General features: G+C 66.9%; 113 protein-coding genes and 4 pseudogenes. 50 read left to right on the plus strand and 67 right to left on the minus strand.

What is annotated here, in order from left to right; all coding sequences use genetic code 11:
• Nucleotides 1-45: 45 nt before the first annotated feature.
• Nucleotides 46-420 carry a nuclear transport factor 2 family protein gene (locus G6N59_RS10135; protein WP_138232056.1) on the plus strand — a complete coding sequence of 125 codons (375 nt, stop codon included), beginning with the start codon at nt 46-48 and terminating at the stop codon, nt 418-420.
• 24 nt (nt 421-444) lie between these two features.
• Nucleotides 445-891: an OsmC family protein gene (locus G6N59_RS10140; protein ID WP_138232057.1), complete on the plus strand. Its 447-nt coding sequence runs from the start codon at nt 445-447 to the stop codon at nt 889-891.
• Here G6N59_RS10140 and G6N59_RS10145 read toward each other — a convergent pair.
• Together G6N59_RS10145 and G6N59_RS10150 are read right to left on the minus strand one after the other, a co-directional pair.
• Nucleotides 888-1,991: a ferritin-like domain-containing protein gene (locus G6N59_RS10145; protein ID WP_138232058.1), complete on the minus strand. Its 1,104-nt coding sequence runs from the start codon at nt 1,989-1,991 to the stop codon at nt 888-890. The two genes, G6N59_RS10140 and G6N59_RS10145, sit on opposite strands and share 4 nt — an antisense overlap.
• Before the next feature lie 78 nt (nt 1,992-2,069).
• Nucleotides 2,070-2,843 carry an enoyl-CoA hydratase gene (locus G6N59_RS10150; RefSeq protein WP_138232059.1) on the minus strand — a complete coding sequence of 258 codons (774 nt, stop codon included), beginning with the start codon at nt 2,841-2,843 and terminating at the stop codon, nt 2,070-2,072.
• Between the two features lie 167 nt (nt 2,844-3,010).
• Here G6N59_RS10150 and G6N59_RS30555 point away from each other — a divergent pair, with 167 nt between their 5' ends.
• Both G6N59_RS30555 and G6N59_RS10155 read left to right on the plus strand, forming a co-directional pair.
• Nucleotides 3,011-3,181, plus strand: coding sequence for a hypothetical protein (locus G6N59_RS30555; RefSeq protein WP_170212441.1), 171 nt, complete (start codon nt 3,011-3,013; stop codon nt 3,179-3,181).
• A 254-nt stretch (nt 3,182-3,435) separates the two neighbouring features.
• Nucleotides 3,436-3,720 (plus strand): DUF732 domain-containing protein, encoded by a 285-nt coding sequence (locus G6N59_RS10155; RefSeq protein WP_234884374.1) that lies wholly within the window; start codon nt 3,436-3,438, stop codon nt 3,718-3,720.
• A gap of 172 nt (nt 3,721-3,892) precedes the next feature.
• Here the strand turns inward: G6N59_RS10155 and groL are convergent, their stop codons facing one another.
• Both groL and groES read right to left on the minus strand, forming a co-directional pair.
• A complete protein-coding gene (groL, locus tag G6N59_RS10160) occupies nt 3,893-5,512 on the minus strand; it encodes a chaperonin GroEL (protein WP_138232061.1) in 1,620 nt (539 codons plus the stop codon).
• A gap of 80 nt (nt 5,513-5,592) precedes the next feature.
• Complete coding sequence (groES, locus tag G6N59_RS10165) at nt 5,593-5,895, minus strand: co-chaperone GroES (protein ID WP_029367666.1); 303 nt, start codon at nt 5,893-5,895, stop codon at nt 5,593-5,595.
• Between the two features lie 426 nt (nt 5,896-6,321).
• On the opposite strand from groES, the gene G6N59_RS10170 reads away from it, so the two are divergent.
• Complete coding sequence (locus tag G6N59_RS10170) at nt 6,322-6,651, plus strand: DUF732 domain-containing protein (RefSeq protein WP_138232062.1); 330 nt, start codon at nt 6,322-6,324, stop codon at nt 6,649-6,651.
• 65 nt (nt 6,652-6,716) lie between these two features.
• Nucleotides 6,717-7,949 (plus strand): annotated as a pseudogene (locus tag G6N59_RS10175) (IS256 family transposase).
• Between the two features lie 419 nt (nt 7,950-8,368).
• On the opposite strand, the gene G6N59_RS10180 reads toward G6N59_RS10175, so the two are convergent.
• Complete coding sequence (locus tag G6N59_RS10180) at nt 8,369-9,637, minus strand: PucR family transcriptional regulator (protein WP_234884377.1); 1,269 nt, start codon at nt 9,635-9,637, stop codon at nt 8,369-8,371.
• Nucleotides 9,638-9,803: 166 nt separating this feature from the next.
• Here G6N59_RS10180 and G6N59_RS10185 point away from each other — a divergent pair, with 166 nt between their 5' ends.
• Genes G6N59_RS10185 through G6N59_RS10200 form a run of 4 tightly spaced genes read left to right on the plus strand, consistent with a single transcriptional unit; the run spans nt 9,804 to nt 14,773 of the window.
• The gene (locus tag G6N59_RS10185) at nt 9,804-11,048 is read left to right on the plus strand and encodes a cytochrome P450 (protein WP_138232081.1); all 1,245 of its coding nucleotides are present in this window, start codon (nt 9,804-9,806) and stop codon (nt 11,046-11,048) included.
• On the plus strand, nt 11,045-12,019 hold the full coding sequence (locus G6N59_RS10190; protein ID WP_138232082.1) for a PDR/VanB family oxidoreductase: 975 nt from the start codon (nt 11,045-11,047) through the stop codon (nt 12,017-12,019). The genes G6N59_RS10185 and G6N59_RS10190 overlap by 4 nt, the downstream gene beginning before the upstream one ends.
• On the plus strand, nt 12,016-13,047 hold the full coding sequence (locus G6N59_RS10195; protein ID WP_138232083.1) for a Rieske 2Fe-2S domain-containing protein: 1,032 nt from the start codon (nt 12,016-12,018) through the stop codon (nt 13,045-13,047). The genes G6N59_RS10190 and G6N59_RS10195 overlap by 4 nt, the downstream gene beginning before the upstream one ends.
• Before the next feature lie 10 nt (nt 13,048-13,057).
• The gene (locus tag G6N59_RS10200; RefSeq protein WP_138232084.1) at nt 13,058-14,773 is read left to right on the plus strand and encodes a GMC oxidoreductase; all 1,716 of its coding nucleotides are present in this window, start codon (nt 13,058-13,060) and stop codon (nt 14,771-14,773) included.
• A gap of 4 nt (nt 14,774-14,777) precedes the next feature.
• On the opposite strand, the gene G6N59_RS10205 is transcribed toward G6N59_RS10200, so the two are convergent.
• Genes G6N59_RS10205 through G6N59_RS10245 form a run of 9 tightly spaced genes read right to left on the minus strand, consistent with a single transcriptional unit; the run spans nt 14,778 to nt 22,893 of the window.
• Nucleotides 14,778-15,221: a nuclear transport factor 2 family protein gene (locus tag G6N59_RS10205; RefSeq protein WP_138232133.1), complete on the minus strand. Its 444-nt coding sequence runs from the start codon at nt 15,219-15,221 to the stop codon at nt 14,778-14,780.
• A 5-nt stretch (nt 15,222-15,226) separates the two neighbouring features.
• Nucleotides 15,227-16,252, minus strand: a complete 1,026-nt coding sequence (gene tsaD / locus G6N59_RS10210) for a tRNA (adenosine(37)-N6)-threonylcarbamoyltransferase complex transferase subunit TsaD (RefSeq protein ID WP_138232085.1) — start codon at nt 16,250-16,252, stop codon at nt 15,227-15,229.
• Complete coding sequence (rimI, locus tag G6N59_RS10215) at nt 16,249-16,701, minus strand: ribosomal protein S18-alanine N-acetyltransferase (RefSeq protein WP_138232086.1); 453 nt, start codon at nt 16,699-16,701, stop codon at nt 16,249-16,251. Before rimI ends, tsaD begins: the two co-directional genes overlap by 4 nt.
• Complete coding sequence (gene tsaB, locus G6N59_RS10220) at nt 16,698-17,321, minus strand: tRNA (adenosine(37)-N6)-threonylcarbamoyltransferase complex dimerization subunit type 1 TsaB (RefSeq protein WP_138232087.1); 624 nt, start codon at nt 17,319-17,321, stop codon at nt 16,698-16,700. Before tsaB ends, rimI begins: the two co-directional genes overlap by 4 nt.
• Nucleotides 17,318-17,779 (minus strand): tRNA (adenosine(37)-N6)-threonylcarbamoyltransferase complex ATPase subunit type 1 TsaE, encoded by a 462-nt coding sequence (gene tsaE / locus G6N59_RS10225; RefSeq protein ID WP_138232088.1) that lies wholly within the window; start codon nt 17,777-17,779, stop codon nt 17,318-17,320. The genes tsaB and tsaE overlap by 4 nt, the downstream gene beginning before the upstream one ends.
• Nucleotides 17,772-18,863: an alpha/beta fold hydrolase gene (locus G6N59_RS10230; protein WP_138232089.1), complete on the minus strand. Its 1,092-nt coding sequence runs from the start codon at nt 18,861-18,863 to the stop codon at nt 17,772-17,774. The genes tsaE and G6N59_RS10230 overlap by 8 nt, the downstream gene beginning before the upstream one ends.
• A 5-nt stretch (nt 18,864-18,868) precedes the next feature.
• The gene (gene alr / locus G6N59_RS10235) at nt 18,869-20,026 is read right to left on the minus strand and encodes an alanine racemase (protein WP_138232090.1); all 1,158 of its coding nucleotides are present in this window, start codon (nt 20,024-20,026) and stop codon (nt 18,869-18,871) included.
• 44 nt (nt 20,027-20,070) lie between these two features.
• Complete coding sequence (locus tag G6N59_RS10240; RefSeq protein ID WP_138232091.1) at nt 20,071-21,465, minus strand: glutamate decarboxylase; 1,395 nt, start codon at nt 21,463-21,465, stop codon at nt 20,071-20,073.
• 15 nt (nt 21,466-21,480) lie between these two features.
• Complete coding sequence (locus G6N59_RS10245; protein WP_138232092.1) at nt 21,481-22,893, minus strand: NAD(P)H-hydrate dehydratase; 1,413 nt, start codon at nt 22,891-22,893, stop codon at nt 21,481-21,483.
• A 137-nt stretch (nt 22,894-23,030) separates the two neighbouring features.
• Between G6N59_RS10245 and G6N59_RS10250 the strand changes: the two genes are divergently transcribed.
• Nucleotides 23,031-23,393 (plus strand): hypothetical protein, encoded by a 363-nt coding sequence (locus G6N59_RS10250; protein ID WP_138232093.1) that lies wholly within the window; start codon nt 23,031-23,033, stop codon nt 23,391-23,393.
• Between the two features lie 5 nt (nt 23,394-23,398).
• Here G6N59_RS10250 and glmS read toward each other — a convergent pair whose 3' ends face one another.
• Entirely contained in the window at nt 23,399-25,267 is a 1,869-nt protein-coding gene (glmS, locus tag G6N59_RS10255) for a glutamine--fructose-6-phosphate transaminase (isomerizing) (protein WP_138232094.1), read from the minus strand.
• A gap of 85 nt (nt 25,268-25,352) precedes the next feature.
• On the opposite strand from glmS, the gene G6N59_RS10260 reads away from it, so the two are divergent.
• Nucleotides 25,353-26,204 (plus strand): dienelactone hydrolase family protein, encoded by an 852-nt coding sequence (locus G6N59_RS10260; RefSeq protein ID WP_138232095.1) that lies wholly within the window; start codon nt 25,353-25,355, stop codon nt 26,202-26,204.
• A 103-nt stretch (nt 26,205-26,307) separates the two neighbouring features.
• Nucleotides 26,308-27,312 carry a phospholipase C gene (locus tag G6N59_RS10265; protein WP_138232134.1) on the plus strand — a complete coding sequence of 335 codons (1,005 nt, stop codon included), beginning with the start codon at nt 26,308-26,310 and terminating at the stop codon, nt 27,310-27,312.
• A 5-nt stretch (nt 27,313-27,317) separates the two neighbouring features.
• Here G6N59_RS10265 and G6N59_RS10270 read toward each other — a convergent pair whose 3' ends face one another.
• Nucleotides 27,318-27,749: a hypothetical protein gene (locus tag G6N59_RS10270; RefSeq protein ID WP_138232096.1), complete on the minus strand. Its 432-nt coding sequence runs from the start codon at nt 27,747-27,749 to the stop codon at nt 27,318-27,320.
• A gap of 29 nt (nt 27,750-27,778) precedes the next feature.
• Between G6N59_RS10270 and pdxR the strand changes: the two genes are divergently transcribed.
• Nucleotides 27,779-29,203, plus strand: coding sequence for a MocR-like pyridoxine biosynthesis transcription factor PdxR (gene pdxR / locus G6N59_RS10275; RefSeq protein WP_197907914.1), 1,425 nt, complete (start codon nt 27,779-27,781; stop codon nt 29,201-29,203).
• On the opposite strand, the gene G6N59_RS10280 is transcribed toward pdxR, so the two are convergent.
• The 15 genes from G6N59_RS10280 to G6N59_RS10350 all read right to left on the minus strand — a co-directional run bounded on the left by G6N59_RS10280 (nt 29,183) and on the right by G6N59_RS10350 (nt 47,661).
• Entirely contained in the window at nt 29,183-30,556 is a 1,374-nt protein-coding gene (locus G6N59_RS10280) for a hypothetical protein (protein WP_138232097.1), read from the minus strand. The genes pdxR and G6N59_RS10280 overlap by 21 nt on opposite strands.
• On the minus strand, nt 30,556-30,858 hold the full coding sequence (locus G6N59_RS10285; RefSeq protein ID WP_138232098.1) for a type VII secretion target: 303 nt from the start codon (nt 30,856-30,858) through the stop codon (nt 30,556-30,558). Before G6N59_RS10285 ends, G6N59_RS10280 begins: the two co-directional genes overlap by 1 nt.
• A 199-nt stretch (nt 30,859-31,057) precedes the next feature.
• Nucleotides 31,058-32,890 carry a putative nucleotidyltransferase substrate binding domain-containing protein gene (locus G6N59_RS10290; RefSeq protein WP_138232099.1) on the minus strand — a complete coding sequence of 611 codons (1,833 nt, stop codon included), beginning with the start codon at nt 32,888-32,890 and terminating at the stop codon, nt 31,058-31,060.
• Nucleotides 32,891-32,909: 19 nt separating this feature from the next.
• Nucleotides 32,910-34,496, minus strand: coding sequence for a GMC family oxidoreductase (locus tag G6N59_RS10295; protein ID WP_138232100.1), 1,587 nt, complete (start codon nt 34,494-34,496; stop codon nt 32,910-32,912).
• A 49-nt stretch (nt 34,497-34,545) separates the two neighbouring features.
• The gene (locus G6N59_RS10300; protein WP_138232101.1) at nt 34,546-36,066 is read right to left on the minus strand and encodes an APC family permease; all 1,521 of its coding nucleotides are present in this window, start codon (nt 36,064-36,066) and stop codon (nt 34,546-34,548) included.
• Between the two features lie 12 nt (nt 36,067-36,078).
• Nucleotides 36,079-37,563: an aldehyde dehydrogenase family protein gene (locus G6N59_RS10305; protein WP_407665880.1), complete on the minus strand. Its 1,485-nt coding sequence runs from the start codon at nt 37,561-37,563 to the stop codon at nt 36,079-36,081.
• 324 nt (nt 37,564-37,887) lie between these two features.
• Nucleotides 37,888-39,780: a putative nucleotidyltransferase substrate binding domain-containing protein gene (locus G6N59_RS10310; protein WP_138232103.1), complete on the minus strand. Its 1,893-nt coding sequence runs from the start codon at nt 39,778-39,780 to the stop codon at nt 37,888-37,890.
• A gap of 22 nt (nt 39,781-39,802) precedes the next feature.
• Complete coding sequence (locus tag G6N59_RS10315; protein WP_138232104.1) at nt 39,803-40,597, minus strand: metallophosphoesterase; 795 nt, start codon at nt 40,595-40,597, stop codon at nt 39,803-39,805.
• Nucleotides 40,598-40,617: 20 nt separating this feature from the next.
• Entirely contained in the window at nt 40,618-41,982 is a 1,365-nt protein-coding gene (locus G6N59_RS10320) for an MFS transporter (RefSeq protein ID WP_138232105.1), read from the minus strand.
• A 222-nt stretch (nt 41,983-42,204) separates the two neighbouring features.
• Nucleotides 42,205-43,332, minus strand: coding sequence for an aromatic ring-hydroxylating oxygenase subunit alpha (locus G6N59_RS10325; RefSeq protein WP_138232106.1), 1,128 nt, complete (start codon nt 43,330-43,332; stop codon nt 42,205-42,207).
• A 55-nt stretch (nt 43,333-43,387) separates the two neighbouring features.
• Complete coding sequence (locus tag G6N59_RS10330; RefSeq protein ID WP_179970294.1) at nt 43,388-44,587, minus strand: NAD(P)/FAD-dependent oxidoreductase; 1,200 nt, start codon at nt 44,585-44,587, stop codon at nt 43,388-43,390.
• Nucleotides 44,584-44,946, minus strand: a complete 363-nt coding sequence (locus G6N59_RS10335) for a bifunctional 3-phenylpropionate/cinnamic acid dioxygenase ferredoxin subunit (RefSeq protein ID WP_138232107.1) — start codon at nt 44,944-44,946, stop codon at nt 44,584-44,586. Before G6N59_RS10335 ends, G6N59_RS10330 begins: the two co-directional genes overlap by 4 nt.
• A 385-nt stretch (nt 44,947-45,331) precedes the next feature.
• On the minus strand, nt 45,332-46,114 hold the full coding sequence (locus G6N59_RS10340; RefSeq protein ID WP_179970295.1) for an IclR family transcriptional regulator: 783 nt from the start codon (nt 46,112-46,114) through the stop codon (nt 45,332-45,334).
• Nucleotides 46,115-46,165: 51 nt separating this feature from the next.
• A complete protein-coding gene (locus tag G6N59_RS10345) occupies nt 46,166-46,843 on the minus strand; it encodes a GntR family transcriptional regulator (RefSeq protein WP_138232108.1) in 678 nt (225 codons plus the stop codon).
• A 137-nt stretch (nt 46,844-46,980) separates the two neighbouring features.
• On the minus strand, nt 46,981-47,661 hold the full coding sequence (locus tag G6N59_RS10350) for a GntR family transcriptional regulator (RefSeq protein ID WP_138232109.1): 681 nt from the start codon (nt 47,659-47,661) through the stop codon (nt 46,981-46,983).
• 117 nt (nt 47,662-47,778) lie between these two features.
• On the opposite strand from G6N59_RS10350, the gene glyA reads away from it, so the two are divergent.
• The 5 genes from glyA to G6N59_RS10375 are packed head-to-tail and all read left to right on the plus strand — an operon-like array spanning nt 47,779 to nt 54,096.
• Nucleotides 47,779-49,095: a serine hydroxymethyltransferase gene (gene glyA, locus G6N59_RS10355; protein WP_138232110.1), complete on the plus strand. Its 1,317-nt coding sequence runs from the start codon at nt 47,779-47,781 to the stop codon at nt 49,093-49,095.
• The gene (locus G6N59_RS10360; protein ID WP_138232111.1) at nt 49,092-50,330 is read left to right on the plus strand and encodes a sarcosine oxidase subunit beta family protein; all 1,239 of its coding nucleotides are present in this window, start codon (nt 49,092-49,094) and stop codon (nt 50,328-50,330) included. Before glyA ends, G6N59_RS10360 begins: the two co-directional genes overlap by 4 nt.
• Nucleotides 50,331-50,355: 25 nt before the next feature.
• Entirely contained in the window at nt 50,356-50,667 is a 312-nt protein-coding gene (locus tag G6N59_RS10365; RefSeq protein ID WP_138232112.1) for a sarcosine oxidase subunit delta, read from the plus strand.
• The gene (locus tag G6N59_RS10370) at nt 50,667-53,519 is read left to right on the plus strand and encodes a 2Fe-2S iron-sulfur cluster-binding protein (protein ID WP_138232113.1); all 2,853 of its coding nucleotides are present in this window, start codon (nt 50,667-50,669) and stop codon (nt 53,517-53,519) included. The genes G6N59_RS10365 and G6N59_RS10370 overlap by 1 nt, the downstream gene beginning before the upstream one ends.
• A complete protein-coding gene (locus G6N59_RS10375) occupies nt 53,512-54,096 on the plus strand; it encodes a sarcosine oxidase subunit gamma (RefSeq protein WP_138232114.1) in 585 nt (194 codons plus the stop codon). The genes G6N59_RS10370 and G6N59_RS10375 overlap by 8 nt, the downstream gene beginning before the upstream one ends.
• A 165-nt stretch (nt 54,097-54,261) precedes the next feature.
• Here G6N59_RS10375 and G6N59_RS10380 read toward each other — a convergent pair whose 3' ends face one another.
• Genes G6N59_RS10380 through G6N59_RS10390 form a run of 3 tightly spaced genes read right to left on the minus strand, consistent with a single transcriptional unit; the run spans nt 54,262 to nt 58,060 of the window.
• Nucleotides 54,262-54,894 carry an MBL fold metallo-hydrolase gene (locus G6N59_RS10380; RefSeq protein WP_138232115.1) on the minus strand — a complete coding sequence of 211 codons (633 nt, stop codon included), beginning with the start codon at nt 54,892-54,894 and terminating at the stop codon, nt 54,262-54,264.
• Nucleotides 54,891-55,976: an S-(hydroxymethyl)mycothiol dehydrogenase gene (locus G6N59_RS10385; RefSeq protein ID WP_138232116.1), complete on the minus strand. Its 1,086-nt coding sequence runs from the start codon at nt 55,974-55,976 to the stop codon at nt 54,891-54,893. The genes G6N59_RS10380 and G6N59_RS10385 overlap by 4 nt, the downstream gene beginning before the upstream one ends.
• 35 nt (nt 55,977-56,011) lie before the next feature.
• Nucleotides 56,012-58,060, minus strand: a complete 2,049-nt coding sequence (locus G6N59_RS10390; RefSeq protein WP_138232117.1) for an NADH:flavin oxidoreductase — start codon at nt 58,058-58,060, stop codon at nt 56,012-56,014.
• A 163-nt stretch (nt 58,061-58,223) separates the two neighbouring features.
• On the opposite strand from G6N59_RS10390, the gene G6N59_RS10395 reads away from it, so the two are divergent.
• Together G6N59_RS10395 and G6N59_RS10400 are read left to right on the plus strand one after the other, a co-directional pair.
• On the plus strand, nt 58,224-59,621 hold the full coding sequence (locus G6N59_RS10395; protein WP_138232118.1) for an L-serine ammonia-lyase: 1,398 nt from the start codon (nt 58,224-58,226) through the stop codon (nt 59,619-59,621).
• A gap of 27 nt (nt 59,622-59,648) precedes the next feature.
• Nucleotides 59,649-59,915 (plus strand): hypothetical protein, encoded by a 267-nt coding sequence (locus G6N59_RS10400; RefSeq protein WP_138232119.1) that lies wholly within the window; start codon nt 59,649-59,651, stop codon nt 59,913-59,915.
• Here G6N59_RS10400 and glmM read toward each other — a convergent pair.
• The 12 genes from glmM to eccCb all read right to left on the minus strand — a co-directional run bounded on the left by glmM (nt 59,912) and on the right by eccCb (nt 74,879).
• Nucleotides 59,912-61,249: a phosphoglucosamine mutase gene (gene glmM / locus G6N59_RS10405; protein WP_138232120.1), complete on the minus strand. Its 1,338-nt coding sequence runs from the start codon at nt 61,247-61,249 to the stop codon at nt 59,912-59,914. The two genes, G6N59_RS10400 and glmM, sit on opposite strands and share 4 nt — an antisense overlap.
• An 88-nt stretch (nt 61,250-61,337) precedes the next feature.
• A complete protein-coding gene (gene rpsI / locus G6N59_RS10410) occupies nt 61,338-61,817 on the minus strand; it encodes a 30S ribosomal protein S9 (RefSeq protein ID WP_138232138.1) in 480 nt (159 codons plus the stop codon).
• A gap of 11 nt (nt 61,818-61,828) precedes the next feature.
• Nucleotides 61,829-62,272 carry a 50S ribosomal protein L13 gene (gene rplM, locus G6N59_RS10415; RefSeq protein ID WP_064859820.1) on the minus strand — a complete coding sequence of 148 codons (444 nt, stop codon included), beginning with the start codon at nt 62,270-62,272 and terminating at the stop codon, nt 61,829-61,831.
• Nucleotides 62,273-62,518: 246 nt separating this feature from the next.
• Nucleotides 62,519-63,289, minus strand: a complete 771-nt coding sequence (eutC, locus tag G6N59_RS10420) for an ethanolamine ammonia-lyase subunit EutC (protein ID WP_138232121.1) — start codon at nt 63,287-63,289, stop codon at nt 62,519-62,521.
• A gap of 4 nt (nt 63,290-63,293) precedes the next feature.
• A complete protein-coding gene (locus G6N59_RS10425) occupies nt 63,294-64,703 on the minus strand; it encodes an ethanolamine ammonia-lyase subunit EutB (protein ID WP_138232122.1) in 1,410 nt (469 codons plus the stop codon).
• The gene (gene eat, locus G6N59_RS10430; RefSeq protein WP_179970296.1) at nt 64,700-66,145 is read right to left on the minus strand and encodes an ethanolamine permease; all 1,446 of its coding nucleotides are present in this window, start codon (nt 66,143-66,145) and stop codon (nt 64,700-64,702) included. Before eat ends, G6N59_RS10425 begins: the two co-directional genes overlap by 4 nt.
• Before the next feature lie 234 nt (nt 66,146-66,379).
• A complete protein-coding gene (gene adh, locus G6N59_RS10435) occupies nt 66,380-67,903 on the minus strand; it encodes an aldehyde dehydrogenase (RefSeq protein ID WP_138232123.1) in 1,524 nt (507 codons plus the stop codon).
• A gap of 112 nt (nt 67,904-68,015) precedes the next feature.
• Nucleotides 68,016-69,308 (minus strand): GAF domain-containing protein, encoded by a 1,293-nt coding sequence (locus G6N59_RS10440; protein WP_138232124.1) that lies wholly within the window; start codon nt 69,306-69,308, stop codon nt 68,016-68,018.
• A 163-nt stretch (nt 69,309-69,471) separates the two neighbouring features.
• The gene (locus tag G6N59_RS10445) at nt 69,472-69,768 is read right to left on the minus strand and encodes a WXG100 family type VII secretion target (RefSeq protein WP_138232125.1); all 297 of its coding nucleotides are present in this window, start codon (nt 69,766-69,768) and stop codon (nt 69,472-69,474) included.
• A gap of 13 nt (nt 69,769-69,781) precedes the next feature.
• Nucleotides 69,782-70,105 carry a WXG100 family type VII secretion target gene (locus G6N59_RS10450; protein ID WP_138232126.1) on the minus strand — a complete coding sequence of 108 codons (324 nt, stop codon included), beginning with the start codon at nt 70,103-70,105 and terminating at the stop codon, nt 69,782-69,784.
• A gap of 74 nt (nt 70,106-70,179) precedes the next feature.
• Nucleotides 70,180-71,334, minus strand: coding sequence for a type VII secretion-associated protein (locus G6N59_RS10455; RefSeq protein ID WP_138232127.1), 1,155 nt, complete (start codon nt 71,332-71,334; stop codon nt 70,180-70,182).
• Nucleotides 71,331-74,879 (minus strand): type VII secretion protein EccCb, encoded by a 3,549-nt coding sequence (gene eccCb / locus G6N59_RS10460; RefSeq protein WP_163911214.1) that lies wholly within the window; start codon nt 74,877-74,879, stop codon nt 71,331-71,333. The genes G6N59_RS10455 and eccCb overlap by 4 nt, the downstream gene beginning before the upstream one ends.
• Before the next feature lie 109 nt (nt 74,880-74,988).
• On the opposite strand from eccCb, the gene eccD reads away from it, so the two are divergent.
• Both eccD and mycP read left to right on the plus strand, forming a co-directional pair.
• Nucleotides 74,989-76,245, plus strand: coding sequence for a type VII secretion integral membrane protein EccD (gene eccD / locus G6N59_RS10465; protein ID WP_138232128.1), 1,257 nt, complete (start codon nt 74,989-74,991; stop codon nt 76,243-76,245).
• Complete coding sequence (gene mycP / locus G6N59_RS10470; RefSeq protein ID WP_138232129.1) at nt 76,242-77,549, plus strand: type VII secretion-associated serine protease mycosin; 1,308 nt, start codon at nt 76,242-76,244, stop codon at nt 77,547-77,549. Before eccD ends, mycP begins: the two co-directional genes overlap by 4 nt.
• A 110-nt stretch (nt 77,550-77,659) precedes the next feature.
• Here the strand turns inward: mycP and eccB are convergent, their stop codons facing one another.
• Nucleotides 77,660-78,724: a type VII secretion protein EccB gene (gene eccB / locus G6N59_RS10475; protein WP_138232130.1), complete on the minus strand. Its 1,065-nt coding sequence runs from the start codon at nt 78,722-78,724 to the stop codon at nt 77,660-77,662.
• 179 nt (nt 78,725-78,903) lie between these two features.
• Here eccB and G6N59_RS10480 point away from each other — a divergent pair, with 179 nt between their 5' ends.
• The 10 genes and pseudogenes from G6N59_RS10480 (at nt 78,904) to G6N59_RS30800 (ending at nt 86,104) form a co-directional block, all read left to right on the plus strand.
• Complete coding sequence (locus G6N59_RS10480) at nt 78,904-79,611, plus strand: hypothetical protein (RefSeq protein WP_138232131.1); 708 nt, start codon at nt 78,904-78,906, stop codon at nt 79,609-79,611.
• A gap of 64 nt (nt 79,612-79,675) precedes the next feature.
• Nucleotides 79,676-79,999, plus strand: coding sequence for a helix-turn-helix domain-containing protein (locus tag G6N59_RS31875; RefSeq protein ID WP_163911217.1), 324 nt, complete (start codon nt 79,676-79,678; stop codon nt 79,997-79,999).
• A complete protein-coding gene (locus tag G6N59_RS10490; RefSeq protein ID WP_235678743.1) occupies nt 79,905-80,534 on the plus strand; it encodes an ImmA/IrrE family metallo-endopeptidase in 630 nt (209 codons plus the stop codon). The genes G6N59_RS31875 and G6N59_RS10490 overlap by 95 nt, the downstream gene beginning before the upstream one ends.
• Before the next feature lie 47 nt (nt 80,535-80,581).
• Nucleotides 80,582-80,929, plus strand: a complete 348-nt coding sequence (locus G6N59_RS10495; protein ID WP_163911224.1) for a hypothetical protein — start codon at nt 80,582-80,584, stop codon at nt 80,927-80,929.
• Between the two features lie 28 nt (nt 80,930-80,957).
• Nucleotides 80,958-82,074 (plus strand): annotated as a pseudogene (locus G6N59_RS10500) (tyrosine-type recombinase/integrase); the annotation flags it as partial.
• 152 nt (nt 82,075-82,226) lie between these two features.
• Nucleotides 82,227-83,135: a tyrosine-type recombinase/integrase gene (locus G6N59_RS10505; RefSeq protein ID WP_235678744.1), complete on the plus strand. Its 909-nt coding sequence runs from the start codon at nt 82,227-82,229 to the stop codon at nt 83,133-83,135.
• Nucleotides 83,060-83,356, plus strand: coding sequence for a tyrosine-type recombinase/integrase (locus G6N59_RS31110; protein WP_235678745.1), 297 nt, complete (start codon nt 83,060-83,062; stop codon nt 83,354-83,356). The genes G6N59_RS10505 and G6N59_RS31110 overlap by 76 nt, the downstream gene beginning before the upstream one ends.
• 2 nt (nt 83,357-83,358) lie before the next feature.
• The gene (locus tag G6N59_RS10510; RefSeq protein ID WP_179970297.1) at nt 83,359-83,688 is read left to right on the plus strand and encodes a helix-turn-helix domain-containing protein; all 330 of its coding nucleotides are present in this window, start codon (nt 83,359-83,361) and stop codon (nt 83,686-83,688) included.
• Nucleotides 83,685-84,320 carry a hypothetical protein gene (locus G6N59_RS30795; RefSeq protein ID WP_197907915.1) on the plus strand — a complete coding sequence of 212 codons (636 nt, stop codon included), beginning with the start codon at nt 83,685-83,687 and terminating at the stop codon, nt 84,318-84,320. Before G6N59_RS10510 ends, G6N59_RS30795 begins: the two co-directional genes overlap by 4 nt.
• A 680-nt stretch (nt 84,321-85,000) precedes the next feature.
• Nucleotides 85,001-86,104, plus strand: a complete 1,104-nt coding sequence (locus G6N59_RS30800) for a site-specific integrase (RefSeq protein ID WP_197907899.1) — start codon at nt 85,001-85,003, stop codon at nt 86,102-86,104.
• 3 nt (nt 86,105-86,107) lie between these two features.
• On the opposite strand, the gene G6N59_RS30805 is transcribed toward G6N59_RS30800, so the two are convergent.
• From G6N59_RS30805 to G6N59_RS31570, 3 genes are read right to left on the minus strand one after another with little or no spacing between them, the layout of a single operon-like run.
• Nucleotides 86,108-86,509 carry a hypothetical protein gene (locus tag G6N59_RS30805; RefSeq protein ID WP_197907916.1) on the minus strand — a complete coding sequence of 134 codons (402 nt, stop codon included), beginning with the start codon at nt 86,507-86,509 and terminating at the stop codon, nt 86,108-86,110.
• Between the two features lie 23 nt (nt 86,510-86,532).
• Nucleotides 86,533-86,877: an MFS transporter gene (locus G6N59_RS31565; protein WP_306789638.1), complete on the minus strand. Its 345-nt coding sequence runs from the start codon at nt 86,875-86,877 to the stop codon at nt 86,533-86,535.
• A complete protein-coding gene (locus tag G6N59_RS31570) occupies nt 86,769-87,446 on the minus strand; it encodes an MFS transporter (RefSeq protein WP_197907917.1) in 678 nt (225 codons plus the stop codon). The genes G6N59_RS31565 and G6N59_RS31570 overlap by 109 nt, the downstream gene beginning before the upstream one ends.
• Nucleotides 87,447-87,771: 325 nt before the next feature.
• On the opposite strand from G6N59_RS31570, the gene G6N59_RS10525 reads away from it, so the two are divergent.
• From G6N59_RS10525 to G6N59_RS10535, 3 genes and pseudogenes are all read left to right on the plus strand, one after another.
• Nucleotides 87,772-88,194: a MerR family DNA-binding protein gene (locus G6N59_RS10525; protein WP_163911226.1), complete on the plus strand. Its 423-nt coding sequence runs from the start codon at nt 87,772-87,774 to the stop codon at nt 88,192-88,194.
• 250 nt (nt 88,195-88,444) lie between these two features.
• Nucleotides 88,445-90,689: pseudogene (locus G6N59_RS10530) on the plus strand (tyrosine-type recombinase/integrase).
• A complete protein-coding gene (locus tag G6N59_RS10535) occupies nt 90,686-91,111 on the plus strand; it encodes a transposase (protein WP_138232146.1) in 426 nt (141 codons plus the stop codon). Before G6N59_RS10530 ends, G6N59_RS10535 begins: the two are co-directional and overlap by 4 nt.
• Here G6N59_RS10535 and G6N59_RS31115 read toward each other — a convergent pair.
• The 3 genes and pseudogenes from G6N59_RS31115 to G6N59_RS10550 all read right to left on the minus strand — a co-directional run.
• Nucleotides 91,108-91,188 (minus strand): annotated as a pseudogene (locus G6N59_RS31115) (Rv2640c family ArsR-like transcriptional regulator); the annotation flags it as partial. The gene G6N59_RS10535 and the pseudogene G6N59_RS31115 sit on opposite strands and share 4 nt — an antisense overlap.
• Before the next feature lie 41 nt (nt 91,189-91,229).
• Nucleotides 91,230-91,934, minus strand: a complete 705-nt coding sequence (locus G6N59_RS10545; RefSeq protein WP_138232147.1) for a cation efflux transmembrane domain-containing protein — start codon at nt 91,932-91,934, stop codon at nt 91,230-91,232.
• On the minus strand, nt 91,931-92,302 hold the full coding sequence (locus tag G6N59_RS10550) for an ArsR/SmtB family transcription factor (protein WP_197907918.1): 372 nt from the start codon (nt 92,300-92,302) through the stop codon (nt 91,931-91,933). Before G6N59_RS10550 ends, G6N59_RS10545 begins: the two co-directional genes overlap by 4 nt.
• 136 nt (nt 92,303-92,438) lie before the next feature.
• On the opposite strand from G6N59_RS10550, the gene G6N59_RS10555 reads away from it, so the two are divergent.
• The 5 genes from G6N59_RS10555 (at nt 92,439) to G6N59_RS10570 (ending at nt 94,351) form a co-directional block, all read left to right on the plus strand.
• A complete protein-coding gene (locus G6N59_RS10555) occupies nt 92,439-92,726 on the plus strand; it encodes an SHOCT domain-containing protein (protein ID WP_234884381.1) in 288 nt (95 codons plus the stop codon).
• A 5-nt stretch (nt 92,727-92,731) separates the two neighbouring features.
• A complete protein-coding gene (locus tag G6N59_RS31120) occupies nt 92,732-92,929 on the plus strand; it encodes a hypothetical protein (protein WP_235678746.1) in 198 nt (65 codons plus the stop codon).
• Between the two features lie 7 nt (nt 92,930-92,936).
• The gene (locus tag G6N59_RS10560) at nt 92,937-93,449 is read left to right on the plus strand and encodes a hypothetical protein (RefSeq protein ID WP_235678747.1); all 513 of its coding nucleotides are present in this window, start codon (nt 92,937-92,939) and stop codon (nt 93,447-93,449) included.
• Nucleotides 93,450-93,471: 22 nt separating this feature from the next.
• Nucleotides 93,472-93,807, plus strand: coding sequence for a hypothetical protein (locus G6N59_RS30690; RefSeq protein WP_179970298.1), 336 nt, complete (start codon nt 93,472-93,474; stop codon nt 93,805-93,807).
• 145 nt (nt 93,808-93,952) lie between these two features.
• Nucleotides 93,953-94,351 carry a DUF302 domain-containing protein gene (locus G6N59_RS10570; protein WP_138232149.1) on the plus strand — a complete coding sequence of 133 codons (399 nt, stop codon included), beginning with the start codon at nt 93,953-93,955 and terminating at the stop codon, nt 94,349-94,351.
• A gap of 101 nt (nt 94,352-94,452) precedes the next feature.
• Here G6N59_RS10570 and G6N59_RS10575 read toward each other — a convergent pair whose 3' ends face one another.
• The 3 genes from G6N59_RS10575 to G6N59_RS10585 all read right to left on the minus strand — a co-directional run bounded on the left by G6N59_RS10575 (nt 94,453) and on the right by G6N59_RS10585 (nt 97,155).
• The gene (locus G6N59_RS10575; RefSeq protein ID WP_306789631.1) at nt 94,453-94,866 is read right to left on the minus strand and encodes a type VII secretion protein EccB; all 414 of its coding nucleotides are present in this window, start codon (nt 94,864-94,866) and stop codon (nt 94,453-94,455) included.
• A gap of 109 nt (nt 94,867-94,975) precedes the next feature.
• Nucleotides 94,976-96,493, minus strand: a complete 1,518-nt coding sequence (glpK, locus tag G6N59_RS10580; protein ID WP_138232151.1) for a glycerol kinase GlpK — start codon at nt 96,491-96,493, stop codon at nt 94,976-94,978.
• Nucleotides 96,494-96,600: 107 nt separating this feature from the next.
• The gene (locus G6N59_RS10585; RefSeq protein WP_138232152.1) at nt 96,601-97,155 is read right to left on the minus strand and encodes a CGNR zinc finger domain-containing protein; all 555 of its coding nucleotides are present in this window, start codon (nt 97,153-97,155) and stop codon (nt 96,601-96,603) included.
• A gap of 75 nt (nt 97,156-97,230) precedes the next feature.
• Between G6N59_RS10585 and G6N59_RS10590 the strand changes: the two genes are divergently transcribed.
• From G6N59_RS10590 to G6N59_RS10610, 5 genes are all read left to right on the plus strand, one after another.
• Nucleotides 97,231-98,253, plus strand: a complete 1,023-nt coding sequence (locus tag G6N59_RS10590) for an EamA family transporter (RefSeq protein WP_138232153.1) — start codon at nt 97,231-97,233, stop codon at nt 98,251-98,253.
• A 15-nt stretch (nt 98,254-98,268) separates the two neighbouring features.
• Nucleotides 98,269-98,940, plus strand: coding sequence for a cutinase family protein (locus G6N59_RS10595; protein WP_138232154.1), 672 nt, complete (start codon nt 98,269-98,271; stop codon nt 98,938-98,940).
• A gap of 110 nt (nt 98,941-99,050) precedes the next feature.
• Entirely contained in the window at nt 99,051-99,662 is a 612-nt protein-coding gene (locus G6N59_RS10600) for a cutinase family protein (RefSeq protein ID WP_170212447.1), read from the plus strand.
• A 114-nt stretch (nt 99,663-99,776) separates the two neighbouring features.
• Nucleotides 99,777-100,382 (plus strand): cutinase family protein, encoded by a 606-nt coding sequence (locus G6N59_RS10605; protein WP_234884394.1) that lies wholly within the window; start codon nt 99,777-99,779, stop codon nt 100,380-100,382.
• 20 nt (nt 100,383-100,402) lie between these two features.
• A complete protein-coding gene (locus G6N59_RS10610) occupies nt 100,403-101,125 on the plus strand; it encodes a cutinase family protein (protein WP_170212444.1) in 723 nt (240 codons plus the stop codon).
• Between the two features lie 2 nt (nt 101,126-101,127).
• On the opposite strand, the gene truA is transcribed toward G6N59_RS10610, so the two are convergent.
• The 8 genes from truA to infA all read right to left on the minus strand — a co-directional run bounded on the left by truA (nt 101,128) and on the right by infA (nt 105,810).
• On the minus strand, nt 101,128-102,090 hold the full coding sequence (gene truA / locus G6N59_RS10615; protein ID WP_234884382.1) for a tRNA pseudouridine(38-40) synthase TruA: 963 nt from the start codon (nt 102,088-102,090) through the stop codon (nt 101,128-101,130).
• On the minus strand, nt 102,074-102,616 hold the full coding sequence (rplQ, locus tag G6N59_RS10620; RefSeq protein ID WP_138232157.1) for a 50S ribosomal protein L17: 543 nt from the start codon (nt 102,614-102,616) through the stop codon (nt 102,074-102,076). The genes truA and rplQ overlap by 17 nt, the downstream gene beginning before the upstream one ends.
• Before the next feature lie 84 nt (nt 102,617-102,700).
• Nucleotides 102,701-103,753 carry a DNA-directed RNA polymerase subunit alpha gene (locus tag G6N59_RS10625; protein ID WP_020101463.1) on the minus strand — a complete coding sequence of 351 codons (1,053 nt, stop codon included), beginning with the start codon at nt 103,751-103,753 and terminating at the stop codon, nt 102,701-102,703.
• Nucleotides 103,754-103,841: 88 nt separating this feature from the next.
• A complete protein-coding gene (rpsD, locus tag G6N59_RS10630) occupies nt 103,842-104,447 on the minus strand; it encodes a 30S ribosomal protein S4 (RefSeq protein ID WP_138232158.1) in 606 nt (201 codons plus the stop codon).
• Between the two features lie 31 nt (nt 104,448-104,478).
• Complete coding sequence (rpsK, locus tag G6N59_RS10635; protein WP_020101461.1) at nt 104,479-104,895, minus strand: 30S ribosomal protein S11; 417 nt, start codon at nt 104,893-104,895, stop codon at nt 104,479-104,481.
• Between the two features lie 4 nt (nt 104,896-104,899).
• The gene (gene rpsM, locus G6N59_RS10640; RefSeq protein WP_138232159.1) at nt 104,900-105,274 is read right to left on the minus strand and encodes a 30S ribosomal protein S13; all 375 of its coding nucleotides are present in this window, start codon (nt 105,272-105,274) and stop codon (nt 104,900-104,902) included.
• A gap of 153 nt (nt 105,275-105,427) precedes the next feature.
• A complete protein-coding gene (gene rpmJ / locus G6N59_RS10645; protein WP_003879483.1) occupies nt 105,428-105,541 on the minus strand; it encodes a 50S ribosomal protein L36 in 114 nt (37 codons plus the stop codon).
• Between the two features lie 47 nt (nt 105,542-105,588).
• Nucleotides 105,589-105,810, minus strand: coding sequence for a translation initiation factor IF-1 (gene infA / locus G6N59_RS10650; protein ID WP_003886926.1), 222 nt, complete (start codon nt 105,808-105,810; stop codon nt 105,589-105,591).
• A 265-nt stretch (nt 105,811-106,075) separates the two neighbouring features.
• Between infA and G6N59_RS10655 the strand changes: the two genes are divergently transcribed.
• From G6N59_RS10655 to G6N59_RS10670, 4 genes are read left to right on the plus strand one after another with little or no spacing between them, the layout of a single operon-like run.
• Entirely contained in the window at nt 106,076-107,776 is a 1,701-nt protein-coding gene (locus G6N59_RS10655; RefSeq protein WP_163911228.1) for an NAD(P)/FAD-dependent oxidoreductase, read from the plus strand.
• Nucleotides 107,777-107,788: 12 nt separating this feature from the next.
• On the plus strand, nt 107,789-109,261 hold the full coding sequence (locus G6N59_RS10660) for an ATP-binding protein (RefSeq protein ID WP_138232160.1): 1,473 nt from the start codon (nt 107,789-107,791) through the stop codon (nt 109,259-109,261).
• A 57-nt stretch (nt 109,262-109,318) separates the two neighbouring features.
• Entirely contained in the window at nt 109,319-110,149 is an 831-nt protein-coding gene (locus tag G6N59_RS10665) for an LLM class F420-dependent oxidoreductase (RefSeq protein ID WP_138232161.1), read from the plus strand.
• Between the two features lie 15 nt (nt 110,150-110,164).
• The gene (locus G6N59_RS10670; protein WP_138232162.1) at nt 110,165-111,013 is read left to right on the plus strand and encodes an LLM class F420-dependent oxidoreductase; all 849 of its coding nucleotides are present in this window, start codon (nt 110,165-110,167) and stop codon (nt 111,011-111,013) included.
• 9 nt (nt 111,014-111,022) lie between these two features.
• Here the strand turns inward: G6N59_RS10670 and G6N59_RS10675 are convergent, their stop codons facing one another.
• From G6N59_RS10675 to G6N59_RS10685, 3 genes are all read right to left on the minus strand, one after another.
• A complete protein-coding gene (locus G6N59_RS10675) occupies nt 111,023-111,580 on the minus strand; it encodes a hypothetical protein (RefSeq protein WP_138232163.1) in 558 nt (185 codons plus the stop codon).
• A 120-nt stretch (nt 111,581-111,700) separates the two neighbouring features.
• Complete coding sequence (locus G6N59_RS30695; protein WP_179970299.1) at nt 111,701-113,149, minus strand: RNA polymerase sigma factor; 1,449 nt, start codon at nt 113,147-113,149, stop codon at nt 111,701-111,703.
• 194 nt (nt 113,150-113,343) lie between these two features.
• Nucleotides 113,344-113,604: a hypothetical protein gene (locus tag G6N59_RS10685; RefSeq protein ID WP_138232164.1), complete on the minus strand. Its 261-nt coding sequence runs from the start codon at nt 113,602-113,604 to the stop codon at nt 113,344-113,346.
• Nucleotides 113,605-113,886: the final 282 nt, after the last annotated feature.

A 113,886-nucleotide genomic window follows, 5' to 3' on the forward strand; every position in this document is an offset into this window, starting at 1 on the left:
TAGCGTCGTGGACGAGGTATCGCGGCGCGGCCAGGGAGAACATCGATGTGCGACGAAGTAGAGGCCGCTCTGCGGCGGCACTGGGCGGCATCCGACGCCAACGACTTCACCGCAGAACACGAAATCTACCGCGACGACGCGGTTCTCGAGTATCCGCAGTCGGGTGAGCGAATCCGCGGGCGGCACAACATTCAGGCATCGAGGTCTGCCCAGCCGAACGTGAAGCACTTCGAGGTGCGGCGCATCGTCGGTTCGGGTGAGCTGTGGCTCACCGAGTTGGTGATGACGTATGACGGGCGACCGTTCTACACCGTGAGCATCATGGAATTCTCGGGTACCGAGGTTGTGCGCGAGACCCAGTACTTCACTGAAGCATTCGAGCCTGGTCCATCCCGCGCCCAATGGGTCGAAAGAATGTGATGCCAACTTGATGAGGAGACGTTCATGACGACACCAACGCCCGAAGGCACCGTCACTGTCGCCGAGAGCGGCGCGGGGACCTACACGCAGGAGATCATCGCCGGTGGGCACCGGTTGATCGCCGACGAGCCACGGCCGTTCGGCGACGACGCCGGCCCGTCACCCTATGACCTGCTGCTGTCCGCGTTGGGCGCCTGCACCTCGATGACGGTGCGGATGTACGCCGACAAGAAGGGGCTGCCGCTCGAGCAGGTCCGAGTATCGTTGCGCCACTCTCGGATTCATGCCAAGGACTGCGCTGAGTGCGAAACCCGGGAGGGCATGATCGACCACATCGACCGCGATATCGAACTGGTCGGCGACCTCGATGATGACCAACGGGAGAAGCTGCTGGCCATCGCGGAACGCTGCCCCGTGCACCGGACCCTGACCTCGGCGGTGCACGTCTCCACGACGTTGCGGCGGCCCTAGCTCGCCGCCTGCGCGATGATCTGGTCGACTTCCGTTGCGCGGACGGCCATCTCGGCGTGCGCCTTGTCGAGGGCCTCGGCCTGATCCTCATCGGCCTTCATCAGCGCCTCGATATCGAGCCCGGCCATGTCGAGGACGCCCATGTCCGCGAACGCACCCTGCACCTTGGGACCCCACAACCCGATGTCCTTGACGATCGGCACGATGCGGCTGAACAGGTGCGCGCGGAACTGCTTCATCATGGGTGACGACGTGTCGACCCACTCGGCGCACGCCTTGACGTCGAGGCCGAGGGTCTCGAAAACCTCCTCGCCACGGAATCGGTCACGCATCAGATAGCAGGCGTCCACGACGAACTCTTCACGCTCGTCCCGCTCCGCTTCGGTCAGCTCGGAGTAGTAGTCCTTCAACGAGATTCGGCCGAAAGCAACGTGCCGCGCCTCGTCCTGCATGACGTACGCCAGCACCTGCTTGGCCAGCGAGCCCGGAGCCGCCAAGTCACGCAGTGTCCCGAAGGCGGCAAGTGCGAGACCTTCGATGAGGACCTGCATGCCGAGGTAGGGCATGTCCCAGCGTGAGTCGCGCAGGGTGTCCCCCAGCAGTGCGGTCAGGCTCTTGTTGACCGGGTAGACCAGTTCGACCTTCTCCTGCAGGAATCGGGAGAACGCCTCGACGTGCCGAGCCTCGTCCATGGTCTGGGTCGCCGCGTAGAACTTCGCGTCCAGATCCGGGACCACCTCGACGATCTTGGCCGCACACACCATCGCGCCCTGCTCGCCATGGAGGAATTGCGAGAACTGCCAGGCCTGGGAGTGATGGCGCATCTCGGCTCGGCGCGATGCGTCGGCGGCGTCCCACATCGGGCTACCGAACAGTGGGTGGAACTCGTCGGGCAGGCCGATCGGGTTCATCGGATCGACGTCCTGCGACCAGTCGATGCGCGACTGCGCGTCCCACTGCTTGTCCTTGCCCTTCTGGTACAGGGACAGCAGGCGCGCCCGGCCGTCGTCATACTCCCAGGTGAAGCGCGCGTCGCCGCCACTGGCGGTGTCCCACGAGTACGGCTCGGGCACCTCGGTGTACTTATCCTTCGTGGTCACGAGCGGCCGCCTCTCTGCGCGCATATGTCCGGACGGAAATATGACCTGTCTCACAGTGCGCCGCGGGCGGCCAAGCCGTCAACTACCGGGCGGGCGTTTCTCGATGAAGGCCAGCACGCCTTCCAGCGCGCTCGGATCCATCATGTTGCACGCCATGGTCGTTCCGGCGTCCGCATAGGCAGCTTCGATCCCGACTTCGAGCTGTCGGTAGAACAACGACTTTCCCATCGCGACGGCGACGACGGGTTTGGCGACGATGCTCGCGACAATCGCCTCGACCTCGTCGTCGAGCGCCTCTGGGGCCGCCACCCTGTTGACCAAACCCAGCACTTTGGCCTCGTCCGCGGAGATGAACTCGCCGGTGACGAGCATCTCGAACGCGGCCTTCCGCGGCACATTGCGCGACAACGCGACTCCCGGTGTCGCACAGAACAATCCAACGTTGATCCCACTGACCGCGAAGCGCGCCTCGGCGCTCGCCACCGCGAGGTCGCACATCGCGACGAGCTGACAACCGGCCGCGGTCGCCAGACCGTGAACCCGTGCGATCACCGGGACCGGCAGCCGCTGGATCGCGAGCATCACGTCGGTGCACTGGGCGAACAGTTTCTGGTAGTACTCGAGTGACGGCTCGGCGCGCATCTCCTTGAGGTCGTGGCCGGCGCAAAAAGCCTTGCCGGATGCCCCGAGGACGACGGCCCGCACCGTCCCGTCGTCGGCCAGGGCGCCAAAGCTCTCCCCCAGCTCGGAGAGCATCGCCTCGGACAGCGCGTTGAAGGCTTGCGGACGGTTCAGCGTCAAGGTCACGACGCCACGGTCGTCACGGTCGTGGCGCAACAGCGGTTCGCTCATCGTCGGACGCTAGCACCGAACTTCCGAACCCGGCCGGCGCGTCCGCCGATCGGCGCAGAAGACTTATTTCTGCCAACCGTGCATCAAATCCTGCCGATCGGAATGATCCTGCCGCACAACCAGTTTCAACCATCAGAGCACCACAACAACCGAAGAAGGGGTTCACAATGAAGAAGTTCGGCTTTGCCACTCTGATCGCTTCGAGCATGACCGCCGCCGTCCTGGGTCTGGCCGTTCCCGCTCAGGCCACCACCGGAACCCCCATCGGTCCGCACTACAGCGTCGACAACCACGACAACGTCAACACCACCAACGGGTTCTACGACCAGGCGTTCTGACCCGAAAACCGCAAACCCAAAAGCGCCCCCGGCCCAACAGGACCGGGGGCGCTTCGTTGCGACTACCTAATGGGCGTGACCGTGGTGGCCGTCAGGGGTAGCGGGTTACTGCCGCCTCAATAGCTGCCAATCGACAGCGCGCACGGCCGGGACGCCCATAGTGTTGAACGCGCAATCGCAAGTGCCGTAGTGACCTACTGCGGCGAGAGAACGGGGGCGGGATCATGCGAAAACAACTTGCAACAGGAATCGGGGTGGCGGTGGTGCTCGCCGGCGGCTTTGTCGGCGCATCGCCGGCTCACGCGGACGATCAGTCATTTCTCAACGAACTCCGGGCCGACAACTTCCCGGGTTTGTCGTTCGCGGGCCAGCAGATGCCCGACGGGGCCGTCGTGGCACAAGGCTATATGGCCTGCAATCGGTTGCATTTGGGGCAATCAGCCGATGACTTGATTGCACAAGTCAACCCTGGCGATGCCAACATCGGCCGAATGCTGGTACATGCCGCGCAACGCAACCTGTGCCCCGACACACTATGACGGTCACCCAATAACGTTGTAGCGCAACGGCTTAATCACCGGGGTGTTCTCGTCGCACTTACTGTGAGGGCTATGCACGCAAATCGACGAGATTCCGTGCATACCCCTCACAGCCGCGTGGACGGAAACACCCCCGGCCCAACAGGACCGGGGGCGTTTCGTCTAGCTACTCCTAGTGGGCGTGACCGTGGTGGCCGTGCCCGTGATCGGCTTCCTCAGCCGGCTTTTCGACGATGGCCGTCTCGGTCGTCAGGATCATCCGTGCCACAGAGGCCGCGTTGAGCACCGCGGACCGGGTCACCTTGGCCGGGTCGACGACACCGTCGGCCAGCAGGTCACCGTAGGTCAGGGTGGCGGCGTTGAAACCGTGGCCGACGGGCAGCTCGGCCACCTTGTTCACCACGACCGGGCCGTCGAGGCCGGCGTTGGTGGCAATCCAGTACAGCGGGGCCGACAGCGCCGAGGAGAAGACCTCGAGGCCGAGCAGCTCGTCGCCGGACAGCGAGCCACGCAGGCCGTCCAGCGCGGTGCGAGCGTGGACCAAAGCGGCGCCACCACCGGTGACGATGCCCTCTTCCACCGCGGCCTTGGCGGCAGCGACGGCGTCCTCGACGGCTTCCTTGCGCTTCTTCAGGTCGGTCTCGGTGGCTGCGCCGACCTTGATGACGGCCACGCCGCCGGCCAGCTTGGCGAGGCGCTCTTCGAGCTTCTCGCGGTCCCAATCCGAGTCCGAGGCCTCGATCTCGCTGCGCAACTGCGACTTACGGCCGTCGATGGCCTCGGCAGTGCCGCCACCGTCGACGATCACGGTGCTGTCCTTGCTGACCACGACGCGACGGGCGGTGCCCAGCACGTCCAGGCCGGCGTCACGCAGGACCAGGCCCACGTCCGGGTTGACGACCTGACCACCGGTGACGACGGCGAGGTCCTCCAGGAACGCCTTACGGCGGTCACCGAAGAACGGCGCCTTGACCGCGACGGCCTTGAGGGTCTTGCGGATGGCGTTGACGACCAGGGTCGACAGTGCCTCGCCCTCGATGTCCTCGGCGACGATCAGCAGCGGCTTGCCGGACTGTGCGACCTTCTCCAGCAGCGGCAGCAGGTCGGGCAGCGAGCTGATCTTGTCGCGGTGCAGCAGCACCAGCGCGTCCTCGAGGACGGCTTCCTGGGAGTCGAAGTCGGTGACGAAGTACGCCGACAGGAAGCCCTTGTCGAAGCCGACGCCCTCGGTGACCTCGAGCTCGGTGTTCAGGGTCGAGGACTCCTCGACGGTGACGACGCCGTCGGCACCGACGCGGGTCATGGCCTCGCCGACCAGCTCGCCGATCAGTTCGTCACGCGAAGACACCGTGGCAACCTGCGCGATGGCGGTCTTGTCCGACACAGGCTTGGCCGCGGCCAGCAGGGCCTCAGACACCGCGTCGGCGGCCTTCGAGATGCCCACACCGAGCGCGATCGGGTTGGCACCGGCAGCGACGTTGCGCAGACCGGCCTTGACGATGGCCTGGGCCAGCACCGTGGCGGTGGTGGTGCCGTCGCCGGCGACGTCGTTGGTCTTGGTCGCGACGGACTTGACCAGCTGGGCGCCGAGGTTCTCGAACGGGTCTTCCAGGTCGATGTCGCGGGCGATGGTGACGCCGTCGTTGGTGACCTGCGGGCCGCCGAAGGCCTTGGCCAGCACCACGTTCCGGCCACGCGGGCCGATCGTGACGCGGACCGCGTCGGCGAGCTTGTCGACACCGGCTTCCATGGCCCGGCGCGCAGCTTCGTTGAATTCAATCAGCTTGCTCATGAGAGCCTTTCGCTAATACGCATACCGCCCCGGACATCACCCGTGCGGACACGGGGATTTCCGGGGCGGGACACGAATGCTTACTTGGAAACGACAGCCAGCACGTCGCGGGCCGAGAGGATCAGGTACTCCTCGCCGTTGTACTTGATCTCGGTGCCGCCGTACTTGCTGTAGATGACGGTGTCGCCCTCGGCAACGTCCAGGGGGATCCGCTTCTCGCCGTCCTCATCCCAGCGGCCGGGGCCAACTGCGACGACGGTGCCTTCCTGCGGCTTTTCCTTGGCGGTGTCAGGGATGACCAGACCGGAAGCGGTCGTGGTCTCGGCCTCGTTGGCCTGAACGAGGATCTTGTCCTCGAGTGGCTTGATGTTGACTGCCACGATGGAAGCCCTCCACTTGGTTCGGGTGTCGATCCGGGGCCAATCCCCGGATCCCAGGTATTCGGCAAGCGCCCTGACCACACACCGTCGTCGCGGGTGCCGGAGCGGGGTTGGCCGCGTGCCACCTAGCACTCTATACACGTGAGTGCTAGCGCTCAAGGGTGGGTCAGTGCCGGGTTTCAAGAACTCGCTGTGAGCGAAACCGCAGCGATGCGTGCTACCACCACCGGGGCGTATGTCAGCGGTGGACGTCGTCGGCATCTTCAGGTGGCCCTGGCGACTGATTGAGAGGGAAGAACCACGCCGTTCGCCCGTCGACACCTTGTCCGCCGAAAGCAGCTCGACTGAGGTGCCCGACGGACTTAAGTCACCGGTACCTCGGGACCTACGACGCTAAGGTGATCCTGGCCGTCGTTCCTACGATTAGCCATGAGCACGCTGATCAAGATCACGGCGGGCGCCGCGGTCGTCGCCGCCGGGTTGGGCAACCTTCTGGCAGCCGCCCCAGCACAGGCTGACGCACAGCAGGATCAAGGCTTCTATTGGTTGTTGACACGCCCGGACGGGGACAACCTGACGATAACGAACTTCCCGTTGGTGAGGGCACAAGGCATCGCCGCGTGCCAGCGTCAGGATGCCGGAGAGCCGCCATACCAAACACTCAAGGAACTGCAGTACCCCCGGGGGCCGGGTTGCGTCCATCAAGGTGGTGTACGAGTCGGACCTGATCAGCGGTACCGGCGTGTCGTAGCCGAGTGATTGAAGGTCATCGCGTGATTCTTCGAGAGACCGTCCAAAGTCACTCGAGCAAAGGAATCGACGCGATGACCACTGCCCACAATATCGATCTGCCCACTGTGCTGGCCGAACGACTCACCACTGCCCATCCCGACGTGCTGCGCGAGCTGCTGGCCACGTTCATCCACACCTGATGGGCGCCGAAGCCGACGCCCTATGCGGTGCCGGCTACGGCGAACGCTCGGCTGAGCGCACCAATTCCCGCAACGGCTACCGACACCGTCAATTCGACACCCGTGCAGGGACTTTGGATCTTGCGATCCCGAAGCTGCGGCAAGGATCCTACTTCCCGGACTGGCTGCTGGAGCGCCGTAAACGCGCCGAGCGGGCCCTGACCACGGTGGTGGCGACGTGTTACCTGCTTGGTGTCTCGACGCGGCGGATGGACAAGCTGGTCGAGACCCTGGGCATCACGTCGTTGTCGAAGTCGCAGGTGTCGGTGATGGCCAGGAACTCGACGCCGCCGTGGAGGCGTTCCGGACCCGGCCGCTCGATGCCGGCCCGTATACGTTCGTCGCTGCGGACGCTCTGGTGCTCAAGGTGCGTGAAGCCGGCCGGGTGGTCAACGTGCACGCCCTGATCGCCGTCGGGGTCAACGCCGAGGGCTACCGCGAGATCCTGGGAATCGATGTCACGACCGCTGAGGACGGGCGGGCTGGTTGACGTTCTGGCGGTCGTTGACCGCCCGCGGCCTGTCCGGGGTCAAACTGGTCACCAGCGACGCCCACGCCGGGCTGGTCGCCGCCATCGGGGCCACCCTGCCCGGAGCGGCGTGGCAGCGCTGCAGAACCCACTACACGACCAACCTGATGTCCGTCACTCCCAAGAGTTCGTGGCCCTGGGTGCGCACCCTGCTGCACTCGGTGTTCGACCAACCTGACGCTGAATCCGTTGCTGCTCAATATGATCGGATCATCGACGCATTGTCCGACAAGCTGCCCAATGTCGCCGATCACCTCGAAGCGGCGCGGCCGGATCTGCTGGCGTTCACCGCGTTCCCCAAGCAGATCTGGCGCCAGATCTGGAGCAACAATCCCCAGGAACGACTCAACAAGGAGATCCGCCGGCGCACCGACGTCGTGGGCATCTTCCCCGACCGCGCGGCCCTGATCCGTCTCGTCGGAGCAGTGCTGGCCGAACAACACGACGAATGGGCCGAGTCGCGGCGCTACCTCGGCCTCGACGTTCTGAGCAAATCACGCACCGTCAACGACACCCCAACCGAACAGGAGGCTACCCCCGCGGCACTGCCCGCCTGACCCAACTACCTCGAAGAATCACACGACGACGTCATACACCACGTCCCTGGACTTGACCGGGGGCCGTACACGTTCGACATCGCCAACTCCATTACCTCGGCAGCAGAGGCCATCTACTGCCCTTGGCATATCGGCTCCCCTGAAGGGAGTGACTGGGTCGATACTTCGGCTCCGGTGAACCCGCGACCCACCTACCCGCCAATCGCGTGGTACCCGCCGGGGTACATCCCGGCACCTGTCGACACCTCCGGGTCCACGGATCCGGGACTCACGGTCGTCGCACATCATTTGATCGGGACCGACGCCAGCCACTCCTGAATGCACTACGTCTGGATGCACCACGTCGCAAGCAACCAAAATTCGCCAGACAGCCAGGCGCGCATTGCCGACGGTCCATAAATGGCCCGCGACACGAATTGTCAGTTCAGCACTGCCTGCCCGAACCAGTGGCAGAGCAGCAATGCAACCTCGACCTCGATCCGGTCGTCGACAATCGGTGTGCCGCGGCGACTGATCGCGCGGTTCACCCGGTACTTGATCGAATTCGAATGCAGATGCATTTCGTCGGCGGCCGCTTTGAAACTCGACCCCGTCCGCAGGAACACGCGCAACGTCTCGCGAAGCCGCTCATCGTTCTCGGTATCGCTCGCCAGCGGGCCCAGGATTTCGGCCACCCACGCGCCGACGGATCCGACGTTGTCGCCGAGCAACGTCGCGACAGGAAGCCCCGGGTCGCTCGCCGCGGTGATGCGACGTTCAACGGATCCCGATACCACCGCCACCGCACGGGCATCCACCGCTTGTTCGTGCGAACGCCGGAATCCGTCGATGCCCGGCAACGGGTTGCCCATCGCGATCCACGGCGAATCCTGTTGTACCACAGCGAATTCACGGATCCGGCTTGACGCGTCCTCGGCGCCGCGCGCCGACAGCGGCAGCCAGACCCAGGCGGTGAGGTGGTCGACCGACAGGAACAGCGGCGGCTCGTGGGTACCGAGCGTCGTCGCCACGTGGTTGGCGAAACGTTCCATGCGCACGAGCTCGTCGCCGCCGTTGTCGTCCGGATACCACAGCGCCAACGCCAGATGCACGCGTCGCAACGGGTAACGGATTTCCTCGGTCAGCTCGTCGACGTCACCGCCGGCCACGGTGAGAATGGCGCGAACCCGCTGGGCCCGCATGCTGTTTCGGTTCTCCATCCACCGGTCGTACTCGCGCTGGTAGGTGATGAGGACCTGCTGCGAGATCCAGTCGATGTAGCCGAACGAGACCGTCTGGAAGTACTTGAAAACGTCGAGACTCGAACGCGGATCCAGGTCGGAGGCGGCGATCTCGTCGAGCACGAAGTTGAGCACTTCCTGGTGCCCCAGCCGGTAGGCACGCACCACCGCATTTGCGGAGACGCCCCGCTGCGCCATCCGCCGCGCGTGCTCGAGCGACTCGGTCGGAGGGACGACGTCCTCGATCGGAATGCGGTGACGAATCGAGGCGAAGACAGTTTCGACGTTCGCCGCGACGGTGTGCGCCTGCAATTCGAGCAGTTGCGCATCCTCGCTGAGCTCGGAGATCTCGGTCAGAAGGATTTTCTGGATCGACTGCGTGATGTCGTTCAACTTGCCGTCGAGGGCACCGATGATCTCGGCTGCTCGTGCGACGACAGCACTCTCGTCGACGCGGGTTTCAGGCATGAAATGACCGTAGAGCACGAGGCGCCGACGTTGCTGCAAATCGGGCGTTGTCGCCGCAGGACAACGACGCTCCGCAAACCCCGTGAGAGTTGGTCGTCCCGAGACGTCGATCGAAACCGCCTTCGTCAATAGCTTCATAAACATCAGACCAACGAGGAGGGCACCAGTGACTACTGCCGCCGCAACCGAAGTGGATCTCGCCGCCGTCGACCTTGCCGATGCCGCGGTGTGGGACGACGGTCCGCCGTACGAGTTGTTCGCCCGAATGCAGCGCGAAGACCCGGTGCACTACAGCCCGCAGCGGAATGTTCCCGGCGAGGGCGGCTTCTGGTCCATCACCCGGTTCGACGACGTCCGCGCAGTCAGCCGCGATCACCGGACGTTCTCGTCCGAAAAGCGCGGCATCTTCAGCGTCGACGACATCGGTGTCCCGCTGGATGTCCAACGGCTGCAGCTCATTTCAATGGACCCGCCGCGGCACGACCGGCTCAAGGCCCTCGTCATCAAGGCCTTCACCCCCGAACGCGTCGCCGCCCACGAAGAGGCCATCAAGCAGATCATCAACGACGTGCTCGACAGCGTCGCCGACCGTGAGTCCTTCGACCTGGTCCGCGACATCGCGCGGCCGGTGCCGGCCCGGGTCATCGGTTCGATGCTCGGTACACCCGCCGAGGACGACGAGCGCCTCGTCTACTGGACCAACGTGTTCAGCGCATTCGAGGACCCGGAAATCCGCAAGCAGTGGGATGACGCCGGCACCATCGTCACGGAGATCATCACGTACCTGGGCGATCAGATGAACCAGCGCCGGGAGAACCCGCGCGACGACCTGATCACCGCGGTGATGAATGCCGACGTGGATGGCGAGAAGCTCACCGAGCTCGAGATGGCCACGTTCTTCACCCTGCTGATGACCGCCGGCAACGACTCGACTCGCGCCACCTACAGCGCGACGATGCTGGCTCTGATGCAGAACCCGGATCAGCTGATCCTGCTGCAGGAGAACCCCGAGCTGATCGACGCGACCGTCGAAGAAGGCCTGCGCTACGCGCCCGCGTTCGCCTTCATGGGCCGCGCCGCGACCACGGACGTCGAGCTGCACGGCAAGCAGATCAAGGAGGGCGACCGCCTGCTGCTGTGGTACCTGGCGTCCAACCGGGACGAGACCGCGTTCGAGAATCCGCACGAGTTCGACATCACCCGCGAGGGTCTGGCAGACAAGCACCAGGCCTTCGGAGGTCGCGGCAGGCACTTCTGCCTGGGCGCCAACCTGGCGCGGCTGGAACTGAAGCTGTGGATTCAGGAGACCGTCCGCCGGTTCCCCGACCTCACCCTGGACGGCGACCCGACGCGCGTGCGGGCCTTGTTCCTCAACCAGTACAAGTCGATCCCGGTCCGGCGGTCGCGATGAGCAACGCCGCTTACCGGGAAGTCGAGGTCGACCTCGAGGTGCGTCGACGCGAGCAGTCCGCGGACGGTGTCGTCACGCTGACCCTCGCCGACCCCTCCGGTGCCGACCTGCCCGAGTGGACCCCCGGCGCTCACATCGACCTGGTCATGACGCCCGCGCTCACCCGGCAGTACTCCCTGTGCGGCAGTACTGCCAGCCGGAGCGAATGGCAGGTCGGCATCCTGCTCGACCCGAACAGCCGCGGCGGCTCGCAGTACGTCCACGACAAGCTGCACGTCGGAACCACGGTCCGGGTGCGCGGGCCACGCAACCACTTCCCGCTGGTGAGCTCACCGCGCTACCAGTTCGTCGCCGGCGGTATCGGCATCACGCCGATGCTGCCGATGATCGAGGCCGCCGAGGCCACCGGCGCCGACTGGCAGCTGATCTACGGCGGCAGCGCCCGCTCGTCAATGGCGTACCTCGAGGCGCTGGAACTGTTCGGCGACCGGGTGACCATCTGTGCGCGCGACGAAGACGGCGACGGTTTCCGGACGAAGCTGGCTGCAGTGCTTGCGGCTCCGCAGGAGAACACGCTGGTCTACTGCTGCGGGCCCGAGGGCCTGCTGGACGCGGTCGAGCACGCCTGTGAATCCTGGCCCGCCGGCAGCCTGCACCTCGAACGCTTCTCCGCAAAGACCGTCGAAGCGCCGTCGGACGCCCTCGACACCTTCGAGGTCGAATGCCAGCGGTCCGGTATCACCCTGACCGTGCCGTCGGACAAGACGATCTACGACGTCGCCGAAGAAGCCGGCCTCGACGTGCTGGGGTCGTGCATGGAAGGCGTCTGCGGCACGTGTGAATGCGAAATCATCTCCGGCGAAGGCGATCACCGCGATTCCGTGCTCAACGACACGGAGAAAGCGGCGAACAAAACCATCATGATCTGCGTCTCGCGCTCCCGGTCGGAAAGGCTGGTGCTCGACCTATGAGAACCAACTACCCATTGAATTGCTGGTACGTCGCCGCGCTCAGCGATGAGGTCGGCGAAGGACTGCTGGCCCGGCGCCTGCTCGGCAAGCCCGTAGTCCTGTACCGGCGCGCGTCCGGCGAAGTGGTCGCCCTGGAGGACCGCTGCGTGCACCGCGCCTATCCCCTGTCGGAAGGCCGGCGCGACGGCGACCGGCTGGTCTGCGGCTATCACGGCTTCAGCTACGAGCCCGACGGCTGCCTGGCCGACGTGCCGTCGCAGGAGAACGTCCCACCCGGCGCCCGGGTGCCGGCGTACCCGATCGTCGAGACCGCGCCGTTCATCTGGATCTGGCTCGGCGAGCCGCGGGCCGCCGCCCTGCGTCCGCCGCCTCGGGTGCCGTGGTACCTGGACGGTGCCGGCTGGACCAGTACCACCGAGGTGCTGCGGATCGACGCGAATTACCTTCTGCTGCACGAGCATTACCTCGACCTGACCGACGTCTTCGCTACGCACCCGGAGGTCGTGCCACCGGACATTCAGCAGCTGCCGCCGCTGGACGAGGTCGAGATCTCCGAACGCTCGGTGGCCTACACCCGCCAGACTCCCCCGAGCCGCCTCGCCCCGTGGGAATCGGCGATCACCGGCTTGCCGGAGGAGTCGGTGGCCACCCGGCGGGAAGAGGGGACCTTCGTGTCGCCGGCCCTACACACGCAGCACTATGCCATCGAGGTCGAAGACGGAAAATCGCACGAGCTCTTGCGAATTCACGGCTTCACGCCGGAATCCCCCGGCGCAACGCATGTCTTCCTGCAGATGGCCCGCAACTACGACGGCGCCGCGGACGCCATCACCGAGTACCTGCGCATCATGTTCCACGAGTGGGCCGTTCGCGATGCGGCGCTGCTGGAGACGATCCAACGCCGGCTCGACGAACCCGGCGCCCGCCGGCGCGACATCAACGTCAAGGCCGACCGGGCCGCGATCCGGGCACGGCGTATCGCCATGGACATGGTCGACGAAGAAACCAGCCGTTTCACCGACAACTGAGGAGAAGTACATGTCCAACACCGACTATGACGTGATCGTCGTCGGGTCCGGATTCGGGGGCAGCGTCACCGCGTTGCGGTTGACCGAGAAGGGTTACCGCGTCGGCGTTTTGGAAGCCGGACGCCGGTTCACCGATGACCAGTTCCCGAAAACCAGTTGGGACGTCCGCAAATTCGTGTGGGCGCCCAAGCTGGGGTGCTTCGGCGTACAGCGCATCCACCTGCTGCGCGACGCCGTCATCCTGGCCGGGGCCGGCGTCGGGGGCGGGTCGCTGAACTACGCGAACACCCTCTACAAGCCGCCCGCGCCGTTCTTCAACGACCCGCAGTGGGCGCACATCACCGACTGGTCCGACGAGCTGTCGCCCTACTACGACCAGGCCCGGCGCATGCTCGGGGTGGTGATCAACCCGAGCATGACCCCGGCCGACGAGATCATGAAAGCGGTCGCCGAGGACATGGGTGTCGGCGACACGTTCGTCCAGACCCCCGTCGGAGTGTTCTTCGGCGAGCCCGGCAAGACGGTCCGCGATCCGTTCTTCGGCGGCGTCGGACCCGACCGCACCGGGTGCATCGAATGCGGCAGCTGCATGACGGGCTGTCGCTACGGCGCCAAGAACACATTGCTGAAGAACTACCTCGGCCTGGCCGAGAATGCCGGCGCCACAGTGCATCCGCTGACGACGGTCGATTCCGTGCGGCAAAGCCCGAGCGGGATCTGGGAGATCGACACCGTCCGCACCGGCAGGACCCTGCGCAAGAACCGCCGCACGTTCACGGCGCGGCACGTCGTCCTGGCGGCCGGCACCTGGGGCACCCAGAACCTGCTGCACAAGATGAAGGACAGCGACACCCTGCCCCAGCTGTCGGACCGGCTCGGTGTACTCACCCGCACCAACTCCGAATCGATCGTCGGCGCAATGAAATACCAGGTCGACCCGGCGCTGGACCTGACGCGCGGGGTGGCCATCACGTCGTCGTTCCATCCGACCAGCGACACCCACATCGAATCGGTGCGCTACGGCAAGGGCTCCAACGCGATGGGCCTGCTGCAGACCCTGATGACCGACGGCGGCGGTCGGTGGCCGCGCTGGCTGAAGTTCCTGGGGCTGGCGGTGACGCACCCGCGCGCACTGTTGCGGGTGTTGTCAGTCGGCAATTGGAGTGAGCGCACGGTGATTTCACTCGTGATGCAGAACCTGGACAACTCGATCACCACGTTCACCAAGCGGGGACTGCGTGGCCGGCACCTGTCGAGCAAGCAGGGCCACGGCCAACCCAATCCGACATGGATCCCGGCCGGCAACGACGCGACCCGCCGGGTCGCCGAGAAGATCGACGGAGTGACGGCCGGCACCTGGGGCGAGCTGTTCAACATCCCGATGACCGCGCATTTCCTCGGTGGTTGCGCCATCGGCTCGGACGCCGAGCACGCCGTGATCGACCCCTACCACCGGGTCTACGGCTACCCCACCCTGAGTGTCGTTGACGGGTCGGCAGTTTCGGCGAACCTGGGCGTGAACCCCTCGTTGACCATCACCGCCCAAGCGGAGCGTGCGGCAGCGATGTGGCCCAACAAGGGCGAGAACGACCTGCGTCCCGAACAGGGACAGCCCTACCGTCGGGTGGACGCTGTGGCCCCGGTCAAACCGGTTGTGCCGGAAGGCGCTCCGGGGGCGTTGCGGCTGCCCCTCATCCCGATCTCGTCGACCGGGAAAGACGCGTAGCGCCCTACAGCGAGATATTCAGATGGTCGGACACATTGCCGACCATCTGAACATCCACGATGCGCTCGGTGAAGTACCAGCCACTGTCGTCGCGCGCGAACGTATCGGCGTACCGGCCCACCACGATGGGCTGCAGCGGCACCGTTTCAGTCTGTTGCACCACGCAGAACGTCGACCTTGCGTGAGCGATATCGCCATCGAGTTCGACGATCGGGTTGAGCACCAGGTGCCGGGTGCGCGGGGTGTTCCCGTGGTCCGGGAACCGGCGAGTGGTACGGGCGAAAGTCTTGGCGATCGCGTCCCGTCCCTCGACGCTGCCCGAAGTCGGCCCGCCGAACCGACCACGCCCCAGCAGGTCTCCCACGCCGTCGAAGTCGCCGGCATCGATCAACTCGGCGTAGCGGTACAACAACTCGGTGATCGCCAGCTTGTCCGCCACGTCTTCCAGCTTGCTCACGCGATCTGTCCCTTCACCACCGGCAGCCCCGGATCGCTCGGCACATCGAGCGGTGACGGCTTGGCACCCGCGGCAATCAGATGCGCGGCGAAGGACGCGATCATGGCCCCGTTGTCGGTACACAGCCGGGGCCGCGGCACTCGAAGCGTCAAACCAGCCTCGGCACAACGCTCTTCGGCGAGCTCCCGCAGCCGTGAGTTGGCCGCCACACCCCCGGCGATCAGCAGCGTCGACACCCCGAGATCGGTGGCCGCGCGAACCGCCTTGCGGGTCAACACATCCGCGACGGCCTCCTGGAACCCGGCCGCCACATCGGCGTGCGACGCGTCCGGGTGTTTCTCCATGTGCCGGGCAACCGCGGTCTTGAGCCCGGAAAAGCTGAAGGCGTACGGGTCATCTCGCGGCCCGGTCATGCCGCGCGGGAACACGATGGCGTCCCGGTCACCCTGGCGGGCCAGCTCGTCGAGCACCCGGCCACCGGGGTAGCCCAGCCCGAGTAGCCGGGCCACCTTGTCGTACGCCTCACCGGCCGCGTCGTCGACGGTGCTGCCGAGTTCTTCGATCGGCTCACCGAGGGACCGCACGTGCAGCAGGTGCGTATGGCCACCTGACACCAGCAGGCCGACACTCTCTGGCAGCGGTCCGTGGTCGTACACGTCGGCGGCCAGATGTCCACCGAGGTGGTTGACCCCGTAGAACGGCACTCCCCACGCCGCCGAATAGGCCTTGGCCGCAGCCACACCCACCAACAATGCCCCGGCCAGACCGGGTCCGATGGTCGCCGCCACGACGTCGGGCCGCTCGATGCCGGCGGTCGTCAGCGCCCGGCGCATGGTGGGCCCCAGCGACTCCAGATGCGCACGGGAGGCGATCTCCGGCACCACACCGCCGTACCGGGTGTGCTCGTCGACGCTGGAGGCGACCTCGTCGGCCAGGAGCGTGACGGTTCCGTCATCCGCGAGTTCGCAGATGCCGACTCCTGTTTCGTCACAGGAACTTTCGATTGCCAAGATGATCGTCATGACGCCTCCTTGCGCATCGTGTAGGCATCCGCGCCACTGATCCGGTAATACCGTTTGCGCACGCCCATTTTCACGAATCCAACGCTTTCGTACAGCCCGATCGCCGGCTCGTTGTCGGTGCGCACCTCCAGAAACACGGTGCCACCGTCGGCGATGGCCAACAGCCGGTCCAGCAGCTCCCGACCGATGCCCTGGCCCTGATACGCCGGATCGACGCCGATGGTGTGCACCTCGTACTCGAACGGCGGTTTGCGGCCCAGGCGGCTGATGCCGGCATAGCCCACCAGCAGCTTGCCGTCGCGCGCTGCCACATAGTGGTTGTGGTCCGAGTCGAGCTCACGGATGAAGGCCACCGCCGGCCACGGGTCATCGCCCGGGAACAGGATCGCTTCGAGTTCGCCACACCGGTCGGCATCACCGACCGTCAGCGACCCGTACTCGACCGTCACGAGAGGCCCCGCTCGGCAAGGGTTTTCGCATCCGGGCGGCGCAGGTACAGCGGCACCAGCGCAGCGGGCGGCTGGTCCCAGTCGGCGGCGGTCACGAGTCCGGCCACGGTCGGGTACTCCACCGCCAGCGCGGGCAAGGGGAACAACGCGACCTGCGCGGCCGGACCGGCGACCGAACCCGCACCCGACTCGACATCGGCCGCGGCACTGACGGCCGGTCCGTCGACCCGCACGCCGTCGCGGTACCGTGCCCAGTACACCTCACGGCGACGGGCGTCGGTGACCACCAACAACTCTCCGGCCGTCTGAGGCGCGATCGCGTCGAGGCTGCACACCCCGTACACCGGGACGCCGAGGGCATGGCCATAGGCGGCGGCGGTGGCCATCCCGACCCGCAGCCCGGTGAACGGGCCCGGCCCGCAACCAACCACGATCGCCGTCAGGTCGGCGAACGTGATTCCCGCATCGGCAACGGCGGCAACCACATTGGGCGTCAGTTGCTCGGCGTGCGCACGGGCGTCGACGGTGATCCGTTCGGCCAGCACCTCGACACCGGCGGCCGTACGCCGGGCCACCCCGGCGGTGACAGCCGGAGTTGCGGTATCGATGGCGAGAATCATGAACGGCTCCAATGCCAGACAGCAGTACGGGTGTCGTCGTCGGCGCGCTCCAACCGGATGTCCAGATGGCTGGCCGACAGTCGCTCGGCCAGGCCCTCACCCCACTCGACGACCACCACGGCATCATCGAGGTCGGTGTCGAGGTCAAGCGAGTCGAGTTCTCCGAGCAGGTCGGTGCTGCCCGAGTCGAGCAGCCGGTACATGTCGACGTGGACCATCGCAGGGTGCCCGGCGCGACGGGCGGGGTGCACCCGGGCCAGCACGTAGGACGGTGACGTCACCGCTCCGTCGACGTCCATGCCTTGCGCAATACCCTTGGCCAGCATCGTTTTTCCGGCACCCAGCGGACCGGTGAGCACCACCACGTCGCCGACCCGAAGTTCGGCGCCGAACCGGGCGCCGAGGGCCATGGTGTCTGCCTCGGTCGGCAGGTGCTCGGTGCCGTGCGAATCATCCATTGCGCTTGGCCTTTCCACGCAGCTGCCGGGTGAGCGCCACCAATCGTGACGGGGTGGCGTGTTCGACGAAACGCTCCAGCGCTTCGTTGATGAGTTCGGGTTGCTCCATGTGCACCATGTGGCCGGCGCCTTCGACGATCACCAGTTCGGACTTCGGCAGCTGCCGCATCATCGCCTCCGACTTGGCCGGCGGGGTCAGCAAATCCTGGTCGCCGCAGGCGATCAGGGTGGGCACGTGCTGCAGCACCGGCAGCGCGCCGGCCTCGTCGTGGGTTTCCAATGCATGCAGGAATTCCACGGTGGTGCGCATCGAGGTGTCATGCATCATCTTCTCGACATACCGCGCCACCGACGGACTGACGGCCTCATCACCGAACGACGCGGCCTTGAGCACCGGGCCGATGACGGCCTTGGCCGCGCCCCGCCCCGCACTGACCGCCCCGGGCGCAAACCGCACGGCGACCTTGGCCGCCTCCAGTGCCGGATTCTGCAGCACCTCACCGAGCGGCGAGCGGGTAACCCCTTGTGCCGCAGAGGCGATGAGTGCCACGCCGCACACCCGTGCCGGATAGTTCCGCGGGAACTGTCGGGCGTGAGACAGCACCGTCATGCCGCCCATCGAGTGGCCGACCAGCACGACGGGACCGCGCGGAGCCATCACCCGCATCACCGATTCGAGGTCCTGCCCCAGCTGCGGCACGGTGTACGAGTCGACCGGCCCGGCTGACGACCGGCCGTGACCGCGCTGGTCATAGAACACCATGCGGACCTGATCACCCCACCGCTCGGCGAGGCGGGCCCGCTGAAAATGAAACGAGCCCATGCTGTTACAGAAGCCGTGTGCGAAGAGCACCGTCAACCGGGCGTCTTTCGGACCGACCTCACGCACCGCCAGCGGCACGCCGTCGGTGGCGGTCACGACGCAGCCGCGGTCGGCGTCGAGCGTGGTGAAATCTTCACCGGCATAAGGATCTTCGCCACTACGGCGGCGCAGCGAGCGAACCACACCGATTCCGGCGACCGACCCCACGGCAGTGAGGCCGGCCATGCCCGCCAGCCACCGGGCATTCTTGTTGTCGCCCATGGACGTCAGCCTGTCGACTCACGATAAGTCCGGGCGATCCGACCGCGTGGACTGGTGACGACCTCGTAGTTGATGGTGCCCAGCAGCTCGGCCCAATCCTGAGCGGTCGGCTCGCCGGAGGCGCCCGAGCCGAACAGCACCGCCTCGTCCCCCACTGCGACGCCGGCACCGCCCGGCCCCAGGTCAACGACGAACTGGTCCATACAGATTCGGCCGACGTTGCGGTACCGGGCGCCGTTGATGCTCACGTCGATCCGCCCGCTGAGACCCCGGAACACCCCGTCGGCGTAGCCGAGCGGGATCAGTCCGACGGTAGTGTCGCGGTCAGCGATCCACATGTGCCCGTAGGACACCCCGTCGCCGGCCTTGATCGACCGCACCGCGGAGACGGGACATTTCAGCGTCATGGCGGGCCGCAGGCCGAAATCGCCGAGGGCGGGGATGGGCGTCTGCCCGTAGATCGCGATACCGGGCCGCACCAGATCGAAGTGCAAATCAGGCCGGGTCAGGGTCGCCGGCGAGTTGGCCAGGTGCGCCACCTCGAAGCGCACTCCGGCGGCCAGTGCCTGTTCCCGGGCCGCGGTGAGGCGGGCCGCCTGGGTGTCGTTCATCGGGTGCTGCGGATCGTCACCGCACACGAGGTGGCTCATGATGCCGCGCGGGCGCACCGCCCCGTCGGCGGTGGCCCGGGCCATGGCCTCGAGCAGTTCCGGGTACTCGGCGGGGCTGACGCCGTTGCGGCTGAGACCGGTGTCGACCTTCACGGTCACCGTGGCGGGCGCACCGCTGCGGCGCACCGCGTCGAGCACATCGTCGAACTGCCGCACCGTGGACACCGCCACCTGCACATCGGCGGCCAGGGCAGGCGCGAAGTCCGTGCCGGGCAGGTTGAGCCAGGACAGCACGGGCGCCGTGATGCCGGCCTGTCGCAGCGCCAGCGCCTCACTGATGTTGGTGACACCCAACTCCGCGGCCCCGGCCGCCAGCGCGGCCCGGGCGACCTGTGGCGCACCGTGTCCGTAGCCGTCGGCCTTGACCACCGCCATCACCGCGGCGCTGCCTGCGCGTTCTCGCAGAAGCCGCACGTTGTGTGCGACGGCACCCAGATCGACCAGCGCTTCCGCGGTCGGTCCGGGCGTCGGGGAATCGTGGTGCTGGGTCATGTCGCCACGATTCTCCCAGACGCCCGCCGGAACGCCGTCTGACGTCAGTGTGAGAAGGGCTGCACGTCGTCGAACTGGCCTTTCGGTTTGAGCTCGTCCAGGTCGTTCAGCACCGTGATCAGGTCATCACGCAGGGCACGGGCCAGGTCAGCCGAGAAGCCTTCCCGGACCACGATCCGCAGCACCGCGATGTCCGTCGCGTCGTCGGGCATGGTGTAGGCCGGTACCTGCCAGCCGTACGCCCGCAAGGCGTGTGACACGTCGAACTCGGTGTACGGGCGCCTGCCCTTGAGCCGGCAGGCGATCACCGGGATGGCCGAGCCGTCGGTGATCACCTCGAAGTGCTCGCTCTTGCGCAGTTCGTCGCCGATCCACCGGGCAGTACCGGATAGGCAGCGCATGATCTGCGTGTAGCCGGCCCGGCCCAGCCGCAGGAAGTTGTAGTACTGGCCGACCACCTGGTTGCCGGGCCGCGAGAAGTTCAGAGTGAAGGTCGGCATGTCACCGCCCAGGTAGTTGACCCGGAAAACCAGGTCCTCGGGCAGGTGCTCCTTGCTGCGCCACACCACGAAACCGATGCCCGGGTAGGTGAGCCCGTACTTGTGACCGCTGACGTTGATCGACACCACGCGCGGCAACCGGAAATCCCACTCCAGGTCGGGGTGCAGGAACGGGACGACGAAACCCCCGCTGGCGGCATCGACGTGCACGGGGATGTCCAGGCCGCTGTCGGCGGCCAGCTTGTCCAGGGCGGCGCAGATCTCGGCGATCGGCTCCAGCTCGCCGGTGAAGGTGGTGCCGAGGATTCCCACCACGCCGATCGTGTCTTCGTCGACGTTGGCGAGCACCTGTTCCGGAGTGATGACGTAGCGTCCCTCGGCCATCGGCAGGTACCGCGGCTCGACGTCGAAGTAGCGGCAGAACTTCTCCCACACCACCTGGACGTTGGAGCCCATGACGAGATTGGGAGTCCGGCCCTTCCAGGCAGTGCCGTCCGTCCCGGCCAACTTCGCGCGCCACCGCCATTTGAGCGCCAGCCCGGCCAGCATCACGGCCTCGCTGGAACCGATGGTCGAGACCCCGCACGCCGCCGACGCGTCATCGTCGCGCAGGTCCTCGGCGTGGAACAGGTCGGCCACCATCGACACGCAGCGGGCCTCGATGGCCGCGGTCGCCGGGTATTCGTCCTTGTCGATCATGTTCTTGTCGAACGTCTCGGCCATCAGCTTCTCGGCCTCGGGGTCCATCCAGGTGGTGACGAACGTCGCGAGGTTCAATCGCGAGCTGCCGTCGAGCATCAACTCGTCGTGGATGAAGCGATACGCGGCCTGCGAGTCCATCGGGTCGTCAGGTAGGCGCAGCGACGGGACCGGTGCGGTGGACAACCGACCGGTGTATGCGGGGCTCATGGTAGATGCGTGAACATGCCTGTGCGACATGGGAATTCCCTTCCTCTAGAGCGATGCGACGGCGGCCCGGACGTGGGCCAGGATGCGTAGCGCCGATGTCGGCGCAGGACGAGGTCCCGGGTCCGCTGCGGCCAGGCCGGCCGCGCGGGCATGCACGAAGGCCGCCATTGCGGCGGCCTCTCCCGGTGCGATACCGGCGGCCAGCAGGGCCCCGATGATGCCGGACAGTACGTCGCCGGAGCCGGCCGTCGCGGCCCAGGACTGGCCGGCCGGATTCAGATAGGTCGGGCCGTCTGGTTCGGCGATGACGGTGACATTCCCCTTCAACAACACCGTGGCGCCGAGCCGGTCGGCCAGGGCGCGGGCGGCGCCGACCCGGTCGGGTCCCGGCGGATGCCCTGCGAGCCGGGCGAATTCACCCGCGTGCGGGGTCAGCACCGTGGGCGCCGTGCGGTCGATCACCAGATCGAGGTCGGCGGCCAACAGGGTCAGCGCATCGGCATCGACGATCACCGGCAGGTCGGTGGCCAAGGCAAAGCGCAGCGCCTCATCGCCGGCGGCGTCGGTGCCCACACCTGGACCGACCACCCAGGCCTGTACCCGGCCCGCCGTCGTCGGATCCGACACCGCAATTACTTCCGGCCAGTGCGACACCACCTCGGCATGCGCGGTGCCGGCGTAGCGGACCATGCCGGAGGTGGCCGCCACGGCGGCACCGGTGCTCAAGATGGCCGCACCGGGGTAGGTCGCCGACCCGGCAAGCACGCCCTTCACGCCCTGGCTGTACTTGTCGTCCGACGGGTGCGGCACCGGCCAGCGGGTGCGGACGTCGGGTGCTTCGAACCCGAGCAGCGCCGGCTGGGGCAGATCGAGACCGATGTCGATCAGTTCGACGCGGCCGCAGTCGGCCAGCCCATGCACGGGTTTGAGGCCACCGAAGGTCACGGTCAGCGCGGCCCGCACATGGGGACCGTCCGCTGCTCCGGTCCGCACGTCGATGCCGCTGGGAATGTCGACCGCGACGACGGGCGCGGTGGTGGCGCCGAAGATGGCCGCGGCATGGGGACGCAACGGCCCGGTGGCACCGATACCGACCACACCGTCGATCACCAAATCCGTTGTCGACGGGATGTTCTCGACGATTCTTCCGCCAGCCCGACGGAACGCCGCCAGCGCCGCGGCGTGGGTATGTTCCGGGTTGAGCAGCACCGCGCTCGCCGCGGTGCCGCGCCGGCGCAGGAAGGTGGCCGCCCACAGCGCGTCACCGCCGTTGTCCCCCGAGCCGACGACCGCGCAGACCTGGCGGCCGGCGACACCGCCGGCGCGGGCCTTGAGTTCAGCGGTGATCGCCGTCGCCAAGCCGTAGGCCGCACGGCGCATCAACACGCCATCGGGCAGGGATGCCAGCAGCGGCGCCTCGGCCGCGCGAATCTGCTCGGCGGTGAAGTAGTGCCGCATAGCTCCGAAGGTTACGCAGATCCGCCCGTCCAGCGTTGGCGTGTGTCCGAGATTGGGGCATCGAGGGTGAGCTGGTGTGCGAAGAACCCGCAGAAGTTCGCGCACAAGCTCACGTTCGGCACGGATACCATCCCGCCATGACCTACGGCTATCCGCCGCCTCCGGCCAAGCCACCGATCTCGGGCGGCGACCTCGCCGCGTCGATCGTCGCGCTGGTGCTCACCTATGTCGGCGGTGTGGTGGCGGCATTCTTCGGCCTGTTCGCCATGGCGTTCACGGACTACTGTCCGCCGGCCACCTGCCACCCCGATGCAGGCATCAACGTCATGGTCACGGCCTTCATCGCGGCGGCAGTTGTCGCCGTGGCCGGCACGGTCGTCACGGTTGTCCGGCTCACCAAACGCAACCCCGCCTGGCCGTTCGCCGTCGGCACCATGGCGCTGTGTGCCGTCCTGTGCGTGCTCGGATTCGGCGGCTACATCGCCGCGGTCGGCGGCTGAGCGACTTACTCGACGGTGACCGATTTCGCCAGGTTGCGGGGCTTGTCCACGTCGTATCCCCGCTCGCGGGCCACCGACGCGGCGAACACCTGCAGCGGGATCGTCGACAGCAACGGCTGGAACAGCGTCGAAGTGGCCGGGATCTCGAAGATGTAATCGGCGTACGGCCGCACCGTCTCGTCGCCTTCCTCGGCGATGACAATGGTCACCGCACCGCGGGCCTGAATCTCGCGGATGTTGCTCAGCAGCTTGGCGTGCAACATCGCGGCGCCCTTGGGCGACGGCATCACCACGATCACCGGCAGGTCGTCGTCGATGAGTGCGATCGGACCGTGCTTCAGCTCGCCGGCCGCGAAGCCCTCGGCGTGCATGTACGCCAACTCCTTGAGCTTGAGCGCACCCTCGAGGGCCACCGGGTAGCCGACGTGCCGCCCCAGGAACAGCACCGTGGGCGACTTCGCGAACTGCCGCCCCAGATCCGCGATCGGTTCCAGCCGCTCGAGCACCTGCTCGACCAACGCCGGCATGGCCTCCAGCTCGCGGTATTCACGGGCTACCTCGTCCGGGTACTTGGTGCCACGGGCCTGGGCCAGCGCCAAGCCGACCAGATAGTTCGCGACCAGCTGGGCGAGGAATGTCTTCGTGGCCGCGACGCCGATCTCCGGCCCGGCCCGGGTGTAGAGCACGGCGTCGGCCTCGCGCGGAATCTGCGAGCCGTTGGTGTTGCAGATGGCCAGCACCTTGGCCTTCTGGCCCTTGGCGTGCCTGACGGCTTCCAGAGTGTCGGCGGTCTCGCCGGACTGCGAGATGGCGATTACCAGCGTGCTGCGGTCCAGCACCGGGTCCCGGTACCGGAACTCGCTGGCCAGCTCGACCTCGACCGGCAGCCGGGTCCAGTGCTCGATGGCGTACTTGGCGAGCAGACCGGAGTGGTAGGCGGTACCGCAGGCGACGATGAAGACCTTGTCGACGTCGCGCAGCTCCTGGTCGGAGAGCCGCTGCTCGTCGAGCACGATCCTGCCGTCGACGAAGTGACCGAGCAGCGTGTCGGAGACGGCCGTGGGCTGCTCGGCGATCTCCTTGTACATGAAGTAGTCGTAGCCACCCTTTTCGGCGGCCGACAGGTCCCAGTCGATGTGGAACGGCCGAGCCCGGTCCGAGGCGTCATTGCCGTCGAAGTCCAGGACCTGGTAGCCATCCGCGGTGATCACCACGGCCTGGTCCTGCCCGAGCTCGACAGCGTCCCGGGTGTATTCGATGAAGGCCGCGACGTCGGAACCGATGAACATCTCGCCGTCGCCGACGCCGACCACCAGCGGGGTGGACCGGCGGGCCGCGATGATGGTGCCCGGCTCGTCGGCATTGGTGAACACCAAGGTGAAGTGACCCTCGAGCCGGCGCAGCACGGCCAGCACCGATGCCACGAAGTCACCCGCCGTAGGCCCCTGCCGGTAGGCCCGCGCCACCAGGTGGACGGCCACCTCGGAATCGGTGTCGCTCTGGAACTCGACACCGGCGGCTTCCAGCTCGGCGCGCAGACCGGCGAAGTTCTCGATGATGCCGTTGTGGACCACCGCGAGCTTGCCGCTGGCATCGCTGTGCGGATGCGCATTGCGGTCCGTGGGGCGGCCATGAGTTGCCCAGCGGGTGTGCCCCACGCCGGTGGTGCCTTCGAGCTCGGCGGCGTCGGTTTCGGCCAGCGCCTCTTCCAGGTTGGCCAGTCGGCCGGCGCGCCGCCGGATGGTCAGGCCGCCATGGCCGTCGGCCAAGGCGAGACCGGCGGAGTCATAACCGCGGTATTCCATCCGTCGCAGCGCGTCGACCACGATGTCGCGGGCCGGCCGTTGCCCGACATAGCCGACGATTCCACACATGGTTCTCCAGGGTAGTGCAGCCTCCTGAGTGCCGGACCGCGCACGCGTGGCGCACAAACCAGGGCCACTGCGCTAACGTCATCGCGTGGCCAAGACGAAGAAGCTCTTCGGCGCCCTGACGCGCCGCGGCCCGCACCGCGTTCTGCGTGGTGACCTGGGTTTCGCCGGCCTGCCGGGCACTGTCTACACCCCCGAGTCGGGGCTGAATCTGCCCGGCGTGGCGTTCGGCCACGACTGGTTGCAGGGTGTCGGACGTTACAACGGCACGCTCGAGCACCTGGCGTCCTGGGGCATCGTCGCGGCCGCACCCAATACCGAGACGGGCATCGCGCCGTCGGTGCTGAACCTGGCCTTCGACCTGGGTACCACCCTCGACATCATCACCGGGGTCCGGCTGGGCCCCGGCAAGATCAGCGTGCACCCGACGAAGTTGGGCCTGGTCGGGCACGGTTTCGGCGCATCGGCCGCGGTCTTCACCGCCGTCGGGCTGGGGTCGTCGGCCGCCCCGCTGAAAGCGGTGGCCGCCGTGTTCCCGACCGCGACCAAGCCCGATGCCGATCAGCCCGCGGCCGGTCTGCGCGTCCCCGGCCTGATCCTGAACGCGCCCGGCGCCGAGCTGACCATCCAGTCCAATGCCACCGAGCTGGCCGCCGCGTGGCGGACCGCCACCGTGCGAACCGTCGCCAAGGCCGAACCGGGCGGGCTGGCCGAGGGCTTCCGGCTGTCCAAGCTGGTCGGGATGCCGGGAGCGGATCGCCGCACCCAGAAGACGGTGCGCGCGCTGCTGACCGGATACCTGCTGTTCCAGCTGACCGGTGACAAGGCATACAAGGATTTCGCCGACGCCGACGTCGTGCTGCCGAAGACCGTTGCCGCCGATCCCGACGCCGAGATCCCGGCGCTGGAAGACAAGGTCGCCGCCCTGCTGAAGGGCTAGCTCCGCCCGTGGTCTCCGCGACCTGATCCCGGTCACGGTGAATCGGTGAAAAGTTCACCGGCCGTACACCGTTCGCGTATCGACACCCGACGACACTGGACGCATGGCCGACCCCATCGAGCATGTCGTGATCATCGTCAAGGAAAACCACACCTTCGACAACTACTTCGGCACCTTCCCCGGGGCCAATGGCGCAACGCTGGACCGCGCAGAGAATCCGCCGCCGTCTGATCCCGACCACAAGCATCAGACGTGGATGAACCGCGCGTCCGACCCGACGTTTCGGGTGCAGTACACCGAACAGGACATCCCCGGCTATTTCGATCTCGCACGCCGGTTCACCTTGTGCGACAACTACTTCTCTGAAGTGGCAGGCCCGTCCACGCCCAACCACCTGATGCTGATCTGCGCCGATTCCCCGGTGATCAACAACCCGCATCACCATTACCGGCCGACTCCCGGCGACCGCTTCACGCTGCCCTCACTGCCCGCCGCGCTCGAGAAAGCCGGCCTGTCGTGGGGCAACTACGGCGGGTATGCGTTCTCCTACATCGATGGCCTGCACACCCACGGCAGCAACCATGGCCGCGATGCCTTCGCAACGCAGGCCCGCGCGGGCAAGCTACCGACGGTGTCCTGGGTGTACGGCGACGGAAAACCCGATCTGTCGGAGCATCCCACCCAGAACGTCACCGACGGCATGAACTGGACCCTGCAACAGATCCAGGCCGTCGTCGACGGCGGACTGTGGGAGCGCGTCGCGATCTTCATCACCTGGGACGACTGGGGTGGCTGGTACGACCACGTCGACCCGAAAGTCGTCGAAACCTGGAACCACACCCACGCCCAACGGCCCGACGACGAATTCGCCGAGTTCGACGGCCAGCCGTTCCGCTACGGCTCCCGGGTGCCGTGCCTGGTGGTCGGGCCGTACGCCAAACCAGGTCACCTCAGCAGCCAGCTCAATTCGCACGTCAGCCTCCTCAAGTTCTGCGAAACCAACTTCGGGTTGGACCCGCTGACCGAGCGGGACGCCGCCGCCAACGGCATGACGGATTGCTTCGATCTGACGCAGCCGCCGAACCCGGCGCCGACCAGCCGGCCCTGAAGGCATCAACCCATCGAGCGCTCGCCGATCCACGCATACGCCCGCCGCAGGGTCTCGCCCGAGTCGAACACGTCGGCCTCCCACGTCGTCGACCTGACGTCTCCGCGATCGCGGTAGCGGTCCATGATGTTCAGGTGCCGTGGCAGAACGATGAACTGCTGCAAGGCTTCTGCGCTTTCCCATACCGAGATTGAACCGCTGCGGCCCGCCACTGGCAGGCTCCACAGCCACAGTCCGATGGCACCGGGCATGGCGTACCAGCCTTCCCGCATCCGCATCCCCCGGTAGGCGATGCCCGGCAAGGCCCGACGCTGCTGCGATGCGAAATCGGTCACGCTGACCACCACCTGACGCCCTGCCGGATTCACTGGCCCGGGCATCCACCCGGTGACGACGGGCTGGCCCAGTGCAGTGGAAACATGATTCAAAGCGGTCATGACACCCACCCTGCGCCTACGATTGGTATGTGTCATGGTCCAATTCTGAATCTTCTGAACAGACCAATCGCGATGGATTCCCCGCCGACATCCTCGTGAACCTCGACCGGTCCATGCGCACCGGACTAGCCGTTCAGCTGCAGCACCAACTGCGCGTCGCGATCCAGCAGGGCCGGCTGACCACGGGCACGACCCTGCCGCCATCTCGAATTCTGGCTCAGCAGTTGGGTGTTTCGCGCAGCGTCGTCGTCACCGCGTATGAGCATCTGACCGCCGACGGCTACCTCGCCGGTCGGCAAGGGTCGGGAACTCAAGTCCAACACCTCGGTGCTTCGGTGCCGCCGGCGCCCACTGCCGAGGTCGCGGGCAATGCCGTCCGACTGATCGGCGGGCTCCCCGACCCCGCCCTCTTTCCCCGCTCCGAGTGGCTGCGCCACTACCGTGCGGCAGTCAACGACGTACCAAACGACGCCCTGACGTATCCGGGACCGCTCGGCACACAGGCCTTGCGCCAAGCCCTCGCGGACTATTTGGCGCGTGTCCGGGGAGTCGCGGCAAGGCCCGAAAATATCCAGGTGACAACGGGTATCACGCAAGCAGTGACCCTCGTGGCCAGGGCGTTGAAAGCCCGCGGCGGCCGCGCGATCGCGGTGGAGGACCCCTGCTTCGCCTTCCATCGCGACACCGTCACCAACGCCGGGCTGATCGCGGTCCCGGTGCCGGTCGATCACGACGGGATCAATGTCGACCACCTGGACGGCCTCGATGTCGACGCCGTCCTGGTGGCACCAGCTCATTCGTACCCGACCGGGGTGGTGCTCAGTCCGGACCGCCGTACGGCGCTGGTCGACTGGGCCCGGCACCGGAACACCCTCATCGTCGAAGACGACTACGACGCGGAGTTCCGCTACGACCGGCAGCCGATTGGCGCGCTCCAGGGACTGGCCCCGGAGTTGATCGCCTACGCAGGCTGCGCCAGCAAGACCCTGACGCCGGCTCTGCGACTTGGCTGGATTGCTTTACCGCAGTGGCTGATTGACGACGTCACCCGCCAGAAGCTGTACGACGACATGGGCAACACACTGCTGGAACAACTGGCCTTCGCCCGGTTCATGGCCAGTGGCGGGATGGCCCGCCATCTACGGCGGGTCCGCCCGACCTATCGACGACGACGAGACGCCCTCCTGGCAGCACTCGAGGTCTCGCTTCCCGAGGCCACACCGATGGGTGTGTCCGCGGGACTGCACCTGCACGTGCAGTTGCCCGACCACTGCGACGAGGATGCCATCGTCGACGCCGCGTATCACCGCGGAGTGCTCGTCGGCGGCGCACGCTGGTGCTGGGCCGATCCGTCGACCGCGCCTCCGGCATTGGTGATCGGATACGGCTCGGTCTCCGAATCCGATATCCGGCAGGCCATCCTGGTATTGGGTTCACTCGCCCACGTTCGGTAATTCATCGGCAGCGATCTCGCACGGCGTCCTCGTGGTCGGATTCGCATGCTCGGCAAGGGGTTCCACCGGCGGCGTGACGGGAGCTGGATCAGGCAGCGGCACCGGAGCCGCGGTGACCACAGGCGGGTTGAGTTCTCCGGGCGGCTGATCGACGGGCTGCTCGACCCCGTCGTCTGGCGTCAGCTCGTCAGCGTCATTGTTCGTGGTGTCGTCGGGCTTGTCGTCTGGCTCCGGCTCATCCTTATCGCCCTCATCGTCACCCACGTCGCCCTTCGCGGCCTCATCGTCCAACCCGAGATCCTCGGCCAGTCCGGTCTTCAGGTCGTCAACGCCGCCGAGCCCGGCTGCGCCGGAACCGAGGCCTGCCATGGAACCGAGGACTCCCCCGATGGCGTCGACCAGCTGCTGCCCCAAACCGCCTACACCGGAACCGAATCCGACGTCAGCGGGCGGTGTGGCGGCGCCGACGGGCGATGCTGTGGCCGACGTCCCCAATGCGGGTTCCGGCGCGGCGGACGTGGTCGCCGGCGACTCGGAGAGCAATGCACCCGACGTCGCGGGCATTCCGGCCTGTGCGGCCGGCGGCGCTGACCAAAGTGCCGCCGCGCCAAGAGTTGGCGGCGCGACGGCCGGGTAATCGCGCGGGCCGGCAGCGGCAGATGCGCTGAGCACAGGAGCCAGCACCTGTCCAGGAAATCCGAAAGAAACGGCGCCCGGCGTGGCCGCGGAGTTCGCCGAATCATACGCGGCCACAACGGCATCGGATGCTGTCTGCAGTGCGGCCGCCAGCTCCCCGAACACCACCCGAAGCACGAAAGGCTTCACTTGCTGATCGACGATCTCGCTGGCCGCCGCCGCGTCTCCGACTCCCCCGAGGACCGCATGGGCGGCTGCGGTCCACTCGTCGCGATGCCCGGACGTCTGTGCGTCGGCCCGCAGCACCGCATCGACCTTGGTGTCGACGGCGCGCCACAGCTCGTCATGAAGGATCGTCAATGCGCGGGCGCTGCGCCGCAGGTGCGCGACCACGTCCTCGGCAGCGATCGCCAGGGTGCGCAGAAACGCGCCGGCCGCATCACCGCCCGCGCCGGACCACTGCGCCGTCAGCTCCCGATATCCGTTGCCCTGCATGCGCAATGCGTCCTGTGCGGCCGTCGCGGCAGCGTCGAGCGAGCGCGCGTCAGCAGCCAACGCGGCCAGGTCCAGGCCACTCTCGGCGCGATACAGGTCCTGCAACGACACCGACGGCGGCAGGCCCAGCACCTGGCACGCGGCCACATAGTCATCGAGGACCGTCAGCGCGTGATCGCCTTCGGACAGCCGCCCGGCGACGTCGAACGCAGCTGCCATCATCAGACCAACCGGCCCGCGAGGTCGGCGTCAACGTCCTCGTAGCGTCCCGACGAAACCCGCAGTGCCGCCGCGGCTTCCGCCGATGCGGACGCCCACGCACGCAGCTGGTCGGCGGACTGGTCCAGGGCGGCGCGCAACGCGGCTGCACGCGCGGCGTGGTCCCGCCCGCCGCAGAACCCGTCGAAGTACCACCGCAGCAACGGGGCCACCGCCGCGCCGAGGGTATCGGCGACAGATTCACACCGCTGCGCGATGTCCCGCACAGCCGACGGGTCTATCCGAGCGACGTCACGTTCTCCCATGCCTTGCTATGACGCACGGCACGGCCGTTCGGTTCCATCAAAGCGAAAAATATCGCTGTGCCCACTCGCCGGAACACGCCTCCTGGACGACTGACGGAACTAGCCCTCCGACAATGAAACCGCTGGTCTTCCTGGATACGGAGACCACCGGCCGGCACGCCCACCGGGTTTCCCGACTGGTCCAGTAGGTCAAGCGAACTCAGCGCAATCCAGGGTGTGTTCCCATTTGCCGTGCCCGCCGCTGCACGGCGGCGATCTCGCGCAGCCCGTCACCGAGCAGGCTCCGGTTGAGCGGGGACAGGTCGCTGACGGTGATCACGTCGTTCGGGGTGCGGCCGTCGGCGATCAGCTCGACCTGATGCGCCAACCGCATTCGTTGCAGCATGACGAAAACCTCTGTGAGAGTGTGCGAATCCCGCTCCGTCAGTGCACCTGTAGCGGCCGCCGCCGAGAGCCGAGCCGGAGTCGACGCCGACGTCATGTCGGCCGTGAGGCCACCCCACCGGGCCAGGTTCACGATCGGCGTCACAGCATGCGTCTTCAGGTCGAAGGTGCCGCCGCGCCTCGACAACACGTCGCGCAGCGACCACGCGCGCACCTTGCCGGACAGCGCATCCAGTAGTTGCAGGCGCAGTGCATTCGGATGTTCGTCACGCATCCGGTGGAACACCGTGGGCACGGTGTGCAACGCCCGGTTCCCCCACACCACGCGGCCGTCGATCAGTAGTGAGGACAAGATCAAACCCTTGCCACGCAGTGGATCATCGAGCCAGCCCGCGGCGGCCTCTGCCCAATCGGAGGCCGACCGGGCGAACGCCTTGTGCGATGCGATCGCACCGTTGCTGTCGCCCGGCAGACCACAACCGTCGAGGATGGCGTGCGTGCGGGCCGCGATGGAACGCAACTGTGCGCATTCGGAATCGCAGCTGTCGGCCCAACTGAGTGCGCTGTCCACATCGGAGGACGGCATGGCCTCCCGACGGGCGATACTGCCCAGCGTGAGCCACGCGAACTGGTCCTGCGTCGGACCTGGGCCCGCTTCGGCCAGCGCGAGTTCCAATGCCTTGCGTACCAACGCATCCAGCACGATCGATGAGATGCTGCTCGCGGCCGACGCTTTCGTCCCGGTGCGAAACAGATCAACGGCGATGCGGGTCACCTCGCGGCCATGCCGCTGTAGCGCAGCAGCATCGGGCGCCTGCGCGATCGCCCGGCGCAACACGAAACTCTGACGGGCCGACGCGGCCAGCAGGTCGACGTCCTCCAGGACGCCCAGCACCTCACCGCGGGGCGACATCACCGGCATATGGCGCATACCGCGCTCCAGCATTTCCAGCAGCACCGTCTCGGCGGTGCGGTCCGCGGTCACCGTCTGGGCCGGCCGACTCATCACTTCGGCGATCGAGACATCGACCGGTAACCCCGCTGCGACGACCCGAGACCGAAGGTCACGGTCGGTGAAGATCCCGACACCGCCTTCGCGCAGCCGGACCAGCGCATAGGACACTCGCTGATCGCTCATCTGCACGACGGCGTCGCGCACCGAGATCCCGGGCTCGACGATCAGCACGGTGCCGTGCACCAGATCGCCGACCGGCCGCGAGTCGCTGGCCGTCACCAGTTGCGACGACGGCGTGGCGGACAGCGCCAGGAAACGCAGTCCGGCCGGTTTGGCGAACTGCGCCCGCACCAGCTCACCGGGTAGGCGGACGACGGTGGTGGCTTCCGTCGTGCGAGCCAGGAATTCGATGCCACCGCCGGTCAGCATCGGAACGTAGCCGAAGATTCCGCCGGGCTCGATGGTGTCGAACACCTGCCCACCACCTGACCTGCCCGCCTCCTGCAGGTTCACCGAGCCGGCCAGGACCATCCAGATGTCATCGGGGACATGACGGGAGAAGTCCGCGATCACCGTCCCGGCACCGTACTGCTCCAGCGCGGAGGCGGCGACGAGGTCGTTCAGTTCGGTATCACTGGCCGTCTGAAATGGCGGATGCGAACCGAGGAAGTTCACCAGCTCCGGAGAGGTCACCCCGTCATCGTGCCCTGGTCTAGCTGTTGCGAATGAGGTCGGCACATTTCTCGGCCATCGTCATCACCGTGATGTTGGGATTGACCACCGGCAACTTCGGCATCGCCGAGGCGTCCACCACCCGCAGGTTGCGCACCCCCTTGACGCGCAATTGCGGATCGAGCACCGCCATCGGATCGTCGACCGCGCCCATCCGCGCCGTACCGGCCGGGTGGTACACGGTGTTGTGCGTCTTGTAGATGTAGTCGAGCAACTGCTCGTCGGTCTGTACGTCCGGTCCGGGCGCGAGTTCACGGCCGATCCACTCCTGTAGCGGTTCCTGCTCGGCGATCTTGCGGGCCAGCTTGATTCCGGCCAGCATCACCTTTTCGTCGTGCCCCTCCGGGTCGGTGAAATAGCGTGGGTCGACCTTGGCCCGGTCCCGGAAGTCGCGTGAGGCCAGACGCACCGTTCCGCGCGAACGTCCTTGTGTCACATTCGGAGTAAGGCAGAACCCGTTGTCGGTGGTGGGGTACCCGTGCCGCAGCGTATTCATGTCGAAAGGGACGCTGCCGTAGTGCATCATCAGGTCCGAGTGGTCGGGGCCGTCCCCCGCAACCTCGGTGGTGGCGAACAGCCCGATCTCCCACCACTGGGTGGACTCGGTGACCATCGGATTGGCCGCCTCCCAGAACACCAGGCCCTCGACATGGTCGTCTAGGTTCTCGCCGACGCCGGGCGAGTCGACCCGCACCGGGACCCCCACCTCGGCCAGGTGGGCCGCCGGCCCGATACCCGACAGCATCAGCAATTTCGGCGTGTCGATCGCACCGGCGGTGACGACCACCTCGCGTGTCGCGGTGACGACGTCGTAGCCGGTGAGGTCGGGGCGTTGGTACCGCACGCCCGTGGCCACCGGCTCGTCGCCGGAGTCATCGAACAGGATTTCCGCCACCCAGCAGTTGGTCAGCACGGTGAGGTTGGGGCGGGAATCGAGGATCGGGTGCAGGTAGGCGTGCGAGCTGGACATCCGCTCGCCTGCCTCGTTGGCGTTGATCTGCAGCCAGCCGGCCGCATTGAGGGTCCAGTCACCGCGGTTGAATTGCACGGTCTCCAGGCCCACTTTGGCTGCGGAGTCGATCACCGCCTGGCCGCACGGATCGTTCGGCGGCACGTCCCGTAGCCGGACGGGTCCCGAATCACCGTGCCGGACACCTTGATACGTGCCAGTGGCGGTGTTGGCCTCCACCTTCGCGGTATACGGCAGTACGTTCTCGGGTCCCCAACCGGTCGCGCCCATCGTCTCCCAGTCGCGCAGGCCCTGGGCGAGCGGCCAGAATGCAATACACGAATTGTGCGATGAACACCCGCCGAGCACCTTCGCACGGGCATGCCGCATGAAGCTGTTGCCCTTCTCCTGCGGTTCCACCGGGTAGTCCCAGTCGTAGCCGGAGTCGAGCAGGTGCATCCATTCCGACAATTCCAGGATGTTGCGGTCGCCCACATCCGACGGTCCGGCCTCCAGCAGACATACGGTCACGTCCGGGTCCTCGGACAGGCGCGCCGCGACGACGCAGCCGGCGGTGCCGCCGCCTGCGATCACGTAATCGAAACTGCGATCGGACATATGGAGCTCCTCGAAAAGAATTCAGGCAGAAGAGAATCAGGATGACCGGTCACTCGGCAGTGAACGCCGAGTGGGAGGCAAGCGTGCCAATGTGTTTGCGGCCCTTGACGAAATACCACACCAGACCCAGCCCGAGGATGACGCCGATGTAGACGAACGCGCCCCAGGTGTTGTACCACGGGTCACCGTAGATGGCGACGCGCGGCCAGGCCAGGTTGATGGCCATCGCGACGCCCCACAGCACCGCGAAGGCGTTGACCGGCAGGCCCCACTTACCCATGGTGAAATAGCCACCTTCCTTCAGGTCTTTCGGCGGCCACTGCCCCTGCAGACGTTTCTTGAGTAGCGGGCCGGTCACCATCAGGTAGGCCAGGTAGATCATGATGATCGCGATCGAGGTCAGCACCGTGAACACCTTGGGCTGCCCGAGGTTGATCACGAGAATGAGTGCCGCGATGATGCCGATGACGACGGCAGGCACGATGGGCGCCTGCGTCTTCGGGTGCACCTTGGCGAGCTTCTCGCCGAACGGCAGCGCGTTGTCGCGGGCCATGGCGAAGGTCAACCTGATGGCCGCGGTATGCACGGCCAGCGAACACACCGTCACCGCGACCACGATGCAGACCAGGAAGATGGTGCCCAGCGGACCCCACATCACCTTCTCGACGATGGACTGCAGGCTCCCGTCGGGACTGCCCAGGGCCGGGTCGTTGAGGTCCGGTGTGGCCATGATGGCGCCCGCCAGGATCGCGCCGCCGATCACGAACGAGGCCAGGATCGCGCGCAGGATGGCCTTGGGCGCGGTGCGCCGCGGTTCGACGGTTTCTTCGCCGAGCGAGCTCGCCGTGTCGAACCCGTACATCACGTACAGTGACGCCACCGACGCCACCAGGAACGCGCCGAAATATCCACCGGGCAGGCCGGCGCCGTGGCCCTGCGTGTCGAAGAACACGCTCGGTCCGCGCTTGCTGTTGCATAACAGGATCACTGCAATGAGCACGGCCGCAATGAGTTCGATGAAAACGCCGGCACTGTTGATCATCGCCATCAGCCGCACCCCGAAGGCGTTGATGATCGTGGTGAACGCGATGAGGACGGTGCCGAGCAGGATCGCATTGGCGGCGAAATCGTACTTCCCGGTGCCGTCACCGATCACCTGGAAACCGCTCCAGAGTCGCGGCAGGTTCAGTTGTAGGGCCAGCACCACCGCCGACAGCGTGACGATGGAGGCCGTCAGCATCAACCAGCCCGAACTCCAGCCGACGATGCGACTACCCAGCTTCTTCGACCAGTTGTAGACCGAACCAGCGACGGGGTACTTCGCCGCGAGTTCCATGAAACACAACGCGACGGCCATCTGTCCGATGAAGACCATGGGCCACGACCAGAGATACGCCGGGCCGCCGTTGCCGTAGCCGACATAGAACAACTGGAAGGTACCGGTCAGGATCGAGATGTAGCTGACGCCGGCCGCGAAGCTCGCGAATTTTCCGATACTGCGGTCCAGCGACTCCTTGTAGCCGAAATCCTCGAGTCCGCCGCTGTCCGCATCGGCCAGGTGCTGAGTCATGATGGTATGTCCCTAACCTTCGTTGGCGGCGTCGAACCAACCCGCGGGCTTCGGCGCGGTGTTGTGCCAGATGTGTTTGAGCTCTTGATACTCCGCGAGGCCCGACGGTCCGAGCTCACGGCCGTTGCCCGACTTCCCGAAACCGCCCCACTCCGCTGCGGCGGTGTAGTAACCGAAGTCGTTCAACCACACCGTGCCGTGCCGCAAGGCGCGCACCACACGTTCGCCCCGCGCCGGATCAGAGGTTCGCACCCCTGCCGCGAGACCGTACTGCGTGTCGTTGCCGAGCATGATCGCCTCGGCCTCGTCTGTGAACCGCTCCACCGTCATGATCGGTCCGAAGGTCTCCTCCGTGACGATCCTCATCGAGCGGTCGCATCGATCGAAGATCGTGGGCAGGAAGAAGTAGCCGTCCGCCAGCGCCGGATCGCTGGGGCGGCTTCCGCCGGTGATGAGCTTCGCCCCCTCGGAAATCCCCAGGGCCACAAACGCTTCCATCTTGTCCAGCTGCTGTTTGGACACCAGCGGCCCGGTCTCGCTGCGCGGGTCGGTGCCGTCGCCCATCCGGATTTTCTCAGCTCGCTCGGCGAGTTGTGCGACGAAATCGTCGGCGATGGACTCCTCGATGATCACCCGGGTGCCCGACGAGCAGACCTGACCCGAATGCAGGAACACGCCGGTGAGAACTTGGTCCACAGCGGCGTCCCAGGCATCGCCCCTTCCGATATCGGCAAAGACGATGTGTGGGTTCTTCCCACCGAGTTCCAGCGCCACCTTGCTCACATGCTCGGCGGCGCTCCTGGCGATGTGCTGACCGGTACTCAGACCTCCGGTGAACGAGATGAGGTCGACGTCGGGGTTGTCGGTGAGTGCCGCCCCCACGGCGGCTCCGCTGCCCTGGATCAGGTTGAGCACGCCGGGGGGCACCCCTGCTTCTTGAGCCAGCCGGACGAAGGCGATGGTCGAAAGCGGTGTCACTTCACTGGGTTTGGCCACCATGGTGCAACCGGCCGCCAAAGCCGGCGCGATCTTCCACGAGATCTGCAGCAGCGGGTAGTTCCATGGGGCGATCAGCACGCACACCCCGATGGGCTCGTGCACCACCCGGCTGATGACCGTCGGGTCGCCCACGTCGACCAGCCGATCAGACTGCGTCGCCACCAGGTTGGCGTAGTAGCGGAACACCGAGATCACATCGTCGATGTCGATCCGGCTCTCCGCCAAGGTTTTTCCGGTGTCGGCAGTCTCCACCGCGGCCAGCGACTCCTTGTCGCGGGCCAGTAGATCGGCGATGCGCTCGAGTAGCGCGGCCCGCTCGGCGACCGGCGTGGCCGGCCAGTCGCCGGCGTCGAAGGCGGTGCGGGCGGCGGCGACAGCCGCCAGCGCATCATCGTGCGTGGCCTCGTCGACAGTCGCGAACACCTTGCCGGTGGCGGGATTGATGATCTCCCGGACACCGCCGTCGGCGGCGTACCGCCACTGCGATCCGATGAGCAGATCCGGTGCACCGTCCACGTTGCCTCCTCGACTACCGGTAATCATCCGGGCGACAGGCCACGCGGCAGCGCCCATACTCGTAATCCTTGGTGCCCATGCCGTTTTCGGGCGCAATGGTCCTGCGATTCGCTCTTGGCATCGCCGCTCGCTTCCGTATCGGTGCCGGAGGCTGTCTGGCCTCGGCGACGAGACCCGGACTAAGCCGAGGTGTCGCGCCTCGGCGCTGTCGCCAACTAATATATCATCAGTTGATCAGTGGGCAACTGCATTTGAGGTCTTGATCTGAGAAAATTTTTGGGGTCCATCGGCATGAATGTGGGGACCTCATTTGGCCTTCCGCGACGTCGACCCCGGCTGGCCGCGCTTGACAAGTTCAGCACCCGAGTTCATGTGCGCGACGCGTCCCATGCGGCGCTGCACATCGGCGATCTCTTTCACGGTCTGCTCGATGGTGCTGCGGTCGATGGGTGAGAGCTCGTCGAGGTCGATGATGTCGTCGGGACGCTGACCCGCGTCGATCTGGCGCAACTGATGTTCCAGCCGGAGCAGTTGGAGCGCGTCGAACGCTTCGATCAGCCGGCTCGCGGAACGGTCGGTGAGCACCTCCGAACCCGCGGCGACGCGGAGCCGGTCGACCGTGTGCAACTCCGGGGAACCGACGCTGAGCGAGGCCCACCTGGCGACGTTGACGATCGGCAGCAATCCGCGGCCTTTGATGTCGAACTTCTCGTCGCGCCCGATGATCCGGTCGCGCACCGAGAGCAGGCGAGCGCGGCGCGAGAGCGAATCCTGCAGCAGCAGTTCGACCGTCGCCGGATGCCGATTGAAGTCGCGGAAGACGCGCGCGGGCTCCGGCAGCGCCGGGTCGCCAAAGATCGGCCGAGCGTCCACCAGGAGCGACGCCATGATGGTGCCCTGGTTCTGCTGGGGATTGGTGAGCCAGCGTTGCGCTGCCTCCCGCCACTGCGAGTCGGTACGCGAGAACCCGGGGTGCGACGGGAACGCGTGGTGATCGTCGACGCCGATGCCGCAGAGCTGGAGCACGTCTCCCACGACGCTGAATGCTTCGCGGTAGCGCGTGATCTGGTCCTCGTACGAATCCGCGAAAGTCACCGCGGCATCGACGTCGGACGAGGGCACCGCTTCCCGCCGGCCGGTGCTGCCGAGCGAGAGCCAGGTGAAGGCATCAATCGACAGATCGTTGAATTCCTCGTGGTCGAAGACCAGGAAGATCGCGCGCCGGGTGATCGAGGCGATCAGCGCCGAATGGACGGCAATCACGCGATCAGCCGTCAGGCCGCGCGCCAGGGTGTCGGCAAGCATCGCCGGAACCCGACGCGCATACGTGACCAGACCATCGATGGTGCGGGACTGCCGGATCTGTGCGTTCAAGCTGACCCCGGCAGTGGTGGGCGCGAGCATGAAGTCACGCTCACCCACCGCACCTTTCAGACGGCCGTCATCACCGGTGACGAGCAGGAACGAAACGCCGTAATCAAGCAGCATGATCAGGGCGTCAGCCGACGACATACTCGCCGATGCAGTGATCGCGGGAAAGTCCATCACCGCCCTCGATGGCGACTCTCGCGGCAGGCCTTCCCCAATTACCTTGCGACGCAATGCTTCATCGGTCACCAAGCCGAACTGGCCGGTACCCGTCTCGACGGCGGCGTACGGCAGGCCCAGCTCGGTCATGCGCGCTGCGAGCGCGGTCACCGACTCATCCGCCCGCACGACGAGCGGGTCTCGGTAGACCAGGTCGGACAGCAGCGTGTACCGGGGCTGAGCGGCGGTGACCCCGCGCACGTGCGCGATCCGGTCAGCCAGGAAACGCGCGCCGCCGCGGGACGCAAACGCCGGAATGGCCATCTCGGACGGCAGGTGCGCGACGACCACCTTGCTCTTCGCCTCTATCCGCGGGCCCACCGGCTGTCCGGCCAGCACTGCGGTGAACCCGATCGGCATACCACGGGTGAACTTGTCGGCGGGCCCCTCACCGATTCGTTCCGGATCGAACCAGACGTTGATCTCTCCCGACATCACCAACCCGATGGCCGTCGGCATCGTGGCGAAGGCGTCCAGGATCAAGTCGCCCGGCTGGTACTCCTCGATGTGCGCCGCGGCCACCGCTCCGGCACGATCGGCCGGACTCAACGAATCGAACGGCGGGCATTGCGCCAGCAGTTCGGCCAGTTCGGTCGCGGTCTCGGTCGACATGCGCAGTCCTCTCGGGAGTCGCTCACGCGACGGTAGGCCGGGAGCCGGTCGTGACGACGAAGGCGCCCCACATCGGGTTCGCTTCGGCGAGGTGGCCAGGGTCGATGCCGATGAGACGACCACCGGGGAAGCGGGTCTGCTCATGATGCAGCCGCGCGTCGTAAGTGGTTGCCGGATGGTCGGACTCACCGTGCGAGCCACTATGCCCGTGCACCTGACTGAACGGAAGCGTCGTGCCTGCCCACCCGGGAACCAGCTCATCATTGCGGCTGGCCCACAACGGGCCCGCCATCGGATTCGGCGGGCCGAGCATGGCACCGCCGCCGTACAGCGTCGGGCATCCCGTGCGGGCCAGGCTGTTGATTCGGCGCGCGGCCTGCCGCGCGGTACCGGGAGCCAGGAGGTGCTCGCGCCAGAACTGCTCGGTGACCCCGGCGTGCGTCACCAGGAAATCCTCGTCGCCGGTCTCGACGGCGACCGCGGCGTGCAGCTTGCCGTCGGCCCACCACTTCTTCAGGATGCGCTGTTCCAGGTAGCCGATCCGGTCCTCCCACAGAAAGCTGTTCGGCCGCAGATACAGGGCCTCGTGATTGCCCGCCAGCTGAACCCACTGCCCGGGATAGGCATTCAAGTAATAGTTGACCAGACGAACCACCGCTTCGGAGTCCGGCCCGCGGTGCACCAGGTCCCCCACCTGGATCACCACCAGATCGTCGGGCAGCACGCCGGTTTCAGAGGCGCCGAGAGCCCGCAGTTCGCGACGCAGCTCCTTGACGTGCCCACCCACGTCACCGATCACGGCCACCCGGATGGGCATCGACGTCACTTCTCGAGCTCTCAGTGGCTCATGTCCAATTCGCTCAGCGACTTGCCGCTGGTCTCCGGAGCCAGGATCTGCGACACGATCGCGCCGGCGAAGGCGATGATTCCCGCGAAGACCATCGTCCAGGTGAAACCGAGGTGCTTCATCGAGAGCGGGATCAAGAACAGACCCGCAGCAGCACCGAGACGGCTGATCGCCGCCGCGAACCCGGTACCGATCGCCCGGACCTCGGTCGGAAAGACCTCCGCGGGATAGATTTGAGTAAACGCGGTGTACATCGCGTTGACGAACGAGTACGCCAGGAACAGCGCCAACATCAGCATCGACATCACACCGACCTGCTCCACCGGAAGCACGAAGCTGCCGAGGACGGCGATGGCGACCAGCAGACCGCCTGCGATCCACTGGGTCGGAACGGTCATCTTGCGCCGCCCCCAACGGTCGATCATGAACATCGTGAAGATCACACCGAACCAGGCGACAACTGAGAGAACCACTCCGCGCATCAGGCCCTTCATGCCGATATCGCCCAGCAGGCCGTCGGCGAAGGTCGCGATGGCGAAGTACGGTGTCACCGCGCAGGCCCAGAACACGGACATGAAGACCGTCGAGCGCCACACCGCCGGCGAGAACAGCATCTTGAAACTGCCCTTCGCGCCGCCCGCAGTGGCTTTCATCATGTCGGTCTGGTACGCGGTGTCCAGATACCCGACGACCAGTCCGTGCGCCTCTTCGGTCCTGCCCTTTGCCCACAACCAGCGCGGCGACTCGGGCAACCCGAGCCGGCCGATCAGCAGCGCGGCTGCGATGAACGTTGTACTGCCCAGCGTTACCCGCCAATCCACACCGGTCTGGTCCATGAAGTAGCCGATGACGAACGCGACCATGAAACCGCCGTACCAGGCGACCAGGGTCAGGGCCAACAGTTTGCCGCGGAGATGGGTAGGCGCGAACTCCGCCAGCATCGGCAAGCCGACCGCGTACTCGATGCCGACGGCCAGGCCCATCAACAGACGAACGGCGAAAAGCTGTTCTGGTCCGTCGACGAAGAACTGCAAAGCCGAAAAGGCCGTGAATAGCGCCAGATCCCAGAACAGAATCGGCTTACGGCCGAACTTATCGGCCAGCCACCCACCCAAAGGCGAGCCGATGAGAATGCCGAACATCGCCGAGGCGGCCTCCAGCCCGATCCAGACGGTGGTAAACCGGGGGTCCAGTTCGATGGTGTGCGTGACCGGACCGATGCTGCCCAGGATGTAGCCATCAAGGAACATGCCGCCGACCAACACGACGATCATCCGCGTCATGAACCGGCGCTTACGCGCCAGCACGGCCGGGTCGTCGGAGAACGCCGTCTTGGCGCCGTCGCTCAAAGACATGGCACATGCTCTTCAGGAATCGGTGTACAGGACATCACTGCTCCTTTGATCGCGGGTTCCGAAAAGGCGGACGTCGTTGGCCTGGATGGCGCTGCACAGCCTTTGGGTGGTGTGGTGTCCCGGCCTGCCAGGCCGCCTCTCCAGGCCCGGCGGGCCGGGACACCGCGCCGACTCCGCGGGTATTCGGCGCCCGACCGGTTTGCCGGGTGCCGAATGTCCGCATCAGTCGGCGAGCTTGTTGCGCAGCCAGTCATGGAAGTCGCCGAGATGGTGTTCGCTGGGCACCAGCACGCCACCGTCGCGATAGACGCGGGAGCTCATGGCGGGCTGGCACCGCTCACACGCGTCGAAGTCCTGCTGGTTGACCCGGTGGAACAGCTCCACCGACTTGCTCACGTCGCGCCCGGATTCGACCACGCCGGGCAGGTACAGCCAGTCGCATTCGACGATGGTGTGGTCCGGCGCCATCGGGAACATCCGATGGATGATGACGTGATCGGGCACCAGGTTGACGAACACCTGCGGCCGTACCGTGATGGCGTAGTAACGCCGATCCTGGTCCTCGGTGACCCCGGGGATGTGGTCGAATCCCTCTGAGCCATCGATGGTGAAGCCGGCGACATCGGCACCGAACTCCGCACCGTGGCCGACGTAGTACTGGGCGGCGTAGCCGTCGGCGAACTCCGGCAGCACCTCGGTGAGTTCGGGGTGGATGGTGGCGCAGTGGTAGCACTCCATGAAGTTCTCGATGATGAGCTTCCAGTTCGCCTTGACGTCGTAGACGATGCGGCGACCGAGGCTCAGATTGGCCACCGCATAGTGGTCGATCGACTCGACGTCGCCGAGTCGATCGACGATCTCCTGCATGACGGTGTCTTCGAACGACGGCGGCTCGTCGGCCAGACACACCCAGACGTAGCCGAGCCACTCGCGGACCGAGATTTTGCGCAGGCCGTACTCGACGCGGTCGATGTCGGGCATCTTGGTCAGGTTCGGTGCCGCGATGAGCTTGCCGTCGAGATCGTAAGTCCATGCGTGATAAGGACATTGGAACGCGCGCTTGACCTCGCCGCTGTCCTCGGTGCACAGCCGCGCGCCGCGATGCCGGCACAGGTTGAAGAACGCGTTGATATCGCCCTTGCGGGACCTGGTCACCAGAACGCTTTCGCGACCGACCTCGACGGTCTTGAACGCGCCGGGCTTGTCCAGATCCGCGGCGCGCACAACGCAGAACCACATGGTCTCGAAGATCTTCTCCTGCTCGAGGGCGAAGACCTCCGGATCGGTGTAGTAATGCCCTGCCAGAGTGGAAATGAGGCTTCCAGGCAGGTTCGGCACGGTGGCGGTCATCGAGCTCCTTTGCGGTGTCTTGTCGTGATTTCTATTGGGCTGCAACAACTTCGGCCTAGACCGCGGTGGGTGTCGGGACCAACTGGCGGCGCCACCGGGTGAAGAGCCGGGGCTGATCGATACCGAGGACCGCGACCAGGCGGCCATCGCGCCGGTAGGTGGCGAGCAGGCAGCGTTCCTCGCAGCTGCCCTCCTCGATGGTGATCTCGTCATCGGGACGGGCGAGGCCGGCGAACTGAATGCGGGAGCCGTACTGATCGGACCAGAAATACGGCGGCTTGACCGTCGCGTCCTGCCGGAGGCCACCGGCCAGCAGGGCGGCGACCGCCATGGCGGGACGCTCCAGCGCACCGGTCCAGTGTTCGACCCGGTGGTGGGTGTCGGTGGCGGCGTCGAGCCAGGCCGCGCAGTCGCCGACGGCGACGACGTTCGGCAGCGCCGTCTGGCCGTTGGGGCCGCAGAGCACACCGTTGCCCAGCTCCAGACCACTTCCCTGCAGCCAGTCGATGTTGGGCACACCACCGATACCCACCACGACCACGTCGGCCGGCAGGTGGCGTCCGTCGGCGAGTTCGACGCCGGTCACCCGCCCTACGCTGCCGGACGCGCGCAAGGCGCGTTGCTCACCGACGAGCCCGGCGACACCGACACCGCAGATCAGCTTGGTTCCGTTGGCGGCGTGCGCGCCGGCGACCACACCGCCGAGCCAGCTACCGAGCTGCATCTGCAACGGCGCCGGGGCGGCTTCGACCACAGTGACGTCCAGGCCCAGCTTGCGGGCCGTCGAGGCTACTTCGGCCCCGATGAATCCGGCACCGATGACCACCAGTTGAGCGCCCGGCACGAGGTCTTCACGCAAGGCCACGGCGTCCGCGATGGTGCGAATCACGTGCACGCCGGCCATGTCCTCGCAGCCCGGCCACCGCCGCGCCCGCGAGCCCGTCGCGATCACCACGCCATCGGCGTCGATGCGTGTCCCGTCCGCGAGTTCGATTGCGCCACCACAACCATCGAGCTTGGCCGCGGCAACTCCCAATCGCCAGTCCGCCTGCAGATCGTCGTCGTCGGATTCCAGGGCAAGATCGGCTTCGGACAGGTTGCCGCAGAGGAATTCCTTCGACAGCGGCGGGCGGTCGTAAGGCCGCTGCGGCTCGTCGCCGATGACGGTCAGCTGCCCGTCGAATCCCTGTGTCCGCAGCGCCCTCGCCGCAGACAGGCCCGCGAGCGACGCCCCCACGATCGCGACGCGCTTCACTGCGTCCCCGCTGCGCCGAGTCGAGCCCGGATGTCGGGCGGCAGGTTGGGTTTCTCGGTGCTCAGTTCGACATGGATGACGCCGTCGGCGATCACGACCGCGTGCGTGCGGACAGGCAACTTGGCCGGCGGCGCGTCGACCGCTCCGGTACGGAGATTGAACCGCGAGGCATGCAGCGGGCACTCGACATCGCACCCCTCCAGCCAGCCGTCGGCCAGCGACGCGTCCTGATGCGAACAGGTGTCGTCGATGGCGAGCACCTCACCGTCCTCGGTGTGGAAGACCGCGATGGGCGGGTCGGTTTCCACCCGCCGGGCCTCGCCGGGCGGGAGTTCGGAGAGCGGACAGATCTCAAACATCGGGTATGCCCTCTCAGTAAGTTTGACGCGTCTGACGCAACTTGATTCGCATTATGCAACAGTGTGGCGACAGTCACAGGCGCTGTCAAGCGCAGAACGAGACCTTTTACACGGACGTATCAATCGCCTCAATCCGCGCGAAAACCGCACGTCAATCAGGCTTGCGCCGAGCCGGCGCCGGGTTGCGCAGGTGCGCCACATCGCGCTCCCGAGCCGAGCCACCGAGGTGACCACGCAGCCAACGCCGCGCGGGCATCGATTGGGGTTCGCCACCGGACACGGGGTATTCCGGTGACGAACAGTTGATATATTAAAATGAGTTGCTCTGATATGCAGAGTGAATCGGCAACTTCCCGCAGATGGGGCGAGCGAGGACCCCGAGCAGTTAGCCCTGGTAGCCCATCCGACGGCTGACATCGTCAGCGGCCGAGATCACCACGGGCGCGATTTCCCGCGTGCGTTCTGCAGTGAGTCGATACGCCGGACCGGACACGCTCAGCGCCGCGATCACCACACCGGTATGATCGCGAATCGGCGCGGCGATGGCGTTGAGGCCCGGCTCAAGCTCCTCCAGCGACACGACGTAGCCGTCCCTGGTCACGTCCCGTAGCTGCGCTTCCAACTTCTCGAGCGACGTGATGGTGTGCTCGGTGAACCTTTGCAGGCCGGCTTCCGCCACCAGGTCCCGACGGGCATCCGCGCCCAGGGAGGCCAGCAACACCTTGCCGCTCGACGTCGCGTGCAACGGGGTGAGTTCACCTACCCAGTTGTGCGTACCGACGGCGGACGGCCCGCGCGCCTGGTCCACATTCACCGCGTACTCCGACCGCAGCACAGCGATGTTGACGGTCTCACCGACCTCGAGCGCCAGCCGCTCGCAGATCTCCCGACCCTGCCGCGTGACGTCGAGCCGGCCCGACACCGCGTTGGCCAGCCGCAGGATGCCGAATCCGAGTCGATACTTGCCGCGCTCAAAAGCCTGTTCGACGAGTTCGCGGTCCTCCAGTGCCGCGAGGAGGCGCGACACCGTCGATTTGTGCACCCCGATGTCCGACGCCAGCTCGGTGACTCCCGCTTCGCCCCGGCGCGCGAGGAGCTCCAGGACGTACAGCGCGCGGTCGACGGACTGCACGCCCCCATTGCCGGAATCAACGACACTGTTGCTCATTACGCAACAATAGCCACGTTGCGATGCGTGTGGTCCCGTTCGTCGGGCGCCTCAGACGATGGCGCGGACGGCTTTCTCGAATCCGATGACGTGGTCGAGCGCAATCTGCGCAGCGGCGTCCCCATCGCCGCCGGCGATGGTCCGCAACAGTTCGGCGTGCTCGCCCACATGCTGGGCCACGGTCGGCAACCGGTCAAGAAACAGACAGAAGATGCGGGTCGCAAGGTTGTCGTAGCGGACCAGTACGTCTTCGAGATAGGGGTTTCCGGAGGCCCGGTAGATCGCGCGGTGCGCCCGCAGGTCCCACCGCATCAGTTCGTCGCGGTGAGTGTTCTCGACATCGAGCGTTTCGGTGCGATCGGCCAGCTTGAGCAGGCCCGCGCGCACGTCGGCGGAGGCGTTCTCGGCGGCCGAGCGCGCAGCGACCGGTTCGAGATTGACCCGAATCTGCGAGATGTGGCGCAGGTCGGCGACGTCGACGCCGGTAGCAAAGGTGCCCCTGCGCGGAAACGAAACCACCAGCCGGTCCACTTCCAGGCGCTTGAGCGCCTCGCGGACGGGCGTGCGGCCCAGTTTGAGCTCTGCCGCCAGGTCACTTTCCACGATGGCTTCGTTGGGCCGGATGTCGAGCATGATGAGCTTGTCGCGGATCACCAGATAGGCCTGCTCGGCAAACGACATCTCCTCGGAAGCAACGTCATCGAGCTGCTCCACGCCCACAACACTCATCGCCAACCTGCCTTCCCAGACGTCCCTGTCTTCACCAGCCGGCAACTGACCTTAGTCAGCCAGCACAATGATATATCAGGAACCGCCCAGGACCGGCACGCTGGACCGCAGGCAGCCGGCGACGGGTGGCGCAGACATCACAACAACGCACGAATAGCCGCCTCGAAGCCGCAGACATGGGCCATCGTGAGCGCCGCCGCCGTTCCCTCGTCGCCGCCGACGATGGCTTCCAACAGCTCGATGTGTTCGCGAACGTGACCGGCAACGCCTGGTAGCCGATCCAGGAACAGACACCAGATCCGGGTGGCGTGCGCGTCGAGGCCGACCAGGATCTGTTCCAGGTGCGGATTGCCCGAGGCCCGGTAGATCTCGCGGTGCACATGGACGTCGTGACGCAGGATCTCACGGGGATCATCGGTGTCCTCGATCCCGGCGATCGCCCGCGAAAGTGCAGTCAGTCGGGTGCGGGCGTCCGGCGCCGCGATCCGGGCGGCGCGGGCGGCCGCCGTCGGCTCCAACAGCTTTCGAATCTCGGAGATGTCAGCCAGGTCCGTCATGTCGACCGCGGCGGCGAACGTGCCGCGGCGCGGGTAGGCGACGACGAGGCGATCGCGTTCGAGGCGCTTGAGCGCCTCCCGTACCGGGGTACGACCGAATCCGAGTTTGGCCGCCAGCCGGTCGTCATTGATCGGCTCGCCCGGCCGGATGTCCAGCATCACCAGTCGTTCGCGCACGATGTCGTACGCGCGGTCGGCATTGGTCTCGGCAGCAGCCGGCGAGCCGTCGGACTCGCCGAACGACAACTCCGTCAGCGTCATCGCCACTCCTCCAAAAGTGTCTGCGGCCTACCTATTGACGCGGCCACGACCTGATCCTAATCTAACCGGCAGCTGATATATTAGTCCACTACATACTGGAATGTCAGAAAGGTCCACATGACCCTCGACACCGCACCGACAGCCACGCACCCCATGCTGAGCGCGAGCCTCGCCGACCTGGATCCAGAAGTGCACCGGGCCATCTCCGCCGAGTTGCACCGTCAGCAGAGCACGCTGGAGATGATTGCGAGCGAGAACTTCGCGCCGGTCGCCGTGATGCAGGCACAGGGCTCGGTGCTGACCAACAAGTACGCCGAGGGCTACCCCGGCCGCCGGTACTACGGCGGGTGCGAATACGTCGACGTCACCGAACAACTCGCCATCGACCGGGTCAAGAGCCTGTTCGGCGCCGAATACGCCAACGTGCAACCACATTCCGGGGCGCAGGCCAACGCCGCGGCCATGGCGGCACTCCTCTCCCCCGGCGACACGATCCTGGGCCTGGATCTCGCGCATGGCGGTCATCTCACCCACGGGATGAAGCTGAACTTCTCCGGCAAGCTCTACGACGTCGCGGCCTACCACGTCGGCGAGCAAGACCACCGCGTCGACATGGCCGAGGTCGAGCGGATCGCCCGGGAACGGCAGCCGAAGCTGATCCTGGCCGGCTGGTCGGCGTACCCGCGGCGACTCGATTTCGCCGAATTCCGACGTATCGCAGACGAAGTCGGCGCCTACCTCATGGTCGACATGGCCCATTTCGCCGGGCTCGTCGCCGCCGGTCTGCACCCCTCTCCGGTGCCGCACGCCCACGTCGTCACGTCGACCACCCACAAGACACTGGGCGGCCCACGCGGCGGCATCATCCTGACCAACGACGAAGTGTTGGCCAAGAAGTTCAACTCGTCGGTGTTCCCCGGCCAGCAGGGCGGCCCGCTCGAGCACGTCATCGCCGCCAAGGCCGTCGCGTTCAAACTCGCTGCGGCACCGGAATTCCGCGAGCGCCAGCAGCGCACGCTCGACGGCGCAGCGATCCTGGCCGAGCGGCTGCTGCAGGACGATTCGCGCGCCGCCGGTATCAACGTCGTCTCCGGCGGCACCGACGTCCACCTGGTCCTGGTCGATCTCCGTGAGTCCGAGCTGGACGGCAAGCAGGCCGAAGATCGACTGCACCGGGCGGGAATCACGGTGAACCGCAACGCCGTACCTTTTGATCCGCGACCGCCGATGGTCAGCTCGGGGGTCCGGATCGGCACCGCCGCGCTCGCCACCCGCGGCTTCGATCTGGAGAGCTTCCGCGAAGTCGCCGACGTCATCAGCCACGCGCTCCGGCCCGACACCGACGATGCCGCACTGGCAGAGTTGCGCGCTCGGGTGGACGTGCTGGCCGACCGTTTCCCGCTGTACCCGAACCTCACGGCGGACTCGCTGTGACCGCACCGACGATCCCGCCAGGCGCCCATCTGCCCGACCACCCCGAATTCCTCTGGCGGACACCGGAACCGAAGAAGTCCTACGACGTCGTCATCGTCGGCGGCGGCGGGCACGGCCTGGCGACCGCGCACTACCTCGCCAAGAACCACGGCATCACGAATGTGGCCGTGCTTGAACGTGGTTGGCTGGCCGGCGGCAACATGGCCCGCAACACCACCCTGATCCGGTCCAACTACCTGTGGGACGAGAGCGCGCGGATCTACGAGCACGCCCTCAAGCTGTGGGAAGGACTCGAGGAGGATCTGGACTACCCGATCCTGTTCAGCCAGCGCGGTGTCCTCAACCTCGCTCACAGTCTGCAGGACGTCCGCGACAGCGTGCGACGCGTCGAGGCCAACAAGCTCAACGGCATCGACGCCGAGTGGGTGGAGCCCAAAGAGGTCAAAGACCTGTGCCCGATCGTCAACATTTCCAGCGACATTCGCTACCCGGTACTGGGCGCGACCTACCAGCCGCGCGCCGGTATCGCCAAGCACGACTACGTCGCCTGGGGCTTCGCGCGCCGGGCCGATGAGGCCGGCATCGACATCATCCAGAACTGCGAGGTCACCGGCTTCGTCACCGACGGTGACCGGGTGACCGGGGTGCGCACCACCCGCGGTGACATCGGCGCCGGCCACGTGGCGCTGTGCGCGGCCGGGCACACCTCGACGCTGACCGACATGCTGGGCATCCGCACGCCGCTGCAGAGTCATCCGCTGCAGGCGCTGGTGTCAGAACTGCTGGAACCCGTGCACCCGACCATCGTGATGTCGAACGCCGTGCACGTCTACGTATCTCAGGCGCACAAGGGTGAACTCGTGATGGGTGCCGGCGTCGACTCGTACAACGGCTACGGCCAGCGCGGCGCGTTCCACATCATCGAACGCCAGATGGCGGCCGCCGTGGAGCTGTTCCCGGTCTTCGCCCGGGCACACCTGTTGCGTACCTGGGCAGGCATCGTCGACGTCTGCCCCGACGCGTCACCGATCGTCGGTCGCGTCGGCTACGACAACCTGTACCTCAACGCCGGTTGGGGTACAGGCGGATTCAAGGTCACGCCGGGTATCGGCTGGTGCCTGGCCGACACGATCGCCAACAACGCCGAACACGAATACGTCGCCCCGTTCAGCCTCGACCGGTTCGTCACCGGAGCCCTGGTCGACGAGCACGGCGCCGCCGGCGTGGCGCACTAGATCCCACCGAATCGCAGGAGTCACAATGCAACTCATCGACTGCCCGTGGTGCGGACCACGCGAGGAAACCGAATTCCACTACGGCGGCCAGGCACATGTCGCCTACCCCGAAGACCCCCAATCGCTCACCGACGAACAGTGGGCGCATTACGTGTTCTTCCGCGCCAACCCCAAAGGGCTGTTCGCCGAACGGTGGACCCACAGCGCCGGCTGCCGCCGCTGGTTCAACGCCATCCGCGACACGGCCACCTACCGATTCGACCGCGTTTACCGACTCGACGAGCAGAGGCCGGCGGCGGGACGGAGCGCAGTGACCGGGGATTCGAAGGAGCTCTGATGACCCCTCTATTTCGCACCGAGACCGGTGGCCGTATCGACCGAGATGCGGTGTACACCTTCACCTTCAATGACCGCGAGTACACCGGGCACGCCGGGGACACGCTGGCCTCCGCGCTGCTGGCGCACGGGGTGCACCACGTCACCTCCAGCATCAAGATGGGACGCCCCCGTGGCTTCACGTCGGCGTGGGCCGAGGACACCGGCGGCCTGGTGCAGATCGAGCATCCGTTCCCCGAGCCCATGCTGCTCGCCACCACCATTGAGCTCTACGACGGCCTCGTGGCACGGGGGATCCCGGGACAGGGCCGACTGGCCGAAGTCGCCGACACCGCCCGCTTCGACTCGACCCACGTGCACGCCGACGTCCTGGTCGCCGGTGCCGGTCCGGCGGGTCTGGCGGCCGCGCTGACGGCGGCACGCGCCGGCGCCCGAGTCGTGCTGATCGATGAGCAGAGCGAAGCCGGTGGCGCGCTCTTGGGCAGCACGGACACCATCGCGGGGCAGCCCGCGTTGCAGTGGGTCTCCGACGCCGTCGCCGAACTCGCCGCCTACCCCGAGGTGCTGCATCTGCAGCGCACGACGGCATTCGGCCACTACGACGACGGATTTGTCCTTGCGCTGCAACGGCGTACGGACCACCTCGGCACGGATGCCCCCGCCGGGGTCAGCCGCCAGCGCGTGTGGCGGATCCGGGCCCGGCACATCATCGTCGCCGCCGGGGCGCACGAACGTCCGGTGGTGTTCACCGACAATGACCGCCCCGGCATCATGCTCGCGGGCGGCGCCCGCACCTTCCTCCACCGCTACGGCGTCAAGGTCGGCGCACAGGCCGTGGTGTTCACGACCAACGACAGCGCCTATCAAGCAGCGCTGGACCTGCACGACGCCGGCGTGACAATCACCGCGATCGCCGATGCGCGCAGTGAGGTGGCCTCGGATCTGCGCGCCGAGTGCGCCTCGCGGGGCATCGAACTCCGGACCGCGTCGGTCGTCAGCGGCACCCAGGGTGAGAACCGGGTCAGTGCCGCGATGGTCACCGGTGCCGACGGCGAATCCGAGTCGCTGCCTTGCGATCTGCTCCTGGTCAGCGGCGGCTGGAATCCCGCGGTGCACCTGTTCAGTCAGGTTCGCGGCCCGCTGCGGTACGACGACGGCATCGGCGCCTTCGTGCCGGGCGCAGAGCTCGATGAGGTGAGTGTCGCCGGTTCGGCGGCAGGGACATTCGACCTACCCGGCTGCCTGCGCGACGGTCGCACCGCCGCGGCACGCGCCCTGGCGACTCGCGGATTCCCCGCCTCGGCCGAACCGCTTGCCGGAGAGTCGGATTCGATTCGCACCGCCGGCGCTCCCCTGGTGCTGTGGCGGGTTTCCGGCGCCGACGGTGCGGCCACACAGTTTGTCGACGTCCAGCGCGATGCCACGGTGGCAGACCTGGTCCGCGCCGTCGGCGCCGGGATGCGTTCGATGGAACATATCAAGCGCTACACCACGATCGGCACCGCGCACGATCAGGGCAAGACCTCAGGCGTCGTCGCCTCGGGTATCACCGCCGAGCTACTCGATGTCCCGGTGGCGGATCTGGGCGTCACCACGTTCCGCCCGCCGTATACGCCGGTGGCGTTCGCCGCACTGGCCGGCCGCAGCCGTGGGCGCATGTTCGACCCGGAACGCGTTACCGCGGTGCATGATTGGCATGCCGCCCGCGGTGCTGTCTTCGAGGATGTCGGCCAGTGGAAGCGTCCCCGTTACTACCCGCTGCCCGGCGAAGACATGGAAACCGCGGTATTGCGCGAATGTGCAGCTGCGCGGACAAGTGTCGGCATTCTCGATGGCTCGACGCTGGGCAAGATCGACGTTCAGGGTCCCGATGCCGGCGAACTGCTCGACCTGCTCTACACAAACCTGATGAGCACGCTCAAGGTCGGCATGCTGCGGTACGGCGTCATGTGTGGTGTGGATGGCATGGTCATCGACGACGGCACTGTCATGCGCCTGGCCGACGACCGCTTCCAGGTGTTCACCACCACGGGCGGCGCGGCCCGGATCCTGGACTGGATGGAGGAATGGCTGCAGACCGAGTGGCCGCATCTGCGCGTGCGACTCACCTCCGTCACCGAACAGTGGCACACCTTCCCGGTGGTCGGCCCACGCTCGCGGGATGTCATCGGCACAGTATTCCCCGGCGTCGACGTCAGCAATGAGGCGTTCCCGTTCATGGCCTGGCGGGACACCCAACTCGATGGGGTCCACGTCCGGATCGGCCGGGTAAGCTTCTCCGGCGAGCTCGCCTATGAGGTCAACGTCATGGGCTGGTACGCAACCGCGTTGTGGGAGCGGCTGATTGCCGCCGGCGAGCCTTTCGGCATCACCCCGTACGGCACCGAGACCATGCACGTACTGCGGGCGGAGAAGGGCTACCCCATCATCGGGCAGGACACCGACGGCACCGTCACACCGCAGGACCTCGGGATGAACTGGGTGGTGTCGAAGAAGAAGCCCGATTTCGTCGGGAAGCGGTCATTCACTCGTGCGGAGAACCTGAATCCACTGCGCAAGCAGTTCGTCGGACTCCTTCCGGTCGATGCGCGGACCGTGCTGCCCGAAGGCGCTCAGATCATCGAGACACCCGCCGATGGCGCGTTGCCGCCGCCACCGGTTCCCATGCTCGGACATGTCACGTCGAGCTACCGCAGCGCCGAACTCGGGCGCCCGTTCGCGCTGGCATTGGTCAAGGGCGGCCACGCCCGCATCGGAGACACCCTCACCGTTCCGGTGGACGGCGCCCTGGTTGCCGTCGAGGTCACCGGTTCCGTTCTCGTCGATCCCGAAGGAGCACGCCGCGATGGCTGAAACCCTCACTCGCCGTAGCCCGTTGCAGGGTTGGTCCACCCAGTTCGCAGCGACTCCACCGGCGGCGACCCTCACTGAAGAGCCGTTCGTCACGATGGTCGACCTGTGGGTCGACCCGGCCGGAGCCGGCGGCGCCGAAGCCGCCCGGCTCCTCGGCCTGACCTCGTTGCCGACGACGCCGGGCACATATGTCGCCGGCCCGGATTCAACGGTGATCTGGTTCGGTCCGCAGGAGTGGCTGGTCACTTCGACGCAGCGCGGCGGAGAGGCACTCGAGGCGGAACTGCACGAGGCGATCGCCGCGACCGGCGGTGCTGCCGTCGACGTGTCGGCCCAGCGAACCACGGTGCGCCTGCGCGGAGCGCACGCCCGCGACGTGCTGGCCAAAGGGTGTTCGCTGGATCTGCATCCGCGCGTGTTCGGTCCCGGTGCCGCGGCTCAGACCGTGCTGGCGTTGGCTGCCGTCGTGCTGATTCCGTTGGATGACAAGGGAACCGACTACCGGATCATCGTCCGCTCGTCGTTCGCCGGCTATCTGGCCGACTGGCTGATCGATGCCGCCATGGAATACCACTAGGGCATACGGCCGAACGTGAGCTTGCGTTCGAAGTTTCGCAGGATCTTCGAAGGCAAGCTCACGTTCGTCCAGCAACAAACAAGTGTGCGGCGGCAACTCATCAGAGTTGCCGCCGCACAGTGCTATTGAACGTCAGTGGCCAGGCTGGATGGGTCACCTCCGTAGTCAGTGGCCGCGTGCGATCCACTCCGCCAGGTGCGGGGCCTCGGCACCGACAGTGGTGTGATCGCCGTGGCCGGTATGCACCCGCGTCTCTTCCGGCAGCGTCAGGATCGAATCCCGGATGGAGTCGATGATCGTCGGGAAATCGCTGTAGGACCGCCCGGTCGCGCCGGGCCCGCCGTTGAACAGGGTGTCTCCGGAGAACAGCGCACCGGCCTCGGGCAGGTACAAGCAGACCGACCCCGGCGAGTGCCCGGGGGTGTGGATGACCTCGATCTCGGTGCCCGCGACGCCGATCCGCCGGCCGGCGTCGAGATTCCAGTACTTTTCGTCCGGATGGCTTGCCTTCCAGAGTATGTCGTCGCCGGGATGCAGCAGAATCGGAGCGTGCAACTCGTGGGCCAGCTCCGGGGCGACGGTCACGTGGTCGTTGTGTCCGTGGGTCACGACCACCGCCACGACGTTGCGGCCGGCGACGGCGTCGACGATCTGGGGCGCAGTGTGGGCGGCATCGACGATGACGACCTCGGAGTCGTCGCCGACCACCCACACGTTGTTGTCGACGTCCCACGTCCCGCCGTCGAGGCTGAAGGTGCCCGACGTGACGACGCGGTCGATGCGGAGCTGTCCACTCACAGCACCACCACCGAACGCAGCACATTGCCTGCGTGCATGGTGTGGAACGCGTCCTCGACCTCGTCGAGTTTGATCCGTTCGGAGACGAAGCGCTCCAACGGGATTCGGCCCTGCTGGTAGAGGTCGACGAGCATCGGGAAATCACGCTCGGGAAGGCAGTCGCCGTACCACGACGACTTCAGCGACCCGCCGCGGGAGAAGAAGTCGACGAGTGGCATCTCCAGCGTCATATCCGGGGTGGGCACGCCGACCAGGACGACGGTGCCGGCCAGGTCGCGGGCATAGAAAGCCTGCTTCCACGTTTCCGGACGCCCGACCGCATCGATCACGACGTCGGCGCCGAACCCACCGGTGAGCTCTTGCACCGCTTCGACGGTGTCTGTTTCAGCGGCGTTGACGGTGTGGGTGGCGCCGAGTTCCTTGGCCCACTCCAGCTTCCGGGGGTCCCGGTCCACCGCGATGATCTTGCCCGCGCCGGCCAGCCGGGAACCCATGATGGCGGCGTCGCCGACGCCACCGCAGCCGATCACGGCCACCGAGTCGCCACGGGATACGTTGCCGGTGTTGACCGCTGCACCCAGCCCAGCCATCACGCCACAGCCCAGCAGACCGACTACCGCCGGGTCGGCACTGGCGTCGACCTTGGTGCACTGCCCGGCGTGGACCAGCGTCTTGTCGGCGAACGCGCCGATGCCCAGCGCGGGGGTCAGCTCGGTACCGTCCTCCAGCGTCATCTTCTGGGTGGCGTTGAAGGTATCGAAGCAGTACTGCGGACGACCGCGCTTGCACGCCCGGCACTGACCACACACCGCGCGCCAGTTGAGGATCACGAAGTCGCCGACCTCCACCGATTCAACACCGGGCCCGACCTCTTCGACGACGCCGGCGGCCTCGTGGCCGAGCAGGAACGGGTACTCGTCGTTGATGCCGCCCTCGCAGTAGGTCAGGTCGGTGTGGCAGACACCGCACGCCTGGATGTTCACCACCACCTCACCTGGGCCAGGGTCCGGAATCACGATGGTGGTGACTTCGACCGGTGCTCCCTTGGAGCGGGTGATGACACCTCGAACTTGTTGCGGCATAGGGATACTCTTTGTCTGTCAGGGGATGTTTGTGATCAGAGAACCAAGCAGAGCCGGAACGCGTCGTAGATCGCGGCGTGGATGTTGCGACTGGCGACGGCGTCACCGATCCGGAAAAGCTGGTAGCCGCCGCTGGCGTTGCGCACGACCTCCTGCGGTTGCAGGTTGAGCAGAGCCTGCTGGTCGACCTCGCCGAGGTTGGTGGAACCGGGGACCAGCCCGAAGTACAACTCATCCGACGGCAGCGTGCCGTGTTCGACGACGACGTGGTCGACCATGCGCTGCCGCGTGGCGTGCGCATATTCGTTGTAGAGGTCCACTTCGAGCCGGCCGTCCTTGCGGCGCACCGCGGTCAGCCGCTCATTGAGCGTGACGTGAACGTCGTGCTCGGCGAACACCTTGAAGTAGCCCGGGTAATTCACCCCGCCGACATCGGGCGCCAATGTCCGCTCCGGAGTGACGAATTCGACGGCGACGCCGCTGCGGGCCAGCACCTCGGCGGCATCCAGTCCGGGGTGGCCACCATTGTCGTCGTAGAGCATGACCGCGCCGCGCGGATGCACCGCGCCACACAACACATCCCAACCATCGGTGACCAGATTGGCTCCCTCAGTGAGGAATTCGGTGTTCGGAACACCGCCGGTGGCGACCACCACGATCTCGGGGTTCTCCGCCAGCACCTCGTCGACGTCGACGTAGCGGTTGGTCCGGATGTCGACGCCGAGCAGCTTGCACTCGTCCAGCCGCCACTCGATGATACTGATCAGATCACGCCGGCGCGGTGACGACGCCGCGATCCGGACCTGACCGCCGGCCGCGTCGGCAGCCTCGAAAACGACGACGCGGTGACCGCGCTCGCCGAGCACCCGGGCGGCCTCCAGTCCGGCCGGGCCGGCCCCGATGACCACCGCCGTCCGCGCCGGCCCGGTCGCCTTGGACACGCGATGTGGCAGCCGGTCTTCGCGTCCGGTGGACGGGTTGTGCACGCACTTGGCGTCGCGGTTCTGGTAGATCTCGTCGAGGCAGTAGGTCGCGCCGACACAGGGACGAATCCGATCCTCTTCGCCCGCTTGTATTTTCGCGACGATGTGCGGATCGGCGATGTGCGCACGAGTCATACCGACGAGGTCGAGGAGACCATCCCGGATCGCATGACGGGCAGTGGCCACGTCATTGATCCGGGCCGCGTGCATGACCGGGATCCCGAGTTCCTTCTTGACCTGCCCGGCGAACGACAGGTGCGGCGCGACCGGCGTACCCATCGGCGGGATCACGCGCGAGAGCGCCTCGTCGCTGGCCATGTAGCCCTTTATCACGCTGATGAAATCGATACCCTCGGGCACCAGGCGTTTGGCGATCTCGATGCCGTCGTCGTAGCGCAGGCCACCCGGCAGGTCCTCATCGAGTGACATCCGGATGCCGACCGCGAAGTCCGGTCCGGCGGCCTCGCGCACTGCGCGAATCACCCTCAGCGGGAAGCGAAGTCGATCCTCCATGCTCCCCATGCCGTACTCGTCGTCGCGATGGTTGGTCAGAGGCGACCAGAACGCGTCGAGCAGATGGGTATAGGCCTCGAGTTCGATGCCGTCCAGGCCGGCCGCGCGGCACCGCGCGGTGGCATCGGCGTATGCCTTGACGATGCGGTCCATATCCCACTCCTCTGCCACCTTGGGGAAGGACCGGTGGGCGGGCTCACGGATCGCCGATGGGTACACGACCGGCAGCCAGTCGCCGTCGTAATTACTGGTGCGGCGGCCCAGGTGGGTGATCTGGCACATCACCATGGCGCCATGCTCATGGACGCCATAGGCGAGCTCGCTCAGCCAGGGCACGATCTCGTCCTTGTAGACGTGCAGATTGCCGAAGGCAGAAGGGCTGTCGGGCGCGACGACGGCCGAGCCGCCCATCATGGTCAGCGAGATGCCGCCTTTGGCCTTCTCCTCGTGGTAGAGCCGGTAGCGGCGCTTGGGCATGCCGTCCTCGGTGTAGGACGGCTCGTGCGACGTACTCACCACGCGATTGCGCAGGGTCATGTTCTTCAGCCGGAAAGGCTGCAGGAGCGGATCGATGAGCTGATGCGCCATGGACGAGTCCGTTTCTTTCTGATGGTTCGCACGTGGTTGACACGTCGTCTTCAACCCCACAAGTAGCCCTTGACCAGGTACAAATGCTGAACTACCGTATGGCGATAACTAATATATCACTCGTCTATCAACCCGTCTACGGACTTCGAAAGGGGAGATTCCGGTGACCATCAGCGTGTTCGACCTGTTCTCCGTCGGCATCGGTCCGTCGAGTTCTCACACCGTCGGACCGATGCGGGCAGCTGCCCGATTCGTCGACGATCTGCACACCATCGGCGCCTTCGGAGGCGCCGATGGTGTGGCGAACGTCCGCGTCGATCTCTATGGCTCACTGGCCGCGACCGGCGCCGGCCACGGCACCATGACAGCGATCCTGCTCGGCCTCGAAGGCAACCACCCCGAGGAGATCCGGACCGACACCATGGAACGGCGCGTCGAGGAGATGCGCGCCAGCGGCCGCATCATGCTCGGCGGGTTGCGTGCAATTGCGCTCACCGAGTCCGACATGGTCTTGCGCCCGTTGACCGTGCTGCCGTTCCACCCCAACGGCATGACGCTGACCGCGCTCGATGCCCACGAGGCCGAGTTGCACAAGCAGACCTACTTCTCCGTCGGCGGTGGTTTCGTCGTCACCGAGGCCGAAAGCCTGGAACCCGGCACGCGGACCGCCACGACCCAGGCGCTGTCGTTCAACTCCGCCAAGGAGATGGTGGAACTCTGCCGCCAGCGTGATTGCAGCATCAGCGATCTCATGCTGGCCGTCGAATGCGAAACCCGATCCGCCGATGTGGTCCGGGCGCGACTGCTGCACATCCGCGATGTGATGGTCGAGTGCGAAGTGCGCGGCATCGCGCGCGACGGCTACCTGCCCGGACCCATGCGCGTGCGCCGCCGCGCCAGAGACTGGTTCGAGCGCCTCAATGCCGAGGACTGGAACAAGCAACCCGAGTTCGCCGAGGACTGGGTGAATCTCGTCGCGCTGGCGGTCAACGAGGAGAACGCATCCGGCGGCCGGGTCGTCACCGCGCCCACCAACGGCGCCGCCGGCATCGTGCCCGCCGTGATGCACTACGCCGCGCACTACACCCGGGCTGGCCGCCGCGATCCCGACGGCACCGCGGTGCGGTTCCTGCTGACCGCAGGAGCCATCGGTTCGCTTTACAAAGAGCGGGCGTCCATTTCCGGCGCCGAAGTCGGCTGCCAGGGCGAGGTCGGGTCGGCCGCATCGATGGCTGCGGGCGCACTCGCCGAAATCCTCGGTGGCACAACGGAGCAGGTCGAAAACGCCGCCGAGATCGCGATGGAGCACAGCCTCGGCCTCACCTGCGATCCCATCCACGGGCTCGTCCAGGTTCCGTGCATCGAGCGCAACGCGATCTCGGCGGGCAAGGCCATCAACGCGGCGCGAATGGCACTCCGCGGCGACGGAGCTCACTACGTCTCGCTGGATCAGGTGATCGAGACCATGCGAACCACCGGCGCGGACATGCTGTCGAAGTACAAGGAAACCTCCACCGGCGGCCTCGCGGTCAATGTGCCGGTGAACTATGTCGAATGCTGAATCTCGTTGCAGGAGAGGGAGACAACGATGCACCTAGATTGGTACGACCGCGGAATCCTCACCTTTGTGCTGGGCTGCGCAACGGGTGCGGAACCATCCAACGACGCTTCCCTGGCACACTTCGGGATCAGCACACCTCGGGTGATGCGTCGATTCGACGCCGTCCTCGACGCCATCAGATCACACCAATTCCCGCTCGATGACGCCGACCTCACGCTGGTACACCAGGCCGCCGATCATCGCGCCCACATGCCGCGCACCGGGTGTGCCCGTACTCCCGCCGAAATACGCTAGGGCTGGTCGCTGACGGATTCGGCCACCCGGAACGCCACCATCCTCGCGGTGTCCTCGTCAGCGGCCTCCACCATGACCCGGACCACCTGCTCGGTTCCGGAGGGCCGCAACAGGATTCGGCCCGTGTCGCCGAGTTCGGCTTCGGCTTCGGCGACCGCGGTCTGCACCGCCGGAGCCTGCGCCACCGTGGTCTTGTCGGCCACCTCGACGTTGATCAGCACCTGCGGCAACGTCTTCATGGGCGCACAGAGCTGAGCCAGGGCCTCCCCCGTTTGCGCCATGCGCGACATCAGCCGCAGACCGGTGACGATGCCGTCGCCGGTGGTTCCCAACTCGGGCATCACGATGTGGCCGGACTGCTCACCGCCGAGCGAGAAACTTCCCGCCCGCAGTTCCTCGAGCACGTACCGGTCGCCGACGCCGGTGGTGCGTACCTCGATACCGGCCTCGCGCATGGCCAGGTGCAGACCGAGGTTGCTCATCACGGTGGCCACCAACGTGTTCGACACCAGTTCACCGGCGTCGCGCATCGCCAGTGCCAGCACGACCATGATGGCGTCACCGTCGACGAGTGCGCCCGACGCATCGACGGCCAGACAGCGGTCGGCGTCGCCGTCATGGGCAAGACCGAGGTCGGCGCCGTGGTCGATGACGGCCCGCTGCAGCTGCGCCATGTGGGTGGAACCGCAGCCGTCGTTGATGTTGAGGCCAGTCGGTTCGGCGTTGATCGCGATGACGGTCGCGCCCGCGGCCCGGTACGCCTGCGGCGCAGCGACCGAGGCGGCGCCATTGGCGCCGTCGACGACAACCGTCAGCCCTGCCAACGGCGCAACGGCGGCCTTGGCGGCGTGGGTCAGATAGCGCTCGAGCGCGTCGGGGGCGTCCACCACGCGGCCGATACCGGCGCCTGTGGGGCGGGTGCCCGGACCGGCAGCGACCAGTTCGGCGATGCGGTCCTCGGTGTCGTCGTCCAGCTTGTGCCCGCCGGCGCCGAAAATCTTGATGCCGTTGTCCGGCATGGGGTTGTGCGAGGCGGAGATCATCACGCCGAGCTGCGCGTCATAAGAGGCGGTGAGGTAGGCCACCGCGGGAGTCGGCAGCACGCCGACCCGCAGCACGTCGACGCCCTCGCTGGTGATGCCGGCGATGACCGCGGCCTCCAGCATCTCGCCACTGGCCCGGGGATCGCGTCCGACCACCGCGACACAACGGCCGGCTCCTGAGGTCGAGCACAGCCGACGGGCGGCAGCTGAGCCCAGCGCCAGCGCCAACTCCGCGGTCAGATCACGATTTGCGACGCCACGGACGCCATCGGTGCCGAACAGCCGACTCATGGACCTTCTTTCTCCCAGCGATGCCCTCATGAAACGCCGAAGGCGGGCGTGTCCAGACTGCGACACGCCCGCCCACGAGCAGAAACGATCAGCGCTTGCTGTACTGAGGCGCCTTGCGGGCCTTCTTGAGGCCGTACTTCTTGCGCTCGATGGCACGCGGGTCACGGGTCAGGAACCCGGCCTTCTTCAGTGCCGGACGATCCTCGGGCTGAACCAGGATCAACGCACGGGCGATGGCCAGACGCAGCGCGCCGGCCTGACCCGAGGGGCCGCCACCGTCGAGGTGGGCGTAGATGTCCACCGTGTCGACGCGGTCGACGGTCACCAGCGGGGCCTTGATCAGCTGCTGGTGCACCTTGTTCGGGAAGTAGTCCTCGAGGCTGCGGCCGTCCAGGTTGAACTTGCCGGTGCCGGGCACCAGGCGAACGCGGACGACGGCTTCCTTGCGGCGGCCGACGGTCTGGATCGGACGGTCGATGTACACGGGCTCGCGGGGGGCCGACTCTTCGGCCGCCTCGAACTCGGGCGCTTCGATTACTTCTTCGGTCACTTCGGTCACTTCAGTCACGTCAACTTCAGTCACTGGGCCACCTGCTTGATCTCGAAAGGAATCGGCTGCTGAGCGGCGTGCGGATGATCAGGACCCGCGTACACCTTCAGCTTCTTCTGCACCTGGCGCGACAGCTTGTTGTGCGGGAGCATGCCGACGATCGCGTTCTCAACGGTGCGGGTCGGGTGCTTCACCAGCTGTTCGCCGATGGAGCGCTTGCTCAGACCGCCCGGGAAACCCGAGTGACGGTAAGCAAACTTGTCGGTGAGCTTCTTGCCCGACAGGGCAATCTTCTCGGCGTTGATGATGATGACGAAGTCACCCTCATCGGAGTTGGGCGTGAACGTCGGCTTGTGCTTGCCGCGGAGCAGCTTGGCTGCTTCCACGGCGAGCCGGCCGAGCACCACGTCTTGGGCGTCGATGACGTACCACTTACGCGTGGTGTCACCCGCCTTCGGCGTGAATGTAGGCACAGCTATACCTCTTCTTCTCGGGTTGAGTCCCGGTGCTATCCGGGTGCCGGTCAAGTGCGCGACCTGGTATTTCCCGGCGACCGACGGTGACCCGGGAACCACTGGCCTGACGGCCTGCAGCGCACCAACGTGGGAGCTTACCCGCGGGCGTCACCGCAGGTCAAAACGCGGGTTGATGCCGCGAAGGTGAGCTTGTGTACCAATATCGGCTGATTCGTGGCACACGAGCTCAGGCTCGGCGAGACCTCAGGTGAGCTCGGCGGCGCCGGGCGCTTCCAGCGAGGTATCGCGAGAGGTGTCTTTCAGGTCGACGCCGGACCGGCCCAACGCGCGGGCACCCGCCACCAGACCGGCCGCGACCTTGGCCGCCTCGAGGTAACCGAGGCCCTCGGGCGGGTGGATGTTGGAGATGCAGTTGCGGTCCGCATCGGTGCGTCCCGGCATGGGCAGGTGCGTCAGATAGATCCCGAGGCTGTCGGCGACCGACAGGCCCGGCCGCTCCCCGATGATGACGAGCAGCGTCCGCACCTTCGCCGCCGCACCGATGTGGTCCCCGAGGGCGACGCGCGCCTGGGTGGCGATCACCGGTGGCGCCAGTGTGTAGTCGTCACGCAACGCGGCCACCAGTTCGGCGAGCAGCGCCGGGCCGTGTTTGGCCAGTGCGTAGGGCGAAAGCCCGTCTGCCAGCACAAAGCCGATGTCGGCCGGGGTTTCCGGGACGTCCATGGGCGCGGCCGGCAGCCGGCCCAGGTCGGGTCGGCGCAGGTACTCACTGCGGGACTCGGCCTGGCTGCGGACCACGGCCGGTTCACCGATGCCGACCTGGCGCACGCGGGCGACCATGTCGTCGACGTCGAGTGGCTCGTGCACGGCGTCGCGAGCGGCGGCGTGGGCCGCGGACAGTTCGAGCACCTCGCGGGTGGGCAACGCATTGCCGGCGCGGCCCAGCCCGATGCGGGCCTGGGTGGTCTTGCGGAGCTCGTCCCAGAATTCCTGGATTGCCACGTCTTCGGTCATTCGTCTATCCCGCCGCAGTGAGCGCACGCAGCGCCGAGCGCTGCAGATCGAAATTGGTGAGCTTGCCGGCGTCGTCGGTCATCCCGACCTTCTTGAGCCAGGCCTCGAACTCGGGAGCCGGCCGCAGCCCGAGGGTGCGACGGACCGCCACGACGTCGTGGAAGGACAGGCTCTGATAGCCGAGCATGACGTCGTCAGCGCCGGGCACCGTGATGACGAACGCGCAACCCGCGGCGGCCAGCAGCGTGAGCAGGGTGTCCATGTCGTTCTGGTCGGCTTCGGCGTGGTTGGTGTAGCAGACGTCGACGCCCATCGGCAGGCCGAGCAGCTTGCCGCAGAAGTGGTCTTCGAGCCCGGCCCGGATGATCTGCCGGCCGTCGTAGAGGTACTCCGGACCGATGAAGCCGACGACGGTGTTGACCAGCAGCGGGTCCAGGGCACGGGCGACGCCGTAGGCGCGCGCTTCCAGGGTCTGCTGATCGACGGGCCGGCCGCCGGTGCCCAGATGCGCACCGGAGCTCAGTGCCGAGCCCTGCCCGGTCTCCAGGTACATGACGTTGTTGCCGACGGTCCCCCGGTTCAGCGAGCGTCCGGCCTCGTTGCCTTCGCGCAGAAGTGCCATGTCGACGCCGAAGGCCTTGTTGGCGCCTTCGGTTCCGGCGACGGACTGGAACACCAGGTCCACCGGAGCGCCGACCTCGATGAGGCCGATGGTCGTGGTGATGTGGGACAGCACGCAGGACTGCGCCGGGATGTCGTAGCGGCTGCGGATGTTGTCCAGCAGGTGCAACAGGTCGGCCGTGGCCTGCGGTGAATCGGTGGCGGGGTTGATGCCGATGACGGCGTCGCCGCAACCCATCAGGAGTCCGTCGAGCACGGCGGCAGCGATGCCGCGCGGGTCGTCGGTCGGGTGGTTGGGTTGCAGCCGCGTGGCCAGGGTGCCCGGCAGCCCGATGGTGCTGCGGAAGGCCGCGTGTACCTGGGTGGCCGCGGTGACGGCGATCAGGTCCTGGTTCCGCATGATCTTCGAGACCGCTGCCGCCATCTCCGGCGTGATGCCGGGTGCGACCGCGGCGATCCGGGTGGCGGCGTCGTCGCCGGCCACCGCGTCCAGCAGCCAGTCCCGGAAGGCGCCCACGGTGAGGTGGGAGATTTCCGAAAACGCTTGCTGGTCATGGGAATCCATGATCAGGCGGGTGACCTCGTCGGTCTCGTAGGGCACCACCGCGTCATTGAGGAAGGTGTCCAGCGGAAGCTCGGCCAATGCCCATGCCGCGGCGGCCCGCTCGGCGTCGTTGTGGGCCGCGCACCCGGCGAGTTCATCACCGGAGCGCAGCGGCGTGGCCTTGGCCATCAAGTCCACAAGCCCGTCGAAGGCGTAATTCACCCCCGAAACCCGCTGGTGGTACTTCATTTCAGCTCATCCTCGGCTTCTGCGAGCATCGCGAACTCTTCATCAGGAGAGTTTGCCACCAAACGGTGCCGACTGTAGACCGCGAAGTAGAGCATGAAGGCGCAGAACACCACCAGGCACAGGCCCGCCGCGACCGGGTTCACCAAGAAGGTCGCGATGACCGCGACGACGGCGACGACGAGGGCGAACGACGTGGTCGCGATGCCGCCCGGGGTGCGGTAGGGCCGCGGCATGTTCGGCTCGCGACGGCGGAGCACGATGTGGCTGACCATCATCAGGACGTAGCTCACCGCGGCACCGAACACGGCCATGTTCAGCAGCAGGTCGCCCTTGCCGGTCAGCGACAACAGGAAGCCGATGACGCCGGGGACGATGAGCGCCAGCGTCGGCGCCTTGCGGGAGTTGGTCACCGAAAGCTGGGTCGGCAGGTAGCCCGCCCGGGACAGCGCGAACAGCTGGCGCGAGTAGGCGTAGATGATCGAGAAGAAGCTTGCGATGAGGCCGGCCAGGCCGATGTAGTTGACGAGCTTGGCACCGACACCGGAACCGAGCGCCTCGACGAGCGGGTTGCCCGAGGCCGACATCTGTTGCGCCCCACCGACACCCGTGGTGAGGAACAGCACGACGGCACAGGTGACCAGCAGGACCGTCATCGCCGCGATGATGCCGCGCGGAACGTTCTTCTCCGGGTTGGCGGTTTCCTCGGCGGCCAGCGGCACGCCTTCGATCGCGAGGAAGAACCAGATGGCGAACGGGATGGCGGCCCAGATACCGAGGTAGCCGTGCGGCAGGATCGCGGACGATCCCGCCGCGCTGCTGTCGACGGCGATGGTGCTCAGGTTGGCGACGTCGAACTGCCCGATGGCACAGATCGCGAAGATCACCAGGCCCAGCAGCGCGATGGCGGTGATCACGAACATCACCTTGAGCGCCTCACCGACACCGGACAGGTGAATGCCGATGAAGAATGCGTAGGCGGCGAGATAGACCCACCAGCCGTTGTGAATCCCGAAGAGTCCCAACGATTCCACGTAGGCACCGATGAATGTCGCGATGGCGGCCGGCGCGATCGAGTATTCGATCAGGATCGCGGTGCCGGTGGCGAACCCGCCCCAGGGGCCCAGCGCTCGGCGGGCGAAGGTGTAACCGCCGCCGGCGGCAGGCAGCGCCGAGGACAGCTCGGCCATACCCAGCACCAGGGCCAGGTACATGCCGGCGATGATCACGGCCGCGATGGCGAGGCCACCGAAACCGCCTTGCGCCAGACCGAAATTCCAGCCGGAGTAGTCCCCGGACACGACATAGCTGACGCCCAGGCCGGCGAGCAGCAGCCAGCCGGCCGTGCCCTTCTTCAGCTGACGTTTCGCCAGGTATTCGTTGCTCTCGACGTGCTCTTCGACGCCGTGAGCGGAGTGCTCACTGGGTGGGTTGATGATGGACACTGCAGGACTCCTGAAAATGGGATGGCTGATGCCGCGCGAGCGAGCGCAGCGACGGGGAGTTGAGAACAGCGGCCTGCTCCAACAGTCGTCTGGTGCCGGCCTTGATCATTTGTCGCCGAACGCTTTTGGACAGCGTCGACCGAGAATGGAAGCGAGCGCCCGCGCATTCGGGGGTTACGCGGGCGCTCGCGGTTCGTGGGAGCTACGCGCTTCGTTTCCTGGCGCGAGCGCTCATCAGAAGAAGCCCTGGGCCTTCGTCGAGTACGAGACGAGCAGGTTCTTCGTCTGCTGGTAGTGGTCCAGCATCATCTTGTGGTTCTCCCGGCCGATGCCGGACTGCTTGTAGCCGCCGAACGCGGCGTGCGCGGGGTACATGTGGTAGCAATTGGTCCACACGCGGCCGGCCTTGATGTCCCGGCCCGCCCGGTAGGCGACGTTGCCGTTGCGCGACCAGACTCCGGCACCCAGGCCGTACAGGGTGTTGTTGGCGATGGAGATGGCGTCGTCGTAGTCCTTGAACGAGGTCACCGACAGCACCGGTCCGAAGATCTCCTCCTGGAAGATCCGCATGCCGTTATTGCCGGAGAAGACCGTCGGCGTCACGTAGTAGCCGCCGTTGAGGTCGCCGCCGAGCTCGGCCCGCTCGCCACCGGTGATCAGTTGCGCGCCTTCGGATTTTCCGATCTCGATGTAGGACAGGATCTTCTCCAGCTGGTCGTTGGAGGCCTGCGCACCGATCATGGTCTCGGTGTCCAGCGGGTCGCCCTGGCGGACGGCCTTGGTGCGGATGGCGGCCAGCGCCAGGAACTCGTCGAAGATGTCGGCCTGGATCAGGCTGCGCGACGGGCAGGTGCAGACCTCACCCTGGTTCAGCGCGAACATCGTGAAGCCTTCGAGCGCCTTGTCCTGGAAGTCGTCCTCGGCGGCCATGACGTCGTTGAAGAAGATGTTCGGGCTCTTGCCGCCCAGCTCCAGGGTGACCGGGATCAGGTTCTGGCTGGCGTACTGCATGATCAGCCGGCCCGTGGTGGTCTCACCGGTGAAGGCGATCTTCGCGATGCGGTTGCTCGACGCCAGCGGCTTGCCGGCCTCGACACCAAAACCGTTGACCACGTTGACCACACCCGGCGGCAGCAGGTCTCCGATGAGCGAGAACAGGAACATGATCGAGGCCGGGGTCTGCTCGGCGGGCTTGAGCACGATGGCGTTGCCCGCGGCCAGCGCAGGGGCCAGCTTCCAGACGGCCATCAGGATCGGAAAGTTCCACGGAATGATCTGGCCGACGACGCCGAGGGGCTCGTGGAAGTGGTAGGCGACGGTGTCGTCGTCGATCTCGGAGATCGAGCCCTCCTGGGCGCGCAGCACGCCCGCGAAGTAGCGGAAGTGGTCGACGGCCAGCGGGATGTCGGCGTTCAGGGTCTCGCGGACCGGCTTGCCGTTGTCCCAGGACTCGGCGACGGCGATGGCCTCGAGGTTCTGCTCCATGCGGTCGGCGATCAGGTTGAGCACCCGGGCCCGCGCGGCCGGCGCGGTCTTGCCCCAGGCGGGGGCGGCGGCGTGTGCGGCATCCAGCGCCTTCTCGATGTCGGATTCGTCCGAGCGGGCAATCTCGATGAACACCTCACCCGTCACCGGGGTACGGTTCTCGAAGTAGCGTCCGGCAGCCGGTGCCACCCATTCGCCGCCGATGAAGTTGTCGTAGCGGGCCGGGTAGGTCATCACCGAACCCTCGGCACCGGGACGCGCGTAAACAGTCATGGGTTCACTCCTCGCAGTGGGTCAAACACAAATGTGCTGCTGGTCACTCACGGTACGCAAAAGTGGGTTGCAACACAGTTGCATCATTCGATGCGGCGGAGCCGGGACCCGATCAGCCGAGGTCGGCGTCGAGTCCCGCCAGGTGTCCGACGGCCTGCGCCCGCACCACGGCGTCGGCCGACGGGTGGTTGCGCAGCAACTGCCAGCCGTGCCGGTCGTCGCGGCCGTCGGGCAGCGCCAGCCACCGGCGCAAAAGACCGACCTGTCCCGCCGCGGACGCCGACAGCACCGCGGTGCGCAGACTCTCCCCCAGCTCGGTGCGCAACCGGGCGATGGCCGGCGACACCGACTGCGGCAGCAGCGCACCCGAGTAGTGGGACAGGGCGGTGTCGACGTCACCGCGGTGCAACGCGGCGAAGACGTCGGCGACATCGCTCTCGATGGAGGTGAGCAGCCGGTACGGGCGCGACGCCAGATACTGCGCACCGATGACCCGACGCAGCCGGGACATCTCGACCCGGATGGTCACCGCGTCGAGGTCGTTGTCGTCCAACAACATTGCGAGATGGTCGGCGCTCAGGCCCTCGGGATGGCGGCTCAGCAGGACCAGGATGTCGGCATGCCGCCCGCTGAGCGTGTGTTGGTGGGGTTGCCCGTCGTCGCCGGTGGCGACCCAGCGCGGACGGTCGCCGCCCAGCACCGTCAGGCGCGGCTCCGCCGCCGCGACGGAGGCCGGTTGCAGCAGCCGTTGCAGGGCCAGATGATTCTCGATCGCCATCACCGTGGCGCGCACCAGGCTCAGGGTCTGCGCGGAGGCGATCTGACTGCCGCCGGTCAGGTCGACGCAGCCGATGAGCTCGCCTGTCGTCGGATCGTGCACCGGCACCGCCGTGCAGGTCCACGGCTGCACCAGGCGGGCGAAATGCTCCGAGCCGTGGATCTGCAGTTCGCGGTCCAGGGCCAGCGCGGTGCCCGGGGCGTTGGTGCCGGCGCTGTGCTCGCTCCAGTTGGCGCCCGGCACGAAGTTCATGGCCTCGCCCTTGCCGAGGGCCGTCTTGTCGCCCTCCACCCACAGCAGGGTCCCGTCGGCCGCGGCCACCGCCACCATGACGCCGCTGTCCCTGGCATCTTCGACCAGCAGCTTGCGGATCACCGGCAACGCGGCCGCGATCGGTTGTTCGGCACGGAGCTGGTCCAGGGTCTTCGGCACGACGGGCGTGTACTGGGCACCGCCGAGGTCCGGGTCCACCCCGGTGGCCAGGCTCCGGCGCCAGCTGTCGGCGATGATGGGCCGGACCGCCGACGGATCGAGGTGCTGCGCGTCGATTTCACCGGTGACGAACCGCTGGTGTACCGCGCGCAGCGTGAAGCCGGCCGGCGACCCCTCGGTGCGGCTGGTTCCCACGACACTCACACTCCTCGCAGGTCGGATACACACCTGCGTCGCCGCCAGGGTAGTCGACCTGGGTGTTCCAGGACACAAGTTGGGTCCTGGACCGCGACGATGACTGTGTGGTCCCGCCCCCGGCTCTCCTCCAGGGGCAGGACCACACAGGGCTTTCGGTGGGCTAGAAAACCCAGTCGCCGGCGGCGCGACGGTCGGTCGCCGCGACGTCGTCGGCACCGTCGCGGACCGCGTTGCCGAGGCTGTGCAGGATCTCGTTGAGGGCGGCCGCCGACTGGTTCCATCTGGCCTGCTCGGCCTGGAACGCCTCGGCCGCCTCGCGCGTCCACGACTGCTGCAGTGGCGCGACCAGGTGCCGGAGTTCTTCCAATGACGTGTTCATCCGCGCCGACGTGGCATGGATTTGTTGGCGGACGGTGAATTCGATCTCGCCGAAGTGGTAGGACAGTGCCGATTGCATATGCCTGGTCCCGTCAGATCGTGTGGCCGGTGGCGCCGATGCGCTGGGCGTGGGCGTCGGCAGCCTGGCTCAGTACTGCGGCATTGGACCGGATGGTCTCGGCGATGCGCTGAAGCGAGGCATGCAGTTTCATCGACTCGCCGTTCCACCGGTTGACCACGTCCTGGAATCGGGTTGCCGCGACGCCACCCCACACCGTCGGCGGGATGGCCGTCATCTGGCCGATGAAGTTGCCGAGCATGGCCCGGATCTCCTCGTTGCGGACCTCCACCTTCCCCGCGATGCCCGTCATCAGGTCGAAATCCGTAGTGAGAGTGCCACTTTCCGGAGCTGTCATGATTTCCTCTCCATTGGGTTTGACTGTATAGACGTTCCCGGCGGGCGTTCGGTTCCATTGCCGCCCAAGTTTTTTCAATCGGTTCGGTGTGCGGAACGGATCGCGGTCTCACAGATCGGTCGGGCCGAGGCGCCCTGGCATCCGACGGCGATGCGCACGGGGCCGTCGAGCAGTACCGACCACTCGACGATCCGTTCGCCCCGCACCTCGCGGTACCGGATGGCCGCGCGACCGGCACTGGTACCGGAGTCCTCGAAATCGACGATGACGCCGGCAGGCAATCTCGCCGCCGCCTCCCGCAGCGACCGCGCCGCCACGTCCAGCGACTGCTCGCGCGGACCCGCCGATTGGGTGAGGTGGATGATCTGGCCGCGGTCGTCGGGTGAAACTATCTGCAGCCGAGCTGATCCCGCGCCCGTGAGCGTCCGCTCTACTGTCCAGCGTGCCGGGATCTGCATCGCGACGCGGCCCTCCACGAGCCACGTGAGGTCCGGATCCGTGGTGGTGGTGGCGGTGGTGGCGGTGTTGGTGGTGGCCGTCGCGGCGGGACCGTCACGGCTGGACAGGCCCGCTCCCACCGCACCGACGACCGCAACGACCGCCGCGGCGCCAATCGCGATGCGACCGCGTGCTGATCGGGGCGCGGCTGGTGTCGGTATCTCATGGTCGCGCAGGTCGTCGCAATCAAGAACACGTGCGGTGACACCGTGATCCTGCAGCAGCGCTCGGATTTCGGCGGCCAGGTGCTCGGCGCCGGACACCCCGACCGGCGCGTCGATCACCACATGCGCGTGCGCCGCGACTCGGGCAACGACGGCTTCCGCGATGGCGCCGCCGGTTCTTCGCACGACGGACGAGGCCGCTCCCGGCCGGGAGATCGTCACCAGGTCCTCCCCCAGTTCGACCACCGCGCAATCGGGTTCGCGGGCGGCCGCCCGCAGTGCGTCGGTCCTACGCTCGATGGCGACGTACGACCCGCCGGCTTGCGCGGCGGATCGCACGCGGTTGACCCTCGTCGCTGACCACCATGTCGGGCACACCACCGTGACCGCTGGTGCGGCACCGATGGCCGCGCTCATCACATCGCGCCAGATGCGTTCGGCGGGCATGACTGTCGTTTCGAGTAGACCCAGCTGCTCGTCGATGCACTCCAGCGCGCACGAAACCAGCTCGGCGTCAACGCTTCCCGGACCGCTGATGGTCGCCGGGCCGACCACCACAGCCGTCATGGCGGGTCGGTCCAGCCGATCTGGACCAGCTGATCGGGCTGACCGCGGCGCACCACGATGGCCCGGCCGGGCGGCAACGTCATCGGCCGCGCGGTGCCGAGTAGCGGCCCTTCTTCGGGACTGGTGCTCATGACGATGCCCACGGCACCGAGGTCCCGCATACGAGACAGCAGCGGGTCGAACATCGCGCGCGCCGCACCGCCGGAGCGGCGCGCGACCACCAGGTGCAGCCCGATATCCGCTGCGTGTGGCAGCAGATCGAGCAACGGGTGCAACGGATTTCCCGCGGCACCCGCGACGAGGTCGTAATCATCGACGATGACGTGGATGTCGGGGCCAGACCACCAGGACCGGTCGCGGAGTTGCTGTTGTGTGACGCCGGGCCCCGGCAGCCGGGAGGTGAGCAGCGACAGTGCCTCGGTGAGTTCCGCCGCGGTGGTGACGGCCGACATCGCATAGCCGCACAGATGGGCCTCCTGCACCACACCCAGCGACGTCCGTCGGAAGTCGACGATCAGCAAGCGAGCCCGATGGGGATCGGTCTGCCCGATGATCGCGCGGCACAAGGTCCGCAGCACGGACGTCTTCCCACTACCCGCATCGCCGAACACGACAAGATACGGATCACGGCCGAGATCCAGTGCGAACGGTTGAAGTTCCTCCTCCGAAACACCGATGACGTACCGCGGCGGTGGTTCCGCATCGGCCGTCGAGACCAGTTCGGCGTAATCCACGTGCTGCGGCAGCAGTTGGATCATGGGCGCGGGTGGCGAGGAAAGTGTCGCGAACCGATCGAGCTGCGGCAGCGCGACCACGAACTCCTTGCCATCCTTGGTGAGGCCACGGCCGGGCGGGCACGTGGTAAGCAATTGGGCACGGCGACGGTCCATCTCGGACTCCGTCGGGTCACCGAGCCTCAACTCGATCCGGGTGCCGATGTGGTCTTTCAGCATGGGCCGTAGCTCAGCCCACCGATTGGCGGTGAGCACCACGTGGACACCGACCGACAGCCCTTGCGCCACCATCGCGGTGATGGTGTCCTCGAGTGCGTCGAACTCGCGGCGCAACACAGCCCAGCCGTCGACCGCCAGCACGACCTCGCCGTAGTCGTCCGGAAAGGGCACCTGCGGTCCGTGCTGCTGCCGGAAGTCCTGGCGGCGGCGGCACAGGGCCAGCAGTTGAGACACGATGCGCCGCACCAATTCCGGTTCGTTCCGGCCGGCGACAGTGCCGACGGACGGATGCCGTCGCAACGCTGTCAGAGCTCCGTCACCCAGATCCAGGCCGTAGACGCTGAGCCGTGGTGTTGATGCGGTCAGACCGAGCAACAACGTCTGCAGTGCCACCGACTTTCCTGAGCGCGGGCCGCCGACGACAGCCACATGCCCACCGGAACCGTTGAGGTCGACGACCAGCTGGTCGCGGCGCTGTTGGAAGGGGTTGTCCACCAACCCGATCGGTGACCGCAGCGGACCGGTGTCCGAACGGGCCACCAGCAACTCGGACAATGCGGGTGAACCGGCCAGGGGCGGCAGCCAGACCGGATGGGCTTTCGCGCCGAGACCGGCCAGCCGGCGCAAGGTGGTGTCCATGAGGGTCGGACCGGCCGGCTGCTCCGGCAGCGCCGCCGGGACACCGACGGTGAACCGGCTCGGCACCGGATCATCGCGCCCGCTCGTCGGAGCGGGTCCCGAGACGTATTCGGTGTGAAATCGCACCAACTTTCCGTCTGGGGTCCGCAGCAATCCGGCGCCCGGGGTTCCCGGCAACTCATGAGCGTCGGTGACCCCGATGACCGCCCGGGACTCTGCCGCCGAGAAGGTCTTGAGGCACACCCGGTAGGACAGGTGCGTGTCCAATCCGCGTAGGCGGCCTTCGTCCAGTCGCTGGCTGGCCAGGAGCAGATGAATCCCCAGCGACCGGCCGAGGCGCCCGATGGCGACGAACAGCTCCGCGAAATCCGGGTGCTGGCTCAGCAGTTCGGAGAACTCGTCGACCACAATGAACAGGGCGGGCAGCGGTGGCAGGTCGGCACCGGCCGCGCGGGCCCGGCGGTAATCGCCGATACCCGAAAAGTTCCCGGCCGCCCGCAACAGCCCTTGGCGACGGGTTAGCTCGCCGGCGAGGGCGTCGTGCATCCGGGCGACCAGATGAGCTTCTTGCGCCAGATTGGTGATGACGGCGGCGACGTGATTGGCGCTTTCGAAGCCGAGAAATGTTGCGCCACCTTTGAAGTCGACGAGGATCAAGTTCAGCTCGTCCGGCGAGTGTGCGCTGATCAGACCCAACGTCAGAGTGCGCAAGAACTCCGATTTTCCGGAGCCCGTTGCACCGATGCACAAGCCGTGCGGCCCCATGCCGTGCTCGGCCGGTTCTTTGAGGTCCAGTTCGACCGGCGCGCCGGTGTCATCGGTGCCGATCGGCACGCGCAAGCGATATCGCCCCGGCCGGTCCGGCCACCGGGGCACCCAATCCCGTTGTCGCCGTGCCACGTCCGTACTGCCGGCCGGGCGATAGCGCGCCAGCCTCCGCGCGCACGTCTGCGCTTGGGTGGCGGTGAGGGTATCGGCGACCGAGCCCGGCGGCAGGGCCGACGCCGAACCCGGCTGACCGACCACCAGCAGCGTCACCCCGGCCGTGTCCTCGAACCCAGCCACGGCCACGGCGTCCGTGAGCACGACCAGATGGCATCCGGCGATGGCGGACACCGACCCGACCTCGGCGAAGCGCAGCGGCGGACCGCCGATGGCACCCGAACGGTAATGGTGCGGTAGCCATTTCAGCCAGTCCCACGCCGTCGATCCGGTGACCGCCGCGATCTTCACCTCATCAGGTCCATGCCACGACGCAAGCTGACACACCATGGCGCGGACCACTCCTCGGGGATCGTCGCCGCCGAGGCCAATGCGCCGAAACTGATTCACGACGACGGTCACGGGAACCTCGGGCACACTGGCGGCGGTCCGCAGCAACCGGTCGAGCGCCGAGGTCGTCAGCGGGTCGGTCGCACCGTCACCGGCGGCCGGCGACGGGACCAGCGGGGTGCACAGCGGACGCTCGCCGAGCCCCACGCGAACCTCGGTGAAATCGTCGTCGCGCCAACGCCGTTGCCACATCCGCTCGGTGCCGGCGAGGGTCCACAGCGCGTCCGGCGGCGGATGGTTCTGATGCAGCCAGCGGTGCTGTTCGGCCGCGGTTCGGCCCGCGCACTCACCGATCGCGTCGAGGTACACCAGGTATTCCCGGCGGTCGGCGTCGATCTCCCCCGCTCGGCGCACACCGTGCGACCCGAGGACGGTGCTGCCGACCAGCGACAGCACCATCATGGCCGGGAAGAGCAGGAACATCGGGTTCCGGCCCGTCACCGAACCGGAACGGAAGTAGAACACCAGCATCCCCGCCATCGCCAACAGCATCAGTACCGGCGCGACGCGGGTGGCGACGTTGCCGGCCGCCAATCGCGGCACCGGTGGTGCCGCACGGACCGCGATGTCTCCCTCAGCCGGTGGGGCTGCCGGAGATCGCTCGACTCTGGTGAATTCCATCGAACTATCTGACGTACCCGGACAGCGTTCGGTTCCATCGATTTTCGTGTCGGGATGGGGGCCGCGGTGCCGTTAGCGTAGGAGCGGGCATATCGATCCGGGGGGTGCGATGTCCGAATCTGTCTGTCGGCTTTCAGTAGGGGCCGACGGCGAGATCGCCGATCTGATCTTGCCGGCGGGTACCGCCGTGGACTCGCTGCTGCCCGACATCGTGGCGCTGGCTCATCCGCACGCGCCGCACGGCGTGAGTTGGCGCCTGGATCGAGCGAGCGGTGGTCCGATCGACGGGTCATTGTCGCTGCGGCAAAACGGCGTTCACGACGGTGACGTGCTGCAGTTGCTGCGCGGGACCATCCCGGAACTTGGCGTGCTGCGCACGCACACGGCGACGATGGCTGCCGGCGAGTTCCCTGCCGACCCGACCCGTCATCTCGTCGGTCCGGCGCTCGGACTGTGCGCGGTGACCGTCGCGGCCATGATCCTGATCTGGTCCGCCGCACGCGGCGACCACACCACGGCAGCGGCCATCAGTTGTGGGGGCACGCTGGCCGCACTGACGGTGTCGTGGCGGTCCGGCGGTGCACAATGGCCGGGGGCCGCCGTCATACTCGCGTTCGCGGCCGGGTTCTCGGCCGTACCGGGTGGCCCGGACGCCCCTCACGTCCTACTCGCATCAGCGACGGTGTTCGCGGTGGCCCTCGTGCTGCTGCGACTCGGCACGCACGGCATATCCATTGCGGCCGCGGCGTTCTCGGTGCCGATCATTGTGGCGTCGGCGGTGGCGAGCATCTGGTCGCTACCGCCGACCCGTGCCGCGGTCGCCGCGACCGTGGTGGCCTTGGTGGTGCTGTCGGCGGCCCCGCGGTGCGCTGTCACCATCGCGGGACTCACGCCGCAGTCGGCGCACGTCGTCGACGGCGATGCACGGCGGATCGAGTTGGCACATCGAGTGCTCACGGCGATGGCGATGGGTGCGGCGGCAGCCGCGGCAGTCGGCGCGGCCGTGGTGGCGCTGGCCGCCGGCCACCGGCCCAGTACCGCGACGTTGGTGTTCAGCTGGGTGGTGGCCGCAGCAATTGCGCTGCGAGCCCTGTCGTATCGGCTTCCGCTCCGCCGGTGGAGCATCCTGGTCGCAGGAATGGTGTGCACCACTGGGGCTTTGGCCGTCACCGCCATGGTGTTTCCGGCCTGGACAGCCTGGCTCGGCGGTGGCGTCGTGGTGATCGTGGTGGGTATCCAGCGGATCGGGCACGTGAGCGCCCCGGCAGCCCAGCGCCTCAGGTACCTCGAATGGGCGGCGCTGGTCGCGGTGCCGCCGTGTGCGCTGTGGGCCGCAGACATCTTCAGCCTGGTGCGCGGAGGATGAGAACCGTTCAGGCCGTGGCCGTCACGTTGACGATGGTGATGACGGCGGCAGCGCCGTACGCCCACGCCGTCGCTCCCAAGCCCATTGATCGTGGGCAACTTCCCGCCCCCGCGGCACCCAAGCCGCCCGGCAGAACCGAACAGTCAGACCGGTGCTCGACGGCGAAGCCGGCCGACGACCGTCCCGCACACCAGCTCGACATGCTCGATATTGCTGCGGTGTGGCCACTTTCCCGCGGCACCGGGCAGACGGTGGCAGTGATCGATACCGGCGTGGGGCGGCACCGACTACTGCCGCGTCTGGTCGCCGGCGGTGACTACGTCTCGTCGGGTGACGGTACGCAGGACTGCGACGGCCACGGCACGGCGATCGCCGGTCTGATCGGCGCAGCCGCCGCGGGCACCACGCCCAGCGCCTTCCGTGGCATGGCCCCCGAAGCCACCATCCTCGCGATTCGTCAGTCCAGCAACAAATTCCGGCTCTCTGACGACCACGAGATATCGGGTGTCGGCGATGTCGAGACGCTCGCCCGTGCGGTCCGTGCGGCCGCCGACGCGGGCGCCACTGTCATCAACATCTCGTCCGTCGCCTGCATGCCCGCCGCTGATCCGCTCGACGACCGGTCGTTGGGTGCCGCCCTGGCATACGCGGTCGATGTGCGTAATGTCGTGGTCGTCGCCGCGGCCGGCAACGCCAGCGGCGAATGCGCACAACAGAATCCACTATCCGACCCCACACGGCCGGGAACGCCGGACTGGGACACCGTGCACAGCGTGGTCAGCCCCGCCTGGTACGACGACTACGTGCTCACGGTCGGTTCCGTCGGCCCGAGCGGGGCGCCATCACCATTCAGCCTGGCCGGCCCCTGGGTCGACGTCGCCGCGCCCGGCGAGTCGGTGGTGTCACTGAGCGCACAGGGAGACGGATTGGTCGACAGCCGGCCGGACGGGCGCCCGCTGTCCGGGACCAGCTACGCCGCACCCGTCGTCAGTGGTGTTGTCGCACTGGTCCGTTCGCGGCTGCCACAGCTGTCTGCCCGGCAGGTGATGACCCGCATCGAGGACACCGCGCATCATCCGGCAGACGGCTGGAACGCGCAGGTGGGACACGGGGTGGTCGACCCGCTGGCCGCGGTGAGCGGCGGCGGACCGGCGCCCACCCCCGCGCGGGTCGCCGCCGCGCAGGCAACGCCCGTAGCGGGTCCGGATCGTCGCCCGTCGCGGCGCATTGCCTTCCTCGGCACCGCGGTCTGCATCGTGGTGGCGGCCATTGCAGTGACCGGTCGCCGGCGATCACGGCGCTAGGTGGTCGAATGTCGCTGTCGCGGGCCATCTCATAGTCACCCAGCGCGTCAAGGGCTGGGCGGAGACGCTCGATGAGCCCGGCCGCCAGAGCAAACCCCGCGGCCTGGCCCCTACGGCGACAGCCCGTCCCGCAGCACCTCGGCCGCGGCCACACTCAGTTCGGGACCACCGGGTAACCGGGCCAGCATCGGCCAGGGCGCAGGTAGCGGCTCCCCCTCCATGCCAAGATATTTCGCCGCCTCGGCATCGTGGATGCCGTATCGCACGCCGCGGTCCGACACCAGATACCGCGGGCCCATGACCGACCCGCCCAGCACTCCCGTGGCATGCACGTACGCGTAGCGTCCCGGCGGTATGGCCACGGCATCGATATTCGGTCCGTCGCCGTCATCTTGCACCAGCGGCACCCCGCCTGTCCCCGGTTTACCCTGCACCACAACGGTATCCACCCGGCCGGCGTCCGATCGCCAGTGCGCACACACCGGGACCTCGCTCGGCAACGGCGGACGAGCCTGCTCCGGAAAGGTCGACACCGCAAGCTCATGGACGGCCGCAATGGCGGCGATGGCCGCCGGAGGCACGGTGCGGAGGTCACCGCCGTCGGCACCATGGGCGAAACGGATGACGTCGGCCGCGACGTCGCCGACGCGCTGCAGACCGCTGGTGAGGACCACGTGATGCTCTGCCGCGTCAGCCCGGCTCACCCGCAATACCTGGCCGACGACGAAACCGCCCGGCCCTTTCCCACCGAGGCCCGGGATCGCCGGAGCCGTGATCGGGGGCAGTTCCGGCAAGAGGTCGAGAAATGAGCGCGATACCTGCCGGGGCACGACGCCGTCGAGGCGCAGCGCGCGGACTACCGCCAGGTCACGCAGGTCGACTTCGGCGCGTCTGCCCTCGTACACGAGATACGTGGCGGCCAGGTGTTCGCCTGCGGCCGTCGCCAGGACGGGCCGGACCTGGTCACGTCCGTCGGCGTCCGCACCGGCGAGCAGTACCGTCCGCCCGCTGTCACACACCTGCCACGATGCCGTCGCGACCGGCCGGCCCAATTCGGCTGGGGCGCCCGGGATTCCGACGAGCGGCCCGCGGTGGGCGGCAGCGATCGCGTCGGCGCCGACGGTTACCGGGTTCACCGCGGACTTGGCGACCAGTCGGGCCGACGCGAGATTCAGCGCGGGATGACAACCTTATCTGGGGTTAAATTCTAAATATTCGCCATTTATGCGTGTTGATCTGCGCAAATATCCAAGGGGACATGTACCCTTTTAGGGTATGAGGGCCAGAAAATCGTATGGTTTCTTGCGGCGTGGCGCGAAGTTGAGTGTTGTGCACCGGGGTAAATCTTTACCCCATGAAGCAACACGACGATCCTCAGGCCTTGGTCGAGGAGCTTGTCGCGCAACATGCACTGGTGTTGGGCGAATCGCACGGCGATTTGGCTGCTCGCCACGTGGAGGTTCCGGACCGTTTCGGCGATCAGGGCAGCAATGTGCGGTCGATTACCACGTCGTGCTCTGTGCTGGAGACTTTTTTGATGTCGAGACTTCGGCGACAACGACCCGATTCGACGTTGAAGGTCAAGGCGGGCAACGGAATGGGTGTGCTCCTTCTGGACGGGAAGGGGTCGCGGATCTATGTGCGCAAGCATCCCCGCAAGTACGACGGCAGCTTGATCGAGCCGGTGAAGTATGTACCCGGCGGGGAGCAGCTGAGCCTGGAAGAGGAACTTGGCCATCCGATCGGCGGCGAGGACGGCATCCCCGAGCCGCAGGGGTATCGCGAGTACCTGTTGTGGTGGCCGGACAGCCGAGGGTTCTTCGGCGGGGCGGCGTTGGCTGCTGGCCTGTTGCTGGACAACATTCAGGTGCTGTACGGCAGGACGCCGCTGCCGGCAGCGATCTTCGAGGAACGCAGCACCACGGTGGGCTTGGGTCAGCCCAGTGGCGGTTCGCAGGGGTCGACGAGGCTGGCGAAGCGGCGCCGCGACGAGGATTTCACCGAGGTCGACGAGAATCCCGCGTTCGACGAGGAGGATGGCACCCCGCCGGAGTTGTCGTAGCTATCAGGCACAGTGTTGGGTGCTTGCCGGTATCCCAACCCGGTGACGTTGAATTGAGCGCACGATGATTGAGGTTTTTGGTGTCCGGGTCCGACAGGCCCGGTTGTTGCGACGAATGACAGCAAAGACGGTGGCCGAAGCCGCCGGGTGGAGCCCTGCCCGGCAGTCCCAGATCGAAAAAACGCAGATCATCCGACTCGATGACGCCGATGTCGAGCTGCTGGCGGGGTTGTTCCGTTTCCCTGAAGCATTTTTCGAATCGGCTCCGCAGACCCGGGTGTCGACGGAGGTTGTTGTTCCGCGCGCCCAAGTCGATGACGATGGGCGAGCAGGACTTTCTGGCGACGTTCGCGTCGCTGGCGGGCGATTTCCTCGCCGACCTCGATGACCGGTCGAAGCTGCCGCCGGTGAAGATTCCGACGATGGCTCCCGAAGAGCTGACGCACCGGTCGATCGCCGCGGCCGCGGCACGTCTGCGAGCAGCGATGGGCGTGGAACACGATGAGCCCCTTGATGATTTGATGTACGAGGCCGAGCGCCTCGGTGCACCGGTGATCGTGCGGCGCCGGGTGGCCGGGGAATGGGAAAGCGAGTTCGCCGCATCCCCGGCTCCGGCCCGCGACGAGAAGCATCTGGGTTATTCGAGCTGGGTGGGCCGGATGCGGGACCGGCCGCTGATTGTGTTGCGGGACAGTGATTCCTGGGAGCGGACCCGGTTCACGATCGCCCACGAGCTCGGGCATTTGGTGTTGCATTCGCACGCATACTGCTCGGTGAGCTCGGCCGATGAGCTCGAAGCCAACCGGTTCGCCACCGAACTGCTGGCCCCGGCGGCGGTGATCGCCGATGAGCTGCCCCGGTTGTTGTCGCTACTGAATCTGCGGCCGCTCAAAGACAAGTGGGGTTGTCGCTGGGCTCGCTGATCATGCATCTGCGCGATTCGGGGTTGATCCCGGCAGAGCGAGCGAAAATGCTGACCACGCAACTGCATCGGCGGATCAACCCGGCCACCGGGCACACGTGGGGCATGACCGAGCCCGGCTTTAATGACCGTGCCCCGGAGCGGCCGCGGCTGCTGCGCAAGTGGGTGGAACGCTGCTACGGCGGCGCCTCGGTGCCGATGCTGGCCGCGCGGGAGTCGATGATTTATCCGGCCGACGTACTGGACTGGTTCCTGGCGACCCAGCGGCCGGCGCCGGCCGCCGAGCGCCAGCCGATGGCGGCGAGCGTCGGTGCGGGCCGCACTCCCTCGCCGGTGGGCGTGGCCCCGTCGCGGGTGGTGCGGCTCGATGATTTCCGTAAGGGCCGGCCGCGGTGACCGCGCCGGCGCGGGGGCGCTGCTGACGATGGCTGCGGTGCAGCGGATGTGCTTTGCCGATCGCCCGCCCACCTACACGGTGGTGGGCGTCGACAAGCTGCCCGTTGCCCCGGCCCGCGAGTACCTTGCGTTTCTTCGTGATCAGGGTGCGTCGCCAAATACGGTGCGCGCGTACGCCTATGGGCTGGCCGCGTGGTGGACGGTGCTGGAGCACACAGGTACCGCCTGGGATGACTTCCCGGCCAGCCTGTTCGGCACATTCCTGACCTACATGCGCCGCGGAGACTTACCGGGGGTGGCGCGCATCGGCGAACCCGAGACGATCAGAGCGGAGTCCACGCTGGGGCCGCGCAGCGCCGCGGTGTTGGCGATGTACCGGTATTTCGCCGATGCGCATGATTTGGAGCGCCCGTACCGCCGGTTGTATTCGACGCATGCCCGCAGCAGCCGCCGGGGCCGCTATGCGCCGTTTCTGGCCGGCGTGGGGCCCCATCCCGACCAACGGGCCGTTGTATCGGCTGCGGGCGGTGCAACGTTCCGAGACGCCGGTGCTGCTGCCCGAGCAGGTCAACGCGATCCTGGATGCGTGCAGCGTGCAAACGGTCACCGGCGCATGGTCGCGGGGCCCGGCGGGGCTGCGGGACCGGTTCTTTTTCGCGTTGCTCGCTGAGACCGGGATGCGGATCGGTGAGGCATTGTCGTTGCGGCACCAGGATTTTGACATCGCCGGTGGCGGTACCCCGTCGGTGCTGGTGGCCGGGCGTGATGATCATCGGCGCGGCCTGCGGGCCAAGTCGGGGCCGCGGCGCATCTTCATCGGCGATGACCTGGTCGCCCTCTACAGCGAGTACGTGTGGCAGCTGATCGCCGACGGCGCCGATATCGCGGTCGGGGACCTGTCGACGCATTTCGTGTTCGTGAACCTGGTGCGCGGGGTGAAGTACGCGGCGCTGAGCGCGGACACCATCTACGACAAGGTCGATCTGATCACGGCGCGCTGCCCGGACATGCTGCCGGCGGACTGGACACCGCACTGGTTGCGGCACACCCATGCCACGGCGCTGCTGTTGGCCGGGGTGGAGCCGCATGTGGTGATGCGCCGTCTGGGTCACGCCGATGTGCAGACGACGTTGTCGATTTACGGGAACGCTCGGGAATTGCATCTGATGGGCGAGAATCACCTGGTTGCCTGATGGAGTCGGGGTTTTAGGCTAGCGGATATAGGGCATGAAAAGGGCTGCTGGCCAGTCTATTTGCCAAAGTGATCTCGTTTGATGCATGATTCGATCACTGTTCGGTGGCGTTGGGGGTCGGGTTGCGGCAGGTTGATCTGGCTGGGGCAGCACATCTGGAGCTGGTGTCCGGTATCGCACACCTGCGTCCGCAAGATGCGATGGCGGAGGCGATGTTTCGTGGCTGGCGTGCTCAGCAGGCTGCTCGGGGGCTTCGTGAGGAGACAGTCACGGCGCGGGAGAAGCTGGTCCGTCGGTTCATGGATTTCGTCAATGACTATCCGTGGCAGTGGACCCCGACGCATATCGACGAGTGGTCGCTCTGGTTGGTCAGCGAGAAGCACCTGGCACCGTCGACGATCCGCGGCTACCAATGCTCGTTACGGCTGTTCAGCGAGTTTCTGATCGACGGCCGCTACGGGTGGGCGTTGGCATGCGAGGAAGAGTTCGGCACCCATCCGGTGGCGATCTGCCACGAATGGAACACGATCGCGCATTTGAACGACTACGAGGGTCGGCCGGAGGCCAGGCCGTTCACACGTGAGGAGATGCAGCGGTTCCTGGACTACGCCGACGACCAGGTCGATCGTGCGGTGCGGGCGAAACGTAAAGGGGCCCTTGCTGCTTTCCGCGATGCCACCGTCTTCAAGGTGATCTACGGGTGGGGGTTGCGTCGGACCGAGACCGCCAAACTTGACCTGGTGGATTTCGGCCGCAATCCTGCGGCGCCGCAGTTCGGCAGGTTCGGCACGCTCAACGTGCGTTACGGCAAGGCGAAACGGGGACAGCCGCCGCGGCGGCGGAACGTGTTGTCGGTGATGGATTGGGCGGTAGAGGCGGTCGCTGATTATGTCGAGAATGTGCGGCCGAAGTTCGGCTGCCCCGATCATCCGGCGCTGTGGGTGACCGAGCGGGCGGGCGGATCAAGGCCGCGGAGATCAACGCTCGGTTCGTCTCCTATCGGGATGCGCTGAAGTTGCCGAAAGACCTTGTGCCCCACTCAATCCGTCACTCCTTTGTCACGCACCTCACCGAAGATGGTGTTGACCGGCGGTTCATCCAATCCCAGGTTGGGCACGAATGCGACAGTTCCACGGCCATCTACACCCACGTCAGCTCCGATTTCATGAACACCATGCTGCACAAGGCGCTCGCGCCCGTGCTTGGTCGGACCCCTCCAGCAGACAAGGACTGATGATGCCCGCCAAGCTCGACTACCACTGGCATCTGCGCACGGTCATGGCCGCCGGCGGCATGTTCGCGACCACCGATCTGATCGAGCCGCTGGAGCAGCGCGGCATCACCTTGTCGTCCAGTCAGGTCTACCGGCTCGTGGTCGAGCGACCCGAACGGCTGAGCCTGAAGATCCTGATGGCGCTGCTGGACATCCTCGACTGCACGATGGACGACTTGATCGAGCCGGCCGTCTCGGCCCGAGCGGGCGCCCGCGGGAAGAAGGCGGTCGGCGCCGAAGCCGGCCTCGGGGGCTTGCGACCCAAGCGGGCGCGCATTCGCGGCGCCGAGTGACCACCAGCGATCGGTCGGTTTCAGACCCGGTCGGGTTCATCACGGACTTGGTCGCGGCGGTCGATGATCGGCTCACACTCGAGCGGGCCAGGTCCGTCATCACCCGCGTCGCGGGTGGGCGAGCGAAATCGCGGCGCCTGGCAGCGTTTCTTGCCCAGCGCCCAGCGGTGCTGACCGATGGACGCTCTCCGGCGCCGCGGGCGGTCGGTGACCTGCTGATCGCCCTGAGAAAGGCCGGCGCAGAGGTTTCGCCGCCGGTCTGCGCCGAGTGCGGCACGCCGATGCGGACCCTCCAGCGTCGTGGTCAGGACTGGTTCTGCGGGGCCTGTAGCGTGCGTCCGGCCCCGTGTGCGGCCTGCGGGCAGCTTCGGCATGTCTCGACCCGGGATCGCGCCGGTGGGGCCCGCTGCGCGCAATGCCCTGACCGCGACGACCGCGATCCGATCTCGGTCATCCACACCGTGGTGGCCCGGCTGGATCCGGCCGTCGACCGCGACCTCGTCGCCAGTGCGGTCAGCAGACTTGCGTCCCGGCCCGCGCATCAACGCAAGGTCGCCTGGGCCTTGGAAGCTGCACCCGAATTACTCACCGGCGCCGGGCATCTCGCCCCATCCGGGCGATCATCCCGCTGATCGATGCCCTGCACGCAGCAGGAGTCGCCGGGATCGTGCGGCCGGCATGCCCGCGCTGCGGTCGCGTCGTGCGGATCGACAAACCTCTTGACGGGCAACGCGTGTGCCGCACCTGCATCGCCCACACCCGCATCGAAGAATGCGCACGCTGCGGCGCGCGCCGCGAACCGGCCACTCGTGACCAGCAGGGCCGACCACTATGTCCAAACTGTTTGGTCACCGACCCTGACAACCTCGAAGACTGCCTCAACTGCGGTCGCCGCCGTCCGGTCAGCCTCCGGACCCCAGACGGGCCGATCTGCAGCACCTGCCCGTCCTTGCCGACCGCTTCCTGCTCGATCTGCGGCGACGAAAAGCCCTGCGGCACATCTCGAATCACCGGCCGACCATGGTGTCCTGCCTGCCAGCGCCGCACCGCCCGATGCAGCTCGTGCGGACGGACCGCCGCAGTGATCTCGGGCACCCTCGCCCAGCCGCACTGCGAGGACTGCACCACCCGCGCCATCTGGCGCGATTGCCCAACCTGCAGCGACCCGTCCTATCCGCACCCTGGTCAATGCGTTCGATGCCGAATCAATCAGCGTCTCAACGAGATCATCGGTCCGCCGTCGGCATCGCTTCATCCGGGGCTGCAGGCTTTGCGGCACAACATCGCTACCGCAGAACACCCCATCACCGCCATGCGATGGCTGAAGAAGAAGTCCGTCGCGCCGGTGCTGGCCGATCTCGCTGCCGGGCGCAGGGCGTTGACCCACGAAGCGCTCGACGAGCTGCCCCACAGTCAGCCTCTGGCGCACCTGCGCCATGTCCTCATCGGCGTGGGCGCCCTGCCGCGACGCGATGAGCACATGGTCCGCATCGAGCGGTTCATCGATCAGACCCTGGCTGCGCACGCGAACCTCGAGCAGCGGCAGGCGCTGCACCGCTACACGGTCTGGCACCTGATCCGTCGACTGCGGCAACGCAACAACGGGCACGCCATCACCATCCAGCAGTTCAACTCGGTGCGCCAACGCACCCACGCGGCCATCGCCTTCCTGGACTGGCTCACCGAACACCAGCTCACCCTCGGCAGCTGTCAGCAGGCCGACCTGGATCGCTGGCTCACCGACGCCGCCGCGACACATCGCGGGGCAGCGGGACACTTCATCCGATGGGCGCACAAGAACAAGCTGACCAGCGTCCGCATCGGCGCACACCGCTGGATGGGCCCCACCCGACCGCTCGATGACCAGAACCGCTGGAACATCGCGCGCCGCCTGTTGCACGACGACAGCCTCAAGCCCGATGACCGGCTGGCCGGCCTGCTCGTTCTCCTCTACGCGCAGACACCGGCTGCGATCTGCCGAATGACCATCGTCGATATCGAACTCGACGCTGATCCGGTCCGGCTGCACCTCGGCAGCTCGCCGATACACCTACCCGAGCCGGTTGCCGGCCTGGCCCGATTGAATATGTCAAATCGCAAGGGCCACGCAACCATTGGCGCGCTGACCCCCTCGATCTGGCTCTTTCCGGGCGGCCAACCCGGCCGGCCCATCAGCACCGGCCAGCTGACCCAACGATTGAACCGACTCGGCATCCGTCCCGGCGCCGCCCGCAGCACCGCACTGTTTCAACTCGCCACCGAGATCCCGGCAGCAATCCTGGCCCGCACCCTCGGCATCCATACCGACGTCGCCGTCTCCTGGCAACGCCTCTCCGCCGGCGACTGGACCAACTACGCCGCCGTCATCAGCAGCCGACCACAATCGCTGGCCCGCAACACGGAAACACGGGCATAGTGCCTACATGCGACACACCCCAACAGTGAACATCCCGGGGCTGGTTCTGGTCGCGAAATCGGACGCCGTTTCATCGCGAATCTCGACAATACGTAGGTGTGGGGAAAGTTCGAGTCCGTGAAATATTACGTCACCGCGGGTCTTTGACGGACGGCATGGGGTGTGGTCTCTCACTGGCGAAGAAGTACAGGCCGATGACCGCGGCGAGTGCCGCCCGGTACTGAACGTGGCCAGTGCTGCGGTGAACCCGGTGGTGAGCAGCGCTTGGAACAGGAGGCTTCCGGCGCCGAAGCCGATGAACAGGGTGCAGACGTTGAGGCCCATCGCCTGGCCGCGTTGGGCGGACAGCTGGGTGACGATCCCGGCCAGCAGCGGCTGGGTCAGGTCGTAGCCCAGGGACAGCATGCCGACAGCGAGGGCAGCCAGGATCAGCGGAACAGGAGTGCGAGGAGCAGGGCGGCAGTGGACGCGACGGCCAGACCGAGGGGGATGAGTCGGGTGCGCCCGTATCGGTCGGCGAGCCGGCCGATGGCAGGACCGAAGAGGAAACCGGGAACGCCGTAGAGCAGCAACGCCAGGCCGATACCGACCAGCGTCAGACCGAATCGCTGGCTGAAATAGACGCCCAGCCAGGTATAGATGCCGGAGTGGATCACCGCGTTGATCAGGACATAGCCGTAGGTGCGGCGGGCACGCTGTTGGCGCAGCAGCGTGAAGTAGCCGCGCGCGATCTGCCCGACGCTTCGACGCTGCAGCGCGGACCCACCCTGCAGCTGCGAGCGCCGAAGCGTAAGTGCCACAAGCACGATCGCGGCGAGCCCGGCCACCCGAGAAACAGACCCTGCCAGCCGATCAGCGGTTCCAGCAGCGCCCCGGCACTGGAACCGAAGGCCATACCGCCAGCCATCGCGCCGAAAAGCCAGCCCAGCGCATGACCGCGCCGCTCGTAGGGGAACACATCACCGATCAGGGCCAGGGAGATCGGCACCACCCCGCTGGCGCCGAGCGCGGTCAGCAGCCGGAACGCGATAAACATGCGGGGGCCATCGGCCAGGGCGGTCAGCGCGGTGAGCACGACGAACCCCGCAGCAGACCCCAGGATCACCCGTTTCCGGCCGATCCGATCCGAGAGCGGACCCCACAACAAGGTCATCGCCCCGTAGGGCACCAGGTAGGCGGGAACAGCGAGCCCAAGCAGATCGGTTGAGCTGCCGAACTCGTGCGCCAGTTGCGGAATGAGCGGCGCCACCATGAACGCCTGAAAGAAAATCAGGAACGTAGCGGCGGCCAAAGTCCGCAACAACCATTCCCGTGACCGCTGCGGTGAAGCCGGGGACGACAACGCGTGCCTCCTCTTTGCTCAGATCGCTGGCAATGCGTGCCGGCGGCAACCGGGGTGAGGTCACTGTCAGGCCCCACCCCGGTGCGTTGGTGCCTAGCTGACTTTCTCCATCGTCTGTCCGCAGCAGCAGGTCGGATTCTGCTGTCCCTGACAGTCCGGCGGGGCACTCTTAGTCACCGTCACCTCGCATCCGCATTCGGGCACCGGGCAGCGATACACCTCACCCTCACGAAATGGCATGATCTACCTCCTTGTCGTGTTGTTCCAGCTAGACGACAGTAAGAGCTGGCCCTCGGGGCCAGGTCAAGTTGATCAGGAGGAAATCATGGCCTCGGACACTCTCACCGCCGGGCAGGCCGCCTCCCGCGCCGGCATCACGCGCAAGGCGCTGCGCTTATACGTGGCGAAAGGCCTCGTGGACGAACCCCCGCGCACCCCGGCCGGCTACCGCCTCTACGGCGCCGACGACGTCGCCGTGCTCACCTTCATCCGTCAGGCCCGCACACTGGGCCTACGCCTGGATGACATCGCCGCCATCCTGGACATCCGCCGTCACGGCTCGGCGCCATGCACCGCGGTTCGCGCGTTCATCGACACGCGCGTTGACGAGATCGATGCCGCGATCGCCGACCTGCGCGCCCTACGCCGCAGTCTCGTCAACACTCGAAATGCCCATCCAGTCGACGGTGCCACCGCGACCGTGCCGGCCACAATATGCCCCATCGTCGAGCACACCACCGAAAGCTGACCACAGGTTCCCCGACCGATCCCACTGACCGTGGGGCGGTTCCCATCCAGCCGACACTGCGGCAATCAAGATGACGTCAATATGGCGATAAGCGATCTTGAAACTCCACCAACACCGCCAGAATTCGCGATCAACTAGCGTCAGAATTCGCGATCAATGCCACGGGCATTCGGACAGTTCTGATATCCGACGTCACCATTATGGGTGACCGCCGATGCGGCGATGCGCACGGTGGCCGAATGGACGAACTATGTGGCGGGGTGGAAGGTGCACAGTGGCGGGCAATGACCGACTTACACACAGCGGGCAGCAGGGCGGCGCCGAGGAACACTGGACCGCGCAGTGGGATCGGGTCCCGGCGCCGTGGCGGACTCTGGTGTATCACCTCGATCAGGCCCCAGCCAACGCGCTGTTTGCGCCCAACCCCCGGTATCGGCCGGTCAGCGAGGGGCACGACTTCACTCCTGCCGATGTGCCGCAACGGATCTGCGACGAGCTGGCCTGGTGGGTGTGGCTGTGCGGTGAGGAGGACACCCGCAAGGTCGAGCCGTCACTGTTGAGATGGACCAGCCGCGCGCTGGGGATCGCGGCGGCCGACTACCGCCAGCAGCATCGCCGGCCGCTGGCCTCCATCGCCGATCTGACGCCGGAATCGATGGTGCGCCACGGGGTACTCGATTTCGAACGCCGCAACGGGCGGCTGCCCTCGGCGGGTTTTCGCACCAACGTCACCAATTTCGTCGAACACCTGCACCTGTATGTGGCGGTGCGCTGCACCGGGCGGCCCCTGGTGGGACCACGACATCTGGAACTTGTACGCCGACCCGAGGATTCCGCGGCGCGAACATGAACCCCAGCACGACCAGGTGGTGCGCCTGGGCGGGGTCGAACCGGCGTGGTTGCGCGACGGTGTGCGGTTCTGGCTGCGCACCGCGCTGACCGCGGAACTGTTGCGGTGGTCCTCGCTCACCTCACGGGTCCGCGACATGAGCCGTCATCTGGGCCCGTTCCTGGCCGCACGCCGGATCGACGACCCGGCCCTGCACGCCGACCGGGCGGCGGTGCGGTTGCTGTTCACCGATTTCACCGACTACCTGAAATCACCGGCGGCGCAGGCGAAACCGGACCGGCCGTTGTCCTCGACCGCGATCGCCGGGATCCAGTCGCGTATCCAGACGTTCTACACGTTCATGGTCGATCATGCCGAGGAAGCCGCGGTCGCGACCGGTGAGCCGCGGTGGGCCGGCTTGACCGACACGCACACGCGGCTGTGGGGTGCGGCGTTCCGCTCCCGCCGCAGCCGCACCCCGACGGAGCTGACCTGGTATTCGACCGCCGAGCTGCAGCAGATGCTGTGCTATCTGGATGTTTTGGCCGCCGACAAGGACATCCCCGTGGTCATCACCCACCCTGATTCGACCATTTCGGTGGTCGCAGGCCTGGGAGACCCCCAAGCGGCCCGGGCGTGGCTGCTGCAAGCGCTGACCGGGCGGCGGGCCTCGGAAATCTTGATGCTCGATGCCGATCCGCTGGAGGCGATCCCCGGCCGTGACCGCGCTGCCGCCGCGGACCCGGAAGGTTTTGTGGCCAAGCTGCGCTACCAGCAGACCAAGGTCGACGGGGTGTGCCCGACCATCCTGGTCGAGCAGGCCATCGTCAACGTCATTGTCGAGCAACAAGACTGGGTGCGCCGGCACCACCCGGGCCTGGCCCCGAAGTACCTGTTCTTGGGGGTGCGGTTCCAGCACCAGGGGCAGCGGGCCCGTAGCTACAACTCCTACCGCCTAATCCTCGACAAGCTCGATGGCATCCACGGCCTCACCGACAGCGCCGGGCGACCGCTCAAGTTCAGCCAAACCCACCGGCTGCGGCACACCCGGGCCACCGAACTGCTCAACGACGGGGTACCCATCCATGTGGTGCAGCGCTACCTCGGACATGCCTCCCCGGAGATGACGCTGCGCTACGCGGCGACCCTGCAGGCCACCGCCGAAGCAGAATTCTTGAAACACAAGAAGATCGGTGCCCACGGCACCGACATCACGATCAGCCCATCGGACATCTACGACATGACCCAACTCGCGGCGCGCACCGACCGGGTGTTGCCCAACGGGGTGTGCCTGCTGCCCCCGGTGACCACCTGCGACAAAGGCAACGCCTGCCTGTCCTGCGGGCATTTCGCCACCGACGCCACCCACCTGGACGAACTGATCGACCAGCGCACCAAAACCCTCACCCTCATCGACGTGCGCCGCGACCAATTCCACGCCCGCACCGGCCGCGAGCTGACCGACGACAATGTCTGGATTCACCAACGGCGCCGCGAGGTGGCTTCGTTGGACGCCATCATCGGGCGCATCGAAGCCACCGACACCGACGAGGCCGCCGGGGTCGGTGGCGCGGGCACCGCGGGTCGTCAACCCGGCTTACAGGTCAGCACCCGGGGCAGTCACGAATCGGTGCTGCGCAAAGCTGACCCGGGAACGCCCCGGTGACCCGCACACCCCCGCCGCCGCCGACCGCCAAAGCCAAAGCGGCGCTGGCCAAATACCGTGACGGTGTCAGCGCCGACAAGCGCCGCGACATCGAAAAGGCCATCGCCTACCTGCGCAAAACCAAGGCCACCATCAACGTCTCCGCGGTGGCCCGCCGCGCCAAGGTAACCCGCAAAACGGTCCTCAAACATGACGACCTGATGGTGATCATCAACCAGTACCGCAACCGGCCCGCCGCCGGCGGCGACCACCCGCCGGCCACGAGCCGCGAAAGCAGCATCATGGCCGCGTTGCGCCGCAAGATCGCCGCTCAAGAAGCCGAAATCAACAACCTCAAAACCACGGTGGCACAACAGCAAGCCACCATCGAACTGCTCTACGGTCAACTGGAGGACCGGCACTACGGCGACCCCGCTGGTTAGGTGCAGCAGTTGGGGTCCAGCACGACGCAGAGGGCGACCAGGGCGTCGCGGTGGGCGATGTGAAAGACGTTCATGCCGCCCACCGCGGGGGCCGCGGACCGGCCGGGCTACCGATAGGTCAGCAGCCGCAGCCCTCACCGCGCCAGGATTCGATGCCCTCCCGCACCGCCGCAGCAGCGATGAGCAGACCGATGGCCGGATCGAGCCACCAACCCCCGGGCCAGATCGCGGTGACCGCCAAACCGATCAGTACCGCGGCGGCTTGGGCGGCGCACAGGTAGTTCTGGGTGCCTTCACCGGCGGTGGCCCCCGAGCCCAGGATCACTGCCAGCCGGTGTTTGGCATAGCCCAGCAGCGGCATGATCACCAGCGCCAGGGCGGTCAGCGCGATGCCGATGGCGCTGGTCTCGCTGTGCTGCCCCGCCAGCAGGTGATGGATGGATTCCGCGGCGATGTAGGGGGCGATCAGCCAAAACGACACCGCCACCGCGTATTGGGCGCGCCGCTCGGCGGTCGATGACAGGGTGCGCGCCCCGGTGAACCGCCACACCACAATCAGGCTCGCGAGCCCCTCCACCGCGCTGCCCAGCGCCCATCCGGTTAACGCGATCGACCCGGCCATCAGGCCCTGCCAGAGCCCGACGAGCCCCTCGGTGAGCATCCAGGCCAGGCTGACCCAGGCCAGCAACCGTGCCCACCGTGCAGCCCGATGCCACCGCGCATCGCGCACCGGCCCCGCCGGCACGGACCCGCACCCGTCGTCGCACGCACCGTCGGGGGGCACGCTGGTGGGACGGGCGGCCGGGCCGCCGTGGGTGGTCATTGCGGCTGCCCGGCGGCCGGGTCTGCGCCGTAGGTGGGGCATAGCGCCACCAGGTTGCCGGTGGCCTGCAATACGGCCTCGGCGGCGGCCAGCACCTCGGTCAGCGCCGGCTGGGTGAGCCGAAACACCGAAGCCCGGCCCGCCGGCTCGGAGTCCACCAGGCCGCACTCACGCAGGCAGCCAAGGTGTCTGGACACCGTGGACTGTGCCAATCCCACCGCGGTCGCCAAGTCGGTGACCCGCGCCGGGCCGGTGGCCAGCCGGCGCACGATCGCCAGCCGGGTGGGATCGCCCAACGACCGAAACAGCGCCGCGGCCGGCGCCAACTCGACACGATCAACCACAACATTGGGCGTTGTCATCGTCATTTGACGATGCTATAGCAGGACGGCGAAGTGGGGACCTTCGCCTCTGGAGGCCCGGCACCCACCGGATGCATGCTGGCGGCAGCGATCACGTGGTCAAGCGATCGACTTGTTCCTACGACACGGCCCAGGAGGCGTCATGTGCGGTTGGGGTGGTAATGGCTGGATGTGGAACGGCGGCTACGGCGGCGGATGGGGTTGGGGCGGCTGGATTCTGACTGCCGTGGTCGCGGTGCTGTTTTTCGCGGTGCTGATCACCGCGATCGTGGCGGCGGTGCGCTACCTGAGCGGCACCCATCACGGGGCCGCGGGCGCCGCACCCGGGGCCCGCACCGCCGAGGACATGCTGGCCGAACGCCTGGCGCGGGGGGAGATCGATGACACCGAATACCGCCAGCGCATGACGGCACTGCGCGAACACCGTTGAACGCCATGAAAACTCACCGTTTGTGGCTGGTCGTGGCCATCGCGGCCAGCTCGCTGGTGCTCGGGCTGGGCGCCACCGCGATCGCGTACCGCACCGGCCCCGGTGCCCGCCCGATCCCACCGGCCAGCGCCGGCCCTACCGGCTGGCCGCCTACCGCGGGTATCCGGGCGGCACGGGAATGTGGGGTCGGGGCCCGGCGATGATGGGCCCGTGGCGCCAATACCGGGCGGCCCGACGTCCTGCGCGGCGCCGGCGCTGCCGGGGACGGTTGTCGATGTCAACGTCACCGACATGGGCTCGATGATGGGCCCCGGCAGGCACATGATGATGGGGCCGCGGATGATGCCCGGCATGGGCATGATGCGGATCTACCTGTCCCCGGCCACGGTGCCCGCCGGACCGGTGTCATTCCGCGTCCTGAACACCGGTGCGATGGTGCACGAGCTGGTGGTACTGCCGCTGCCCGCAGGACAATTCGCGGGCCGGCGCCCCAGCGGCCCCGACGGCACCGTCGATGAGACCGGCAGCCTCGGTGAAGCCTCCCGCAGCTGCGCCGCCGACCGTGGCGACGAACAATCACCGGACTACGGCATCGCCCCCGGCGCCCTGGGCTGGACCACCATCACCCTGCCGCCGGGCCGCTACGAGCTGGTCTGCAACATCGCCGGTCACTACGTCTCGGGTATGTCCGCCGAACTCGACGTCACCGGGCCGCCCCGATAAGCACCAGGAAAGGACCGCCGCCATGTTCACCGCACGCACCACGATCACGGCACTGGCCGCCGCCGCGCTGGTCAGCGCGCTGGTCCCTACATTCACCGCCGTCAGCAGCGCTGACACCGCTACCCCGCAACCGCGAACCGGAGTGTGGGCGCCGATCGGCTCGGACCTTCCGACGCAAGGCCCGCCGGGCTGCTGGACCCCCAACGGCTGGGACCCCGGATGCTATTGGGGCCCAGGCATGATGGGGCCCGGTTCCTGGGGCCCAGGCATGATGGGGCCCGGCCCCATGATGGGACCCGGCTCCTGGGGACCGATGATGGGCCCCGGCCCTTGGGGACCGATGATGGACCCCTGGTGACACCACTAACCCACCAATCACGCAGGGGCACAACACATACCAACGAGGCGCACCGGTCTCACCCGGGCAGCCCGCGCACGCCGCCACACCCATCTCATCGACGTATCTGCCGTCGTGAACGATCAGCACCCAGAGGAATCCACCGATGAACATCGCGATCTCCACCACGCTGCACACCGACTTCGATGACGCCGTCACCCGCACACGAAACGCCCTGCAACAACAAGGCTTTGGCGTGCTCACCGAGATCGACATGAAAGCGACCATCAAAGCCAAACTCGGCACCGACATGGAGGACTACCTCATCCTGGGCGCCTGCAACCCCCCGCTCGCCCACCAGGCCGTCACCATTGACCGCCAGATCGGGTTACTGCTGCCCTGCAACGTCGTCGTGCGCGCCCACCCCACCGACACGGGCACGGTGATCATCGAAGCAATGAACCCCATGCTGATGGTCGACGTCACCGACGAACCCGCACTCAAAGACATCGCCGACCAAGCCACGACAAAACTGCAAGCCGCAATCGACGCCCTCACCGCATAAAACCCAACCCGAAACCGCAGCGCCGACCTGCCCGAATCGCGAACAGAGTGCGCAGGCGCGGAATTCCAGGCACCGCCAAACCAATCCGGCGCGCCACCACTTCAGCCACAAGAGCCGCCGAATCGCCACCTAAACGGAAACACCCTGCAACGCAATCGTATCCGCTTACGCCCAGACCAGTCCCATAACCTAAGGGGGAACAACAGAACACACCCGAATACAACCCCAGATAACCACGTCGACCCGATCCGCACATACAGTGCACCGGTATCCCGGACCATCACGATCGGCGCGTCCCCGAGCCCGCCGGCCGGTGACGCGATCGCGATGACCGCACACACCGCCACCGCCAGCAACCCGGCCAGCCATCCCGACCCGTATGAGATAGATTGCGCGCGAACCGGTTCCTCGACCATCGCGGTGTCACCACGCACCAGTGCGTGGATCAGCCGACGCGTCTGAAAGCGCCGGCCGCTGGCCTCCAACTGCGCGCCCTGCCCCCGACCCATGTCCATCCCCCGGCTAGCAGCCTAACCGCGGCCGGCCGTGGCCCCCGACACCAATTGCCCCCAGGGATTTGTGCACGATTTTCCGCGCCGACCGCGGAAAATCGTGCACAAATCCCTAGTCCACGTCGACCCAGTCGAGGGTGCGGCCGACGGCCTTCCGCCAGCCGGCGTAGCCGGCGGCGCGCTGCGCGTCGTCCCACGACGGCGCCCACCGCTTGTGCTCCTGCCAGTTGGCGCGCAGCTCGTCGGGATCGGACCAGAACCCGACCCCGAGGCCGGCCGCGTATGCCGCGCCGAGCGCAGTGGTCTCGGCGACAACGGGTTTCACCACTTCGACACCCAGCACGTCGGCCTGGATCTGCATGCACAGTTCGTTGGCGGTGATGCCGCCGTCGACCTTCAGCACCTCCAGGTGCACGCCCGAATCCGCGGCCATCGCGTCGACGACGTCGCGGCTCTGGTAGCAGATGGATTCCAGCGTGGCCCGGGCCAGATGGGCGTTGGTGTTGAACCGGGACAGCCCGACAATGGCCCCGCGCGCATCCGAACGCCAGTACGGCGCGAAGAGTCCCGAGAAAGCCGGCACGAAATACACCCCGCCGTTGTCCTCGACCTGGCGCGCCAGCGCCTCACTGTCCGAGGCGCCGGCGATGAGGCCGAGCTGGTCGCGCAGCCACTGCACGGCCGAACCGGTGACGGCGATCGAACCCTCGAGTGCATATACAGGTTTCGCATCGCCGAACCGATAGCACACCGTCGTCAGCAGCCCATGCTCCGAGCGCACGATCTTCTCGCCGGTGTTGAGCAGCAGGAAATTGCCTGTGCCGTAGGTGTTCTTGGCCTCCCCCGCAGACAGGCACACCTGCCCCACCATCGCGGCCTGCTGGTCGCCGAGGATGCCGGTGACCGGCACCGGTGCGCCCAGCGGACCGTCGGCCGCGGTCAGGCCGTATGCCTCGGACACCGACGACGACGCGATGGTCGGCAGCATCTGACGCGGAATCCCGAAGAACGACAACAGTTCGTCGTCCCAATCGAGGGTCTCGAGGTTCATCAGCATGGTGCGGCTGGCGTTGGTGACGTCGGTGACGTGCACACCGCCGCGGGTGCCGCCGGTCAGGTTCCACAGCACCCAGGTGTCACAGGTGCCGAAGATGGCGTCACCGCGTTCGGCGGCTTCGCGCACCCCGTCGACGTTCTCGAGGATCCACTGGATCTTGCCGCCGGAGAAGTACGTCGCGGGCGGAAGACCGGCCTTGCGGCGGATGACGTCGCCGCGGCCCGCGCGTTCCAGTGCCGAGGCGATCCGGTCGGTACGGGTGTCCTGCCAGACGATCGCGTTGTAATACGGACGCCCGGTGCGCTTGTCCCACACCATCGTCGTCTCACGCTGGTTGGTGATGCCGAGCGCGACCAGATCGGACGCCGATAACCTCGTGTTGTTCAGCGCCGACTGCAGCACCGAGCCGGTGCGCTCCCAGATCTCGACGGGATTGTGCTCGACCCAGCCGGCCCGCGGCAGAATCTGCTCGTGTTCGAGCTGGTGGCGCCCGACCTCACGACCGGAGTGGTCGAAGATCATCGCCCGGGTGCTGGTGGTGCCCTGGTCGATGGCCGCTACGAATTCGGCCAATGGCCCGTCCTTCCGCTCAAACGCTGTCGGTGATCACGGTAGGAGACGCAGCCGGGTCACGCGATGCATTGCGGCAACCGGTGCCGGGCGCGTCGGGCAGCCGGGCGTCAGCTCTCGCGCGCGCGGCGTTCGCGGTACGCCGCGACGTGCTGACGGTTTCCGCAGTTTCCGGTGTCGCAGAAGATGCGAGATCGGTTGCGCGACAGGTCGATCAGCACCGCGGTGCAGTCCGATGCCGCGCACGTCTTGAGCCGCCGCAGTTCACCCGCCCGGATCAGGTCCGCGAGGGCCATCGCCATCTCGGCGCCCATGCGCTGGACCAACGGGTCCTGATCGGCCGCCAGATGCAGATGCCATTCCGGGTTCTCCGGATGCCGAGTCAGCCAGGGCATGGCGCGGTTGTCGATGAGAAGCGCGTTGACCTGGCCGACCACCGCCTCTTCATCGCCTGCCGTGGCCCACAATTCGCCGAGTCGCCGCCGGAGACCGTGCACCGCGGCGAGTTCGGCGGCGTCGCGGTCGCGCCGGCCGGTCCACCCGAAGTCGTTCAGGTAGTCGTCCAGGGACGCCAGGTCGGCGAGGTGGTCGCCGTCGACCCGGTCGCTGTTGATCAGCACGCACGCCGCGCGCAGCGTGAGCTCCGTGTCATGACTGAAATTCATTTGACTCGTTACACCCGCCCTCCGTAGCGTCATGACCAATCCCAAGTTGACTCATTACATCATTGGAGGTGGCCCATGACGGCGTCGAACGGCACCAATGCCGGCCACTTCCGGACCGGCATGATCTTCGCCGTCCTGTCTGCCTTCACCTTCGGGATGGCGGGCGCCCTGGGCAAGTCCCTGATCGAGGCGGGGTGGAGCCCCACCGCGGCAGTGGTCGCCCGGCTGACCGGCGGTGCGCTGGTCATGGCCGTGGTCGCGACCGTCCTGCGCCGCGGCTGGGTGCGAGAAGCGCTGAGTCACAAAGGCACGGTCATCGCCTATGGCGCCATCCCGATCACGGGCGCCCAGCTCTGCTACTTCAACGCCGTCACCTATCTCCCCGTCGGCATCGCGCTGCTGCTCGAGTACGCCGCACCCCTGCTGGTGGTCGGCTGGGTGTGGGCCACCACCCGGCGCCGGCCCAGCACCCTCACATTGGCCGGCGTCGCGATCGCCGTCGCCGGCATCACGCTGGTACTCGGCCTGATCGGCCCCGGAAGCAGGAGTGGCGCCCCGATCAGCGCAGCCGGCATCGCCTGGGGCATGGGCGCGGCCGTCTGCGCCGCGTGCTACTTCGTCATGTCCGACAAGGCCAGCGCCGACGGCACCGGCCTGCACTCCATCACCCTGGCGACCGGTGGGCTGATGGTCGGCGCGGCGACGGTCGCGCTGCTCGGCGTATCCGGCGTCATGCCACTCGCGTTCACCGGCAACGACACCACGCTGGCAGGCCTGACGACGTCCTGGCTGGTACCCGTGATCGCGCTGGCCATCGTGCCGACCGCGATGGCGTACACCTTCGGCATCATGGGTATCGCCCGCCTGCAGCCCCGGTTCGCCTCCCTGGTCGGCCTGTCCGAGGTGATGTTCGCCGTGCTGTCCGCCTGGGCACTGCTGGGCGAGGCGATCACCGCAATCCAATTGCTGGGCGGTGCGGTGGTGCTGGCCGGGCTGGCGCTTGCCCGGCAGGGCGACCGCGGCGAAGCGACCTGGCACGACGATTGGCCGGACAGCCCGGAGGGTTTGCCAGCAGGTCAAACAATTGGCCGTAGCTGATCACGATATGTGAAGATGGCCCGCGTGACCTTGCTCAGCACGTCGGTCCGAGTGGCCGCAATCGCCGCCGCCGTCATCTCCGGAACCGCGCTGCTGCCCTCGGCACCGGCTCAGGCCGACAACGCCTGCCCCAACATCGAGATCGTTTTCGCCCGCGGGACCAGTGAGGACCCGGGCGTCGGCAGGGTCGGCTACGCGTTGGTCGATGCGCTGCAGCCGCTGGTCGGTGGCCGGACTGTCGGTAGCTACGGCGTCGACTACCCGGCCACGTACGACTTCCTGACGGCCCAGGACGGCGCGACCGACGCCCAGAACCACATCTCGGCCATGGCGCAGCAGTGCCCGCGTACCAAGATCGTGCTCGGTGGCTACTCCCAGGGCGCGGCGGTGGTCGACATGCTGGCCGGCGTACCGCCGCTCGGCGACCGGGTCGGCGAGGTCGGCTCGGCGCCGCCGCTGCCGGCCGAACTCGCGAGTCGGGTCGCGGCCGCAGCGGTCTTCGGAAACCCGTCGGCCAAGTTCAGCCACCCGCTGGATTCGATGGGCCTGTTTGCGAACCGTGCCATCGACCAGTGCTCCCCAGGTGACCCGATCTGCTCGCGCGGCCGTAACCCGTTCGCCCACACGCACTACGAGACGTCCGACTTCGTGGACCAAGCCGCGCAGTTCATCGCGTCACACGTCTGACCTGCCGATAAACGCCGATCGCGGAACCACATCTGGAGCCGCGGTTAAGATTCGGTGTGATCATCAGTGCACTGCGCCGGGCCGTCGCCGGCACCGCAACCACCGTCATCATGGCCGGCATCACTGTGCTGACGCCGCCGTCGCTGGGTGCCGTCGGCACCGCCGCCGCTGCCAACTGCCCTGACATCGAGGTGACGTTCGCCCGCGGCACGAGCGAAGACCCCGGCCTGGGCACGGTCGGCGGGGCCTTCGTCAACCAGTTACGCAAGAAGGTCGGCGGCCGGTCCGTGGGGGCCTACGCCGTCGTCTACCCCGCGTCATACGACTTCCTGGCCGCCGCCGACGGCGCCAACGATGCCAGCGCCCACATCCAGTGGATGGCCGATAACTGCCCGGGCACCCGGCAGGTACTCGGCGGCTACTCGCAGGGCGCGGCCGTGATGGACGTCATCGGCGCCATTCCGGTCCCGGGTGTCGGCTTCAACAACCCGCTGCCTCCCGAAGCCGCCGGTCACGTCGCGGCGATCGCGGTCTTCGGCAACCCGTCAGCCAAGCTGGGTCTGCCGTTGACCGCCAGCCCGGTGTGGGGCGGCAAGGTCATCGACCTGTGCAATCCGGGCGATCCCATCTGCCAGACCGACGGCCAGAGCGTACCCGCACACAAAACCTACGCTGGTGGCCCGACCAACGACGCGGCCAACTTCGTCGCCGGATTGTTGTAAGGCTGGCATCATTTCTCGACGAGACCGTCAATTCGTCGGGATACCATCGGATTTGTGATCGGCCGCCGTACAACTGCAGTGCTGATCACCGTTCTGACCGTCGCCGTCGCGCCAATGTCCGTGCTACTCACGGACATTGGCGTGGCGAAGGCGGCCGCCACCTGCGCACCCGCGGAAGTGGTGTTCGCCCGGGGCCGGATGGAACCGCCCGGCCCCGGACAGGTCGGCGCCGCGTTCGTCGCCGCGCTGCGGCAGCTCCGCGGCCCGAATATCGGGCTGTACCCGGTGAATTACCCGGCAGACACCCAGGTCGACATGGGCGCCAACGACATGAGCCAGCGCGTGCAATGGCTTACCCGTAACTGCCCGGCCACCAAGATCGTGCTCGGTGGTTACTCATTGGGCGCCGCCGCCACCGATCTTGTTCTCGCGGTGCCCATTTCGGCCTTCACCTTCAACAACCCGCTGCCGCGGGGCGCCGACCAACACATCGCGGCCGTCGCGCTGTTCGGCAACGGCGCCAACTGGGCCGCACCCATCACCGCACTGAGCCCCACCTACCAGAACCGGACCATCGATCTGTGCCACTCCGATGACCCCATCTGCAACCCGAGCAGCCCCTACAAATGGCGTGCCGAGTGGCAGGATCACCTCGCACCGGGCTACATCAACTCCGGGATGGTGAACCAGGCCGCGAAGTTCGTCGCTGCGCGCCTCTGACTCGCGGCTAGACTCCAGCCATGGCCACCCGCTCCGTTGTGACGTCTGTTCGGTCTGCTGTCGCCCTGATCGGCGCGGCAGCGTCCGTTGCCACCGGAGTGGTGGTGGCGACGGCCGCGGGCCCTGCGGGATTCATCGGCGCCGCATCGGCAGACGCGTGCCCACAGGTGGAAGTGGACTTCGCCCGGGGCCGCAATGAGCCTCCAGGCACCGGCCGGGTGGGCGCGGCGTTCATCGATGCGTTGCGCGCCAAAACGCCTCAGAACATCGGGGTCTACGCGGTGAACTATCCCGCAAACATCGAGATCCCCCAGGGCGCCAACGACTTCAGCTCACACATTCAGTACATGGCGGCGCACTGCCCCGCCACCAAGTTGGTGATCGGTGGGTACTCGCTGGGCGCGGCGTCCGCAGCCATGGCATTGTCCTCCAACGACAAGGGATTCGGCTTCGACCAGCCACTACCGCCCGGCATGGACTCCCACATCGCTGCGGTGGCGCTCTTCGGCAATGTGACCCACCGCATGGGCGGCTCCAACATCGCCCCGGTATTCAGCGATCGGACCATCGACCAGTGCAACGGCACCGACCCGGTTTGCAGCGACGGAGGTCTCCCGCAGAGCATCGCCCAGCTGCAGGGCGACTGGCAGAACCACCTGCAAGAAGGCTATATCGACACCGGGCTCGTAGATCAGGCCGCCGACTTCGTCGCGGCCCGATTGGCACCACCACCGGCCCAGTGAGCTCAGTCGAGCGTGCGTAAATCCCGGGTGACGGTGATCCTCGACGCCAGTTGATCGTCGGGCGGGTAATCCACCGACACCAGCGTCAGACCCCGCGCCGGGGCGGCGGCGTACTCGCTGGACCGGCTGTCGGCGGCCAAAAGGCCTGCGATCCAACCGGGTTCACGACGGCCCACCCCCACCGCGAGCAGCGCGCCGACCAGCGAGCGCACCATGTTCCAGCAAAAGGCGTCGGCCGTCACGTGGGCGGTGACCAGATCACCTGAGCGCTGCCAGTCCAGCCGCTGCAGGTCCCGGATGGTGGTCGCACCCTCCCGGAATCGGCAGAACGCGGCAAAATCCTGCAGCCCCAACAACTCCTGTGACGCGGCCGTCATCGCATCCAGATCCAAGGGCCGCGACCACGGGGTGATGAAGCGGGCCTGTTGCGGCTCGACGCCGTACGGCGCCAGCGACAACCGGTACTCGTAGTGCCGCCGCAACGCGGAGAACCGGGCGTCGAAACCTGGTGCCGCACGGGCGATCTGACGTACCCGGACATCGGCGGGCAGGAACCGCGCGAGCCGGCGCACCAAGGGTAGGAACTCCGGTTCTCCCGGGCGGGGCGTGCGCGGATAGGCGAATCGCAGTGCGGCAGAAGGCACATCGACGTGCGCGACCTGACCGGTCGCATGCACCCCGGTGTCGGTGCGGCCGGCGGTGACCAGGCGCACCGGCTCACGGAACACCGTCGACAGCGTCTCCTCGATGACGCCCGCGACCGTACGCTGGCCGGCCTGCGGGGCCCAACCGGCGAATTCGGTGCCGTCGTACGAGATGTCCAGGCGCAAACGAGTCTCTGGGCGAGCGGAGCGACGGGAAAAATCATCTGGGCGAGCGGAGCGACGGGAAGCAGAAACAAGCCCGCCATCCGGCTGAATGGCGGGCTTGTTCTCGTTCACAGCGTGATTAGGACTTGGCCTCATCCTCGGTCGCTTCAGCCTCGGCCTCAGCGGTCTGAGCGTCGGCGATGCCCTCGTCAGCAGCCTCAACCTCAGCCACCGCGGTCTCTTCCTCGACAGGAGCCTCGGCCTCGGCAGCCTTCGCCTGAGCGGCGGCGGCACGACGAGCGCGGTCGGCCTCGGAGACGACGGTCTTCTCCCGGACCAGTTCGATCACGGCCATGGGGGCGTTGTCGCCCTTGCGGTTCTCGACCTTGATGATGCGGGTGTAGCCGCCCTCGCGGTCCGCGAAGTGCGGTGCGATCTCGGCGAACAGGGTGTGCACCACGTCCTTGTCGCGGATCTTCTTCATCACCTCGCGCCGGTTGTGCAGCGCGCCCTTCTTGGCGTGGGTGATGAGCTTCTCGGCGTACGGACGCAACGCCCGGGCCTTGGCATCAGTGGTCTTGATGCGGCCGTGCTCGAACAGCGAGGTGGCCAGGTTGGCCAGGATCGCGGCCTGGTGCGACGACGACCCGCCGAGGCGAGCACCCTTTGTGGGTTTGGGCATTGCAACTATCTCCTAAATGGGGCCGGCCCCCGTATCAGGTAGGGCCGGGACGGACCCGGTGGGCGAAGCCCGCGGGTATTTCTCTTACAGCTGTTCGGTTTCGGCGTAGTCCTGGTCAGCGTCCAGGTCGTAGCTGGCATCGCTGTTCCAGGTGCCGGTGGCCACGTCGTAGCCGGCGACCTGCGACGGGTCGAACGTGGCGGGGCTGTCCTTGAGCGACAGACCCAGCTGGTGCAGCTTGATCTTGACCTCGTCGATGGACTTCTGGCCGAAGTTACGGATGTCCAGCAGGTCCGACTCGGTACGCGAGACCAGCTCGCCGACGGTGTGCACACCCTCGCGCTTGAGGCAGTTGTACGACCGCACGGTCAGCTCCAGGTCATCGATCGGCAGCGCGAACGAGGCGATGTGGTCTGCCTCGGCCGGCGACGGGCCGATCTCGATGCCCTCGGCCTCCACGTTCAATTCACGTGCGAGCCCAAACAATTCGACCAGCGTCTTACCGGCCGAAGCCAGGGCGTCACGCGGGGCGATCGAGTTCTTGGTCTCGACATCGAGGATCAGCTTGTCGAAGTCGGTGCGCTGCTCGACGCGGGTGGCCTCCACCTTGTAGGTGACCTTCAGCACCGGCGAGTAGATCGAGTCGACCGGGATCCGGCCGATCTCGGCACCCGAAGCCTTGTTCTGCACGGCCGGGACATAACCGCGGCCGCGCTCGACGACGAGCTCGACCTCCAGCTTGCCCTTGTCGTTCAGGGTGGCGATGTGCATGTCCGGGTTGTGCACCGTCACACCGGCCGGGGGCACGATGTCACCGGCGGTGACGGCACCCGGGCCCTGCTTGCGCAGGTACATGGTGACCGGCTCGTCCTCTTCCGAGGAAACAACCAGGCCCTTGAGGTTCAGGATGATGTCGGTGACGTCTTCCTTGACCCCGGGGACGGTGGTGAACTCGTGCAGGACACCGTCGATGCGGATGCTGGTGACCGCTGCGCCCGGGATGGACGACAGCAGCGTGCGCCGCAGCGAGTTGCCCAGGGTGTAACCGAAGCCCGGCTCCAGCGGTTCGATCGTGAACCGCGACCGGTTTTCGGCCAGCACATCCTCGGACAGGGTGGGTCGCTGTGAGATCAGCATTGTTTTCTATCTCCTTCTCGGCACCCACTATTTGATGCCGGTTTGGTAGGTGCCCACCCAGGATTGGGTGGGCCACCATGACCTCGAATTACTTCGAGTAGAACTCGACGATCAGCTGCTCGGTGAGCGGCACGACGATCTGGGCGCGCTCGGGCAGCTGGTGCACGAGGATGCGCTGACGCTCGCCGACAACCTGCAGCCACGACGGCACCGGACGCTCGCCGGCAACCTCACGGGCGATCTGGAACGGCAGGGTGTTCAGCGACTTCGAACGGATGTCGATGATGTCGTACTGCGAAACCCGGTAGCTGGGGACGTCGACCTTGACACCGTTGACGGTGAAGTGGCCGTGGCTGACGAGCTGACGGGCCATCCGACGGGTACGGGCCAGGCCGGCGCGGTACACGACGTTGTCCAGACGGCTTTCGAGGATCTGCAGCAGGTTCTCACCAGTCTTGCCGGCCTTGCGGTTGGCTTCCTCGTAGTACTTGCGGAACTGCTTCTCCATGACGCCGTAGGTGAAGCGAGCCTTCTGCTTCTCCTGCAGCTGGGTGCGGTATTCGCTCTCCTTGATCCGCGCGCGACCGTGCTGGCCGGGCGGGTAGGGGCGCTTTTCGAACGACTGATCGTCACCGACGAGGTCGACGCCGAGACGGCGCGACTTGCGGGTGGCGGGTCCGGTATAACGAGCCATTTTCTTTACCTAATCCTTTTCCCGAGCCGACCTAGACCCTGCGCCGCTTGGGCGGACGGCAGCCGTTGTGCGGCTGCGGCGTGACGTCGGAAATCGCGCCGACCTCGAGGCCGGCGGCCTGCAGCGAACGGATCGCGGTCTCGCGGCCCGAACCCGGACCCTTCACGAAGACGTCGACCTTCTTGACACCGTGCTCCTGCGCCTTGCGGGCAGCGTTCTCGGCGGCGAGCTGCGCGGCGAACGGGGTGCTCTTGCGCGAACCCTTGAAGCCGACGTGACCCGACGAGGCCCAGGCGATGACGTTGCCCTGGGGATCGGTGATCGAGACGATGGTGTTGTTGAACGTGCTCTTGATGTGAGCGGCGCCGTGCGGGACGTTCTTCTTTTCCCGGCGACGAGTGGGCTTGCCGCGCTTCGAAGCAGCGCCGGCTTTCTTGGTGGGTGCCATTTACTTACCTGGCCTTCTTCTTGCCGGCGATGGTGCGCTTCGGGCCCTTGCGGGTACGCGCGTTGGTCTTGGTGCGCTGGCCACGCACAGGCAGGCCACGACGGTGGCGCAGGCCCTGGTAGCAACCGATCTCGATCTTGCGACGGATGTCGGCCTGCACCTCGCGGCGCAGGTCACCCTCGACCTTGAGGTTGCCTTCGATGTAGTCGCGCAGCTGGGTCACCTGGTCGTCGGTGAGGTCCTTGGTGCGCAGGTCCCGGTCGATGTCGGTGGCGGCCAGGATTTCCTGGCTGCGGGTACGGCCGATGCCGTAGATGTAGGTCAGCGCGATCTCCATGCGCTTGTCGCGCGGGAGATCAACGCCCATGAGACGTGCCATCAGGCAGTGTTCCTTTTCGTTGCGGAGGTCTGTTCCCAGTCCGTTCCCCGTCTATCGGGGTCCGGCCTCCGTGCCGGACGTGGTTGAGGGCCGTCTGCCCTCAGTGGTACTGGGAGGTCTGCATTCAGTTTTGGGTGCTGCTTGAGCTGGTGTTTAGCCCTGCCGCTGCTTGTGCCGCGGATCGGAGCAGATCACCATGACCCGCCCGTGCCGGCGAATCACCCTGCACTTGTCGCAGATCGGCTTGACGCTCGGGTTCACCTTCACGACTTAGCGATCCTTTTCTCTGTTCTGAATTGGTGGTGCTGGGCGTATTACTTGTAGCGGTACACGATGCGGCCACGGGACAGGTCGTACGGAGACAGCTCCACCACGACACGGTCCTCCGGCAGGATGCGGATGTAGTGCTGCCGCATCTTGCCGCTGATATGGGCGAGCACCTTGTGACCGTTCTCCAGCTCAATGCGGAACATCGCATTGGGCAGGGGCTCGATCACGCGACCCTCGACCTCGATGGCGCCGTCTTTCTTGGCCATACTCTTTGGTAATCCTCTGGTTCTTCGGTTTCGTATCTCATACGCCCGTGCTTGGCGCAGAGCCCACCCCGGCTACAACAACGTGGACTTAATGCCAGGAAATTCCGGGGAACTTCAGAACAGAGCACGCAAAGAGCCGGCGCAGAAGCTGCACCGTTGGTCCACGATACCCGCTCGGACCCCAGGTACCAAAATCCGCGAAGCGGCCCGGGCAACCCCAGGTGGGCTCATCGTCTTCGCAAGTCAGGGCGCATAATGAACAGCGATGACTGGACCCGCTTCCCCGGCCCGCAACCCGGTGATTCTCACCGTCGATGATGATCCCGCAGTGTCTCGTGCCGTCGCCCGCGACCTGCGCAAACACTACGGCGCACGCTATCGGATCGTGCGCGCCGAATCCGGCCAGGACGCGCTCGTCGCGCTCAACGAGCTACAGCTGCGGGGCGACACCGTGGCGATGTTCATCGCCGACTACCAGATGCCCGAGATGAACGGCATCGACTTCCTGGAACTGGCCATGGACGTGTTCCCGCTGGCCCGGCGCGTACTGCTGACCGCGTACGCGGATACCCACGCCGCGATCAACGCCATCAATCTCGTGGATCTCGACCACTATCTGCTCAAGCCGTGGGATCCGCCCGAGGAGAAGCTGTACCCGATCATCGACGGCCTGCTGGAGGCCTGGCACGAGGTCGGCGACCGCGCCGTCCCGCACACCAAGGTGATCGGCCACCGGTGGAATCCCCGCTCCTGGGAGGTCCGCCAGTTCCTGGCCCGCAATCAGCACTACTACCGGGCGTACTCCTCGGACGAGGCCAAGGGCAAGCAGCTGCTGACCGCCGCCGGCCTGGACGGCCTCGAGCTGCCCGTGGTGATCTCCGAGCAGGGCGAGACACTGGTCCAGCCGACGGACGCGCAGCTGGCCGGGATGCTCGGCCTGGCCACCACCCCGTCACTGGAGATGTACGACCTGGCCGTCATCGGCGGTGGGCCCGCCGGCCTGGCGGCCGCGGTGTACGGCGCATCCGAGGGGCTGCGCACGGTCCTGATCGAGCGCACCACCACCGGCGGCCAGGCGGGCCGCAGTTCGCGGATCGAGAACTACCTGGGCTTCGAGACCGGGATCTCGGGCGCCGAGCTGACGACGTCGGCCCGGCGGCAGGCCGAACGCTTCGCCGCCGAGGTCATCACGACCCGCGAGGTGGTCGGGCTGGACGTCAGCGCGCTGGCCAGCAAGACGCTGACCTTCGACGACGGCCGGGGCATCACCGCACGGTCGGTCATCCTGGCCACCGGCGTCGACTACCGGCACCTGCAGGTGAACGGCTGCTGGGAGAACCCCGATGAAGTCGGCAACAGCTATGTCGGCAACGGCGTCTTCTACGGAGCGTCGGTGTCGCAGGCCTCCGAATGCGCCGGTGAGGACGTCTACATCGTCGGCGGCGCCAACTCGGCCGGCCAGGCGGCGATGTTCATGTCGCAGCAGGCCAAGTCGGTGACGCTGCTGGTACGCGGACCGTCGCTCGAGGCGTCGATGTCCTACTACCTCATCCAGCAGATCGAGAACACGCCCAACATCAGCGTCCGCACCTGCACCGAGGTGGTCGACACCTGCGGCGAGGACGGCCACCTGACGGGGCTGTGGCTGGTGGACAACAGCACCGGTGACCGCGAGAAGGTGGACTGCTCCCGGTTGTGCTGTTTCATCGGCGCCACTCCGCGCACGCAGTGGCTGGAGGACGCCGGCATCGCCCGCGACGACCACGGTTTCATCCTGACCGGGCCGGACCTCAAGGACGTGTGCGGGTGGAATCTGGACCGTCCGCCGCACCACCTGGAAACAAGTGTGCCCGGTGTGTTTGTTGCAGGTGATGTCCGCGCTGAATCGGCCAAACGGGTCGCAGCCGCGGTAGGCGAAGGCTCGATGGCAGTGATGCTGGTGCACCGGTATCTGGCCGAGACGTAGGAGGAGACCGGTATGGGCGAAACGTGCGCGCGAAGTGAACTGAAGACGCTGTTCCTGTTCGAGGCACTGACCGATGAGCAGCTGGACACGCTGTGCGCCCACGGTCACATCGCCACGTTCGAACCCGGCCCGGTGTGCACCGAAGGGGAACCGGCGACGTGTTTCTACGTGATGCTCGACGGTGAACTGGTGATGTCGATGAAGTCCGGCGGCATCGACATCGAGACCAATCGCACGTCCATGCGCGGTGTGTACTGCGGCGCCTGGTCGGCCTACATCCCCGACGAACAGCCCGTGTACGAGGCGTCGGTGCGGGTGACCAAGACGTCTCGGTTCTTCGTCCTGGACGCCAACGCCTACGCCGACTTCATGCGTTCGGAATTCCCCATGGCGGTGCACCTGCTGGAGGGCCACAAGGTCGGCGGCCGGCGCGGGCGGCAGATCGTCGGCCAACGGGAGAAGCTCCTCGCCCTGGGCCAGCTGTCGGCCGGGCTGACCCACCAGCTGAACAACCCGGCGGCGGCAACCGCGCGCGCTGTGGCCGACTTGCACGACCGGATCGGCAAGATGCGGCACAAACTCGCCATGCTTGCCGACGGGCAGGTCAGCCCGCAGTCCCTGCGAGTACTGGTCGGCATCCAGGAAGGCATCGCCGAGCAGGTGGCCAAGGCCAGAACCCAGGAGCTGTCCGCCATCGAGGCGTCCGACCGCGAGGACCAGATCGGCGAATGGCTGGAGGACCATGGCATCGCGGCCGCCTGGGACTACGCCCCCACTTTTGTCGACGCCGGCCTGGATGTCGTTTGGCTGGAAGGCATTTCGTCGTCCATCGGTGACAGCGACGCGTCGGCGACCCTGCAGGGTGCGCTGGGCTGGTTGAAATACACCATCGACACCGAGCTGCTGATGTGCGAGATCTCCGAAGCGAGCAAACGGATTTCGACGCTGCTGGCCGGCGCCAAGCAGTACTCCCAGATGGACCGTGCCCCGTACCAGAACGCCAATGTGCACGAGCTGCTGCGCAGCACCCTCATGATGTTCGGCGACCGCATCGGCAAGGACGGCACGACCTGCGTCAAGGTGGTCAAGGAGTACGACCCGGCGCTACCCGAATTGCAGTGCTACCCAGCCGACCTCAATCAGGTGTGGACGAACATCATCGACAACGCGCTGCAGGCCATGAAGGGCTGTGGGGTGCTGACGATCCGCACCAAGCGCGTCGGCGAGGACAGCGTCCGGATCGAGATCAACGACAACGGCCCGGGCATTCCGGCCGACGTCATCGAGCGCATCTTCACCCCGTTCTTCACCACGAAACCGTTCGGCGAAGGCACGGGGCTGGGACTCGACCTGGCGTGGCGCATCATCTGCGAAAAGCACCACGGCAACATCTACGTCGAGTCCAAGCCGGGCGACACCACGTTCTTCGTCACCTTGCCCCTGCACGCACCGGCACCAGAAGAATTTCCGGCGGTAGCGGGATAGTTCGGCTCACCGAGCGCCGAACGGAATAGCCGCCCGCGCCGGGGAGTTGCCGCAGAGGTGACCAAACCAGACCTCGGGCGCTACGGCGTATTCGGACGCGGCGCAACGCCGCAGCAGGCAACGGAAATCGAAACGCTGGGCTACGGCGCCATCTGGGTCGGGGGATCCCCGCCCGCGGAACTAGACTGGGTCGAGCCGCTGCTCGGCGCAACCGAGCGGCTGAAGGTCGCGACCGGCATCGTCAACATCTGGACGGCAGCGGCCGGACCGGTGGCCGAGTCGTTCCACCGCATCAACACCGCCTATCCGGGCCGCTTCCTGCTCGGCATCGGTGTCGGCCACCCGGAGGCACACACCGAATACCGTAAGCCCATCGACGCGCTCACCGAATACCTCGACAAGCTCGACGAATACGGCGTGCCGAAGGAACACCGCGTCGTGGCCGCGCTCGGTCCGCAGGTACTCAAGCTCTCAGCCCGGCGCAGCGCCGGCGCCCACCCGTACCTGACCACCCCTGAGCACACCGCCCAGGCACGTGAGCTGATCGGCCCGGACGCGTTCCTGGCGCCCGAGCACAAGGCGATCCTGACGACGGACGCGGACCAGGCCCGGGCGGTGGGGCGCAAGGCTCTGGAGATTTACCTCAACCTGAACAATTACCTGAACAGCTGGAAGCGGTTGGGGTTCACTGACTCTGACGTCGCCAAGCCCGGTAGTGACCGGCTCGTCGACGCCGTCGTCGCCTACGGCACCGTCGACGCGATCGCCGCCCGGCTGAAGCAGCACCTCGACGCCGGCGCCGACCACGTACCGGTTCAGGTGCTGACGTCGCCCGAGAAGCTGATACCCGCACTGACCGAACTCGCCGGCCCGCTGGGCCTGCGGTAACTGGAGGGATCACACATGAGCCAGTTGAACCTGGGCCGCTTCGGAGTGTGGACGTTCGGCGCCCCCACGCCCGAGCAAGCCGCCGAGATCGAGACGTTGGGGTACGGCGCGGTGTGGGCCGGCGGCTCCCCCGCCGGCGATCTCGCGTTCGTCGAGCCGCTCCTGGCCGCGACCGAGAAGCTGCAGGTGGCCACCGGCATCGTCAACGTGTGGACCGCGCCGGCGGCGCAGGTCGCCGACTCGTACCACCGCATCGAGGCCGCGTATCCGGGCCGGTTCGTGTTGGGCGTCGGCATCGGCCACCCCGAACACACCAAGGAGTACCGCAAGCCCTACGACGTCCTCGTCGAGTATCTGGACGAACTGGACGCCGCCGGCGTTCCGGTGGCGCGCCGAGTGGTCGCGGCACTGGGCCCGAAGGTGTTGCGACTGGCGGCCGATCGCAGCGCCGGCGCGCATCCGTACCTCACCACCCCGGAGCACACGGCCGAGGCGCGCACGCTGATCGGCCCGGACGCGTTCCTCGCGCCCGAGCACAAGGTCGTGCTGACCGACGGTTCGGCCGAAGCCACCGAGGAAGCCCGGGCCATCGGCCGTCAGACCGTCGACTTCTATCTGAACCTCAGTAACTACCTGAACAATTGGCGCCGGCTCGGCTTCTCTGAGGACGACATCGCCAAGCCGGGGAGCAACGCCTTGATCGACGCGGTGGTCGCACACGGCACGCCCGACGCCATCGCCGCCCGGTTGACCGAGCATCTCGACGCCGGCGCCGATCACGTCACCATCCAGGTGCTGGGCGGCGGGGACAAACTGGTGCCGACGCTGACAGCGCTGGCGGGTCCGCTGGGCTTGCGGGGATAGCCCCGGCGCTCAGCGCGTTTGGTCCTGCTGGTCCTGGTGGCGCCAGTTCCAGTGCGGCCAGTTCCAGTGCGGCCGGTCCGGATGCTGCGCGGGCTTCGGCGTCTCGGTGACGGTCGGCACGGCAATCGTCTGCGTCGGAGCCACGGGCTTCGGCGCAGTGACGGCCGGGACCGTGACCTCGCTGACCGCGGCGGGCACCACAACTCGGGTCGCGGGAGTTGCCGGAGCCGGTGCCGGCGGGGCGTATGGGGCTGATTCGGCGTGATCGGCGACTGCCAGCGGAGTCGACGGCGCATCGTTGCCGCCGAGCACGATCGCACCCAGCGCGGCCGCCACGGTGACTGCACCGAAGAGCGTCGCGACGATCACCGGCCGGGTGAATCGAGGCTTTCGCGCCGAGACCACGGGCCCCGCCGGGATCGCCGACTGGAAGGCGGGTTCTTCCACGTCGGCTTGTGACCAAGCCAGCGCGCTGATCGGCATCGTCGCCGCCCCATGGATGGTGCCGCTGGCCGGGTCGGCAGAGAACTCCAGGTTCGGGAAGGTGGCGGTCATGGTGGTGGACATGGCGTGCTCCTCTGTCGTCCTTGCGGCCCGGCGGGCTGCTCTCATAGGTAGGAGCAGCCGGGCACCCGCATCGGGACAACTTTTCGGCGAACTCTTTCTTCGGGATTCGCGACCAGCCGGTCAGTAGATGACCGGCGGCTGCGTCGTCGTCACCGGGGCCGGTTCGACCGGACCCCCGTTGACCGGTGGGCGCGGCCGCGGTGGCCTGGGCGGCAGAGGCCGCGGCGGGGGTGGCGGCGGCGGCGGTTCACTGACGACCGGCGGCGCCTCGCTGGGCGGCGGTTCTTCGGTGATGACGGGCGGCCGATGATGGCGCGGTGGTGGCAGCGGCAGCGGCGACGGCTCAGGAGCTATCACCGGCGGGGCCGGCGGCGGGGGCACCGGCGATTGCTGCGGCGGTGGCACCGGCTGGGGCGGACGGACCTCCGTCGGCTCCGCGGGGGCTGTCACGACCGCGGTCGGAGCCGACGGCTGCGGAGCCGGAATGGACGGCGTGTTCTCGGGTGTGTGACTGGGCGAGGGCGTGATGGTGTTGGTCACTCCCTGCGGGCTGACGGGAGTATTCGTTTCGTACCGCCAGGCGATGGTCAGTGCCAGCACGATCAGCGGAATGCCGATCAGCAGTGACATCGTCAGCATCACGCGGCCGGGGGGCTGGGCGGCGGGCGGTTCCTCATCTCCGCCGTCGGCCGCCGCGAACTGCTCGGTCGGCGTATCCGGCACCGAGTCTCGCGCCTGCGTAGGTGCGCTGTTCAGATCGGTGGTCGCGGACGTCAGCTGAATATGCCCCAACGTGCGGTCACGGAGCCAGGTCGGCGCGGGGATGAACAGCGGCGTGCCGCCGAGCAGCGCGACGGGGTTCACCAGCCGGCGACGGTCCTGCTCACAGACGGCGCAGCCCTCGATATGCCGGGCGATGCGCTTGCGCATCAGGATGGTGAAGGTGCCGTCCCAGCCCGCGAGGATGGCGCCCAGCTCGGGGCAATTGTTGCCCGCCTGGCCACGGCGGGCGACGAGCAGCGCGCCCAGCGAGCGTTCCATGGTGTCGCGAAGGCGCTGCATGATCTTGTTGGCGCTGGCAGTGCTGACGCCGAGCGCCTCGGCGAGTTCAGGACCCTCGAGTCCGTGGCGGTAACCCAGCTCCAGCACCGAGCGGTCGCGGTCGGACAACCCACCGGCCGCCTCGGCGACCAGTTTTGCCAGTTCATTGCGGGCGGCCAGCGTGTCCGGTCCGGCGTCGCCGGATGCTTCCTCCGGCAGGTCTTCGGACGGTTCTTCCCGGCGACGCTGCCGGATACGACGCAGTGCTTCGTTGCGGGCGATGGCGTACAGCCAGGGCCGCAGCTTGTCGGGTTCCCGCAACTTGTTCAAAGCTGTTGCCGCGGTACAGAACACGTCCTGGACGCAGTCCGCCGCGGCGTCGCGGTCCCGGACCATGCCGACGCAGTAGTCATGCAGCCGGTCGGCGTAGCGGTCGTAGATGCCGGCGAACGCGGCACGGTCGCCTGAGAGCGCGGCGCCGACCAAGTCGGCGTCGCTGACGATGTCCCAATCTGGCACTGCGGTCATGAGACGGACTCCCATACCGATCGATCGCCGGTATGCACTGATGCTAGTCCGGCGAAGGCGAGCTGATTTGCCGATTCGATGTGCACCGGCGTCTGAGTTCAATGATGAAAACGAGAGCAGCCCGGGCCCGGTTCAATGCCGGGCCCGGCTACCTCGCGCCGGACTGCCGCCGACGTCGGCGCAGTCACGGTCGGTCAGTGGTGATCGTGCTCGTGCCAGTGGTGATCCCAGTCGGGGAAGTAGAAGTGGCAGTGATCCCAGTCCCACCACGCCCACGAGCAGTAGTCGTAGTCGTACCAGAAGTGTTGCGGTGCGGGGGCGGGCAACGGCTGGGCCTGTGCGGGACCCGCCGTCATGCCCAACGCGGCGAGGGCCATGCTGCCGGACAACAATGCTGCCGCGGCGGCCCGCTTGGCGAGTGACTGCCGCTTGGCCGGGGTGTTGTTGATGCTCATTTCGTGCTCCTTGTTCAGGTGGTGCAGGTGCCCGAGTGGGCTCTGTCATAGGTAGGAGCGCGCCCCCCGACAAGTTCGGACACTTTTTCAAAAGAATTTTTCGATGAGTTCCACCGGCCGGCCGCACGCAGTGTGGGTGCGAATCGGGACTGACTACCGCGTTGCGTACCAGCGGAATTCGAGCCGGGCCGCCAGCCCCTTGCCAAGCCCCGACCGAATTACTAGGATATGCAAGTATCTCGGCCGTGAGTCGAGAACCCGAACTCTGCTCACCTTTGGACG

It is taken from the genome of Mycolicibacterium aubagnense (assembly GCF_010730955.1).
GTDB classification, from domain to species: domain Bacteria; phylum Actinomycetota; class Actinomycetes; order Mycobacteriales; family Mycobacteriaceae; genus Mycobacterium; species Mycobacterium aubagnense.

Coding starts and splice junctions, on each gene's coding strand:
- G6N59_RS10135 (WP_138232056.1), top strand. CDS start 46: ATGTGCGACGAAGTAGAGGCCGCTCTGCGGCGGCACTGGGCGGCATCC.
- G6N59_RS10140 (WP_138232057.1), top strand. CDS start 445: ATGACGACACCAACGCCCGAAGGCACCGTCACTGTCGCCGAGAGCGGC.
- G6N59_RS10150 (WP_138232059.1), bottom strand. CDS start 2,843: ATGAGCGAACCGCTGTTGCGCCACGACCGTGACGACCGTGGCGTCGTG.
- G6N59_RS30555 (WP_170212441.1), top strand. CDS start 3,011: ATGAAGAAGTTCGGCTTTGCCACTCTGATCGCTTCGAGCATGACCGCC.
- groL (WP_138232061.1), bottom strand. CDS start 5,512: ATGAGCAAGCTGATTGAATTCAACGAAGCTGCGCGCCGGGCCATGGAA.
- G6N59_RS10170 (WP_138232062.1), top strand. CDS start 6,322: ATGAGCACGCTGATCAAGATCACGGCGGGCGCCGCGGTCGTCGCCGCC.
- G6N59_RS10180 (WP_234884377.1), bottom strand. CDS start 9,637: ATGCCTGAAACCCGCGTCGACGAGAGTGCTGTCGTCGCACGAGCAGCC.
- G6N59_RS10190 (WP_138232082.1), top strand. CDS start 11,045: ATGAGCAACGCCGCTTACCGGGAAGTCGAGGTCGACCTCGAGGTGCGT.
- G6N59_RS10195 (WP_138232083.1), top strand. CDS start 12,016: ATGAGAACCAACTACCCATTGAATTGCTGGTACGTCGCCGCGCTCAGC.
- G6N59_RS10200 (WP_138232084.1), top strand. CDS start 13,058: ATGTCCAACACCGACTATGACGTGATCGTCGTCGGGTCCGGATTCGGG.
- tsaD (WP_138232085.1), bottom strand. CDS start 16,252: ATGACGATCATCTTGGCAATCGAAAGTTCCTGTGACGAAACAGGAGTC.
- tsaB (WP_138232087.1), bottom strand. CDS start 17,321: ATGATTCTCGCCATCGATACCGCAACTCCGGCTGTCACCGCCGGGGTG.
- tsaE (WP_138232088.1), bottom strand. CDS start 17,779: ATGGATGATTCGCACGGCACCGAGCACCTGCCGACCGAGGCAGACACC.
- G6N59_RS10230 (WP_138232089.1), bottom strand. CDS start 18,863: ATGGGCGACAACAAGAATGCCCGGTGGCTGGCGGGCATGGCCGGCCTC.
- alr (WP_138232090.1), bottom strand. CDS start 20,026: ATGACCCAGCACCACGATTCCCCGACGCCCGGACCGACCGCGGAAGCG.
- G6N59_RS10240 (WP_138232091.1), bottom strand. CDS start 21,465: ATGTCGCACAGGCATGTTCACGCATCTACCATGAGCCCCGCATACACC.
- G6N59_RS10245 (WP_138232092.1), bottom strand. CDS start 22,893: ATGCGGCACTACTTCACCGCCGAGCAGATTCGCGCGGCCGAGGCGCCG.
- G6N59_RS10250 (WP_138232093.1), top strand. CDS start 23,031: ATGACCTACGGCTATCCGCCGCCTCCGGCCAAGCCACCGATCTCGGGC.
- glmS (WP_138232094.1), bottom strand. CDS start 25,267: ATGTGTGGAATCGTCGGCTATGTCGGGCAACGGCCGGCCCGCGACATC.
- G6N59_RS10265 (WP_138232134.1), top strand. CDS start 26,308: ATGGCCGACCCCATCGAGCATGTCGTGATCATCGTCAAGGAAAACCAC.
- G6N59_RS10270 (WP_138232096.1), bottom strand. CDS start 27,749: ATGACCGCTTTGAATCATGTTTCCACTGCACTGGGCCAGCCCGTCGTC.
- G6N59_RS10280 (WP_138232097.1), bottom strand. CDS start 30,556: ATGATGGCAGCTGCGTTCGACGTCGCCGGGCGGCTGTCCGAAGGCGAT.
- G6N59_RS10285 (WP_138232098.1), bottom strand. CDS start 30,858: ATGGGAGAACGTGACGTCGCTCGGATAGACCCGTCGGCTGTGCGGGAC.
- G6N59_RS10295 (WP_138232100.1), bottom strand. CDS start 34,496: ATGTCCGATCGCAGTTTCGATTACGTGATCGCAGGCGGCGGCACCGCC.
- G6N59_RS10300 (WP_138232101.1), bottom strand. CDS start 36,066: ATGACTCAGCACCTGGCCGATGCGGACAGCGGCGGACTCGAGGATTTC.
- G6N59_RS10310 (WP_138232103.1), bottom strand. CDS start 39,780: ATGTCGACCGAGACCGCGACCGAACTGGCCGAACTGCTGGCGCAATGC.
- G6N59_RS10315 (WP_138232104.1), bottom strand. CDS start 40,597: ATGCCCATCCGGGTGGCCGTGATCGGTGACGTGGGTGGGCACGTCAAG.
- G6N59_RS10320 (WP_138232105.1), bottom strand. CDS start 41,982: ATGTCTTTGAGCGACGGCGCCAAGACGGCGTTCTCCGACGACCCGGCC.
- G6N59_RS10325 (WP_138232106.1), bottom strand. CDS start 43,332: ATGACCGCCACCGTGCCGAACCTGCCTGGAAGCCTCATTTCCACTCTG.
- G6N59_RS10335 (WP_138232107.1), bottom strand. CDS start 44,946: ATGTTTGAGATCTGTCCGCTCTCCGAACTCCCGCCCGGCGAGGCCCGG.
- G6N59_RS10340 (WP_179970295.1), bottom strand. CDS start 46,114: ATGAGCAACAGTGTCGTTGATTCCGGCAATGGGGGCGTGCAGTCCGTC.
- G6N59_RS10345 (WP_138232108.1), bottom strand. CDS start 46,843: ATGAGTGTTGTGGGCGTGGAGCAGCTCGATGACGTTGCTTCCGAGGAG.
- G6N59_RS10350 (WP_138232109.1), bottom strand. CDS start 47,661: ATGACGCTGACGGAGTTGTCGTTCGGCGAGTCCGACGGCTCGCCGGCT.
- glyA (WP_138232110.1), top strand. CDS start 47,779: ATGACCCTCGACACCGCACCGACAGCCACGCACCCCATGCTGAGCGCG.
- G6N59_RS10365 (WP_138232112.1), top strand. CDS start 50,356: ATGCAACTCATCGACTGCCCGTGGTGCGGACCACGCGAGGAAACCGAA.
- G6N59_RS10370 (WP_138232113.1), top strand. CDS start 50,667: ATGACCCCTCTATTTCGCACCGAGACCGGTGGCCGTATCGACCGAGAT.
- G6N59_RS10375 (WP_138232114.1), top strand. CDS start 53,512: ATGGCTGAAACCCTCACTCGCCGTAGCCCGTTGCAGGGTTGGTCCACC.
- G6N59_RS10385 (WP_138232116.1), bottom strand. CDS start 55,976: ATGCCGCAACAAGTTCGAGGTGTCATCACCCGCTCCAAGGGAGCACCG.
- G6N59_RS10390 (WP_138232117.1), bottom strand. CDS start 58,060: ATGGCGCATCAGCTCATCGATCCGCTCCTGCAGCCTTTCCGGCTGAAG.
- G6N59_RS10400 (WP_138232119.1), top strand. CDS start 59,649: ATGCACCTAGATTGGTACGACCGCGGAATCCTCACCTTTGTGCTGGGC.
- glmM (WP_138232120.1), bottom strand. CDS start 61,249: ATGAGTCGGCTGTTCGGCACCGATGGCGTCCGTGGCGTCGCAAATCGT.
- eutC (WP_138232121.1), bottom strand. CDS start 63,289: ATGACCGAAGACGTGGCAATCCAGGAATTCTGGGACGAGCTCCGCAAG.
- G6N59_RS10425 (WP_138232122.1), bottom strand. CDS start 64,703: ATGAAGTACCACCAGCGGGTTTCGGGGGTGAATTACGCCTTCGACGGG.
- adh (WP_138232123.1), bottom strand. CDS start 67,903: ATGACTGTTTACGCGCGTCCCGGTGCCGAGGGTTCGGTGATGACCTAC.
- G6N59_RS10445 (WP_138232125.1), bottom strand. CDS start 69,768: ATGCAATCGGCACTGTCCTACCACTTCGGCGAGATCGAATTCACCGTC.
- G6N59_RS10450 (WP_138232126.1), bottom strand. CDS start 70,105: ATGACAGCTCCGGAAAGTGGCACTCTCACTACGGATTTCGACCTGATG.
- G6N59_RS10455 (WP_138232127.1), bottom strand. CDS start 71,334: ATGACGGCTGTGGTGGTCGGCCCGGCGACCATCAGCGGTCCGGGAAGC.
- eccCb (WP_163911214.1), bottom strand. CDS start 74,879: ATGGAATTCACCAGAGTCGAGCGATCTCCGGCAGCCCCACCGGCTGAG.
- eccD (WP_138232128.1), top strand. CDS start 74,989: ATGTCCGAATCTGTCTGTCGGCTTTCAGTAGGGGCCGACGGCGAGATC.
- mycP (WP_138232129.1), top strand. CDS start 76,242: ATGAGAACCGTTCAGGCCGTGGCCGTCACGTTGACGATGGTGATGACG.
- G6N59_RS10480 (WP_138232131.1), top strand. CDS start 78,904: ATGAAGCAACACGACGATCCTCAGGCCTTGGTCGAGGAGCTTGTCGCG.
- G6N59_RS31875 (WP_163911217.1), top strand. CDS start 79,676: ATGATTGAGGTTTTTGGTGTCCGGGTCCGACAGGCCCGGTTGTTGCGA.
- G6N59_RS10495 (WP_163911224.1), top strand. CDS start 80,582: ATGCTGACCACGCAACTGCATCGGCGGATCAACCCGGCCACCGGGCAC.
- G6N59_RS10510 (WP_179970297.1), top strand. CDS start 83,359: ATGCCCGCCAAGCTCGACTACCACTGGCATCTGCGCACGGTCATGGCC.
- G6N59_RS30800 (WP_197907899.1), top strand. CDS start 85,001: ATGCGATGGCTGAAGAAGAAGTCCGTCGCGCCGGTGCTGGCCGATCTC.
- G6N59_RS30805 (WP_197907916.1), bottom strand. CDS start 86,509: ATGCTGTCCCTGGGCTACGACCTGACCCAGCCGCTGCTGGCCGGGATC.
- G6N59_RS10525 (WP_163911226.1), top strand. CDS start 87,772: ATGGCCTCGGACACTCTCACCGCCGGGCAGGCCGCCTCCCGCGCCGGC.
- G6N59_RS10545 (WP_138232147.1), bottom strand. CDS start 91,934: ATGACCACCCACGGCGGCCCGGCCGCCCGTCCCACCAGCGTGCCCCCC.
- G6N59_RS10550 (WP_197907918.1), bottom strand. CDS start 92,302: ATGACGATGACAACGCCCAATGTTGTGGTTGATCGTGTCGAGTTGGCG.
- G6N59_RS10555 (WP_234884381.1), top strand. CDS start 92,439: ATGTGCGGTTGGGGTGGTAATGGCTGGATGTGGAACGGCGGCTACGGC.
- G6N59_RS31120 (WP_235678746.1), top strand. CDS start 92,732: ATGAAAACTCACCGTTTGTGGCTGGTCGTGGCCATCGCGGCCAGCTCG.
- G6N59_RS30690 (WP_179970298.1), top strand. CDS start 93,472: ATGTTCACCGCACGCACCACGATCACGGCACTGGCCGCCGCCGCGCTG.
- G6N59_RS10570 (WP_138232149.1), top strand. CDS start 93,953: ATGAACATCGCGATCTCCACCACGCTGCACACCGACTTCGATGACGCC.
- G6N59_RS10575 (WP_306789631.1), bottom strand. CDS start 94,866: ATGGACATGGGTCGGGGGCAGGGCGCGCAGTTGGAGGCCAGCGGCCGG.
- G6N59_RS10585 (WP_138232152.1), bottom strand. CDS start 97,155: ATGAATTTCAGTCATGACACGGAGCTCACGCTGCGCGCGGCGTGCGTG.
- G6N59_RS10590 (WP_138232153.1), top strand. CDS start 97,231: ATGACGGCGTCGAACGGCACCAATGCCGGCCACTTCCGGACCGGCATG.
- G6N59_RS10595 (WP_138232154.1), top strand. CDS start 98,269: ATGGCCCGCGTGACCTTGCTCAGCACGTCGGTCCGAGTGGCCGCAATC.
- G6N59_RS10600 (WP_170212447.1), top strand. CDS start 99,051: ATGGCCGGCATCACTGTGCTGACGCCGCCGTCGCTGGGTGCCGTCGGC.
- G6N59_RS10605 (WP_234884394.1), top strand. CDS start 99,777: ATGTCCGTGCTACTCACGGACATTGGCGTGGCGAAGGCGGCCGCCACC.
- G6N59_RS10610 (WP_170212444.1), top strand. CDS start 100,403: ATGGCCACCCGCTCCGTTGTGACGTCTGTTCGGTCTGCTGTCGCCCTG.
- truA (WP_234884382.1), bottom strand. CDS start 102,090: ATGAGGCCAAGTCCTAATCACGCTGTGAACGAGAACAAGCCCGCCATT.
- rplQ (WP_138232157.1), bottom strand. CDS start 102,616: ATGCCCAAACCCACAAAGGGTGCTCGCCTCGGCGGGTCGTCGTCGCAC.
- G6N59_RS10625 (WP_020101463.1), bottom strand. CDS start 103,753: ATGCTGATCTCACAGCGACCCACCCTGTCCGAGGATGTGCTGGCCGAA.
- rpsD (WP_138232158.1), bottom strand. CDS start 104,447: ATGGCTCGTTATACCGGACCCGCCACCCGCAAGTCGCGCCGTCTCGGC.
- rpsK (WP_020101461.1), bottom strand. CDS start 104,895: ATGGCACCCACCAAGAAAGCCGGCGCTGCTTCGAAGCGCGGCAAGCCC.
- rpsM (WP_138232159.1), bottom strand. CDS start 105,274: ATGGCACGTCTCATGGGCGTTGATCTCCCGCGCGACAAGCGCATGGAG.
- infA (WP_003886926.1), bottom strand. CDS start 105,810: ATGGCCAAGAAAGACGGCGCCATCGAGGTCGAGGGTCGCGTGATCGAG.
- G6N59_RS10655 (WP_163911228.1), top strand. CDS start 106,076: ATGACTGGACCCGCTTCCCCGGCCCGCAACCCGGTGATTCTCACCGTC.
- G6N59_RS10660 (WP_138232160.1), top strand. CDS start 107,789: ATGGGCGAAACGTGCGCGCGAAGTGAACTGAAGACGCTGTTCCTGTTC.
- G6N59_RS10670 (WP_138232162.1), top strand. CDS start 110,165: ATGAGCCAGTTGAACCTGGGCCGCTTCGGAGTGTGGACGTTCGGCGCC.
- G6N59_RS10675 (WP_138232163.1), bottom strand. CDS start 111,580: ATGTCCACCACCATGACCGCCACCTTCCCGAACCTGGAGTTCTCTGCC.
- G6N59_RS30695 (WP_179970299.1), bottom strand. CDS start 113,149: ATGACCGCAGTGCCAGATTGGGACATCGTCAGCGACGCCGACTTGGTC.
- G6N59_RS10685 (WP_138232164.1), bottom strand. CDS start 113,604: ATGAGCATCAACAACACCCCGGCCAAGCGGCAGTCACTCGCCAAGCGG.